This is a genomic window from Pseudomonas sp. D5(2026) (assembly GCF_057766845.1).
Window position 1 is genome coordinate 2,667,705 of the sequence record NZ_CM173421.1, and the last position, 112,686, is coordinate 2,780,390.

Genomic DNA, 112,686 nt, shown 5'->3' on the forward strand with positions numbered 1-112,686 from the left:
TAGCCTTTTCACTGGCGCGCGACAGGCATAAGGTATACGCCGTTCAAATTCCCTGGAGCTGTCATGTCCAACCAATTCCCGTCCGTTCGTCCCCGCCGCCTGCGCCAGAACGAGTCCCTGCGCACGATCTTCCAGGAAACCGAGTTCCGCCTTGAAGACCTGATCCTGCCGATCTTCGTCGAAGAGGGCATCGATGATTTCGTGCCGATCACCAGCATGCCCGGTGTCAATCGTATCCCCGAGAAGCTGTTGGCCCAGGAAATCGAGCGCTATGCCCGCGCCGGTATCAAGTCGGTGATGACCTTTGGCGTATCGCACCACCTGGATGCCGATGGCAGCGACACCTGGAACGAAAACGGCCTGGTTGCGCGCATGTCGCGTATCTGCAAGGACACCGTGCCGGAAATGGTGGTGATGTCCGACACCTGCTTCTGCGAATACACCAGCCACGGCCACTGCGGCGTGCTGCATGACCATGGCGTGGACAACGACGCCACCCTGGCCAACCTGGGCAAGCAGGCTGTCATCGCCGCCGCTGCCGGTGCCGACTTCATTGCCCCTTCGGCGGCGATGGACGGCCAGGTGCAGGCAATCCGCAGCGCCCTGGACGGTGCCGGTTTCCACGACACCGCGATCATGGCCTACTCCACCAAGTTCGCCTCGTCGTTGTATGGCCCGTTCCGTGAGGCCGGTGGCACCGCCCTGAAGGGCGACCGCAAAAGCTACCAGATGAACCCGATGAACCGCCGCGAAGCGGTGCGCGAGTCGCTGCTCGACGAGCAGGAAGGGGCGGACGTGCTGATGGTCAAGCCGGCCGGTGCCTACCTTGATGTGATCGCCGACATCCGCGCCGCTTCGCGCCTGCCACTGGCGGCGTACCAGGTGAGCGGCGAGTATGCGATGATCAAGTTCGGCGGCCTGGCCGGTGCTATCGACGAAGGCCGGGTGGTGCGCGAAAGCATTGGCGCAATCAAGCGTGCCGGTGCCGACCTGATCCTGACCTACTTCGCCATGGACCTGGCGCGCGAAGGTATCTGAAGCCAGGCCTTCGGCATGAAAGCCGCTGCCATTGCAGCGGCTTTTCTTTGGGCGCCGTTTGGTGGTGCCGCAAACGCACAAAAAAACAGTAAGCGCTGAATTATTTAGTGTCCTGTTGTATCTGATCCCTTAGAGCATTCATCGACAGGGATACGGGTATGAAACCTCGCAAGAAAAGCGTCCAGCCAATCGGCCTGAAGGACATCACCATCGTCGACGACGCCAAGATGAAGAAGGCGATCACAGCCGCCGCGCTGGGCAACGCCATGGAGTGGTTCGACTTTGGCGTATACGGCTTCGTCGCTTATGCCTTGGGCAAGGTGTTCTTCCCCAACGCCGACCCCGGCGTGCAAATGATCGCGGCCCTGGCCACCTTCTCGGTGCCGTTCCTGATCCGGCCTCTTGGCGGGCTGTTCTTCGGTGCCTTGGGCGACAGGTTCGGGCGGCAGAAAATCCTCGCCGCGACCATCGTGATCATGTCCCTCAGCACCTTCGCCATCGGCCTGATACCGTCCTACGCGAGCATTGGTATCTGGGCGCCGATCCTGTTGTTGCTGGCCAAGATGGCCCAAGGCTTTTCGGTGGGCGGTGAATACACCGGCGCCTCAATCTTCGTTGCCGAGTACGCACCTGACCGCAAGCGCGGTTTTCTCGGCAGCTGGCTGGATTTCGGTTCGATTGCCGGCTTTGTGCTGGGCGCAGGGGTGGTGGTGCTCATTTCCACGGTGCTGGGTGAAGAACAGTTCCTCGAATGGGGCTGGCGCCTGCCGTTCTTCCTAGCCCTGCCATTGGGCATCATCGGCCTCTACCTGCGCCATGCACTGGAAGAAACACCTGCGTTCCAGCAGCACGTCGACAAGCTGGAGCAGGGCGATCGTGAAGGCCTGGCCTCCGGGCCCAAGGTGTCGTTCAAGGAAGTGGCCACCCAGCACTGGCGCAGCCTGGTGACCTGCATCGGCGTGGTGATTGCCACCAACGTCACCTACTACATGCTGCTTACCTACATGCCAAGCTACCTGTCGCACAACCTGCACTACAGCGAAGACCATGGCGTGCTGATCATCATCGCGATCATGGTCGGCATGCTGTTCGTGCAGCCGATGATCGGCCTGCTCAGCGACAAGTTCGGCCGACGGCCGTTCATCATCGTCGGCAGTGTCGGCCTGTTGGCCTTGGCCATTCCGGCGTTCATGCTGATCAACAGTGGTGTGCTCGGGCTTATTTTCGCCGGCCTGCTGATCATTGCCGTGCTGCTGAATTTCTTCATCGGCGTGATGGCCTCGACGCTGCCGGCCATGTTCCCCACGCACATCCGCTACAGTGCCCTGGCCAGCGCCTTCAACATCTCGGTGCTGATCGCCGGCCTTACCCCGACCCTCGCTGCGTGGCTGGTGGAGAGCACAGGCGACCTGTACATGCCGGCCTATTACCTGATGGTGATCGCCGCTGTCGGGCTGGTCACCGGCCTGACCATGAAGGAAACTGCCAACAAGCCCCTGCGCGGCGCGGCACCCGCGGCATCGGACATCGAAGAGGCGCGTGAACTGCTGCAGGAGCACCACGACAACATCGAGCAGAAAATCGAGGACATCGATGCGCAGATCGCCGAGCTGGAAGCCAAACGCGAGAAACTGGCCCTGCAGCACCCGCGTATCGAATGATCAGCGCGGCATGTAGCCACGCTGCCAGGACCGCGGGATGAACCGCGATACCAGCGCCAGCACGCAGGCCAGCGCGCAGCTGCCGGCCAGCGCCTGCAGGCCCAGGTGTTGTTGCAACCAGGCGCCGAGTGCGGCGCCCAGCAGCATGCCTGCCCAAGGCACCAACTGCACCCGCCAGCCATTGCGCCGCTCGCCCAGCAGCCAGCGCCCCAGGCCGCGGCCGAAACGCGAAAGGGCGCCAGTCACGTAAGTCAGGCCGATGGGCAGGCCATTCACCTGCTCGACTACCGCATTGATCATGCCCATGGCCAGCGTGGCGGCCAACAGCGCGGGGAAGGTGGCTGGTAACGGCCACGCTGCCGCGAAAGCCAGCAGTGCGGCAACCACCAGCAGCACCGGCCAGGCTCGACGGCGCAATCCGTGAGCCAGGAGCACGCCCAGCGCATTGCCCGCGACAAAGCCCAGTACGGCGCCACTGAGGCGCAGTACCAGGGCCAGGTCTGCTTCACTGATGGCCACCGCCAGGCGTGTGGTGTTGCCACTCATGAACGAGACGAAATCGCCCAGTGCCAGCAAGCCGATGGCATCGGTCATGCCGGCCAGCACCGACAGGGCGGCGACCAGGCCGAGGCCGACGCGACCACGCATTACCTGCAGGCGCAAACGCCTGGCTGTGCGCGCGGGGAGGGCGTTAGGGAGCATGCGCAGGCCTCAGGGCAGCAGGTTTTCGCGGGCCAGGGTACCTTTGATGGTGCGCTCCACCACGTCGACCAGCACCATGGTCTGGTGGTCGACCTCGATATTGAGCAGCTCACCGGCACGGTAGCTGGCGAAGGTGGTCTGGCGCAGGGTTTCCGGGATCAAATTGATAGTGATCACGTTGTCCTCCACGTCAGCGACCGTCAGGCTGCAGCCATTGACCCCGATGAAACCGCGGGGAAACACGTACTTGCCCCATTGCGGCGGCATGCGGAACTTGATGAAGGCGCCGGTTTCCTTGATCGACAGCTCGACGATTTCGGCGGTGGTGGCGATGTGGCCGGCCATCAGGTGACCGCCGACTTCGGCGTTCATCTTCGCTGAACGTTCGATGTTCACGTGCTGGCCGGGCTTGAAGTTGCGCAGATTGGTGCGCTCGAGGGTAGCGGTCATGGCGTCGAACCTGACTTGGCTGCCGTCGATTTCGGTCACGGACAGGCAGGTACCTTCGACACTGACGCTGGCACCGATTTTCAGCTCGTCGAGCAATTCCGGGGTGAGGTCGATGGTGAACTGGTTGTGGCCCGGATAGGTGGTCACATCAAGCAGAGGGCGGACGGCCTGGACGATGCCGGTGTACATGGTGTTGCTCCTGGGCACGGAAAAGAAAACTTCCGAACGCTATGCCCGTAGCGCAGTAAATGCAAGACCGGCTTCTTGGTTGGCAAGCCGGCTTGCAGGTCTGGCGCAAGCGTTGGGCAGGCGGCGTGCTTGTGGGCGAAGCCGGTTTGCCGACGGCAGGGCCACACCAGATTCAAACATGCCCGCTGCTGTTGACGATCCGCAGGCACAGTGCCTCGTACGGGTCCAGGTTCACCATCAGGCGCCCGTCCTCGGTCAAATCGCCTTCAACCGTCTCGTTGATCATGTCGACCACCGGCCCAGGTGTGAACCCCGTCAACAGCAGTTCCTCGGCAATCGCGTCCTGGCCGAAGTTCAGCGCACTGATCTGGATACCACGTCCGGCTGGCAGCTCATGCACCATCACCAGCAGCCCCGGGCTGCTCACCTCAGGTACCAGCACCTGACGGCTGGTAGCGATGCCGTAAGCCTGGCGCACAGCCAGCAGTTTCTTCACCTTGCAGGCAAATGAATCACCCTCGTCCAGCTGGCTGTCGAGGCTGCCGTACAGCGCCCTGGCGCGCGGCATGCCACGCACTGAAGCCTCTGCCTGCGGGTCGAGCCCGGCGAGGTCATAGCCGCCCCGGTGAATCCATCGGGTATCGCCATCGAGCATGCGTTCGGCCACCGCTTCGGCGGGCAAGGGCAGGGCACCGACCAGGTCCCAGCCGGACAAGGCGACTACCCCCGGCTGCATGGCGTTGTACATGACCAGCAGCAGGTGCACCTTCTTGATCAATTCGATATCCGTTGCGCCAATCTGTTCGAGGTCGCGAATACCCAGTGCAGCGGCGATCAGGCTGGCGGTGGTGCAGGCAATGCCGTTGGTCACGAAACGCAGGTTGTACGGGGCATGCTCTCCCGACAGCCGTTCGTAGATCTCTTCGCGGATATGTTCGCGCAGGATGCTGCCAGGCAGGGTCTGGCCTTTGTACAGGTACATGTCGTGCGCGTGCAGTGTCCAGAAGTGCACCAGCTCCACGGTCAGTTCGTCATGGTTTTGCAAGGCATGGATCAGCGAGGCCGGGTCGATGCCGAAGGCGTGCATCTCCTTGAGCATCAGGCGCAGGAACTCGGTGTCGCCGGTCAGCAGCGCATGCTGGTAGGCCGGCCGGGTAATGAAATCGTAGGACAGGTCGGCACCGCCCCTGGACATCTGCGCAATGTCATCGAGGGTCAGGTTCAGCTCCTGGAAGCTGAAACCGCCGGCCTTGCGGATCATGCCGCCGATCAACTGGTTGCCGACGATCGACAGCGGGTGGCTTTCCGACCAGGCGGTGCCGCTGGCGCGGGTTTCCACGCCGAGAAAGCCGTTGGCGTCCAGGCGCAGGCCGCGGGCACCGAGGCAGTCCAGGGCGTGCAACGCATCACCAATGATCATTTGTTGGGCGGCGAAGGTCGGGTCCAGCCAGTTCAGCGACGGCTGGCCCTCTTTGAAGTAGTGCAGGTACACCCAGCGGCGGGTCTTGCCGTCCACGCCCGTGACCGGTGGCGTGGCGCTCCAGTCGGTTTCCTTCACGCCCGGCTCGAAGAAGATCACCCGTTGCAGCTGGCCAACGATGTAATGGCGCGCCTTCAGCTCGTCACACTGCGCGGGCAGCAGGTTGACCGCATCGCGTCCGGCGGGCACCTCGGGCAGCAGCGGCCAGTCTTCTTCGCGGATCTCGACCATGTGGTACAGCCCAGGGTAAGGGCCATGGGCGATCTCGGCCAGGCGGAAGTCGGCGCCCTTGCCGGTGTGCGAGGGGATCAGGTCGTCGATGGTCACGGCATTGTGCGCTGCGGCCATGCGGCTCATCTGGATCAGCTCCTGCTCGCTGCCGTACAGCGGGTCGATGTCGAAGCTGATGCGGTCGAAGTTGCCGTCCACGCTGGGGGTAAGCTCGCGGCCGCGAATGCCGCCGGACAGCTTGATCGGGCCGGTGTGCAGGCCCTGCACGCCGATTTCTGACAGGCGCTTCCACAATGCTTCGTGGGCCAGGGCACCGAGCACCGAGCAGCCCTCAGGGGCGATGATGGCGTCGGGGTAGACGGTGAGCCACACCGAGGCGATTTCCGTGGCGCGGCGGGGCTGGGCCTCGGCGTAGGGTTGTTGCCACAGGCGCGACTGGCCTGAGTACAGGCTGGCGCGGTCCTGGGAGGCCTTGAGCATGGCGCGGTCTTCGAGCCATTTGACGTATGACGGGTCAGGCTGGGTCATTTCGCGTCCTCTTTGCGTGTCGGCACAGGCTCAGATTATGACGGCATTGCGGCCTGAACGTTCGGCTCGAGATGGGTGTTGGTTTCTTCGCGGGCTTGCCCGCTCTCACAGGCTCCCATACCGCTGAAGATTTGCGCTGCACCTGTGGGAGCGGGCGCGCCCGCGAAGAGGCCGGGCCTGCAAAGGCAGGCTCAGCGCCGGGCCGACAACTGCTGCGGCGCCAGAAACGCATCATGGAAGTAATTGCGCACCGCCTGCATCGCCGGGCTGAATGCCCGTTCCCGGTGCCAGGCCAACCCTACGCTCATTGGCGTCACCGGGTCGCTGATGGTCACCGTCTCGATGCGCTTGCCCTCCAGCGACCACGGCCGGTGCACCAGGTCCGACAGGATTGCCACGCCACTGCCATTGGCCACCATGCTGCGCACGGCCTCCACCGAGCTGGTACGCACCCTTACGCCCGGGCGCTGCCCGGCCTGCTCCCAGTAACGCATGGCACTTTGCTCGGCCTCATCCACGGTCAACAGGATGAACGGCTCACAGGCCACATCGGCCAGGCTCACCGCCGAGCGTTCGCACAGCGGGTGGTGTGCGGGCAACCACAGCCGGCGCTCGGAGTTGAACAGGGTTTCTGAGACGATGTCGGGGTGGGTGAGGTTGGCGGTGAGCACCACCGCCATGTCGAAACGCCCCTCCAGCAGCCCTTGTTCGATGGCGCTGCGCTCCTGCTCGTACAGCTCCAGGGTCACCCCCGGATGCCAGTGCTCCAGGCGTTGCAGGTGGTGCGGCAGGAAGTAGCCGATCACCGTGTAACTTGCCGCCAGGCGTAACAGGCCACTGGCGCGCACGTCCGGAAGCGGGCTGTTCAACGCGTCGTCGACACTGCGCAGGATGACGTAGGCACGGTTCAAAAAGTGCCGGCCGGCCTCGGTCAGGCTCATGCCTTGGGCCGAGCGCTGGAACAACAGCACACCGAGCATCGCTTCCAGCTCCTTGATGGCCGTGGTCACTGCCGACTGGGAGATGTTCAGGTGGATCGCCGCTTGGGAGATCTGGCCGATTTCAGCGGTGGCAACGAAGTAGCGGACCTGGCGCAGGGTGAGTGACACGGTAGGCTCCCGGAGTATCTGATTTTCAGAAGACACCCCATCTGTTTATAGATCTTCCCAAGGGGGTGCGGAGAATCTAACGTGGCTTGCATGCAGTCACAAGTGCCAGGAGATGCCGTCATGCAAGCAGTAGACTTCAACTCGGACATGGGCGAGGGCTTTGGCCCGTGGACCATTGGCGATGGCGTCGACAATGAGCTGATGGGGTACATCAGCAGCGCCAACATCGCCACTGGTTTCCATGCCGGTGACCCCGGCACCATGCGCCGCACCGTCGAGCGCGCCAAGGCGCTGGGCGTTGCGGTGGGTGCACACCCGGGGTTCCGTGACCTGGTCGGCTTTGGCCGCCGGCACATCAATGCACCGGCGCAGGAGCTGGTCGACGACATGCTCTACCAACTGGGCGCGCTGCGCGAAATAGCCCGTGCCCAGGGCGTGCGTCTGCAGCACATCAAACCGCACGGGGCGTTGTACATGCACCTGGCGCGTGACGAAGAAGCCGCACATTTGCTGGTGGAAAACCTGCGGGTGATCGAGCCGGAACTGCTGCTGTTCTGCATGCCAGGTTCGGTGATCTGTCGCATTGCCCAGGCACTGGGCCAGCCGGTAGTTCGTGAGTTCTACGCCGACCGCGAGTACGACCTGAGCGGGTCGATCGTGTTTACCCGTAATGTGCGGGGCTACGAGCCCCAGGCGGTCGCTGAGCGGGTGCTGCGCGCTTGCCGCCAAGGCGTGGTGCGCACGGTCGAAGGCCAGGACCTGGCCATCGAATTCGACTCCATCTGCCTGCACAGTGACACCCCGGGCGCGCTGGACCTGGTCGAGGCCACGCGCAAGGCCCTGGATACGGCTGGCATCGTGGTGCGTGCACCGCGCTGAACCCGTCAGGTATCCGGCAAACACACAAGCCGGAGCCCGTGCATTTTGTTTTCGCCTGCCTTTCTATAAAGATTCCAAGAAAAGGAACTGTCATGGCCGAACCGCTTGCTACAACCCCGATTCGTTATAGCTTCGGCGCCGACGAGCACCTGTTTGCCGAAGTCAGCGAAAGCATGTCGCTGGAGGCCTTTTTCAAGGGTATGGCCGTCACCCGGGCGGTGGAGCGGCTGGCCCTGGATGGCGTGCTTGATGTATGCCTGGCCAACGCGTCTTTCCAGATCCGCTTCGACCCGGACCGTATCGCCCCCGAGGCACTGCTTGAAGCCGTGCGCGGCGCCGAGGCGCAGGCGGTGGCCGAGCGTTCGTTGCAGACGCGGATCATCGAGATCCCGGTGCTGTACAACGACCCCTGGACCCATGAAACCCTGATGCGCTTTCGGGATCGCCACCAGGACCCGACCAGCACAGACCTGGAGTACGCCGCGCGCATCAACGGCCTGGCCGATGTCGAGGCATTCATCGCCGCCCACAGTGGCGCGCCATGGTTCGTGTCGATGGTGGGCTTTGTCGCCGGCCTGCCGTTCATGTTCCAGATGGTCGAGCGCGAGCGGCAGCTGCAGGTGCCCAAATACTTGCGCCCCCGTACCGACACGCCCAAGCTCACCCTGGGCCATGGCGGCTGCTTTGGTTGCATCTACTCGGTGCGCGGGGCTGGCGGCTACCAGATGTTCGGCGTCACCCCGGCACCGATCTACGACCCGCAACAGACCTTGAACTACCTCAAGGAGCACATGGTGTTCTTCCGCCCGGGTGACATCGTGCAGTTCAAACCCATCGACCGCCGTGCCTATGACCAGGCGGTGGCGGATGTGGAGGAGGGCCGTTTTGACCTGCGCATTCGTCCCGTGGAGTTTTTCCTGGACGCCTTTCTCGCCGACCCGGTCGGCTACCCCAAATCGTTGCAGGAGGTGCTGGCATGATCAAGGTACTCAAACCGGGGCTGGCCACTTCTGTACAGGACCTGGGCCGCGAAGGTTACTACCACCTGGGTATCCCTCCGTCCGGCGCACTCGACCAGTACGCCTTGAGCGCAGCCAATCACCTGGTGGGCAACCCGGCCGGCGCTGCGGGCCTGGAGTGTGCGCTGGTGGGGCCGGAGCTGGAGTTCCAGCAGGACGCACTGGTCGCTGTGTGCGGTGCGCAGATGCCAGCGTTGCTCGATGGCCGCGAGCAGCGCCCGGACACTGCGTTTGCCGTGCGGGCGGGGCAAGTGTTGCGTTTCGGGTTTCCAACAGCGGGCGCCCGGGCCTACCTGGCAGTGGCCGGAGGCATCGATGTGCCCGAGGTACTGGGTAGCCGGTCCACCTACGTGCTGGGCGCGTTGGGTGGCTTTCATGGGCGCAAACTGATGGCGGGCGACCTGCTGCCGGTGGGCGTGCCCAGCGGCAAGACCCGTGCCGGTGCAAGCTTGCCCATGGCCCTGCGTCAGGCCCTGGGGGGCGAGGTGGTGTTGCGGGTGGTGCCTGGGCTGTACTTCCACCGCCTGACCGAAGCTGCAGCGCAACGTTTCTTCACCGACGCCTGGACGGTTGGCTCCGAAGCGGACCGTATCGGCTATCGCTACAAAGGCGGCAGCGCCTTGAGTTTCCAACCGCGCGAGCAGCCGTTCGGTGCGGGGTCGGACCCGTCCAATATCGTCGACAGCTGCTACCCGATCGGATCGATCCAGGTGCCGGCAGGGTTGGAACCGATCATCCTGCATCGCGATGCAGTGTCGGGGGGCGGCTACGCCATGATCGGCACGGTGATCAGCGCCGACCTCGACCTGATCGGGCAGATGCAGCCCAACCAGCAGGCGCGGTTCCTGCCGGTGAGTCTGGAGCAGGCACTGGAGGCGCGGCGTTCGTACAAGAAGAAGCTGGCCTGCCTGGCCAGGCTCTTCAGTTGAGGATAATGGCTTCGGCGTAGCAGCGGCCTTGTGTCTAGACGGGGCCGCAACAGGCTCCGCGGCTACACCGAGCGCGCAGGCTTGCTGATGGTCTTGCCGGTTTGCGAGGCCACCTCAAGGGCTTGGCCGTCCCGCTGTTTGCCTTGGCGCGCCAGGCCTTCAAGCTGCGGTATCAGCATGCCTTCCGGCAAATGCCGCCAGAACCGCCCTGGCATGTGCAGGCGCAAGGCGTCCGGGTTGAGGCGGGCCGGGTTGAAGGTGTGGCGGTAGTAGGTGCGCCAGAGTTCGGCGCCGGGGTCTTCGGCGTTGCGGGCCCACTGGCGCCAGGGCTCGGGGCAATGGCGCTGGTAGTCGAACGCCTGGCCGTCGAAGCGAATGCCATCCTGTGGCGTGGCAATCAACCAGCGCAAACGCCCCAGGCGGTCGGCGAAGTGCGCGCTGGCACTTTGCAGAATGTCGTGTGCAGGCTCGTGATAGGCCACCAGGTCGAGCTGCAAGTGCTCAGCCAGTTCCTCAGGCAGCGGCACGAAGCGTACAAACGCGTGCAAGTGATGCGCCTCGCGGGTTACCTGCTTGATGCGCCGTTGCAGCTCACTGCCCAGCCGGTCACCCGCCAACATTGCCGTGCGGTCGCCATGGGCGACGCGCCACAGCACTTCATACAGCAGGTTCCAGCGCTGTTCGCCACGGTAGCGAGAGGCCTGCTCCAATTGGCTCAGCAGTGCGGCCGGGACTTTGGCCCGGAAAGGGCCAGGCCCTTCAGGCGGCGCTGCCGGCACGGCCAGCAGGTCCGCCATCGGGCCTTGCGACCAGGTGACTTCCGATGGGTCGATGCCATGCCCCAACAAGCCCCGGGCCTGATCGCGCCAGGTGGCGAACAGGTCGTCGCAGTCGAGCGCGATCACCCCCATAACCCCATCTGCACGGGCGCTGGCGGCTCACTCAAGCGCGCTCGCAGCAAGCCGCTGCGCAGTTCGGCCTGGGCGGGGCGGTAGTCGCTGGTGACGATGAATGGACGTGCCTTGTCCAGCACGCAGCGCAGCTGGATCAGGTCGTCATAACGGATGCGCCGCTCCCGCCGCAGGGCGACCAGGCGCTGTACGCTGCGCAGGCCGATGCCGGGGATACGCGCCAGTAACGCCGGTTCGGCGCGGTTCACGTCCAGTGGGAACACTTCGCGGTTGGCCAGTGCCCAAGCCAGTTTGGGGTCGATGTCCAGTGCCAGGTTACCGCTGTGGTCCAGCAGCTCGCCAGCCTTGTAGCCATAGCCACGCAACAGGAAGTCGGCTTGATACAGGCGGTGTTCGCGCAGCAGCGGTGGTGCGGCGAGGGGCACGCTGCCGGGGCTGTCGGGGATCGGGCTGAAGGCGGAATAGTACACGCGCTTGAGGCCGTAGCCTTGGTACAGCGATTCGGCATTGCGCAGCAAGGTGCTGTCGTCGGTGCTGTCGGCGCCGACGATGACTTGGGTGCTTTGCCCGGCCGGGGTAAAGCGCGGTGCCCTGGGCTCGTTGGCCACGGCCTGCTGGCCCTGATGAATCACGCCCATGGCCTGGCGAATGGTGCGCCCTTGCTTTTCCGGCGCCAGGCGCTTGAGGCTGGCCTCGGTGGGCAGTTCGATGTTGACGCTGAGGCGATCGGCCAGGCGCCCGGCCTCTTCGATCAGCAGCGGGTCGGCATCGGGGATGGCCTTGAGGTGGATGTAGCCGCGGAAGCTGTGCTCTTCGCGCAACAGCCGGGCCACACGGATCAGCTGCTCCATGGTGTAGTCCGCTGAGCGGATGATGCCGGAGCTGAGGAACAGGCCGCTGATGCAGTTGCGCCGGTAGAAGTCCAGGGTCAGGCGTACCACTTCCTCGGGGCTGAAGCGCGCGCGTGGCACGTTGCTGGAGCGGCGGTTGACGCAGTACTGGCAGTCATACAGGCAGAAGTTGGTCAGCAGTACCTTGAGCAGAGATACGCAGCGACCGTCAGGTGTGTAGCTATGACAGATACCCATGCCATTGGTAGCACCCAGGCCGTCAGCACCACGCGAGTTACGCTTGGGCGCGCCGCTGCTGGCGCAGGAAGCGTCGTACTTGGCGGCGTCTGCCAGGATGCCGAGTTTGGCGATGAGTTGCATGGCGGTGTCTCGCTATACTGAATATTCATACAGTATTTTGAGATTTGATGGATTGCAAGCGTCATGGGCGGGGGAGCGCGAGTTCGACCTTGAGTCGTCATTCGCCAGAACACCCACTCGGCAGGGGCCGGCTGGTCAATGCCCGGTCCGTTCCTCAACCGCCGGCGGGCTGTGCCCCGTGTCGGCCCAGGCGAAGTGGTAGACGTTGTTGGGGGCACTGGCCTGACACTGGCCGTTGTCGGCATCTGCACCGACTACATACCATTCGGCCCGCGAGGTCTCACCCAGCTTGCGGGCCTTGTCGGCGCTAAAGCACAGGCCCAGTTGGTTGGCAGGAACCAAGGCGAAGGCGGTGGGGTGCTGGCGCAGCCAGTAGACCGCTGCATCCACTTTGGATTGGCCGGTGAAACCGAAGTGCACGATGGGTTGCCGGGCAAACAGCCAATGCCCCTCGCGCCAGTTGATCAGCACCAGTTCGGCACCAGCAGTGGCCTGTGCGGCGTCGCTCATCAGCGTCTCATGCGGGTTGCGGCCCTCCTTGGCGGGCTCGACGAAACCACGCGCGAACCACAGGGCGAACCATACCAAGGCTACTGTGGTAAACGCCTTGCGCCAGCCCGGCCGGCGCTGCCACCAGCGCTTGAGCAGCCACGGCACGAGCGGCGCCATCGCCAGAATCAAGCCAGGCAGCGCCGGGAAAATGTACAGCTTGCGCTTGCCGGTACTGAGGCTGAAGAACAGCAGCACCAATGCCACCCAGCCAAGCAGTAGCAGGAAGCGGCCATCGCGCTTTTGCAGTTGCCGGCGCCAGGCCGGTATCAGCCAGGGCAGGGCCAGGATCAGAGGTAGCCAGTACTTGGGGATGACCTTGACGAAGAAGTACCAGAACGGCTCGCGATGGTCCCAGGCATTGGCGTAGCGGCTGGCGGTCTGACGCAGCAGGATTTCCTTCAGGTAGGCCAGCTCTGCGGCGCCGCCGCCATGGGCGATCGACACCAGCAGCGGCAGCAGCCACACGGCGCAACCGGCGAGTAACCACAGCAGCCCCAGGCTCCAGCGCCATCCCTGGCCGGGCATGGCGACTACGCCGCGCCAGCGATGGCGCACCGCCCAGGCATAAGGCAGCAATATCAGCGCCGGAACAAAACCCACTCCCTTGCTGATAATGCCCAGGCCCATGGATGCGCAAGCCAGGTAGAACCAGCCCCAGGCGGGCCCCAGTAGCAGGTGGCGCAGCATGCCGTAGAGGCCCAGCGCAACCCAAAGGCACAGGAAACTGTCGATCTGCCCGGTGCGCAGGATGCTGTAGCTCTGGTAGGTGGCCAGGAACAACAAGGCAGCGATCACGCCGGTGCGCCGGTTCCACAGGCGCCGCCCGAGGTCATGCAGTACCCAGGTTATGGTCGCCGCCGACAGCAGCCCTGGCAGGTAGAGAGCAACTTTGGGTGCGCCGGTCAGGTAGCTGAACAGCGCCACGGTCCACATGAACAGCGGTGGCTTGTCGCCATAGATCTCCGCTGCCCGGTGCGGAATGAACCAGTCGCCACTCTGGAGCATTTCCAGGGCCACGCCGAGGAAGCGTTCTTCATCGACATTCATCGGCTGACGCCAGCCGATTCCCGCGCCCACCAGCAACACGGCGAGGGCGATCAGGGCCAGGCGTTCGGCCCCGATTGTCTTGAACTTAGGCAAAGGGCTATTCCTTCAGGTGCTGGTGACGGGCAATCAGTTGCAGGTTGCGCAGGTAGACCAGAAAGCCGAAGCTTTGGCCGATAATGAAGACCGGGTCCTGGCGGTAGATGGCGTAAGTCAGCAGTAGCGCGCTGCCGAGCATGCTCAGGTACCAGAAGCCCACCGGGATCACGCTACGGCGTTTGAGTTCGCTGTACAGCCACTGCAGCACGAAGCGCCCGGTGAAAACGGCCTGACCCGCGAAGCCGATGATCAGCCAGAGGGTTTCGCGGGTCATCCTTCAAGCTCCTGCGGGCGGCTGTGCAGGCGGGTGCGGCGGATTAGCCACCACACCCCGAACAAGTCGAGGATGCCGACCAGGGCGCGGTCCAGGTTGCCGTACTTGGAGACACCGGCGTGGCGTGGCCGGTGGTTGACCGGGTGCACCAGCATGCGGCCGTTGTGGCGCAGGATCAGTGCCGGAATGTAGCGGTGCATGTGGTCGAAGTAGGGCAGGTGCAGGAAGGCTGCCCGCTCGATCAGCTTCAGCCCGCAGCCGGTGTCGGGCGTGGCATCCTTGAGCAGGCGGCTGCGTAGGCCGTTGGCAAAGCGCGAGGCCCAGCGCTTGCTGGCGCTGTCACGCCGGTTGACCCGGTGCCCTGCCACCAACTTGACGCCGCCGGCCAGGTTCTGGCTGGCGCGCACCAGGGCTAGCATGCCGGGGATGTCTGCCGGGTCGTTCTGGCCGTCGCCATCCAGGGTCGCCAGCCAGTGGCCACGGGCCACCTGGGCGGCATGCCACAGCGAGGTGCTCTGGCCCAGCGAACGGTCGTGACGCAGGATGCGCAATTGCCTGTAGCCCTGGCTTTTCAGTTGTTGCAGTACGTTCAGGGTGCCGTCGCTGCTGCCGTCGTCGACCACCAACACTTCGTAGTCTTCGGCCGTGAGTGCAGCACGAATCTCCATCAGCAGTGACGGCAGGTTGTCGACCTCGTTCTTGGCGGGGATGAGTACCGAGAGGTCAAGTGGATCGCTCATGAGGCTACCTGTGATCGTGTTGTGAGTGCGTGGATCAAACCCGGTAGAAACCCCGGTACCAACCAACGAAGGCGTTGACGCCATGTTCCAGCGACGTGCCAGGGGAGAAGTCGATCCAGCGTGTCAGTGAGCTTACGTCGGCCCAGGTTTCCAGTACGTCCCCCGCTTGCAGCGGTAGGTAGTCGCGCTGGGCCTTGATACCCAAGGCGTCCTCCAGGCAGTCGACAAAGTGCAGCAGCCTTACCGGCTGACCGCGGCCGATATTGAACAGTTGGCAGGGTGGTTTCCCTTCGACCGGGCGGGGCGGTTTCAGGCGCAGGCGCACGATGCTCTCGACGATGTCGTCGATGTAGGTGAAGTCGCGGCCCATCAGGCCGTTGTTGTAAAGCGCTATCGGCCGGCCTTCGAGCATGGCGCGGGTGAACTTGAACAGCGCCATGTCGGGGCGGCCCCAGGGGCCATAGACGGTAAAAAAACGCAGGCCGGTGGTCGGCAGGCGGTACAGGTGCGCGTAGCTGTGCGCCATCAGTTCATTGGCGCGCTTGCTGGCGGCATAGAGCGACACTGGCTGCTCGACCGGGTCGTCGATGCTGAACGGCAGCTTGGCATTGGCCCCGTACACGGAGCTGCTGGAGGCGTAGATCAAGTGGCGTGGTGGCTGCGCTCGGCAGGCCTCGAGAACATTGAGGAAACCAACCAGGTTGGCCTGCCCGTAGGCACCAGGGTTGTCCAGTGAATAGCGCACGCCGGCCTGGGCTGCCAGGTGGATCACCTCGCTGAACGCCTGCCTGGCGAACAGCGGTTGCAAATCGGCAGGGTTGGCGATGTCGAGGGTATGGAAGTGGAAGCTGGAAAAACCGAACAACGCCTGCAGGCGCGCCCGCTTGAGCTCGACGCTGTAGTAGGCATTAAGGTTGTCGATACCGACCACTTCGATGCCGGCCTCGCACAGGCGCCGCGCCACGTGGTAGCCAATGAAACCTGCCACACCGGTAATCAGTACGGGCATACTGGCTGCACCTGGCCACGGCCGATCCCGTAATAAGTCAGGCCGGCGGCGGCCATGTGCTCGGGCTCGAACAGGTTGCGCCCGTCGAACACCACCCGGTCGGTCAACTGCTGCGGCACCTTGTCCAGATTGAGTACGCGGTAGTCCTGCCACTCGGTGACGATCACCAAGGCATCTGCGCCCTTTAATGCATCGTCCTTGCAGGGCACCAGTTGCAAGTCGGCACGCGGGCCGTAGTGGCGCCGGATTTCTTCCATGGCCTGAGGGTCGTGGGCCTGGACCCGCGCACCCGCGGCCCACAACGCTTCCAGCAAGACCCGGCTGGAGGCTTCGCGGATATCATTGGTATTGGGCTTGAACGACAACCCCCACAGGGCAAACACCTTGCCCCGCAGGCCGCCGGGGTAGTGGCGCTGGATCTTGCTGAACAGCCGGCCCTTCTGCTGCTCGTTGACCGACTCTACTGCGCGCAGCAACTGTGTCTCGAAGCCTTCTGCCTCGGCACTGTGGCGCAGAGCTTGCAGGTCTTTGGGGAAGCAAGAACCGCCAAAACCGCAGCCGGCGTAGATGAAGTCATAACCGATGCGCGGGTCCGAGCCGATGCCACGGCGCACCATTTCGATGTCGGCCCCCAGGTGCTCGGCCAGGTTGGCGATTTCGTTGATGAAGGAAATCTTGGTGGCCAGCATGCAGTTGGCCGCGTACTTTGTCAGCTCGGCGCTGCGCGCGTCCATGACCATAAGCTTTTCGCGGTTGCGGCTGAACGGCAGGTAAAGCTCGCGTAGCAACTCCACTTCGGGCGCCTCTGCGCCGCCGATGATGATGCGTTCGGGGCGCATGCAGTCATCCACCGCAGAGCCTTCCTTGAGAAACTCCGGGTTGCTGATCACCTGGAAGCGGCTGGTATCGGCCACGGCCTGGGCGATGCGAGCCTTGATGCGGTGTACCGTACCCACCGGCACGGTGGACTTGTTGACGATCACTTTGGGCCCGTCGGCATGTTCGAGGATGCTGTCGACCACGGCAAAAACATGCTTCAGGTCGGCGCTGCCGTCGGCTTGCGGCGGGGTTCCGACGGCAATGAACTGCAACCTGGCATAGTTGGCGGCCGCTGCGGCGTCGGTGGTGAAGGACAGGCGACCGCAGGCGAGGTTCTTCTTCAGCAGCGGCGCAAGGCCGGGCTCGAAGATCGGGCAATGTCCTTCACTCAGGCTGGCAACCCGATCGGCATCGACATCCATGCACAGCACCGAATGGCCCACCTGGGCCAGACACACCGCCTGGGTCAGGCCGACGTAGCCGGTTCCGAAAACCGTGACCTTCATTTGACAGCTCCTTGATAAGAAAGCTGAAAAAAAATGTCACATCGTTGTTTAGGAATTGTTACCTGAAGGATGTTTCGTGGGCCATGAGGCCGTTATTCCACGGTGCCCAGGCAGAGCATCTAAACTTACTGACAGCTCGCGGTAGCGAATCGTACCGCGAACCGACACCCTTGAACCGACCACCGCCTCCCCGGAGTGGACGTCCCTCGCTGGCGATGGCCTTCTTGCAGAGGAGGGCAGGTCATGGACGAGGCAAAGCTTCACGATTTCATGGGCAAGCTGGTGAGCGACATGGGCGCAGCGGCGACGCTGGCCAACGTCATCCTCGGCGATGAACTGGGGCTGTACCGGGCCTTGGCGGACAGCCAGGCGGTCACCCCGGAGCAACTGGCGGAAAAGACCGGCTGCCACCCGCGGCTGGTGCGCGAATGGTTGAATGCCCAGGCGGCCTCGGGTTACATGGTCCATGAGAAGGGCCATTTCGTGCTGCCTGAGGAACAGGCCATGGCCCTGGCGCTGGAGGACTCCCCGGCCTACATGGCCGGCGGCGCGGCAGTGGTGGCAGCGCTGTTCCATGACAAGGACAAGCTGGTAGCCGCCATGCGTGGCGATGGCGGGCTGGCCTGGGGCGATCACCACCCGTGCATGTTCAGTGGTACCGAGCGGTTTTTCCGGCCGGGGTATCGCACCTTTCTGGTGGCGGATTGGCTGCCGGCGCTGGAGGGTGTGGTGGCCAAGCTGCAGGCGGGCGCCAAGGTGGCGGACGTGGGGTGCGGTCATGGTGCCTCGACGCTGGTGATGGCGCAGGCGTTTCCGGCGTCGACCTTCGTGGGGTACGACTATCATGAGCCTTCGATCGCAACCGCCAACGAGCGTGCACGTGAAGCGGGGCTGGAGGCGCGGGTGAGCTTCCAGCAGGCCAGCGCCAAGGACTATCCGGGGCATGACCATGACCTGGTGTGTTTCTTCGATTGCCTGCACGACATGGGTGACCCGGTCGGGGCAGCCCGGCATGCCTACCGTGCTTTGAAGGCGGATGGCACGGTCATGCTGGTAGAGCCTTATGCCGAGGACTCGCTGGAGGGTAACCTGACACCGGTCGGACGGTTGTTCTATGCCGCGTCTACCTTCATCTGCACGCCGAATTCGCTGTCGCAGGAGGTGGGCCTCGGGCTGGGCGCACAGGCCGGAGAAGCGCGCTTGCGGGCCGTCTTCGAGGAGGCGGGGTTCAGCAGGTTCCGCCGGGCGACGCATACGCCGTTCAACCTGATTCTGGAGGCCCGCAAGTAGAGGTAAGCCTGCGCCGGCCTCTTCGCGGGCTTGCCCGCTCCCACAGGTTACGTGCTTGTTTCAGGCCTGTGACGATCCTGGACCTGGAAAGCAGAAGGGGCGCCATGTGGCGCCCCTTCTGTTTGTTGCTTAGGCTTCAGCGTCCCAAGGACGATCGCCTTTTTCATCTTTGACGCGGGTCGGCAGGCCCATCACGTCCAGCGCCTTGAGGAACGGCTCGGCTGGCAACTCCTCGACGTTGACCATGCGCTTGGCATCCCACTCGCCACGGGCAACCAGCAGGGCGGCAGCCACTGGTGGTACGCCGGCGGTGTAGGAAATGCCCTGGCTGTCGGTCTCGGCGTAGGCTTCTTCGTGGTCAGCCACGTTGTAGATGAACACTTCGCGCGGCTGGCCATCCTTGGTGCCTTTGACCAGGTCACCGATGCAGGTCTTGCCGGTGTAGCCAGGGGCCAGCGAGGCTGGGTCTGGCAGTACGGCCTTGACCACTTTCAGCGGCACCACTTCCAGGCCTTCGGCGGTTTTCACCGGCTGCTCGCTGAGCAGGCCCAGGTTTTTCAGAACAGTGAACACGTTGATGTAGTGCTCGCCGAAGCTCATCCAGAAGCGCACGTTCGGTACATTGAGGTTCTTCGAAATCGAGTGAACTTCATCGTGGCCGGTCAGGTACAGGTTTTGCGAGCCTACCACTGGCAGGTCGTCGGTACGCTTGACCTCGAACATGGTGTTGCTGGTCCACTGGCTGTTCTGCCAGCTCCACACTTGTCCGGTGAACTCGCGGAAGTTGATTTCCGGGTCGAAGTTGGTGGCAAAGTACTTGCCATGGGAACCGGCATTGACGTCGAGAATATCGATCGAATCAATGCTGTCGAAATATTGCTGCTGCGCCAGCTTGGCGTAGCTGTTCACCACACCCGGGTCGAATCCGACGCCGAGAATGGCGGTAATGTTCTTGGCCTGGCACTCTTCGAGGTGTTTCCACTCGTAGTTGCCGTACCACGGCGGGGTCTCGCAGATCTTGCCCGGCTCTTCGTGGATGGCGGTGTCCAGATAGGCGGCACCCGTATCGATGCAGGCACGCAGCACCGACATGTTGAGGAAGGCGGAACCCACATTGATCACAATCTGCGATTCGGTTTCGCGGATCAGTGCCTTGGTTGCCTCGACATCGAGGGCATTGAGCGAGAAGGCCTGGATGTCGGCGGGCACCTTGAGGCTACCCTTGGCCTTGACGCTGTCGATGATGGCCTGGCATTTGGAGATGTTCCGTGACGCGATAGCGATACGACCCAGTTCGTCGTTATGCTGCGCGCACTTGTGGGCCACCACCTTGGCGACACCTCCTGCACCAATGATAAGAACGTTCTTCTTCAATTTACCTTTTGCTCCTTACTTGAAAGCCGGTCTTACGACAGGCTGGAAACGTAGTCTTCGAAACCGAACTCGCGGACGACTTCGACGCTGCCGTCGAGCTGCTTGACCACGATGGAAGGCATCTTCAGCCCGTTGAACCAGTTTTTCTTGACCATGGTGTAACCCGCCGTGTCGATGAACGACAGGCGATCGCCAATGGCCAGCGGACGGTCGAATTGGTACTCGCCGAAGATATCACCGGCCAGGCATGACTTGCCGCAGACCATGTAGGTATGCTCGCCGTCATTGGGGGCCATCTTGGCGTTGAGGCGGTAGATCAGCAGGTCGAGCAGGTGCGCTTCGATCGAGCTGTCGACCACGGCCAGGTGCTTGCCGTTGTACAGGGTATCGAGCACGGTCACTTCCAGCGAGGCGCTGTTGGTGATGGCTGCTTCGCCGGGCTCCAGGTATACCTGCACGCCGTATTTTTCCGAGAACGCCTTCAGGCGCGCGCAGAAGGCGTCCACTGCATAGTCTTCACCGGTGAAGTGAATGCCGCCACCAAGGCTGACCCACTCGACCTTGTGCAGCAGGTGGCCGAAACGCTCTTCGATGTGCGTGAGCATCTTGTCGAACAGGCCGAAGTCACCGTTCTCGCAGTTGTTGTGGAACATGAAACCGGAAATCTGTTCGATCACCTGCTCGATCTTGGCCGGGTCCCATTCGCCCAGGCGGCTGAACGGGCGGGCCGGGTCGGCCAGCAGGTAGTCGGAGCTGCTGACCTGCGGGTTGACGCGCAGACCACGCACTTTGCCTTCGGACTGTTCGGCAAAGCGCTGCAGCTGGCCGATTGAGTTGAAGATGATCTTGTCGCAGTTCTCAAGCATCTCCTCGACCTCGTCGTCGGCCCAGGCCACGCTATAGGCATGGGTTTCGCCGGCGAACTTCTGGCGGCCGAGCTTGAGCTCGAACAGGGAGGACGAGGTGGTGCCGTCCATGTACTGCTGCATCAGGTCGAACACCGACCAGGTGGCGAAGCACTTGAGGGCGAGCAGCGCCTTGGCACCGGAGTGTTCGCGCACGTAGGCGATCTTCTCCATGTTGCTGAGCAGCTTGGTTTTATCGATGAGGTAATACGGCGTCTTGATCATTTAAAGGCCCCCGGCCAGGCCGGCCAAAAAAAGGACACGCATTGTGCCTTCACTTGCCGCAGACCGAAAGGGCGGGATACGCATTTCGTCAGGGTTGACGCGATTGCGAGGGCTTTTCGGTTGCGGCGAGCCTAGTAGATCAGGTGCATGTGACTGTCGTAATCACCCCCGACAGATGGCAGCTTCAGTCTGCCTGCTGCAGCCACGCCCTGATCTGCTCCAGTGTTGCGGTAGCGCCGCCACAGACCACCACCAGTACATTGCGCAAGGCGCCCAGTGCCTTGGCATCATAGGCCACTGCCAGCGCCGCCCCGCACGCGGGCTCGACCAGCACACGGTGGTCCAGCAGGAACCGCTCACAGGCCTCCAGCGCTGCGCGATCGCTGACCAGGTGGCTGTGCACCGGATGCTGCTGCACGCATATCAGCGCCTGATCAGCCACACGCTTGGCCCCCAGCGACGTCGCCACCGAGGCGATACGCTCCAGCTCCACCGAATGGCCGGCCTGCATGGCCGCATGCAGCGACGCCGCGCCCTCGGTTTCTACCGCCAGCACCGGCACGTCGCCCCAGCCATTGCGCTTCAGGCCCTCCACCACGCCGCTGAGCAAGCCGCCACCGCCGACTGACAACACCACCGCGTCCGGCTTCAGGCCGGCTTCGGCCACTTCATCCACCAGGCTGGCATGCCCGGCCCACAGCAGTGGGTCGTCGAATGGGTGGATGAAGGCATCGTTCGGGCCTACTAGTGTCTGTGCCAGGGCGTTGGCCTCTTGCCAGGAACTGCCGTGCACCACCACCTTGGCGTTTTCCAGGTGCAGCAGCTCCTTGGCCCGTTCGGTGGTGGTTTCGGGTACCACCACGGTCACCGGCACCCCCAGCTTGCGTCCGGCGTAGGCGACTGCCAAACCGGCATTGCCGCCTGACGAGGACACAAAGTGCCGGGCACCGAGCGCCTGGTGTACCTCGCAGGCGTGGCCTACACCGCGCAGTTTGAACGAACCGCAGGGTTGCAGGGCGTCGAGCTTGAGCCAGATATTACGGCCGGCAGCCAACGACAGCGGGCGCGATTCGATCAGGGGTGTATGAATGTGCAAGGTCATTGGCTGGCTCCGCGTAGTTGCTCGAGGTAGTTGTAAATGGTGTAGCGCGTCACGCCGAGGGCGCTGGCAGCCTTCTCGACGCCGCCCTTGACGATGAACAGGCCGCGTTCCTGCATGACGCGCACGGCCTCGACCTTGGCCTGTTTGTTCATTCGCCCCTGGCCGCTGCGCTGCAGGGCGGCCTGGATGATCTCGCTCATCAGCAGCTCCATGTCGGCTGGTTCGTTGACCGCCGGTATGGCTCCCAGCGGCTGCAACTGCTGGAGAAAGCTCATGGCAGCATCGAGGCCGGTGACGTCGGTGTTGACGCACAGGCTGGCGAACGGGTGGCCGCTGCTGTCACGGAAAATTGCCGTGGCACTTCGTAGCGTGCGGCCTTTGAGCGTAGTGGGGTAATCGGGCAGCACCACCGGCTCACAGCCGTGCTGGTCGGCCGAGGCCTGCATCAGTGCCTTGAAACCCTGGTCCTGCTCCGGTGCGGCGAGGATCGGGCTGCCCAGGCTGCGGCCGGAAAGATGACCATTGACGATCGCCACCACCGAGTGCTCGGGGTGGTCAAGGTCGTGCAGGAGAATTTCCATGTTGCGCGCGGCAACGCTGCCCAGGGCCTGGATGGCGGCCTTGAGCACGGTGAGGGTGAGTTGGCGTTCTTCGCTGGGGGTGATAGGCATGGCAGATCGCAAAATCAACTGTTTGTGTATTTTTACACATATGGTTGAAATTCGCGATCTGCTTTTAGGGGCCCTGTAAGACTCAGCCAAGCGCCGGCGTGCGCGGCGGGATCATCCGGCGCGAGCCGGTCGACTCGAAGGCGGCAGCAAAACTCAGCAGCGCGTTGTCGCTATAGGCCTTCCCGGCAAAGGTCAGCCCCACCGGCATACCGATATCGGCCATCACGCCCATCGGCACGGTCACGGTCGGAACGCCCAGGTGACGGATTGCCAGGTTGCCGTTGGCTACCCAGATACCGTTGCTCCAGGCGATGTCCGCCGATACCGGGTTGATATCGGCATCGGCCGGGCCAACGTCGGCTACGGTGGGGAACAGCACCGCGTCCAGGCCCAGCTTGTCCATCCAGTCTTCCAGGTCCAGCTTGCGGGTCTGCTCCAGGCCGCGCAGGCCGTCGGGCAGTGTTTCGATCTGGTCCCAGGTCTTCAGACCGCGTTTGGCCATGTTGACGTACTCGTCCATGCCGGCAGCCAGGTCGTCTTCACGGTTGGGCAAGGTGCCCGGGTCGTGCGGGAAGATCTTCAGCCCGTCGACATCGGCCAGGCGGTTAAGCTTGGGGTCATCGTTGGCGCGCAGGAAGTCGTCAAAGGCCCAGCCCGACAGTTCCCACAGTTCGTCATGCAGGAACGCTTTGCTGACGATGCCACGGTTGTATACGGTCGGCGCGCCTGGGCGGTCACCTTCACAGTTGGACACCAGCGGGAAGTCCACTTCCAGTACTTCGGCACCCGCTGCTTCCAAGGCCTGGCGTGCTTGTTGCCACAGGTCGATCACCGTAGCGCGGGTGTTGATGCGTTGGCCGGTCGGCCCGCCGATGCCCGGTTTTTCGGAGGTGCCTGCTTCGGGGTCGGCATTTATATACATGCGTGGTACGCCAAAGCGCTTGCCCTTGAGCGCGCTGGCATCCACCGCCAGCTCAAGGTACGACGCCGGACGTACCGTCGAGGCAGCCGGGATCGGCACCCACGGCTGCAGGCGCCACAGGTCGCCGCGCTTGTCGGCGTCATCGGCGACCACCACGTCGAGGATTTCCAGCAGGTCGGCCATGGTGCGGGCATAGGGCACCACCACGTCCATGGTCGGCGTCAGCGGCCAGTTGCCACGCACCGAAATCACTCCGCGCGACGGGGTGTAGGCACACAGGCCGTTGTTGGACGCCGGGCCACGGCCGCTGGACCAGGTTTCTTCGGCCAGGCCAAAGGCGCTGAAACTGGCGGCGGTGGCGGTACCGGCACCGTTGGACGAGCCCGAGGCGAAGGGCGCGGTCAGGTAGTTGGCGTTGTACGGGCTTTCGGCGCGGCCATAGACGCCGCGCTGCATGCCACCGTTAGCCATGGGCGGCATGTTGGTCTTGCCCAGGCACACGGCTCCGGCGGCGCGCAGGCGCTCGATGGTGAAGGCGTCGCGCTGGGCGACCAGGTCCTTGAAGGCAGGGCTGCCGGAGGCGGCAGTCAAACCTTTGACCAGGTAGCTGTCCTTGGCGGTGTAGGGGATACCGTCCAGCGGGCTAAGCACCTGGCCCTTGGCACGGCGGGCGTCGGAGGCCTCGGCTTCTTTCAGCGCCTCCGGGTTGCGTACCACTACGGCGTTGAGGGCAGTGGCGGTGTCGGCGCCATCGTAGGCGTCGATACGTGCCAGGTAGGCCTTGACCAGCTCGACCGCCGTCGTGCGGCCCGACTCGAGCGCGTCGCGCAGCTCGGCAATGGAAACCTCGGTTACCTCGATCATGCGTTCACCAAAAAAAAATGTGCAGGTAGGGGCTAATGCGAGGAGTGTACAAGAAGGGCTTGGTGGGCGCAGGTTTGCGCAGGGGCAAATGGTTTTATGCAGGGGGGCATTGTCGGGGGGCATTAACAGGCATTACGCGGTCCTTTGCCGGGGCGGCCTTTTGTTGACAAAGGCCGCCCCCACACCGTCTGCGTCAACCGGCCAGGTCTGCGGCGCTATGGCGCTCCGGCACCTGGCTGTTTTCATCTCCCCAGGTACGGTTCACCCGTGTACCGCGCTGCACCGCAGGGCGCAGGGCAATTTCCTCGGCCCAGCGCTGTACGTTCGGGTACTCGTCAACCGCCAGGAACTGTGCGGCGTCATACAGGTTGCCGCGTACCAGCTGGCCATACCAAGGCCACACGGCAATATCGGCAATACTGTATTCCTCGCCGCCCAGATAACGGCTTTCGGCCAAGCGACGATCAAGTACGTCCAGCTGACGTTTGGCCTCCATGGTGAAGCGGTTGATGGCGTACTCGAACTTTTCTGGTGCATACACGTAGAAGTGGCCAAAGCCACCGCCCAGGTAAGGCGCCGCACCCATCTGCCAGAACAACCAGTTCAGGCTTTCGGTGCGCGCAGCCGGCGATTTTGGCAGCAAAGCTGCGAACTTCTCAGCCAGGTACAGCAGGATCGAGCCTGACTCGAACACCCGCACCGGCGGCTCCACGCTACGGTCGAGCAGGGCAGGAATCTTCGAGTTGGGGTTGACCTGGACGAAGCCACTGGAAAACTGATCACCCTCGCCGATGCGAATCAGCCAGGCATCGTATTCGGCACCGGCGTGACCCAGGGCAAGCAGCTCCTCAAGGGCAATGGTGACCTTGACGCCATTGGGCGTGGCCAGGGAATACAGCTGCAGCGGGTGCTTGCCCAGCGGCAGGTCCTTGTCGTGAGTCGGGCCGGCTACCGGGCGGTTGATGCTGGCGAACTGGCCGCCGGAGGCTGCGTCGTTGCGCCAGACTTTGGGTGGCACATAGGCAGGCTTGCTCATGCATGAATCTCCTTCAATGGCGCGAGAACGTCACGTAACAACGTGGACCTGCATCTATGCCACGGGTTCGATACGATACGCAAATGCACGGGGCGCCGGCGCAACATGCATGACGGCGGTTTCATCCAGTTTTCATCCGGCACGAGCCCGACCGTCTTTATGCTGAGCTATCTCCTCGTCCTGCAAGGAACCGCTGGCCGATGACCATTGCACGCTGCGTGTTGGCGCTGGTCTTGCTCGGCGGCCTGTTGGTCCGCGCCGAGGCCGCGCCGTGGGTTGCCGGCCTGCACCTTATGACCTTGACCGACCCGGTCGATAGCCGCCCAATGCAAGCGCTTGCGTTCTACCCGGCCATTGGCAAGACCCGTCGCAGCCGAATAGACGGGTATCCCGTCGATGTGGCCGAAGAGGCGCCCGTCGCCATGGGCCGATTCCCGTTGCTGGTGCTGTCTCACGGCAATACGGGCAGCCCATTGGCCTTGCATTACCTGGCCACGTCGCTGGCGCGGCAAGGGTTCGTGGTGGTGGCGGTTGTGCACCCGGGGGACAACGTGCGCGACCACAGTCGCCTTGGCACCCTGAGCAACCTTTATGGACGGCCGCTACAACTCAGCGCGGCGATCACCGCAGCGCGCGCTGATAGGATGGTCGGGCCTTATCTGAACGAAGGCAAGGTGGGGGTTATCGGCTACTCGGCCGGCGGAGAAACCGCGTTGATCCTGTCTGGCGCACGCCCCGATCTGGACCGTCTGCGTCAGTACTGCCTGGAGCGCCCGAAGGACGCAGACGCCTGCAAAACCCACGGCATACTGATTGCCGACCGCAGCGAACTGGCGCCTGAGACCGACCCGCGAGTGGGGGCGGTCATGTTGATGGCGCCGCTGAGCCTGTTGTTCGGGCGCCATGCCTTGGCCGGGGTACAGGTACCCGTGCTGATCTACAGTGGCGACAGCGATCAGCTTGTGGCTGTGGACCGTAATGCCGAGGCCCTGGCCCGCAAACTGCCGGTCACACCGGACTACCGCCTGTTGGCCGGTGCCGGGCACTTCGTATTCATGGCCCGTTGCGATGCCGAGCAGTACGCGCGGATGGCAGCGCTGTGCAAGGATGCCGATGGCGTCGACCGCCGGCATATCCATCGCTCGCTGCAGCGAGAAACGGCGGCGTTCTTCAGCCAGGCGCTGGGTGCGCCAGCGCCGGCTGAGCGTTCAGCTGCGATGGGCGCGCCGCGCCAGCAACAACGTTAGGCCGACCCCGGCCAAGGCGAGCAGGGCAGCCACGCAGAAGATCGAGGCATACCCCAGGTGCGCAGCGACGGCCCCCATCACTGGGCCGGCAATGGCCAAGGCCATGTCGAAGAACACTGCATAGGCACCCAGCCCCGCGCCGCGGCTGCTGCTGGGGACTTGCCTGATCGCCTCCACGCCCAATGCCGGGTACACCAGCGACAGCCCGAAACCGGTCAGCCCGGCGCCAACCAGCGCCCAGGGCGGCGACGGCGCCAGCCACAGAAGGCTCAGGCCAAGCACTTCGGTGGCCATGCAGGCGACCGCCACGTTGTAGCCACCAAAGCGGTTGACCGCGTTGACGAACAGCAGCCGCGAAATGATGAAGCACACACCAAACGCACTCAGGCACCAGGCCGCGCCAGCCCAGCCGCGCTCGAGGTAATACAGGGTGACGAAGGTGGTCAAGGTGCCGTAGCCGATCGAGGCCAGGGTCAAACCCAGGCCGCACGGGGCAACCCGGCCGAACGCCGACCAGAAGGGCAGGCGCTCGCCGCGTACCACGACCACGTCGGGGCGCTTGCGAAGCACCAGCAGGGCAAGGGTTGCCAGCACCAGCAAAGCCGGCCCCAGCACGCTGAAGTCCAGCCCGTCCACGGCCAGCACGCCCATTGGCGCACCGATGGCGATCGCGCCATAGGAGGCGATACCGTTCCACGAGATAACCCTGGCAGTGTGCTCGGGGCCGACCTGGCTGATGCCCCAGCTCAAGGTGGCCACGCCGATCAGCCCTTGGGCGATGCCCAGCAGCAAACGTCCACCGAGCAGCAGTGCCAGGCTCAGCAGCGGTAAGGTGAGGGTCCAGGCTGACAGCAACGTCAACACCCCACAACCGGCAATCCCCAGCAGGCCAAAGCGGATGGCCTGTTTCCCTCCCAAGGTGTCCGCCACCCTCCCTGCAAACGGGCGGCTCAGCAGCGTGGCCAGATACTGCAGGCCAATCGTTACACCGGCGATTACTGCGCCAAAGCCGAGTTGGTCGTGCACATAGCTGGGCAGTACCGCAATCGGCAGGCCGATGCATAGGAAGGCAATGAAGGTATAGAAAACGATCGACAGGATCTGCAGGGTGATGTGCAGCGTGTTACTGGCGGGGGCAGGTTGTTGCGCGGTCATGGGCTCTTTCGCGGGCGGGCGGTTGGGCGTGGGCCCATCATGGCTGGTGCGCGAAGGAAAAGAAAGCAGGCTAACGAATTATTCGTCGGGTAGTGTCAGTCGGTGGGAGGGGGCTTCGCGGGCAAGCCCGCGAAGAGGCCCAGCCACACAAGGTGGCCAGGCCTTGGCCTTCAATCAGACCAGCACACCCTGGCTACGCAGGTAGTCATCGTAAGTACCGCTGAAGTCCACCACACCATCGGCCGACAGCTCGATGATGCGCGTGGCCAGCGACGACACGAACTCACGGTCGTGGCTGACGAACAGCAGGGTACCCGGGTAGTTTTCCAGCGCCAGGTTCAGCGCTTCGATCGATTCCATGTCCAGGTGGTTGGTCGGCTCGTCCATCACCAGCACGTTCGGCTTCTGCAGGATCAGCTTGCCGAACAGCATGCGACCTTGTTCACCACCGGAAATCACCTTCACCGACTTGAGGATCTCGTCGTTGGAGAACAGCATGCGCCCCAGGGTGCCGCGGATCACCTGCTCGCCAGAGGTCCACTGGCCCATCCAGTCGAACAGGCTCATGTCGTCTTCGAAGTCGTGGGCGTGGTCCTGGGCGTAGTAGCCCACTTCGGCGCTGTCGGTCCACTTTACCGAGCCGGCATCCGGGGTCATCTCGCCGACCAGGGTGCGCAGCAGGGTGGTCTTGCCAATACCGTTGGGGCCGATGATCGCAACGCGCTCGCCCGCTTCGACGGTGATGTCGAAGTTCTTGAACAGCACCTTGTCGTCGAAGGCTTTGGCCATTTTCTCGACGACCACAGCCTGGCGGTGCAGTTTTTTCGTCTGTTCGAAGCGAATGAACGGGCTGACGCGGCTGGACGGCTTGACCTCGGCCAGCTGGATCTTGTCGATCTGCTTGGCACGTGAAGTGGCCTGCTTGGCTTTGGAGGCGTTGGCCGAGAAGCGGCTGACAAAGGTCTGCAGCTCGGCGATCTGGGCTTTCTTCTTGGCGTTGTCCGACAGCAGCTGCTCACGCGACTGGGTGGCTGCGGTCATGTACTCGTCATAGTTGCCAGGGAACAGGCGCAGCTCACCGTAATCCAGGTCAGCCATGTGGGTGCAGACGCTGTTGAGGAAGTGCCGGTCGTGGGAAATGATGATCATGGTGCTGTTACGCGCCGTGAGGATCGTTTCGAGCCAGCGGATGGTGTTGATGTCCAGGTGGTTGGTCGGTTCGTCGAGCAGCAGCACGTCCGGGTCCGAGAACAGCGCCTGGGCCAGCAGTACACGCAGCTTCCAGCCCGGTGCCACTTCGCTCATCGGGCCGAAGTGCTGGTCCAGTGGAATACCCAGGCCCAGCAGCAGTTCACCGGCGCGGGACTCGGCGGTGTAGCCGTCCATTTCGGCGAATTCGGTTTCCAGCTCGGCGACGGCCATGCCGTCTTCTTCGGTCATTTCCGGCAGCGAGTAGATACGGTCACGCTCGGCTTTGACTTTCCACAGCTGGCCGTGGCCCATGATCACCGTGTCGATCACGGTGAATTCCTCGTAGGCGAACTGGTCCTGACGCAGCTTGCCCAGGCGGGTATTCGGCTCGAGCATGACCTGGCCTGCGGACGGCTCCAGATCGCCGCCGAGGATTTTCATGAAGGTCGACTTGCCGCAACCGTTGGCGCCGATCAGGCCGTAGCGGTTGCCGTTGTTGAATTTGACGGAAACGTTTTCGAACAGTGGCTTGGAGCCGAACTGCATGGTGATGTTAGCGGTGGAGATCAAGGAGCTTACCTATCAATAACTTACGTGGCTTCTTCGCAGCTACGGACCAATTTGGAGCTTATCCAGCTCCTGCCAGTCGTTAGACGAGTTAATCCAGCGCGCATAAGTCGATAAGAGCATCTGCACGCCTTGCCCGAGCTGTTGGGCGATAAATGCGGGGTTGAGACCAGACATTGAGCATATTGTCGCATAGGTGTGGCGGCAGTTATACGGGGGCGGTACCTGATGCCCAAACCTTTCAGGATTGGCCGCTACTGGTGGTGCAGGTCCGACATCTGCTTGACGTGCTCCCCATTATTACCGGGCGGCAAGACGAACGGCGATTCCCGTGCAGCGCGGTAGTGCACCTCTGCGTGAGCCTGCGGATAGCCTATCCCTAAGAACTGGACACCCAGCGCCAAACGACCGCGCGTGTGATTTCGTTCACCGACCGCCCTTGTAACAGTGGCGGAGGCAGCTCGCGCACAGCACAGTACAGTGCTTTAGTCGTTTTAGTGGTAGCGGCATTGCAGAACGGTGAGCATACCGGCCTCGAAGAAGTAGACCAGACGGTGCTCACGGGTGATGCGACGGGACCACACGCCAGATAAATCGCCTTTCAGCGGCTCAGGCTTGCCAATACCCGTGAAGGGGGTGCGTAGACACACGTCAATCAGGCGGTTGACGTTGCCAAGTATGGTGAGGTCGGCACTCTGCCAGTGACAGTAATCCTCCCAGCCCTCTTTGGTGAACTTCACGCTTACCTTGTCGCGGGCTTCATCCTTGTTCCGCTGCTTCTGGTTCTTGCTCATTGAGGTCCAGCTCCTTCGCCAAGGCCTGGCCGTCCCGGAGCTGATCGATGGATGAGCGCAAGCGCGAAGCGTTTTTGGACGATCCCAACAGGTGAATGGTCTCGTTCATCCCGTTGTAGTCCTCCAGGGACATTATCACTACGGGTTCGCCACGCTGTCGCGTGATTACGGCGGGCTCATGGTCCCGGCAAACATCATCCATTGTCTGCTTCAGTTCGGCGCGTGCCTGGCTAAAAGTCAGTACGTGCATTTGTCCATCCTCCGGGCTCTGCCCGGGTAAGGGTTGCTCTTTGGACCGCCACAGGCGACGCCCAAAGTACTAAGAAAGTGAAGCCAGTCGGCCCGCACAGCGGCTCCGTAGTGACTCACAGTGTTCTCTCATCTGGATCAGAATCGTCATTCCAGTAGCCACAGGCCAAAGGTGTCCAGATGGATCCAGCCGTCGCTGGCAACCGCAGCCATTGTACCTAACGTTGTACAAGGCATTAAACCGGTAGATGCAACGGGAGCTTTTGAGATGATCTGCAATGAGTGCGGAAAGGAACACGCCAGCGATGACATTGAGCTTGTTTTCCGCCGAACGATTCTTTGTCCGGGCAACGCTACCTCTTCCCGTATTGCAGCGTGATGAGCCCTATAGCGGGGGGGTATGGGTCGAACTCATGCAACCAGATTTTGAACGTATCTACGAGCAGTGGGATGCCCCCCATCAGTCCTCTGAACCACCGTTTTCCGTATCCCTTGCCAACTCCATACCGACTTTTGGTGACACCAACGGCCTTCACGCTCAATTGCGGCTGACAGGGCCGACTACCAGGCCCCAGGCAGTCTCTCTGCGGCGATCCGCGTGCAGAACGACGCGTGGCGCCTGCAAAGACGCTACATGCAATTGAAGGCTTTCGAGACGGTCAGCGATAATCCTCAAGCCAAGCTGTCGGCCGTGATCACCCAAACGGCGAACTCAGTGGCCAGCGCCATGATGAGTTACACCACTTGAGCAGTGATCAGCTGCCGACTTGTGAAGGACGCCCAGAGCATGAGTGCGCTTGCAGTTGACCGCGTCGCCCATTGCCGTAGAATCGCGCGCCCAAAATTCAGCAGGCATGGCGAGAGGGAGCTTGAATGCAGCGGGTGATGATTATTGGTCAGCCAGGGGCTGGGAAAAGTACCCTGGCGCGCAAGCTTGGCGAGCGCACTGGCTTGCCGGTCGTGCACATCGACACGATTCATTGGCAGCCAGGGTGGGTCGAGCGGAGCCGGGACGAGAAGACGCGTCTTTGTCATGAGGTCGAGGCCCGTGAGCGCTGGATCTTCGAAGGCGGGCATTCGACCACATGGAACAACCGGCTGGCCCGCGCTGACATGTTGATATGGATTGATCGCTCGGCTCCGCTTCGATTCTGGCGCGTGCTCCTCAGAACGGTGTTAAACCGCGGTCGATCCCGGCCTGACTTGCCGGACAACTGTCCGGAGTTGCTGGCCAACCTGCCGGAGTTTTTCAGGTTCATGTGGCGGACGAAAACCTCGTCTCGGGAGGCGATAAAGCGATTCGTGGCGACGGCCCTGCCGGGCTGTCGCGTGGCCTGCCTGCGGACCAATCGGGATACCGATGTTTTTCTCGCGAGTATGGGCACTCAGCCTGATCAGGTTGTGCAAGGCCGTTAGATGCCAGACCGCGCTTGATTGGCGGCAGGTGCCTGCCGTGTAGGCGCATCGGAACGTTTTCACTTGCCCAAGGAGGCCTCATGGCGCTGACCAGCAAGATCACGGCTTACGACCCTGCATGGCCGCAGCGGTATGAGGCGGTCAACGTTCTGCTCGCCTCGGTGTTCGGCGATGAGCTTCTCGCCATTCACCATGTAGGCAGCACGGCTGTGCCGCAACTTGCAGCCAAGCCTGAGATCGATGTGCTGGTCGAGGTTTTAGAGCATCGCAATGAGGCAGCGCGAGACGAGGTGTTGCTGACGTTGGGCTATGTGCGCGGCAGTGACCTGTCGGAATGACACCACTTCTACCGCCGCAATGTTGGCGATATGCGGACCCCCGATCATGGCGTTGGGTTCGGTGGGGCCTGGAATTGTTCGTCATGAGGTTTTTGGCGCCTGCCAGATCGAGCGCCGCCCGCGCGGCGCATCGCGAGCTGCGCTCGCTCCTACGTTTGTTACGGGCCAATTGTTCCTGAGGATTTTGCGCGCGAACGCCTTGGCGCATGGCTCAGTAGCGCGTGGTACAAACCAGGCGGTCGCGCGCGCCTGTCACAGGCATGACTGGCCCGAAACAAACGTAGGAGCGAGCGCAGCTCGCGATGCGCCGCGCGGGCGGCGCTCGATCTGGCAGGCGCCAAAAATCTCATGATGAACACCTCAAGGCCCCCACCGAACTCAACGCATGTGGGGCGCTTTAACTAATGCCTACCGTTTTTTCGGCGAGTGAGATATCTGAGCGCTTGAAATGATCCCTGATAAGATCGGCAAGATCAGAAACAGGACGAGTAGCATCATCCAACGACTGCAACCGTACCGCGAATTCGGGCAGTGTCGGTAGCCCACAATCCGGCAATGGCAGGATGATATCTTCGGGCGCTAGGCGTTGCAGCCAAGGCGTAACCGCAAGCCCATTGCGAACCATGGTCAATGTGGTATCGGCTGATGCATTTTCGAACACCATCTTTCCAACAATACCTTCTTCGTCCAGACGCTGGAAAACGGTATCGCGAAAGGCACAATTCGCAGTCAGAAAGCACAGTGCCAATGGCCGCTGTGCTGCTGTTACCTCGTTGCCCAACCATACCAGTTGATCCACAGCCAACCGTTCGCCCAATTCGACGTTGGTCGGGCCTTGACTGATCACCAGATCGAGTTTGCCGTTGGTGAACGCTTGGTCGAGATCCGTCGAAGAAGCGCTGAAGATCTTTACCTCGACCCTCGGAAAGGCATTACTAAAAGCTTTGAGCAAGTGGGCAAGCGGGGCTCCGGCCATATCGAAGGGGAGCCCAAGGCGCACCGAGGCTGCTGATTCCCTTCCACCAATGGAGGCACAGAAAGCGTCATGCATTCGTAGCAGACGACGGGCGTCTGGCAGCAGCGATTTTCCCTTACCCGTCAGACGACTGCCCTGTGTATCACGCAGCAATAACTGGCAGTCGAGGAATGCCTCCAGACGTTTGATTCGCTGGCTAACAGCACCTTGTGTCAGGTGCAGGTTGACTGACGCAACGCTCATGCTCCCAGTATCCGCCACCTCGACGAAGGCTCTGAGCAGTGCCAGATCAAGGTTGTGAGTTTTGTTCATGTCAAGCCATTAGCAGTGTTAATAGCGGCATTATAATTCGTCGCTACTCAAAGTTCACGCTCCTCTTTAGATTGCAAGGCACAGACTGACACATGGACATGAGCAAGAATGATCAACACCTTGGATAGCATCAACCTACGAAATGAACTGGATACGCTCACAGAATACTGGAAGCCCCGAGTCCTCGGTCGCGTCAATAACCAGTTCGTCAAAATTGCAAAACTGAAAGGAGAATTTGTTTGGCATGCGCACGAACATGAAGACGAGATGTTTTCAGTAATCTATGGCACGCTTTGCATTCAGCTCGAAGATCGCACCATTGTCTTGAATGCAGGGGAGTTTTGCATTATTCCCAAACGGGTGCGACACAAACCTATCGCCGAAGATGAATGTGCGGTCATGTTGATTGAAACGGATACCACACTCCATACCGGCGGAGAACGTTCGCCACTTACAGTCTCGATAGATGATCAATTGTATCCAGCTTGATTCAATGACAGCGCCCATGTTTTCACATTCGAGATTTAGGCGCTCAACCAGGTCTTTGGATGATTGACGCTACAATCTGCCGGCAGAGCATGCACCTGCGTGGAGCATGTTATGCCGGAGCGGCATAGGCGCTGGGCGAAGCCCTTCGGACCAATTCGCGAACCAACTGATGCGTTTTCGTGAGGGCGCCTCTCTTTCAGCCAGCCAAACATCCGTTCGATGATGTTGCGCTGCCGGTACTTGGGCCGGAAGAATTTACTATCGCATCACTGAAGCGGCTGTATCAGTTCGGCACCTTGGTTGCGCACATTGCCAATGGCTGTGCTCACTCGATACCACTCGAAGGCCTCGGCTGGCTCGCCCAGGTTGAGCGCCATCTGCTCGGCCTGTTCGCCCGGCGTCGTGGTTTGCATCCACTCACGCGCAAGGTCTGGGGCCAAAACCACTGGCCTGCGGTCGTGCACATCTACCATTCCGCCCTGGGCATCGGCCGTAATGATGACGAACCCATCATGCTCGCCGCCAGCGAACTGGCCGATGCTGGCGCAAAGGGAAGGGCGCCCGTCGCGGCGTCGGATGTAGTACGGCTGTTTCTTCGGTCCGCCTTCATCGACCCATTCATACCAGCCGTCGATCGGCGTTATGCCTCGGTGCGGCCAGATTGCCCGGAAGAAGGGGCCGTGTGTCACCTTTTCGACCCTGGCGTTGATCGGCGCAGCACGGTCGGTCGCCCAATGGGGCCGCCATCCCCATCTCACCAGGTCCGCCCGCGGGCCCGCCTCATCCATTCGCAGCACTGCCACCGGCGTGGTCGGCGCGACGTTGTACCGGCCAAGTGGCTGGTCGCCGACGTTGTTCCGCCAGGCCTCTGGCAGGCTCAGGGTTTCGACAAAATCGTGTATGCCTCGGTACTGGCTCAACCTTCCACACATGCGCGGCCCTCCTGCCTGAGCAAGCATAGCGCTTGGGTGTATCGCCACCCAGCGCGTCATGCGGCTGACGGATGGGTATACCGCAATCCAAAAAGGGCAGGGGCGTGCCCCGGCGATCCAGCCAACAAGTCAATGCTTGGCCGTGGCGAGTAGCCGATAGCGCGAGAAGGGCGTGCCGTCGATATCCACCTCTCCGTCAAGGCGAAACCCCAGGCGAAGAATACCTTTGATTCGGGTTCTGGTTGGTGGAAGCAACAGGGTGATCGACTCAAGCCCCATCTCCTGGAAAGCGCGCCGTACGATCTCATCGAAAATCACTCTGCCAAGCCCCCAGTAGTCTGGATGAAGCACCAAGGCAAGATCAGCGTCACCGTCTTCCTGCTGCAGGCCACCCCAGCCGGCGAATTCATCTTCAACGAAAAAAGCCCAGGGACCATAGCCATTCAGTGCCCATTGGGCCTCTTTTTGGGCGACCCACACCTTGCACTTGCTTTCGTCAAAGTCGGGACGACCCAAGGGCATTTGGCGTAAGACATCGGGATTGTTGTTGAGCGCGATGATGTCAGCGATGGAGGCGTCGCTGAGAGGTCGGAAATGCAGTTGCATGATGTGCCTTTTCAAACCGCTTTAAACCTGATGTATAGCGCCCTGGCCGAACTGCACCAGTGCGGATCGATTCATAGGCCGCCGACTGCACGGCCTGAGGTCCGCTTCTTACGCTAGACCACCGCGCCAAACAAGCGGCCCACCAGAGCCGTGACGCCCATGGCCAGCGCCCCCCAGACGGTCACCCGACAGGCGCCCGTCATGATGCTGGCCCCGCCAGTCTTGGCGGCAATAGCCCCCAATGACCCGAGAAATACCAATGACATGCCCGATATCCAAGGCACCACGCTGTGCTCCGGCGCGACAAAAGTCACCGCCAGTGGCAAGGCGGCGCCCACCACGAAACTGGCGGCGGACGCCAGGGCGGCTTGCAAGGGTTTGGCGGCGAGCGTGGTGCTGATGCCCAGTTCGTCCCGCGCGTGGGCGCCCAATGCGTCATGAGCCATCAGTTGATCGGCCACTTGATGCGCCAGCTCGGGTGCTACCCCGCGATGTATGTAGATGTTGGCGAGTTCGATGTGCTCAGCTTTCGGGTCTCTGGCCAGTTCTGCCCGTTCGCGGGACAAGTCCGCCCGTTCGGTATCGGCCTGGGAATGTACCGAAATGTACTCGCCAGCGGCCATGGACATGGCCCCGGCCATCAGCCCCGCCATTCCGGTGACCAGCAACGTGGCATGGCTGGCGTCGGCGGCCGCGACGCCTATCAGCAGGCTGGCGGTAGAGACAATGCCGTCGTTGGCACCCAGGACAGCGGCGCGCAACCAGCCGATACGATCGCTTCTGTGTACCTCAGTGTGTCTGTGCATGAATTTCACTGTTTAACGGGGCTCCCTGTCATCAGGCGGTTCAAGTGACTTGCAGCCGGCGTCAGCGGGTTTCAATTTGCGCCTGCAACTGTCCGCCGACAATGGATATTTCTTTGAACTGTTCGCCCTCGCGCAGCACGAACAGCGCGTCCATCCCGCGCTCCTGAGCCAGACGAGGGCCTTCGGTTTCGCCCAGGACCATCAGCGCCGTGGCCCAGGCATCGGCGAGCATGCACGAGGCCGCCACCACGGTGACGGCGGCGAGCGAGTTGCGCAGTGGCGCGCCGGTGGCCGGGTTCATGGTGTGAGCATAGGACTGACCGGCCACGTCGACCCACTGTCGGTAGTCGCCGGAGGTCGCGATTGAGGTATCGCTAAGTTCCATCACACCCATGACTTCACGCACGCCCCTTTTGGGCTTTTCCAGGGCCACGACCCAGCATTGTCCGTCAGGTTTGACGCCCCGGGCGCGCATTTCGCCATCGATACCGACCAGGTAGCGAGTGATACCTGACCCTTCCAGGCAACGGGCCAGTTCATCCACGCCAAAACCTTTGGCAATCCCACTCAAGTCAAGGTTCGCCGGCGCGTGCTTGCGTACCTGATTGCGTTGTGGCTCAACCTCCAATGCGGCGTCGGCTGACAGCCAGGTGCGCGGCGCAATTGTGCCGATTCCCTGCGCTGTGACCTGCCGCGCCGCTGGGCCGAAGCCCCACGCGTTCACCAGGTCACCAACAGCGATGTCGAAGGCGCCGCCGGTTTGCCGGCTGACGCGCAATGCAGCAGACAGCACCGTGGTCAGTTCGTTGGGTACCGACACCCATTGCTGCTCGGGGGCGGCATTGAGGCGGTTAAGGTCCGAGTCGGGTTTCCAGGTGGACATTTGCTGGTCCACCCGGGCCACGGCGCGGGCAAGTTGCTGGCCAATTTCGTCGGTATCAAGCCCGGCCCCGGCATAAAACAGGGCGGTGTAGCGGGTGCCCATGGTTTCGCCGTTCAGGCTGTAACGCTGCAACTCAGTAGACATCTTCACGGTAGCGTCCTTGTGCCTTGAGGGTCAGCACGCTGAGATTGAGGGGCGCCAAGACTTCATCCAGGGCCTGCATCACGCCTTTGGCCATTTCGCGACTGCCACACACCAGCACTTGGGCACCTTTTTCAATCAGCCGGCGCAAGGCGAGGGCATCACTGATCAGCCGGTCTTGTACGTAGCTGCGCTCCGGGACCTGAGAAAAGGCGGCGTGCAATTGCGTAAGGCGGCGGTCCGACAAGAATTGGTTGAGTTCCGGTTCGTAGAGAAAGTCCGAGGCCGGGTTGCGCCCGCCCCAATACAAGTGCATCGGGTGTCGGGCCTTGTTGTTGCGGATAAAGCCGGCCAAAGGACCGATACCGGTACCGGCGCCGATCAGGATTACCGGGTGCGTGCCCGATGCCGGACGAAATTGCGGGTTGGGCTGAATGAAGGCGTCAATCTGCGCGCCAATGTCCAGGCCGTGAAGAAACTCCGAGCACATGCCCCCGTTGTGTTTACGCACACAGATCTCGAGCACGCCGTCCTGGGAACCGCTGGCCAGCGAGTAGAAGCGCGGGATTGGGCTGCCCGGGGGCAGAATCCCGACCAGGTCGCCGGCCAGAAAGCTCGGCAGTCCGCCGCGCGCTTTGAAGCGCAGGACATGGGTCGGTGCATTTACCTGTTCGCCATAGGCAATCCGCTCTGTCAGCTCTAGTGAATGGGTACGCGGCCGCTGCGGGGTATGAACCAGCGCCAGCGCGTGCCCCAACACGTCGCCCAACGCGTGGCCCCAGCGCGCAAACTCCTGAGGGGACTGGCGGTTGACGGTTTCCAGCCCCAGCAATGGCGAGCCACCGGCCTGCAACATGGCGTCCTGCACTTGATGGGCGTACTGACAGAACTGCGCAAACTGGCGGTCGCCCAGGCCCAGCACCGCAAAGGGTAGGCCGGGCTTGATGCCGGTTTTGGCCAGCCGCGCCAGGAACTGCGAAGCCGAGGCCGGCGCATCGCCGTCACCGTGGGTCGCGGTGAGGATGAACACCCGTTGGGCACTACGGTAATCGCCCAACCAGTCGTTCATCGCCGCGCTGTGCACCTGATGGCCGCTCTGGTGCAAGGCGTCATGCAAGGTTTTGGCAAAACCCCAGGTGCTGTTGTTTTCACTGCCCACCAGAATCACGCTGTCGGCGGCATGCGCAGGGCTGTTGTGGCGGAGGCTCGGGCCAGCCTTGCGGCGGCGCCACCATAATAGAACGCCGGTCACGCTCATCAACGGCACGCAGAGGGCGCAGAGCCCGAGCAACAGGCCCAGCCACCAGAGGCCTTCGCCAGTGTGCAACTGGTAGACCAATTCATAGAGGTTGAGCATCGGGTCGTGGGCTTGATAGGACAGCAAGGCGCCGCTGGCCTGATCCACGTAGCCGTCGCCCTGTGCTGTGCGCAGGGAATACACATCGCGGGGGTTGCCGGGGCTCGGGTAGACCAGCTCGCGCAAGTCGTTCAAGTCGGTGGCCTGCAAGGCCTGCAGCTTCGCCACCGGCAAGGCCGGACCGGCGCTGACGTGCGCAGGGAAGGCGGGTTCACCTTGACTGCCGTCGGCGATAAAACCAAACGTGGTGGCGGACATGTAGGCCCCGCTCAGTGCCGACAACAACAGCCCGAGCAAGGCCAGTCGCCCGACTTCAGCATGCCAGCGCTGGCTGAAAGTGCCCCGCAGCGGCCGCAGCAGGTTGCGCCAGCCACCCAGGCGTCGGGCCAGCAATAGCGCGCCGGACACTGACAGCGCCAGCATGAGCAGGGCACCAACACCCGATACGCCATGGCCCGGCGTGCCAAGGAACAGCGAGCGGTGCAGGTCTTTCACCCAGCGGGTGAACGCGGATGGCTCGTAAGGGGCGAGCCCTTGGCCGGTCAGTGGGTCGACCTTCTCCGCCCCGGCCTTGCCGTTCTGGTTGTAGTAGACGATCACCGTGCCGGACGCTGAGCGCTGGATCTGCTCCACCCCCGTAAAGTGGCTGGCAACGCGCCCGGCAAGTTGGCCGACGTTGAGTTGCCCGGCAGAAGTGGACGTATTGTGCAGACGTTCCAGCGCCGGCTCGACAGACAGGATCGCGCCGCTGATGGCCAATACCATGACCAACAGGGCGGCGATCAGGCCAGGAAGGGAATGGAACTGACGAAGCATGTTCAGCCTCCGGAGGTGGCGGGTGCTACAGATCGTAAGTAAAGGAGTCGACGTAGCCACTGCCGGTCGCGGGCTTGCCTGCACCCTTGGATGTCAGCGGCACGCTGACATCGCCGCGGGCGTCGCGTTTGTCCTCGACGGCGCTGTCGATGCGGATCTGATACCCGGCATCAATCAGGGTGTCCGCCAGTTCTACGCTGACTTTCAGCGTGCGCCCACTGCCGACGCTGGCGCCGCTGACCCCGTCGAACTCGCTCGGGTTCATCCCGCTGCCACGGGCCCAGTCGGCCAGGTGCTTGTAATATTTGGCCTTCTTGCCGGCCACCCAGAGGGTTTTCTGGTACTGGCCATTGGCGTCGGTGACGTAGATCGCCAGGTAGGCATCATTGCCGCTGTAGTCCTTGAGCTGCGTGGTCAAGGTCACTTCACGGGCCTGGGCCAGCGCCGGCAGGGTAATGGCGCCGATGAGGCAGGTTGCTGCGATGATCTTTTTCATGAGCGTGTCCTCTTGATCGTTAGGTCGAGAGCCTGGACCTGCCGGCTGACAGCAACCTGAACGGCAGGAAAATTCATAGACAGGTGAGTTGTCATTCGGCGAGCGGGCTGCCGAGATAGTCCCTGGCGTCGCCGTCATTGCGGAAATGGACCTCGAGTGTCCTCAGGTGCAGCGATGCCGGGGAGTAGCTGGCTTCGATGTCATTGCCTTTGCGGTCCTGGCCCTTGAGTTCGTAACAGCCATCGTCGACCTTGATGCGCTGCACGCGCCAACCGTATTGCCGCTCTACCTGCTGACGCAGGGTTTCGCGAGGTTGCCAGTCGCTGACCGGGTCGCTGCAGTCGTCACCGGCCAGGGCGTAACCGCTGAGCAGCAAGCCCATCAGCGTGGCATTGGCAATAAAACCTGATTTCATGACTTGTCTCCTGTCGAGGGCGGCGTCTGTGGCATAACCTAAAGGGCCTTCCTGACAGCCAGCTGAATTTTCAGATTCACGTCAGGCAAGGCGATTAAGGTGCTGCAAGACAACCATCACAGGAGGTGTCAGATGCGGGTTCTACTGGTCGAGGACGCTCCTGGCCTGGGTGAAGCGGTGCGCGAGCAGATTGCCGATGATGGCCACGCCGTCGATTGGGTACAGCGCTTGGACCACGCGCGCAACAGCGTCCGCAGCACGCCTTACGACTTGATCTTGCTGGACCTGATGCTCCCGGACGGGCGCGGGTTGGATTTTCTGCGTCAACAACGCTCGGCAGGAGACGTGACCCCGGTGATTATCCTGACCGCCCAGGATCAGATTTCCGATCGTATCGCCGGCCTCAACGCCGGTGCCGATGACTACCTGGTCAAACCGTTCGACCTGTTTGAACTCTCGGCCCGCGTGGCAGCGGTGGGGCGGCGTTATAGCGGCAATCCCAATCCACAGATCAAACTCGGTGATTTGCAGGTCGACATGAGTGCCCGCACGGTGCAACGGGACAGTGCCACGGTGGACCTCACGGCGCGGGAGTGGGCGCTGTTCGAGGCGTTTGTGCAACGCCCCGGCGCGCTACTGTCCAAGTCGCAGCTCGAAGAGCGGCTGTATGCTTTTGGCGCCGAAATCGAGAGCAATACCATCGAGGTATACATCAGCCGTCTGCGTAAAAAACTCGGACGCGAGCTGATCGAAACCGTGCGAGGCATGGGCTATCGGTTAACGTCCGCATGAAGCCTTCTTCGAGCCTGCAAATACGTCTCGGTCTAGGGCTGACGCTTGGTATGACTTTACTCTGGCTGGTGGCGACAGTGGGTGCCTGGCTAGTGGTGCGGCATGAGTTGAACGAAGCGTTCGATAGCGCGTTGGAAGAAACTGCACAACGCATTCTGCCCTTGGCCGTGCTGGAAATCAGCAACCGGGAAGAATCCCGGACAGCACAACACGTCGCGACACTGAAGATGCACAAGGAATACCTGACTTACCTGGTGCGCGATGCCAAGGGCAAGATTCTGATGCAATCTCACGACGCCAACCCGCAGATTTTCAACCGACAACCAACTGAAGGCTTCTCCACTTCTGAAAAGTACCGATTGTATGGCGCTAGCGCATTGCGTCAGACGCTGTTCATCGAGGTGGCCGAACCGCTTGGTCATCGTCGTGAAGCCGCGCGGGAGGCCTTGTTTGCGTTGTTGTTGCCCCTCATGGTGTTGATTCCTGTCAGCCTGGTGGGTACCTGGTTATTGGTGCGTTTCAGCCTGCGCAGCGTGCTGGCTTACCGTCGTGCCATTGAAGCGCGCGGTGTGGGTGACCTGTCTCCGATCAAGGTGGAGCACCTGCCTGCAGAAATCGATCCGTTGGCTGAGGCGGTCAATCACCTGCTGGAGCGCTTACGCAACGCCCTTGAGGCCGAGCGCAGCTTTACCGCCAACAGCGCCCACGAACTACGCACACCATTGGCCTCGACCCTGGCGCAGATCCAGCGGTTACACCACGAAGCGCCGGAGGGGCCGCTGCGAGTACGTGCACAGAAGATCGAACACGCGTTGCACGAGCTTTCAAGGCTTTCAGAAAAGCTCATGCAGTTGGCCAAAGCCGAGGGCGGCGGGCTTTTGTCCGAAACGCCACAAGACCTGATCCCGTTGCTTGCCCATGGCGTGGACGAGTGGAACCAACGCAGCGGGCAGCGCATCGAGTTGCGGTTGCCAAGCCAGACCAGCGTGTATTCGATCATTGACCCGGACGCCTTTGGCATCCTGCTGCGCAACCTGATTGAGAATGCGCTGAAGTATGGTGCAACGGACCAGCCGGTCGAAGTCAGCCTCACCGAGCAGGCACAGCTGCGGGTAGTCAATAGTGGCCCGGCAGTCCCGCAGCCTGTATTAGAACACCTGACCGAGCGTTTTGTGCGTGGTCACAGTGAGATCAGTGGTTCGGGGCTGGGCTTGGCGATTGCCAAAACCATCGTGCAGGGGGTAAACGCGCGGATGAAATTGGTCTCCCCGGCAACAGGTCGACAGGATGGGTTTGAAGTCTGCATCTGGTTACCGCTTGCCCCATCATGAAAGTCCATGGGGCTCGCTATCAGGCGCTCAGCACTCGTTTCAACACTTCGTAAATCCTGGCATCAGCCGATTGGGCAACGTTGAAACGGATGAAATCACCCGCAGTCATGGACTGGCTAAACGCATTTCCGGGCGCCAGCACTACACCTTCATTCAAGCAAGCCCGGGCCAGCGTGGCTGCATCCGTGCCTTGAGGGAGTTGGCACCAGACATACATGCCTGACTGGGGCGTTATCCAGGGCTTGATACCAACGGCCCTTAGTTTCGCTACCGTTCTCTCCATGGCCTCGGCCAGCCTGAGGCGAACGCTTTCCATGTGTTTGCGGTACCCGCTATCGGTAATCGCCAGATGGATGATGTCCGCGGCCAGGCGGCCACCCCCGAATGTAGTCGCAATCTTGAGATCGACCAGGCTCTGGATCCAGTCACTGCGAGCCGCGATGTAGCCGCATCGAATCGACGCGGAGATGGTTTTGGAAAAACTGCCTATCTGGATGACACGAGAGAGACCATCGAAGGCAGACAGCCGTGGCGCTGGTGCATTCTCGAAATCCCCGAAGATGTCGTCCTCTACAATCACCAGGCTGGAGTTGTCGGCCAGCTTCAGCAGCCTGTGCGCCGTGACCGGAGACAGGGTGGCGCCGGTTGGGTTATGGATGCCTGCATTTGTTATGTACAACCGGGGAGCATGCGCTAGCAGGGCAGCGCCAAAAGCATCGATGTCCGGGCCCGTTGCCGTATAGGGTACGCCTACGATGTTCACCCTGTGCGCTTTGAGCAGTGCGTGAAAATTGAAATAGCAGGGGTCGTCGACCAGCACGGTGTCCCCCGGTTCCAGTAGAAAACGGCAGATCAGGTCGATGGCGTGGGTGCCGGACTCCGTGAGCATGATCTGCTCGAGAGGGGCTTCGATCCCGATGCCTGTCAGCCTTCGTGACAAGAATTGCCTGAGTGGCAGATGCCCAAGCGGTGAGGCGTACTCAGTCAGTTTCAGCGTGTCAGAACGGGCAACGGTTCGAAGCGCTTTCCGCAAGCCCGCTTCGAACATCCAGGAGGGAGGTAGCCACCCGCATCCCGGTTTCAACGCATCGCTAGCGGTTTCAAGCGACTGGCGGGAGATCCACAGCGGGTCCACTTCACGATCAAGCCTGGGGCCGAGTTCGGTGAGTACCAAGGGCGCCACTGGTCCGGCTACGTAGAAGCCAGAGCCAGGGCGAGAGTTGAGTACGCCCTCTGCCATCAACCTTTCATAGGCCTCAAGAACCGTGGAAACCGACACTTGCATGGTCTGCGCCATAGCGCGGACCGAGGGAATTCTCGCGCCCGGTGTGTAGGTTCGAGAGGCGATCCGCGACTGGATTTCACCCATGACAGCTCGAATTCGCGTTCCGTCCTGTTTCATCGCGCCCTCAACTGTGCTGGAGTCATATGCATAACAGTTTGGTTTAAGTGTATTGGATTGTACATGGCCTGGGTGATCCTGTCGGTGATGTACTGAGCCTTGGCTTATCGAGGACTTACCGATGGAAAAATCAGCAAGCGGGTGGATCAACGGCTTCATAGGCGTCGCCATCTTTGCGGGTTCGTTGCCGGCAACCCGAGTGGCAGTGGCCGACTTCGAACCGACGTTCCTCACCTGTGCCCGGGCAACCATTGCCGCCATGCTGGGCGCGCTTTTTCTGATCGTGCTACGCCAGCCTCGACCCAAACGGGAGGACTTGTCGCCCTTGGCCGTAACAGCGCTCGGCGTTGTTATCGGTTTCCCGCTACTGACCGCATTTGCCCTTCAGCACATCAGTTCTGCTCACTCCATTGTCTTTGTCGGGCTCCTGCCATTGTGTACCGCAGGCTTTGCCGTTCTGCGGGGCGGTGAACGACCTCGGCCATTGTTCTGGCTGTTCTCGTTGACAGGTGCCGGGTTGGTCGCTGGCTATGCCTTGATGAACGGAGGTGAGGCATCGGCGGTGGGCGATCTGCTGATGTTGGCTGCGGTTGCGGTCTGTGGGTTGGGTTATGCCGAAGGCGCGCGCCTGTCGCGGACATTGGGGGGATGGCAGGTGATCAGCTGGGCATTGCTGGTAGCGTTACCGTTCATGCTGCTGCTGACGGTGGTCAATCTTCCAGCCCCTGATGACTTTGCCAGGGTAAGTGCCCCTGCGTGGCTCAGCTTTGGCTACGTTTCACTGTTCAGCATGCTGATCGGGTTTGTGTTCTGGTACCGAGGGCTCGTCCAGGGGGGGATTGCGGCTGTGGGCCAACTGCAACTGTTTCAGCCCTTCATGGGGCTTGGGCTGGCAGCGTTGCTTCTGCACGAGCATGTCAGCTGGACGATGCTGCTCGTGACGCTGGGTGCTGTCATCTGCGTTTACGGGGCTAAGAAATATGCCTAAGTACAGCGTCATTCCCTGTCAAACAAGGTTGGATGTAGCCCGGCGCCGTCTGACGCCGGGCTGAATTGCATCAGAAAGGCTTGGTAGGCAGGTACTTGCCGTCCAGGGTGATCACAGCGCGGTGGCCACCGTCCGGGTCTTCGACTTTCTTGATGTCCAGCTTGAAGTTGATGGCGCTGATGATGCCATCGCCGAACTTCTCGTGCACCAGTGCTTTGAGGGTGGTGCCGTATACCGACATCATTTCGTAGAAACGGTAGATGGTCGGGTCGCTCGGCACGCCGTCGAAGAAGCTGCCGCGGATAGGCATCGATTGCAGCAGCGCGACTTGATCAGCATCGAGGCCGAGTTTCTCGCCTACGACCTTCGCGGCGCTTTCAGGCAGCGGATGCTGGCCGAGCAGTGCTGCTGTAACGAAAGCTTCGGACAGGCCGGTGCCGTCAACTATTTCGGCGAAGGAGAGGTCTTTGCGGGCCTTGGCCAAAATGATGGTCTCGGTCAGTTCCTGGCGAGCAGTGCGGGTAGCTTGAGTCTGGATCATGGTGAATCTCCTGGGTAGGCAAAGGTACAGGTAAGGTTTCAGGCAACGTGCCTGGCTTGCTGGGAAACGGCGTGGACTTCCGGGTTTGCTGCGAGAGACACGAAGGTCCCGGTACTGCCATCAAAGGCGTCGATGCATCCGGTCTCGATGTCATAAATCCAGCCATGCAGGGTCACGCGGCCTTCTTCGAGCGCCAGACGCACGGATGGGTGGGTCTGGATGTTGGCCAACTGCGCGATGACGTTTTCGCGCACCATGGCAGCGATTTTGCTCGGCTTGTCCGCGTGCTGACGGGCTTCGTTGACCACCTTGGCCGAGTCTGCGTACCGCAACCAGCCGGATACGGCAGGCATGTGGTCCAGGCACTTGCAGGTGGCAATGGCGGTCATCGCGCCGCAGTCCGAGTGGCCGCAGATCACGATGTCTGCGACGTTGAGGCCAGCCACCGCGTATTCGACCGAGGCCGAAACGCCGCCCGGTTCCGGGCCATAGGAGGGCACGATGTTGCCGGCGTTGCGGATTACAAACAGATCGCCTGGTTCGCGCTGGGTAACCAGTTCAGGCACCAGCCGGCTGTCCGAGCAAGAGATGAACAGTGCCTTTGGGCTTTGTTGGGTGGCCAGGTCCTTGAACAGTTTGACCCGCTCCGGGAAGGCGTTTTGCTGAAATTTCAGAAAACCGTCGATGATCGCTTTCATGGTGGCTGTCTCGATGTCGCTGGGTGTGAGACAAAGATTAAGCAGCGCATGACATAAGGTAAAAGTCTCATTTATTATGCATACAATCAGATAATCTTATGGGTAAGGCCATGCTCGCTCGACATATCCAGTACTTTCTTGCGGTGGCGGAGCACCTCAGTTTCACCAAGGCTGCAGCGGCGCTGCACGTATCTCAGCCAGCCCTTTCCCAGCAGGTAAGGCAGTTGGAAGAAAGTCTTGGCGCCCAGTTGTTCGACCGCTCAGGCCGCGCAACACGTTTGACGGATGCCGGAGACGTCTATCTTCACTATGCGCGCCGTGCTCAGCAGGAACTGCGGGAAGGTAAAAGTGCCATCCATGACGTGAGCAACCTCAGCCGCGGCTCATTGCGCGTAGCCGTCACGCCGACATTCACGACCTATCTGGTGGGGCCGCTGATCGAGGCGTTTCACTTCCGGTATCCAAACATCACCCTCAACCTGAAAGAGATCTCTCAGGAGCGCATCGAGGAGCTGCTTTTGGCGGGAGAACTGGACGTAGGTATTGCGTTCGATGAAATAAATTCTCCGGACATCGAGGCCGTTTCCTTACTGAGCGAAACCCTCGCTTTAGTGGTGAGCCGCAGACACCGCCTGGCCGAGGAGCGGTCCATTGCATCGCAGGCGCTGAGTGCTGAGTCTATGGTTCTGCTCAGCCCAGAGTTTGCCACTCGCGAACAAATTGACCGCTACTTCCGCAAACACGAAATTCGCCCGCAAGTGCAGATGGAGGTCAATGCCCTTGGCGCAGTGATTGAAATCATTCGCCGGACGACGCTGTCGACTTTATTGCCTGCCAGAATTGCCTTGGCCCATGACGATCTGGTGGCCATCACGCTGGAGCCAGAACGCTTGCAGCGAACGGCCGTACTCATGCGGCGAAAAGAGGCCTTTTTGAGCGCAGCCGTGCGCGTGTTCATCGAACTGGTTAAAGAAGTATCCAGCGATCTTTAGGCGTGAGGCCGCGTAGGTACAACGCGATCTCCACTACTACGATTAACCCGGTGATCGTCGAGGCCATGGGTCTTCGTGTTGGAACTGATACCGTCGCTCGGCGCGGTCAGGGCTGAGGTCGCGGTTGAGGACGGCCTGAGCGAGATGGGCTTCTGGCAAACAAAAAAACCTGATCCTCTATGTAAAAGAATCAGGTTTAGCAGGACCTACAGGCCCAGTTCAGTCAGGCCTGGGTGATCATCCGGCCGGCGACCCAGGGGCCAATGGAACTTGCGCTCGCTTTCCTTGATGGGCATGTCGTTGATGCAGGCGAAACGGCGGTGCATCAAGCCATCGGCTTCAAACTCCCAGTTTTCGTTGCCGTAGGAGCGGAACCAGTTGCCCGAATCGTCGTGCCACTCGTAGGCGTAACGGACGGCGATGCGGTTGTCGGTGAAGGCCCAGAGCTCTTTGATCAAGCGGTAGTCCAGCTCTTTCTTCCACTTGCGAGTGAGGAATTCCTGAGCTTCTTCACGATTGTTTGCAAACTCGGTACGGTTACGCCATTGGGTGTTCGGCGTATAGGCCAGTGCAATCTTTTCGGGTTCGCGAGTATTCCAACCATCCTCGGCGAGTCGGACTTTTTCAATCGCCGATTCGCGAGTGAAAGGAGGAAGTGGCGGACGAGTGTGTTCGTTGGACATGGTGGTGCCTCCAATCTTCTGGATGGTTAAGTTGAGTGGGTGTTGCTTTAACGTCAAACGCTTGCGTGCTGTACGTCCTTGAGTAATATCTTTGCGATTTCTCTTGCACTATCGAGAACGGTGTAGTCACCCATGACGTGGGCCACGGTTATCGTGCCCTCTATCATCAAAAAAAGTTGCTTGGCCAAGCCAGCCGGATCGTTAATCCGTAATGCGCTGGTCAGCTCTAGCGTGTAGTCCAGCAGCTTTTGTTTATGCAGTTTTGCGATCTGCCGAACAGGATCGTCTGCGTCACCAACCTCTCCGGCTGTGTTGATGAACGCACATCCGCGAAAACCGTCAGACTCGAACCAACTTTTGAGTACATCAAAAATTCCAAGGATGCGCGCTTCTGGCGTTTGCGCTTTTTCGCATTCACTTCTAAACCACTTCATCCAGCGTATATCGCGTGCATTGAGTGCCGCTGCGGCTACGTCGTCTTTATTCGCAAAATAACGATAAATACTTTTACGTGCTACGCCAGAGGTCTTTACCAAGAGGTCCATGCCCGTGGCATGAATCCCGTTTTCGTAAATAAGCTTCTCGGCAGTCGCCAGGATTTTTTCGCGTGTGTCGGTCATTGGCTTATCCATGTAGTCAGAGTAGAACGATCGTTCTCCCTGGTCAAGCATCTCTTGAAATTATTCGATTGCGCGCAAGCGGGGCGCCGGAATGCTTTCGATCAGGGGGGGTTGGCTTCCCGCTGATCAGTCGCGCTCCAGTTCGGCGAAGCGGCTGGACAGCCAGGCGTGAAGGTGCCTTACCGCAGGCGACAACTGCTTGCGGTGTGGGCACACCAGACTCAGCGGCATGGCCGGCCCGGGGTGATCCTGCAATAGCACGACAAGCCTTCCTGCCAGTACATCGTCGCTCACATCCAGCCAGGACTTGTAGGTTATTCCTTCGCCGGCCACGGCCCAGCGCCGGGCGATATCGGCGTCATCGCAGAGCAGGGCGCCACGCACCTGGACGGTCTGCGTTCCCAGTTGCCATTTGTCGTAGACCCGGCCCTGCTGCATGTACAGCAAGCACTGGTGTTCGAGCAGGTCTTCAGGGGCTTGCAGGTTGCCTTGCTGCGCCAGGTACTCGGGCGAGGCCACCAGTACCTTGCGGTTCCAGGGCGCCAGTGGCAGGGCTATATAGTTGGCGTCGGCGTTCAGGCCATAGCGGATGGCGATATCTACCGGATCGCGAAAAAGATCGGCGATCTGGTCGGAGAGAAACAAGCGCAGGTTCAACTGTGGATGCTCTCGGCGAAACGCCGTGAGCCAGGGCAACAACACGTTGCGTCCCAGATCGGAGGGCGCGGCCACCTGCAAGGTTCCGCTGAGCTGGGCGCTTTCCTGACGCAGGTTGTCGCGCCCGTGCCTGAGGGCTTCCAGGGCGACAAGGGCCGAGGGAAGGTACTGCTCGCCCTCGGCAGTCAGGCGCAAGCTGCGTGTGGTGCGGGCAAATAATCGCACATCCAGTTCACGCTCCAGGCGCTTGACTGCCTCGGCTGCCTGGCTGGGCAGCAGGTCGGCCTCATGGGCCGCCGCGGTAAAGCTGCCCAGCGCGGCACTGCGAACGAAGATGCCCAGGTCGTCGAGACGGATCATTATCACTCCTGCAATGAAAGTGTTGACGGGCAGGGCCCGTTTTTTCCGGCCGCCTGGCACGCCAGACTCAATGCCAGATCAAACCACATTCAGCAGTGAGTGCCTATGAGAGCGATCAGTTACATCCACAAAGGCTTGCCTATAGAAGACCCTGCGTCTCTTCAAGACATCTTTATGCCCAAACCCAGCCCTGGGACCCGGGACCTTCTGGTCGAGGTCAAAGCCGTGTCGGTCAACCCTGTCGACACTAAGGTACGCGCCGGAACTTTCACGGGAGAGCCGAAAATCCTCGGCTGGGACGCGGCCGGAATCGTCCGCGAAGTCGGGGCCCAGGTGACCCTGTTCAAGCCCGGAGATCAGAGTCGCCAGCCTCATCAATGCCGCCAACATGCGCCGTGCCCATGCGCTGGTCGAGAGTGGCAAGGCGCGTGGCAAGATCGTCCTGGAGGGCTTCTGAAACCCGTATGACAGACCACGGCGGACCGGCCGATCCGGCCCGCCAGGAACAAGCAGGGTTAAACGAACCGTGTTTTTCTGCGCCGCGCTTACTCACGGCGCCACGCCCGGCGAAACGCATGCACACCTTGAAGCAGGCAGTACCGCGCCTGCGCCTTGCAACTGACCAGGAGCTTGATATGAACCAACAAGATTACCCCCTCGTTTCCCTCGCCATCCTCAAGGCCAAGCCAGACCAGAGAGCAAAGCTGAAAGCGGCCTTGCTGGCCTTGATCGAACCGACTCGGGCGGAGCCCGGCAACCGCGACTACATGCTGTTCGAACGCAGCGACGAGCCCGGGACGTTCTACATGCGCGAGGCGTTCGACCACCAGCAGGCCCTGGACGCGCACCTGACCACCGCTCACTTCCAGCGGTTTGCCGAGCAGGCCGAACAGTTGTTGGCGGAGCCCTTGCAACTGATCTTCCTTGACCCGGTGTCATCTGCCGTTGCGCCCTGTCCCTGAGGCAGGCCAGGCCTTGGCCACTGTGGCGTTACTGCCAGCAGCATCGGCACGTAGGCACACGCAAGAGCGGAGGGCAAACAGGGTCAGGCTTGGCGTCCACGACTTGTCTTTACACTTCAAGCGCTAAGCAATGCTTCGAGCTGGCCCTTGCGATCCAGACTCGCCAAGTCATCGAAGCCGCCGACATGCACCTTGCCAACAAATATCTGTGGGACGGTTCGGCGTTGGGATCGCTGCATCATTTCCGCCAAGTGCCGGGGTGACTGTTCAACGTCGATTTCGTCGGGGGTAATGCCCTTGCTCGACAGCAGTCGCTTGGCGCTCACGCAGTAAGGGCAGTGCTGGGTGGTGTAGATCGTCACGTGGCTCATGGTGGTTACCCTCCTAGCTTGCCGATGGCGGAAAGTCGATATCGGTAGCGGCGATGTTGTTCAGGTAGTTGGTCAGGGTTAACAGCGTGACCTGCGCCACTACCTCCACGATCTTGCTATCCGTAAGGCCCGCCTCACGCGCTGCAGCGATCTGCTCGTCACTCAACTGGCCGCGACTTGCGGTGATCTGCTGGGCCAGCGCGGCAACCGCGCTGAGTGTGCCGGCTCGGGCTTGCCTGACGGCCTCATCGCTCAACCCAGCCTTGCCGCCAAAGAAGGTGTGTGCCGCCAGGCAGTAGTCGCAACCGTTGATTTGCGAGGTGGCGAGGGCAACGACTTCACGCTCGACGGCGCTCAGTGAGCCTTTACCCAAGGCTTGGGCGAGGGCCAGGTAACCGTTGAGTGCGACCGGAGAGTGAGCCAGGGTCTTGAATGCATTGGGGATGAAGCCGAGACCTTTCTGAATGCCTTCGAGGGCTGCGCGCGAGCCAGTAGGGGCCTGGTCCAGCGAGAGAGTAGCGATGCGAGTCATGGTAGTTCTCCACTAGGTTGATCAAAACGGCTTGTCTATCAAGCCTGGAGTCCATACTAGGGAGGCAGACTTTTCTTTCGGCTTCAGATCGTCGAAGGTATGCAACAGATCGTCTAAATCTGAGCGCGCTATGGACCGACTATCGACACTGCTCAAGCACTTCAACCTGCACGCATCCACGTTTCACCAGGGTGGGTTCTGCGGAACAACCCACCTTTATGGACAACACAGTGTCGGCCACGCCCACCTGCTGCGCTCGGGGCGTCTGGCCTTCAGGGGCAAGCGTGGCCAGCTGATCGAGTTGACCGAACCCAGCCTGATTCTGGCGGTGCGCCCGCAGGAGCACCACTTGCTGGCCACCGAAGCCGATGAGGCGGAATTGGTTTGCGCCACCCTGCATTTCGATGGCGGCGCCAACAACCCGCTGACCCTGGCTTTGCCGGACTTCATCATCAAGCCCCTCGGCGAATTGCAAGGCCTTGATGGCACCCTTCACTGGCTGTTCGAAGAAGCCTTTGGAGATGAGTGTGGTCGTGATGTCATTCTCAATCGCTTGTTCGAGCTGATGATCATTCAACTGCTTCGCCACCTCATCGCCAACCGCAGCATCGCCTCGGGAATGATGGCCGGGTTGGCCAACACTCAGCTGTCCCGCGCGCTTGTGGGGATCCACGATGAGCCGCAGCGCAATTGGTCCGTGGCGGAACTGGCGAATCTTTCGGGCATGTCGCGGGCAAGCTTTGCCGCGCACTTTCGCGAGATCGTGGGTATCACCCCCGCGGACTACCTGGCGAACTGGCGCATCAGCCTGACGCAGAAACGCCTTCGCGAAGGGCGCCCCATTGCCCTGATCGCCGATGAGGTCGGCTACGAAAGCCCTTCTGCGCTGGCCAGAACCTTTCGCCGCAAGGTGGGCGCAAGCCCGACGCAATGGCTGCAGCAGGATGCGGTATAACGCCTGCTCGACAGATTTGCGCGCGAGGCAATGAGCGAGGTCCCGTGCCCCAACGAGGTGGCTTATACGTTCTCCCGAAGAAATTCGATGAACGCCATCGTCCTTGCCGAGCGTCGCCGCTCACAGCTGAACACGGCGCTGACCGGCAGCGCGGTCGTCTGGTATTCGTCGAGCAGGCTACACACGCCACCCTGCTCGAAGTCCGCAGCAAACAGCCATTGCGGAGACAGGGAGATGCCCAGGCCGGCGAGGACCATTTCACGAATGGCCTCGCTGTTGTTGCTGGTGACGTTGCCTTTGATTGCAACCTCAAGTGCTTCGCCACGACGGGTGAAGTGCCAGCGGTCGTAATGCTCAAGCAAGGTGAAGGCGATGCAGTTGTGGCCTGCCAGTTCGGCGGGCTCGCGTGGCCGGCCATGGCGATCGAGATAGGCCGGTGCAGCGTAGACTCGCCGTGTGCTGGTGCCCAGGGGCACGGCCACCAGTCCCTCGCTCTTCACCACGCCAATGCGGATGGCCAGGTCGATGTTTTCCATGAGCAGGTCTTCGTTGTAATCGTTCAGGCGCAGGTCGATCTGCACATCGGGATGTCGCTGTAGAAAAGTCCCGATCAGGGGCGCTATGCACAGCCTCCCATAGCTGACCGGTGCGGCAATTCGCAGGGGGCCGGCGATCTGCTCCTGGCCGCTGGCGAAGCTGCGCGTGGCATGCTCTAGCTGGCTGAGAATTTCCTGGCAGTGGCTGTAGAAACGTTGCCCTTGATCGGTGAGGGCGAGGTGCCGGGTGCTGCGGGCAAACACGGCTCCGCCCAGGTACTGCTCCAACGCACGGACCTGCTTGCTGACTGCCGGCTGCCCCATGTTCAGCTCCCGAGCCACTGCCGAAAACGAGCCACGCTCCACGACGCGCACGAAGATGCGCATGCTGTCGAACAGATCCATCGCTATTGGGCCTCTTGGGGGAATAAGTAATATGCAAATTTAGTTTCTTATCGGAATGAGGAAGACGGTGCAACCTGTAAGCGTCCACTCATTCAGAGGTTCCCGTCATGAATCAGACCATGCTTGCCGCTATTGCCGAATCCGCCCAGACCCCGCTGGCCGTGCGCCACATCGCCCGTCCTGTGCCCGGCAAGGGGCAGGTCCTGGTGCGGATTCACGCCGCAGGGGTCAACCCGCTCGACACCAAGATCGCTGTCGGTGCAGGCGCTCATGCCCGCCAGGCGCTGCCGGCCGTGCTCGGCCTGGATCTCGCTGGTACGGTCGTTGAACTGGGCGAGGCGGTTGATGGTTTCACGCCTGGCCAAGAGGTCTTCGGCATGGCCGGCGGCATCGGGGGCGCCCAAGGCACCCTGGCCGAATACATCGCCGTGGATGCCAGGCTGATTGCATCAAAGCCGCATGCGCTCGGCATGCGTGAGGCTGCCGCGTTGCCGTTGGTTTTCATCACCGCCTGGGAAGGTCTGGTTGATCGGGCCAATGTTCATAGTGGTCAGCGGGTGCTGATTCATGGCGGCGCAGGTGGCGTCGGCCAAGTTGCGGTGCAATTGGCCAAGGCTCGCGGTGCCGAAGTCTACGCCACCGGCTCCGCGAGCAGTCTAGACTTCATCCGCTCGCTGGGGGCCACGGCGATTGACTATCAGGCGCAGGGTGTAGAGGCCTATGTCGAACAATATACGGCTGGAGAAGGTTTCGACATCGTTTATGACACCGTCGGCGGCAGCACGTTGGATGCGTCATTCAAGGCAGTAAAACCGTATACCGGGCACGTACTCAGCTGCCTCGGTTGGGGCCAGCACAGTCTCGCGCCTTTATCCTTCAAAAGTGCCACCTACTCGGGTGTATTCACCCTGGCACCGCTACTGACCGGGAAGGGGCGCGAACACCACGGAAGTATCCTGCGCGAAGCAGCTGTTCTGGCCGATGCCGGGCAACTGACGATCCGGGTGGACCCGCACCAGTTTGCACTGGACGAGGTCAACGACGCATTCCGACAGGTCGCGGAAGGTCGTGGCAGGGGCAAGACGGTTATCCAGTTGGTAAGCGATTAGCCTCCAGAGCTTCATTAATCAGCAGTTACCGGCCAGTAGCGCCCGCTTCTGGCCCTGGCTGGCTTTCACGAATCTGCCCAAGGGTAAAATTGGCGTTTCACACGCAGATGCTCCAGGCCGGTGGAAACACGCTGGATTACCACGTCTTTCAGATCCGTGTCCGAAATCAGGAAAGGCGGGGTCTTGGCGAGGAGCACCTTCATCGTCGCAGTATTCCTGCCGTCGCCGTCGTGGATGGCACGGGCTTCGCCCTTGTTCGCGGGCAAGCCCGCTCCCACAGGGATGGCGCCAGCTTTTAGAAATTGAGCAAGACAGTTGCTCCTACCCAAGATTTTGGTCCCACCCCCCGAACCATCAACCAGATGACGGCCAGCCATTTCTCCCGCACACTGCGGAAAATTCCCAAGCCCGTACCCCGTCACATTGCGGGGCACAGCCGGAGTAGAAAATGGCGCGACAACTAATAACAAACGCCCACGACCCGTTGCACGAATCCCGCGAGGCCCGGTTGAAGCTGGCCAGCGAAGGCGAACTACCGCTGGGCATGCTGCGTGATGAGATCGACGCCTCCTGGCGCCGAAGCCTGGGCCACGGCCTGGACTGCCTGCAGGGCGAACAGGTCGGCCTGGGTTTGGAACAGGGCCATGACCTGCGCCTGCTGCTGGAGCGCAACCGCCTGCTGATCGATGCCGTCACCCCAGAACTTGACTACCTGGTCGCGCGCCAGGGCAAGGCTGGCATCGTCATCCTCGGCGACGCCCAGGCCAACGTGCTGGCCATCGAAGGCCAGAAGCACGTGCTGCAGCGCGAGGGCCTGCGCGATCTGCACCCGGGCAGTTGCTGGAGCGAATCGCTGCGTGGCACCAACGCCATCGGCACGGCCGTGGTCGAAGGCCGGCCGACGCTGATCAACTGCGGCGAACATTACCTTGACCGTCTGAGCCCGTTCTCCTGTACTTCCGTGCCATTGCGCGACCCGCGCGGCGAGGTGATCGGCGTGCTCGACATCACCCGCGAAGGGGTGATGGCGCAACCGCAGGACAGCCTGTCGACCCTGATGCTGGCGGCCGGCAACATTGAAAGCCGCCTGTTTGGCCTGTGCCACCCAGAGCAGCTGGTGCTGGCCTTCCACAGCCGCCCGCAGTACCTCAACAGTGCCTGGCACGGCCTGTTGGCCCTGAGCCTGGACGGTGAAGTGCTGGCCGCCAACGACAGTGCCTGCCAGTTGTTGCAGGTGCCGCGCCATGAGCTGATTGGCCGGCGCAGCACTGACCTGCTCGGCGAACGGTCACCTGCGTTTATCGCGCGTCTGTGGCAGGGCGGTGTGAGCAGTGTGCAGACGGCCAAGGGCGAGTTCCACTTCCGTGCCTTGCAGCTGCCACGCCATGGCCGGGTCAATGGCAGCACACCGGCAAGCAAGCCAGCGCTGGGCAAGCAGTCGCCAGCACTCGAGGCCCTGGCCGGTGGTGATTCACGGCTGGCGCGCAACCTGCGCATGGCTCGCCAGGGGCTGGGCAATGGTTTGCCAGTGCTGCTGCTGGGCGAAACCGGTACCGGCAAGGAAGTGGTCGCTCGGGCCTTGCACCAGGCCAGCCCGCGTGCCGACAAACCGTTCGTGGCGGTCAACTGCGCGGCCATTCCTGAAGGGCTGATCGAGTCCGAGCTGTTCGGCTACCGTGAGGGCGCCTTCACCGGTTCGCGTCGTGGTGGCATGGTCGGGCGGCTGATGCAGGCCCATGGTGGCACGCTGTTCCTCGACGAAATCGGCGACATGCCGCTGGCCCTGCAGGCACGCCTGCTGCGGGTGCTGCAGGAGCGCCGCGTAGCACCATTGGGGGCGGGTGACGAGCAGGACATCGACGTGGCGCTGATCTGCGCCACCCACCGCGACCTCAAGCGCCTGGTCCAGGAACAACACTTCCGTGAAGACCTGTACTATCGGGTAAACGGTGTGTCGCTGCGCCTGCCGGCCCTGCGCGAACGCGACGACCTGGCGGCGATCATCCAGGGCCTGCTGGACAAGGCCGATGCGCGTGGCGTAACCCTCGACCCGGCGTTGACCGCGTTGCTCGAAGGCTTCGACTGGCCAGGCAACATCCGCCAGCTGGAAATGGTGGTGCGCACCGCCCTGGCCATGCGCGAGGATGGCGAGCAGGTGCTGACCCTCGATCACCTTACCGACTGCCTGTTGGACGAGCTGGCGAGCAGCACAGCGCCCTCCGGCAGCCTCAAGGACAATGAACTGGAGCAGATCCGCGGTGCTCTGGCACGCCACCAGGGCAACGTCTCGGCCGCCGCCGAGACGCTGGGTATCAGCCGGGCGACGCTGTACCGCAAGCTCAAGCAGTTGCGCGGCTGACGTGGGCAGCCTGTTCGCAAGGCTGGTGGACTCCAGCGACCCTGTACTCATGCGCCAGGCGTTGGCCTGGCTGTATGGTTTCGTGCGCCCACACCGGCGTGCCATCGGCCTGTTGCTCGGTTTGTCGCTGGGTGCATCACTGCTGGCGCTGGCGCAACCCTGGCTGGTCAAGACTCTGATCGACGAAGGGCTGCTGGCCAAGGATTACCAAACGCTTTGGCACATGGCGGCAATCATGATCGGCGCGGGCCTGCTGGGCACGGTGCTGGCCGGCGTCAACCGCTACCTGCATACGCGCCTGTCGGGGCGCATCCTGTTCGCCTTGCGCGACGATCTTTACCGCCATCTGCAGCAGTTGTCGCCAACCTTCTACGGGCGGCGGCGTATCGGCGACATTCTTTCGCGGCTGGATGGCGATGTGGCAGAGATCCAGCGCTTTGCCGTGGACTCGCTGTTCTCGGCGGTGTCGGCGGTGATCGGCCTGGTGGGTGCGGTGGCGTTGATGCTGATGCTGTCGTGGCAGTTGTCGCTGTTGCTGGCGCTGCTGGTGCCGATCGAGGTGCTGTGGCTGCGCTGGATGCGGCGCAAGGTGGAGCGCGAAGTGCGCAACTTGCGTGAGCGCTCGGCGGATGTGTCGTCTTTTCTGGTCGAGACCCTGCCGGCGATGAAGTTCATCCAGGCGGCCGGCCAGCAAGGCCGGGAAGCAGGGCGCCTGGACCAGCTTGGGCAAGGTTACATGCGCCAGTTGCTGAAGGTGCAGGTGACCGAATTCTTCACCCAGGCCATCCCCGGCACATTGACCTCGTGGTGCCGCGCCTGCGCGTTCCTGGTGGGTGGTTGGTGGGTTATCCAAGGCACCTGGCAGTTGGGCGCGCTGATCGCTTTTTCTACTTACATGGGTATGGCGGTTGGGCCGGTGCAGAGCCTGTTGGGCTTGTACGTGGCGGTGCAGCGCATGGCTGTCAGCCTGGGAAGGGTGATGGAATTGAAGCAGGAAGCGGTAGCGGTACATCAGACCGCCAACCCGCAGCCCATCCCCGTTGGCCCCGGCGAGTTACGCCTCGAGGCGCTGAGCTTTGCCCATGAGGGGCGCCAGGGTGCGGTACTGAAAAACGTGCAGGTGAGCATCCCGGGTGGCCTGAAAGTCGCCATCAGCGGTGCCTCCGGGGTGGGCAAGTCAACCCTGATCGACCTGCTGCAGCGGTTCTACGACCCGGACGCGGGGCGCATCCTGCTGGACGGCGTCGACCTGCGCGACCTCGACCTTGTTGCATTGCGCAGGCAAATCGCTGTGGTCAGCCAGGACATCGTGTTGTTCCGTGGCACCCTGGCGCAGAACCTGGCTTATGGCGTGCCCGAGGCCAGCCGTGACGAACTGGAGCGGGTGGTGCGTCTGGCGCGGCTGGACAGCCTGGTCGACAGCCTGCCATTGGGCCTGGACGGCCTGCTGGGCGAGCGTGGCCAGCAGTTGTCTGGCGGGCAGAAGCAACGTATTGCCATCGCCCGCGCGGTATTGCAGGCCCCGGCGATCCTGGTGCTGGACGAGGCCACTTCGGCGGTGGACGAAGCCACCGAGCGTGAAGTGATCGCGGCCATCGACCAGTTGTTCGCTGGCCGCACGCGTATTCTGATCAGCCACCGGGCTTCGACCCTGGCCGATGCCGACCTGCACCTGCAACTGCATGACGGCCAGTTGCAGAATCTGGCGCAGGAGGTGATCAAACATGGGCACTGACGTACGTGTTGGCATCATCGACAGCGGCTGCTCGCCGGCGCAGGCCAACGGTTTGCTGGGCGCCCGCCGTTTCTGGCTGGAGGACGGCCAGTTGCGCGAAGGTGAAATGCTCCCCGACCAACTTGGGCACGGCAGTGCGGTGCTCGCCAGCTTGCAACACGAGGCCGGTCCGGTGTCGGTGCTGGTGGCCCAGGTGTTCAGCGCCCAGGCCAGCACCAGTGCGTTGCAGGTGGCTGCCGCATTGCTGTGGCTGGTGGAATCGGGGGCCACGCTGGTCAATCTCAGCCTGGGCTTGCAGCAGGACCGGCCCGTGCTGCATCAGGCTTGTGCCGAGGCGCTGGCGGCTGGCGTGCTGTTGTGTGCATCCAGCCCGGCACAGGGTGGGCCGGTATACCCGGCCAGCTACCCGGGGGTGATTCGACTGACCGGTGATGCGCGTTGTGCGCCCGGCCAGTGGTCCTGGCTTGGCACCCGGCAGGCGGACTTTGGCGGTTATGTGGGAGCGGGCGGCCGAGCGGGTGCGAGCTTGGGCTGTGCGGCTTTGAGCGGAAGGATTGCGGCTTTGCTGCGTGACGAGCCGGGCAGGGATCGCCAGCAGGTCCATGACTGGTTGCGCGATCACGCGGCTTTCATCGGCCCAGAGCGTCGAGGGCCCAGCCATGGTTGAGCCGCGCATTGTGGTGCTGGGGGCCGGCCCTGCGGGTGCAGCCACGGCCATTGGCTTGCGGCGGCTGGGTCACACCGTGACAGTGGTGTCGGAGTGGCGCCGTTTCGCGGCAGTTGAAGGCGTTTCGCTGCGGGTGCTGGAGGGCTTGCGGCACGCAGGGCTTGGCGGGGCCTTGAGCCAGGCGGCCATGCCGGCCACCCGCCAGGTGCACTGGAACGGCCAGCACCTGCACATGAACCAGGAGTTTTTGCTCGACCGGCAACGCTTTGACCAGGCGTTGCGCGAAGACCTTCAGCGCGCAGGTGTGCGTGTGGTCGAGGGGCGGGTGCGTGAGGTCGTGCAGGGGGGCGGTCATCATGTGCGCCTGGACGATGGGCAGGTGCTGACCGCTGATTTCCTGGTTGAGGCCCGAGGCCGACAGGCTCCCCTGGCCGCAGACCGCCTGCGTGGGCCGGAAACGGTCAGCTTGCTCAATGTCTGGCAGGGTAGCCCCGGTGCGCCTGCGTCGGCGGTGGAGAGCCTGGAGGATGGTTGGGCGTGGATGGCACGGCTGGAAGACGGCCGCTGTTACTGGCAAGTCACCCAGGAGGCTGCCGGGCTGCCGGGGAAAGCTGGTTTGGCAGCTTACTGCGTGGCGTTGCGGGGCCGCAGCGCGTTGGTAGCCGAGCTGTTCGACGGTCAGGCATTGATACCGGCACAGGTGCATGCACGTAGCAGTACCGCCATTCTGGCGGGTGAATGTGTCGGGCAGGACTGGATCCGGGTGGGGGATGCCGCGATGGCCGTTGACCCGCTGTCGGGCAACGGGATTTTTCAGTCGCTCTCTTCGGCATTGCAGGCGCCGGTGGTGATCAATACGTTGCTGCGCAGGCCTGAGCGGGCCGAATTGGCGCGGCAGTTTCACCAGCAGCGGGTCGAGCAGCTGTTCCTGCGTTTTGCCCGCATTGGCCGGGATTTCTATGCCCAGGAACAAAGCCGGGTGGGGCAACCGTTCTGGGCCCGGCGCCAGGGTTGGCCGGATGCGCAACCCCTGCACCTGAGCACGGACTGGCGAGCGGTGCGAGTGGCACGCCAGCCAGTGTTGCGTGACGGGCTGGTGGATGAAGCCGAGGTCGTGGTGACGGCGGACCAGCCGCTGGGGGTTTGGCATTTGCAAGGTGTAGAACTGGCACCGATAGTTCGCGGGCTTCATGCTGGCCTGGCGCTCAGTGCTGTGCTTGAGGGACAGCAGGTTGAGCATCAGAAAATGGTGCGACGTTGGCTCACAGAACAGGGCTATACCTGAACCCCGGGGCTGCATGGCGTCCCCAGGATCCAGGCTCGGAGCCTCTGGACCGCTACTCGCTTACCGCCGTCAGGTTGCTGCGCCCGACTGCGCGCAGGGGGGCAGTTTCAATCAGCCCCAACCCCAGCACTCCAACAACGATTGCGCACCCTGCTTGTAGCAGCAACGGGGCGCCAAGACCATGAATGTCCGCCAGCCAGCCGCCCAGCACCGGACTGAGCACGCCGCCGACCACTTCACCCATGCCCATCACCAGCCCGACGCAGGCGGCAATGCGATGAACCGGTACGGTTTCTGATGGAATGGTGGCCATGAAGATCGGCGCCACTCCGCTGGCCGACCAGGTGATGAACAACACCGTGCAAAGCATCCAGAACGGCCCTTGAAAATACAGCGCTGCCAGCGGCGTGAGCGCCCCGATCAGGGAGAACACCACCACTACCAGGCGCCGGCCCAGGCGGTCGGAAAGCGCAGGCACGATGAAACTGCAGAGCGTGGCACTGGCACCCAGCACGCTCATCAAGATACCCATTTCGGTAGAGCCGAACTGCCGCTCGTTCATGTAGTACACCGGCATGAACGCCCACCCCAGCACCATCCACGCCACATAGAAACACGCGATGAGCATGCTCAACCAGACGTTGCGATAACGCAGCAGTTCTAACAGCGAACCTGCTGCGACGGGCTGCGAGGCGGACGGTGTCGTCGGCTGGGCAATGACTACCTCCTTGGGCTCGCGTACGTACTTCCAGATCATGCACGCGGCAATCAACCCGGGGATGCCCGCGACGATGAATGCAAGGCGCCAGTGGTAGTGGCTGGCCAGGGCCACCAGGAGCAGGGGCGCGATGCATGAGCCCAGCAGGTTGCTGCCAAAGTTCTGCATGATGCCCATGTTGTGGCCGCGGCGGCTTGCCGTGGAGTTCATCGCCATCAGGGTTTGCGAGATAGGCAGTATCGGGCCTTCGGCCACCCCCATCAGCAGGCGGGCAGCCAGCAGCATGAAGAAGGTGCTGGCCAGCCCGGAGAAGAACGAGCACACCGAAAACACGATCACGGCCACCAACAGGTAAGGCTTGCGGCGCCCGCTGCGGTCGGAACGGGCGCCAAGCAGGTACCCGGACAGTGCCCAGGTCAATGACAAGGCCGATACCAGCAAGCCGATCTGGGTGTTGCTCAAGGACAGGTCGGCGGCCACGAAGGGCGCCAGGAAACTCATTGCATTACGGTCGAAGAAAACAAAACCGAAACTGAGGCTGAGCACGAACAGCAAGCGGTTTTCGTAGGAAGAGAACCAGCGGCGCATGGTGTATCTCCTGCATGATTATTGTTATTGGAATACGCGACGTTCAAAGGCGTCCGCCAGCAGGTGATAGCAAACGCTAGGCCAATTGCGCAGGCCAGCCCCAGGCCCTTGCATACAAGGCCTTGAGCCGGGGCTGGAGCGGCGCAAGCCTTGATCTTTGTTGATCAAGCTGGCAAAAGTTGATGATCAAATATCGGCCTGGCCATCGCGTGACACCGCCCGTGCGCAGAACAAGAACAATAGGAGAAGGTATGAGTCGTTCATCCATCGCGGCACCCCGCGAAGCTGTGTCGCGTTCCCCTCAGGCCTATGAAACCAGCAGCCCGACCCCGGCCGACCTGCGTCGCTACCTGCGGTTTTCAGATGAGGATGCGCGTATCTGGCTGGACGACCAGAGCATGGTCATGCTGCATTCCAGCGCGCTGGGTGCATTGCGCCGCGAGTTGATCGAAAGCGTCGGGCGCGAAGGCGCGCGGCGCATCCTGATGCGCATCGGTTATTCGGCGGGTAGCCAGGATGCCGCGCTGGTACGCAAGCGCTGGCCGGCATCGGACGAGCGCAGCTCGTTCATTGCCGGCGGCCGGCTGCATGCGTTGCAGGGTGTGGTGCGGGTGGAAACGGTCGACCTTGACCTGGACATCGAACGCGGCCACTTCCACGGGGAATACCTGTGGCACGACTCGCGTGAAGCCCATGAGCACATAGCCCACTACGGGGTTGGCGACGAGGCTGCGTGCTGGATGACCCTCGGCTACGCCGCCGGTTATGCCAGCGCCTTTATCGGCAAGCTGGTGGTGTACCGTGAGGTCGAGTGCGTGGCCGCAGGCGGCCGCTGCTGCCGGATTGTCGGCGATACGGCAGATCGCTTGCCAGATCATGAGCACGGCGCCGAGCAGCGCTACTGGGACCCTGCGCACTTCATTCAGATGAACTCGATCTGGTCGCCCTCCGAGGGCGAGGCGGTACAACCTGCCTGCACGGCCAGCAGCTTGCCGCTGCAGGACGACATGGTCGGTATTTCTGCTGCTTTCAGCGTTGCCCGTCATCAAATTGCGCAAGTGGCACCCACCCGAGCCACGGTACTGTTCAGCGGTGAGTCGGGCGTTGGCAAAGAGGTGTTCGCCAAGGCGCTGCATCGGCTCAGCCCGCGCGCCCAACAACCGTTGGTGGCGGTCAACTGTGCGGCTTTACCAGAAAGCCTGCTGGAAGCTGAACTGTTCGGTGCCGAAAAAGGCGCCTACACCGGTGCAACGCAGGCGCGTACAGGTCGTTTCGAACGGGCCTCTGGCGGCACGCTGTTCCTGGATGAGGTCCAGGCGTTGAGCATGAGCGCCCAAACCAAGCTGCTGCGCGCCTTGCAAGAGGGAGAAATCGAGCGGGTGGGCGGCAACAGGCCGATCAAGGTCGACTTGCGGGTTATTGCTGCGACCAACGCCAACTTGCGCGAAGCGATTGCTCGCGGCACCTTCAGGGAAGACCTGTTCTTCAGGCTGAACGTGTTCCCCATTCACCTGCCTCCGCTGCGTGAGCGCCGGGATGATATCCCGCTGCTGATGGAGCACTTTTTCAAACACTTCACCCAACTGCACGGCAAGCAGGTCACCGGGTTCAGTGCCCGGGCCGTGGAAGCGCTGCTCAACTACAGCTACCCCGGCAACGTGCGAGAGCTGCAAAATCTGGTGGAGAGAGGTGTGATTGCGGCACCCGGGCAAGCATCGATTCGTACCCAGCACCTGTTCCCCTGCGGTGAGCAGGCGCCCCGCGCCGGGTTGGGCGTGGGCGGTGACGGCAGCCTGTGCAAAGCGGCCAGCGAGTCGGACCCGCAGGGCAGGCCCATGGCCGAACTCAAGCACGCCATTCACAACCAGCAACTGGAGCAATATCGGCTGGTGTTGCAGGCCTGTAATGGCAATCTGTCTGCCGCAGCTCGGCAACTGGGTATCAGCCGTCCGCAGCTGGCCTACCGACTGAAGGCCCATGGGCAGGGGTGAATTGATGATCGAGCTTGATCAAAGCGGATCAATTTGATCAAGCCAGGCAACGAATACTGTTGGCACAACCCCATGATACAGGGCGTTTCGCCGCGTCCCGGGGGCTGGCACAGCCCTTGCGATGCACCAGGCGCGACTTCCTGAAGCGGTAGTTTCAGGTCGCACTTCATAACAACAAAAACAGAGAGTGCATCATGAATGCTCAACCGAGCGGCACCTGGGTGCCTGGCGTTCGCGTTACCGCCTTGTCCATTGCATTGACCGCCTTTGCGTGTGCTGCCCACGCACAGGAGGCGATCAAGCTGGACCTGCAAGTGTGGAACCTGTCGGTGAAAAACCTGGATACCGGCCCTGACCCTTACCACTATGCCAACAGCGGCAACGTGTTTGCCGGAGTCGAGGGCGACCTTGATGCATTGGCCAACATCGCCGGGGCATCGTTCAGCCTGCAGTACGTGTTCTTCCCGTTCATGCGTGGCGAGGGGCAGCCCGCCCAGGACAGTTGGCAGGGCAAGGCCGGGAGTTTCTTTGCCGGGGCACCGATGCACAATGACATCGATACCGGCTACCTGGCTCGCTTTACCTGGAACCAGCGCCTGTTGCAGGACCGCCTGGAACTGGCAGTGGGCCGCAGCAATGCCCGTCAGCACTTCTACATGGCCAACTGTGAAAACGTGATCACCTGCAACGACCCGGTCATCGATAACTCAACCGGTATCCTGCCGTACCCCTACGGCAGTTGGGGTGGCTACACCCGATACCGTTTTGATTCAGGTTACTACCTGCACAGCGGGGTGTTCGAATCCAACCCCCAGCACTACTTCAAACGTACCAAGGGGTTTGACTGGGACCCGGGTGACGCCAGCGGTATCACCTGGCTGGCCGGGGTAGGGGCGAAAGCGGATTTTACCCAGGACCCTTATGCGTACCATTACGAACTGAACGGTTTTCATAACACCGGCGAACAGATCGACCCCATGGACGGCCGCTTGCGCAGGGGGAGCGATGGGCTGCTGTTCAAGTTCCGCCAGACATTGGCCAGAGAAGGCGAGGCCGCCGTGCCCGAGCGGGGTTGGCAGGTGTTTGGCGCCTGGTCCTGGAGCGCCGATGACATGCAGCCTTTTTCCCATTTCGCCGAAGTTGGTGTGACCCGCCTTGGCCCGTTCGGTCGGCCGCAGGATACGCTCAACCTCAAGGCCAGCTACCTGCGCCTGGGTGCGCGCCAGGCAGCCTGGCAAGAGCACGCGCGGCTGCTTGCCACCGGCCGCGATGAGCGTACGCGTCGAGGTGTATCACGCATCGAGCTGAACACGCACTGGCAAGTCACCCGCAACCTCGCACTGGAGCCCAGCGTGCAGTACATCTTCAACCCGGACAACTTCTACAACCCCAGCGCGCCAGTGAGTGGCGATGGTGCGGTAATAGCCCTGGAGGTCATGTACAACCTCGGTTCCGCGCTCGGTTTGTAGGCCCTGAACGCAAACCTCCCGCCGAAGCGGGAGGTTTTTACCGGTGATGGCTGAAGGGATCAGGCCTGCTGGGGGGCAACCATGACCTTGCATTGATGCTGGCGTTGGCGCAGGGCTTCGAATGCCAGGGGCATTTCGGCCAGCGACACCGTTTCGCTGACCATCGTCAGTGGGGTGGCATCCGGGCCGTCCAGCACATCTACAGCGGCGCAGAACTCGTCCATGTTGAAAAACGCCGACATGATCAGGTTCACCTCCTTGGACACTGCCTGGAACGGCATGAACCTGTCCGCGACCGTGCACAGCCCAAGCACCACAACCGTGCCCCGTGGGCGCACATGGTCGATAGCCTGTGCAATCAGGCCTGGGCGGCCGACACACTCGAAAACGATGTCGGCCGCGCTGCCCAGGTTTTGCGCAATACACGCTGGCAGTGCGCCGTCGCCTACCAGAAATTGCGTCGCCCCAAGATGCAACGCGCGCTCGCGCTGCCAATCGCCCAAGTCGGTGATGGCGACGGTGGCTGCACCCAGGCGCCTGGCCCAGTAGGCCACTGCCAGGCCGATAGCCCCTGCGCCCAGAATCAGTACCTTCGCGCCAGGCTTGAGCCCTGCCCGCATCACACCGTGCAAAGCCACGGCAAGGGGCTCGGCGAGGGCGCTGTCCTTGAGCCCGACACTGCTCGGAATAACCCGGCACTGGTGGCCCTTGGCAGTCGCCCACTGCGCAAAACCACCCCCCTGCAAGCTGAACGCGGGGCACCAGGCAGGCTCACCGCGCAGGCAACTGGCGCACTGCCCACAACCGCGCAAAGGTGCCACGGCCACGGCATCGCCGACTTTCAGGTTGTTTACCTGCTTGCCACACTCAACCACACGGCCGCTGTACTCATGGCCCAGCACGCTGCCTGGGGCAATATTGAAAGCCGGGTCCTGGGTCATGTGCAGGTCACTGCCGCAGATGCCGCAGCGACACACCTCTATCAGAACTTCGTCGGCAGCGGGCACAGGCATCGCAACCGTGCCCAATTGCAAGGGCTGGTTCAGGCCGTTGAACAGAATTGCTTGCATCATTGCCTCCTCAGTCCACCCGGCCGAGCATCTGCCCGCCGTCTATGACAATCTGCGCGCCCGTGACGTAATCCGAGGCAGGCGAGGCCAGGAACAAGGCCAGGCCCTTGATTTCCTCGGTGGAGGCGATCCGATGTTGCGGCACTCGCTGAGCGAAGGCCGCACGGTCGGCCGGGTTGCGCAAACGGCCCCCGGCGATGTTGGTCACGAACGGGCCAGGCGCGATCGCGTTTACGTTGATGCCGTAGCGGGCCAGTTCCATCGCGGCCTGCCGCACGAGTGACGCAGCGCCGGCCTTGGCTGGCATGTAGGGGGTGCCGACGATGGCTTCATTGATGATCGCGGCATTGGAGGTTGTGACGATGATGCGGCCCTGACCACGCGGTTTCATCAGGCACACTGCCGCACGCAGGGTGGTGAACACCGAGGTGAGGTTGGTTGCAAGCACCTTGTCCCAGTGCGCTTCGTCCAACGTCTCCAGTGCGCCTTCAGCGCAGCGCTGGCCCTCGCTGTCCAGAAAGCCGGGGCCAGCGTCGATGCCGGCGTTGGCGAACACAACATCCAGTCGGCCATAGCGCTCGCCGATGCGTTCGAAACAGGCATACATCGCCTGGCGATCGGTGGCGTCCACCACTTCACCGTGCACGGCGAAACCCAGCGCGGTCAACCGCGCTACGTGTTCTTGCAGGCGTTCGTCGTCCACGTCAAGCAGGGTGACCTGCGCCCCTGCTTCGGCCATCACTTCGGCATAGGCCAGACCAATGCCGCTGGCGGCGCCGGTGACCACACAGGTCAAGCCTTCGACGGCAAATCGTTCCCAGTACTTCATCTGCGCCTCCCTGTCTGTCGACTGCTGCACCCGCTCACAGGAACAACGCCTGGTTGATTGGCAGCCCGTGTTTCTCGCAATGGCTCACGTAATGATTGATGAACCAGAACACATCGGTGGTTTCGGTGTGCTGGCCGTGCTCGTCGAAAAACTCGATAGGCCCGTGAATCCAGAACAGTGCCTTCATGCCTTGCGGGTCATCGGAATACAGGGTGTGCGCCGTGCCTGGGGTTTCGAAGACAAAGCTGCCGGGCTTTGCGACCCAGTCGTACTCGTAATATCCCCAGGTGCCCTCCAGCGTTACTGCTGACACCGCTGCGCGGTGCCGGTGGGTGCCGATGCGGCCGCCGCCCTTGACCCAGAGAATGTTGCACACGCTGCCGGTTCGTACATCGAAGCTGAGGTGGCGTATGGCGGCGCAATCGCCGAACGGGACCCAGGGTGATTCATCCTCGCCGGTGCCGATGTGCCCGCCATGCAGGCCATAGCGGTCGACGATGGCGGCATGGGGCTCAGGCGGCAGTTGGACAATGCTTGGCTTCAGGGTGGTGTTCATGAACAGGCCTCGATGTGTTGTTTTTATGGTCGAGCGTTGGCTCGCGAGGATCTTGTGCACAGCCTGTGCCAAGCCCTGAAAGGCCTGATTTACGCAGGTTAGAGCGGGTTAAGGTGGTGAGAATTCATGCAGCTTGGCAGGCTTGATGATTAAATTTGATCAAGCGCGGTGGTGCAGAAGGGGCGCGCCGCGCCCCGCTATTGCAGGTCAGAAGAAGGTCCCGACAATTAATTGCAGGTAAGTCCCGGTATCCCGCCCACCCAGCTGCGTACCGCCATTGGCAGCACTGCGCTCCGGCTTGTAGAACCCCACCACCGGGCTGATCAGCAGGTGGTCGTTGACCATCCATTCCACATACAGGTCCAGCTCGCGCCCGGCAAGGTTGCCCTGGTCGGTGTCCAGCGTGTCGAAGTCGAAGTACAGTGCGCCGACGGTCAGGTTGTCCCGTGGCTTGCCCTTCAGCGCTACATGGTGCACTTGACTGTTCTTGTTGAACGGCCCGGCATAGTTGGCTGCCACTTCACCCTGGAACCAGGTGCCGTAGCCCCGGCTCAGGCCATAGAACAGCGGGTCGAAGCCTTCTGAGAAGCGGCTATAGCGGTAGGTGGCGGTAGGTGACCAGGGCAGTTGAGAGAAGGTCCAGTTGCCCTCCAGGTACCAGGCATTCTCGCGCCCGCCGGTCTTGTCCTGAGTCACGTACTCGGCGGCCAGCTCCAGGTCTTTCACGCCCAGGTTGCCGCGCCCGCGCAGGCTGGCGGTGTCCATGCCGTCGCGGTGCTCCAGGCCCATGATCTGCGCGTAGCGCTGGTCCACGTCGAGGCCGCGGATCCAGCTCAGGCCGACGGTGCCGGTATCGGCGACGTGCTCCAGGTTGGCGACCGCCAGGGAAGTGTCGGCCTGGTAATGGTTGTCGGACTTCAACCACATCAGATCACCGCGCCAGCCCTGGTTGCCGCCCAGGCGCAGCACGGCGGTGCGGTCGAAGGCCTTGCGTGCGGCCAGGTAGTAGGCACCGCCGCGGTCGAAGTTGGCCCCCAGGTCGACCTTGCCCAGGTTGACCGGGTCACCCTGGATCAGGAAACCATCACCCAGGGTGACGACCTGGCGGCCACCGGAAATGTCGACGCCATCTTCGCCCAGCGCCGGAAACAGGTTGGCCGAGCGCCAGCCCAAATACAGGTCTTCGATGGCGGTGCGACGTTCGTCACCCAGGGTCAGGCCGGCGGCGTCGCCATCGCCCCAGGTGGCGGAACTGAGCAGGCTGAAGGCGCCGTAGAGGGTGCCGCTATCGGCCAGGGTCTGGCTGCCGCTGAGGCCGTATTTTACGTAGCCTTCCTGCCAGGCGGTGCTGCCGGGTTGGCGGTTGCCGGCCTGGTTGAAGCTTTCGTCGCTGTGGAAGACGCCGAACAGGGCTTCGAGGTTGGCGTTGAGGGTGGTGCCATCGTGGTTGTACAGCTCGTAGGCTTGGCTGGCGGGGGCGGTTAACAGCAGGGCCAATGTGCAGGCGAGTGTGTGCCTCATGGGGTTGCTCCATGGTTTTTATTGTTGTTTTTTTGTTGCCTGTGCCGGCCTCTTCGCGGGTGAACCCGCTCCTACAAGGCATGTGTTATCTGATGTAGGAGCGGGTTCACCCGCGAAGAGGCCGGCACAGGAAAAGGATCAGAGCTTGATCAACACCGATTTCAGCTCGGTGTAATGCTCGATGGCCGCTGCGCCCATCTCGCGACCGACGCCGGACATCTTGTAGCCACCAAACGGCAGTGCTGGGTCGAGGGCGCTGTGACAGTTGACCCACACCGAGCCGGACTTGATGCGTGGGATCATTCGGTGCACCGCGGCCAGGTCGTTGGACCAGATGCTTGCACCCAGGCCGTAGGGGTTGTCGTTGGCCATGCCGATCACTTCGTCGATGTCATCGAATGGCATCGCCACCAGCACCGGCCCGAAGATCTCTTCCTGTACCAGGCGGTGACGCTGGTCCACATCGACAATCACCGTCGGCTTGACGAAGTAACCAGGCCCGAAACCTTCCCCCCCGCAGGCGATGGTGGCGCCCAGTTCGCGGCCAAGCTCGATGTAGCCGGTAACGCGGTCCTGCTGCTTGGCTGAAATCAACGGGCCCATCTGCACCGACGGGTCCAGCCCGTTGCCCAGCTTCATGGCATTGGCGATCCCGGCGATATCGGCCACCACGTTGTCGAAGTGCTTGCGGTGCACATACAGCCGCGAGCCTGCGCAGCACACCTGGCCCTGGTTGAAGAAGATCGCCGTGGCCGCACCGGCTGCGGCTTCCTGCAGGTTGGCGTCGGGCATGACGATGGTCGGCGACTTGCCGCCCAGCTCCAGGGTGACGCGGGTCATGTTATCCATGGCCGCCTTGCCGATCAGCTTGCCGACCTCGGTGGAGCCGGTGAAGGTCAGTTTGTCTACGCCGGGGTGGCGGCTGAGCGCGGCGCCGGCGTTCAGGCCGGTACCGGTAACCACGTTGAACACACCGGCCGGGTAGCCGGCCTCGTCGACCAGTTCGGCCAGCTTGAGCACGCTCAGTGGGGTTTCATCGGCAGGCTTGAGCACCACGGTGCAGCCGGTGGCCAGTGCCGGGCCGAGCTTCCAGCAAGCCAGCAGCAGCGGGAAGTTCCAGGCGACGATGGCGCCAACCACGCCCACTGCCTCGCGGCGTACGAAGCCGTGGAACTGGTCGTTGGGCATCAACGGCATGGAGGCTTCGACGGTGCTACCCTCGATCTTGGTGGCCCAGCCCGCCATATAGCGCAGAAAGTCGATGGCCAGTTGCACGTCCATCACCTGGGCCACGGCGGCGCTCTTGCCATTGTTCAGGCATTCCAGTTCGGCCAGCTGACGCGCATCGCGCTCCATCAGGTCGGCCAGGCGCCACAGCAGGTTCTGCCGCTCGCGTGGGCGCATGCGGCTCCAGGGCGAGTCGTCGAAGGCCTGGCGCGCAGCGCGCACGGCGCGGTCGACATCTTCGGCCTCGGCGGCCGGCACTTCACCCAGCACCTCGCCGGTGGCCGGGTTGCGGAACGACAGGGTTCGACCGCTGGCGGCGTCCTGCCAGTCGGCACCGATGCGCATCTTCAGCTTGCGTTCGAGAAAGGCGCGGGTGGCAGGCAGGATGGGCAGTTCGGAAAGCATGGGGCTGTGCCTCTTGTCATTGGATGTGACGGGCACTGGCGCAATGGCCGTGCCAACGTGGGCAGATGGCCGCAAAGCGTTGTGGGCGTTGGGTTTTGCCTGAGCGCAAGGTCGCGATTGCCGGGTTGCGCTGTTGCACATTGAGACGGTGTGAGACGGTGGTGAAACAGTGGCTGTTCGGCGTCTTCGCGGGCCCTGTCTCAACATGAAACACCCTGTCGCGAAATGGCACGCTGCAAATGGCCAACTTGGCTGCTGGCCAAACCTCGAAAACCGCTTAAAAGGTTGAAAGGAAACGCTTTTACCGCAACTGGCACAGTTCCTGTATCACAACCGTCACATGCACACCTGCTGTACCAAAGCGTGCGAAAACGATAAGAACAACAACCGTGGAGGTCTGACCTTGAAGACGACTCGACTCCGGCGGCATGCGGGCAAACTGGCGCTGGTCGCCGCCGCGCTGCTGAGCACCCAGGCCATGGCGGCCGAGCAGGGCCCGAGCCTGTTGCAGAACAAGTGCATGGGGTGCCATATCCCCGAAGGCAACGACACCTATAGCCGCATCAGCCACCAGCGCAAGACGCCGGAAGGCTGGCTGATGAGCATCGCCCGCATGCAGGTGATGCATGGCCTCCAGATCAGCGACGACGACCGTCGCACGCTGGTCAAATACCTGGCCGACAAGCAGGGCCTGGCGCCTAGCGAAACCGATGGCGTGCGTTACGCCATGGAGCGCCGGCTCAATACCGTCGAGCACTTCGACACCCAGCTCAGCGAGACCTGTGGCCGTTGCCACTCGGGTGCTCGTGTTGCCTTGCAACGGCGTCCGGCCAAGGAGTGGGAACACTTGGTCAACTTCCACCTTGGCCAATGGCCGTCCCTTGAATACCAGGCCCAGGCGCGTGACCGCGACTGGCTGCCGATCGCCCTGCAGCAAGTGGTGCCGGACCTTGCCAAGCGTTACCCGATGGAAAGCACCGCCTGGGCCGAATGGCAGAAGGCCAAACCCAAGGCGGACGTACTGCCGGGGCAGTGGGCATTCAGCGGCCATATGCTGGCCAAGGGCGATGTACGTGGGGTGATGAGCGTCACGGCCGGAGAGGGCGATACCTTCAAGGTCGAGGTCAAGGGTGCTTACGCCGACGGTACACCGTTCAACGGCAGCGGCTCGGCCATCCTGTACAACGGTTATGAATGGCGCGGCAATGTGAAGGTTGGCGATACCAACCTGCGTCAGGTGTTCGCTGCGCTGGATGGCGAAATGAAAGGCCGTATGTTCGAAGCCGATCACGATGAGCGCGGCCTGGACTTCAGCGCCGTGAAGGAAGGCAAGGCGCAGTTGCTGGCGGTGCAACCGGCGTTCATCAAGGCCGGCGGCGAAAGCGAAATTACCCTGGTTGGCAGCGGCCTGTCTGGCAAGCCGGACCTGGGCGCCGGGGTGGAAGTGACCGAAGTGCTGGAGCAGACCCCGACCTTGGTAAGGGTCAAGGCCCGCGCCGCGGCCGATGCCAGGCCAGGCCTGCGCGAGGTGGCGGTGGGTGCGCTCAAGGGCGTGAACCTGGCGGTTTACGACAAAGTCGACGAAGTGAAGGTCGTGCCGGCGTTCTCCATCGCGCGCATTGGCGAGAACGGCGCCTCCGTGCCGAAAGTGCAGGGGCGTTTCGAGGCTGAAGCCTGGGGCAAGGATGCCGATGGCCAGCCATTGCGTATCGGTTACCTGCCGGCAAGTTGGAAGGTCGAGCCGTTCAACGAGCGTGCTGTCGAGGATGAAGACGTCAAGTTCGCCGGGCAGATGCAGGCCGATGGCGTGTTCGTGCCAGGCGGCGCCGGGCCCAACCCGGAGCGCAAGATGATGACCAACAACGCCGGTAACCTCAAGGTCATCGCCACGCTGGCCGACGGTGGCCAGACCGGCGAAGGGCACATGATCGTCACCGTACAGCGCTGGAACAACCCGCCGCTGCCATAACGGCAGGCTGCAACGGTTTTCCAACGGATCGATTATCGGGAGGTCGCCATGGGCGTACTACTGAACCTGGTCGAACGCAACCTGCACGAAGTACAGGTTGATGCCGACCGCATGCTGTTCCACATCCCCAGCAGTTCGCTGTTCACCGCTGATGCGGTGACCGGCGGCATCATCGACACCTTGCGCCAGCAAGGCTGCTCGGCCGAGGAGCTGATGCAGCGCCTTGGCCAGCAGTTTGCCGGAGACGATATCCAGGACACCCTGCGCGAGCTGATCGCGCTGGAGCTGGTCAGCGACGGCTCGCCGCTGACCCCGGAAATCGCCCTCAGGCAGGTCGAGCGCACCGCGCTGAACACCGTGGTGCTCAACGTCAACACCGGCTGCAACCTCAGCTGCACCTATTGCTACAAGGAAGACCTGGACAAGCCTTCCGCCGGCAAGAAAATGAGTACCGCCACCGCCGAAGCCTCGGTGGAGATGCTGCTCAAGGAATCACCCAACGAGCAGCGCTACAGCGTGGTGTTCTTCGGTGGCGAACCGCTGTCCAACCGGCCGTTGATCGAGCACATGGTGGCTTACTGCGAGCGGCGGTTCGCCGAGGCAGGCAAGCAGGTGGAGTTCATCATGACCACCAACGCTACCTTGCTGACCGAAGAAATCATCGATTGGCTCAACGCCCACCGCTTTGGCCTGTCGATCAGCATCGATGGCCCCAAGACCGTGCACGACCGCAACCGTATCACCGTGGGCGGGCAGGGCACCTATGACGTGGTGCGGCGCAAGGCCGACCTGCTGCTGTCGCGCTACACCAGCCGGCCGGTGGGGGCGCGGGTTACGCTGACCCGTGGCATTACCGACGTTGAAACCATCTGGAACCACCTGTTCAACGAAATGGGATTCGCCGAGGTTGGCTTTGCCCCGGTTACCTCCGGCGACATGGCCGACTTCAACCTGACTGGCGAAGAGCTGGTGCAGGTCTTCGCCAACATGAAGGCGCTCGGCCGTCGCTACCTGGAGGCGGCCCTGGAGCACCGCAACATCGGCTTCTCCAACCTGCACCAGCTGATCACCGACATCCACGAAGGCCACAAGAAGGCCCTGCCGTGTGGCGCCGGGTTGAAGATGCTGGCGGTGGACCACGAAGGTGAGCTGAACCTGTGCCACCGCTTCACCGGCTCCAGCCTGCCCACCTTCGGTAACGTGCACCAGGGCGTGAAGCAGGCGCAGCTCAACGACTTCCTGTCGCAGCGCCTGGACCGCAGCAACACCGGCTGTGAAAGCTGCCGTATTCGCAACCTGTGCTCCGGCGGCTGCTACCACGAAAGCTATGCGCGCTACGGCGACCCGCAGCACCCGACTTACCACTACTGCGAACTGATGCGCGACTGGGTGGACTTCGGCATTGAAGTCTACAGCCGCATCATGGCCGTCAACCCGGCCTTCATCGATCGCTACATCACCCCGCGGAAGGCGCATTGACATGAAGCACTTGAAGCCCCTGAACAACAAGGCGCGCATCCTGGAGCAGGCCGCCGCCGAAGACCGTGTCGAAGAAGTGATGGCAATGAGCGCGGTGGCAGGCTGCACGGCCACTACCGACCCGGGCTGGGAGGTGGACGCCTTTGGCGGCGTGAGCTCGCTGTGCCAGCCGATGGAGGCTGACCTTTATGGTTGTTCCGACCCTTGCTGGTGGCCGGCCCAGGTGCCGGACATGATGAGCACCTACCAGGACTGGAACGCCCAGGCGACCAACTCGGCAGAGGACTGGCGCAACCTCGGCACCGTGTTCCCGAAAGACAAGTGACGGCCCAACAAGAATGACAAGGGGAAACCGCATGAAAGCTGGACGCTGCGCGCCATTGGCGCTCACCATCGCCGCCATGGCTTGCGCCGGGCTGGCACAGGCCGACGACACTGGCCCGGCACTGAAGGCTGGCCACGAATACATGATCGTGACCAACTACCCGAACAACCTGCATGTGGTCGATGTGGCCAGTGACACGGTCTTCAAAAGCTGCCGGATGCCCGACAAGTTCGGCCCTGGCACCGCAATGATGGCGCCGGACAACCGCACCGCCTACGTGCTCAACAACCATTACGGCGACATCTACGGCATTGACCTGGACACCTGCAAGAACACCTTCCACGCCAACCTGTCCAGCGTAGCCGGTGAAGTTGGCCGGTCGATATACTCGTTCGCCATCAGCCCCGATGGCAAAGAGGTGTACGCCACGGTCAACCCGACCCAGATGCTGAACGACCATTACGTGGTCAACCCACCGCGGCTGGAGGTGTTCAGCACCGCTGATGGCCTTCAGGCCAAGCCCGTACGCACCTTCCCGATGCCGCGCCAGGTGTATCTGATGCGCGCCTCCGACGATGGCAGCCTGTACGTTGCCGGGCCGGATATTTACAAGATGGACGTGAAGACCGGCAAATACACGGTGGCCCTGCCGTTGCGCAACTGGAACCGCAAAGGTTACAGCGCCCCGGATGTGCTGTACTTCTGGCCGCACCAGAGCCCGCGCCATGAGTTCACCATGCTGTACACCATTGCCAAGTTCAAGGATGACAAGCAGGACCCGGCCACCGCCGAACCGCTGTATGGCTACCTGAGCATCGACCTTAAGACCGGTAAGACCCACACCCAGGAGTTCGCCGACCTGACCGAGCTGTACTTCACCGGCCTGCGCTCGCCCAAGGACCCGAACCAGATCTACGGCGTGCTCAACCGCCTGGCCAAGTACGACATCAAACAGCGCAAGCTGATCAAGGCGGCTAATCTGGAGCACACCTACTACTGCGTGACGTTCGACAAGAAGGGCGACAAGCTTTACCTGGGTGGCACCTTCAATGACCTGGCGGTGTTCAACCCGGATACGCTGGAAAAGGTGAAGAACATCAAGCTGCCGGGTGGTGACATGTCTACCACGACGCCGCAGGTGTTCGTTCGCTAAAACGGTGTGTGCTTCTTCGCGGGTAAACCTACAAAGGACGGCGCCACATTTGAGGCCGGTGCAGCTTTTTGTAGGAGCGGGTTCACCCGCGAAGAAGCCAGCACAGAAAACACAAGAACAACAAGAGAACGCCCATGCCCCAGCCAAGCTACACCCAGGGCAACCAGAACAAGCCCCTGCTGACCCAATGCATCGGCGACGCCTTCGACGCCACCGTGGCCCGCTTCCCCGACCGTGAGGCGCTGGTGGTGCACCATCAGGCCCTGCGCTACACGTGGCGGCAACTGGGCGACGCCGTCGACCAGCACGCCCGCGCGCTGCTGGCCCTGGGCGTGCAGCCCGGTGACCGTCTTGGCATCTGGGCACCCAACTGCGCCGAGTGGTGCATTACCCAGTTCGCCAGCGCCAAGGTTGGCGCGATCCTGGTCAACATCAACCCGGCCTACCGTTCCAGCGAACTGGACTACGCCCTTGGCCAGTCCGGCTGCCGCTGGGTGATCTGTGCCGACGCCTTCAAGACCTCCGATTACCACGCCATGCTGCAGGGCCTGCTCCCGGGCCTGGCCAGCAGCCAACCGGGCGCGCTGATCTGTGAGCGCTTCCCCGAGCTGCGTGGCGTGGTCAGCCTGGCGCTGTCGCCACCGCCCGGGTTTCTGGCCTGGAACGCATTGCAGGCCCGTGCCGAGGTTGTCAGCGGGGAGGCCCTGGCCGCACGCCAGGCACAACTGCATTGCGACGACCCGATCAACATCCAGTACACCTCAGGCACCACCGGTTTCCCCAAGGGAGCCACCCTTAGCCACAGCAATATCCTCAACAACGGGTACATGGTCGGCGAAAGCCTGGGCCTCACCGAGCACGATCGGCTGGTGGTGCCGGTGCCGCTGTATCACTGCTTCGGCATGGTCATGGCCAACCTCGGCTGCATGACCCACGGCAGCGCATTGATTTACCCCAGCGATGCCTTCGACCCGCTAGCCACGTTGCGGGCAGTGGCGCAGGAAAAAGCCACTGCGCTGTATGGCGTGCCGACCATGTTCATTGCCGAACTGGACCATCCGCAGCGTAGTGAATTCGACCTGTCGAGCCTGCGCACCGGGATCATGGCCGGCGCGACCTGCCCGATCGAGGTGATGCGCCGAGTGATTGGCGAGATGCACATGGCCGAAGTGCAGATTGCCTATGGCATGACCGAGACCAGCCCGGTGTCCTTGCAGACCGGTGCCGCTGACGACCTGGAGCGTCGCGTGACTAGCGTCGGTCGCACCCAGCCCCGGCTGGAGAGCAAGGTGGTGGACACCGAAGGCAACACTGTCCCGCGTGGCGAGATCGGCGAACTGTGCACTCGCGGCTACAGCGTGATGCTGGGTTACTGGAACAACCCCAAAGCCACCGCCGAGAGCATCGACGTAGACGGCTGGATGCACACCGGCGACCTGGCGATGATGGACGAGCATGGCTATGTGTGTATTGTCGGGCGCAGCAAGGACATGATCATTCGCGGCGGCGAGAACATTTACCCGCGCGAGCTGGAGGAGTTCTTCTTCACCCACCCGGCGGTGGCCGATGTGCAGGTGATTGGCGTGCCGTGCAGCAAGTACGGTGAAGAGATCGTGGCCTGGGTGCGGCTGCACCCGGGGCATACTGCCAGTGAAGAAGCGTTGCGTGAGTGGGCGAGGGCAAGGATTGCACACTTCAAGGTGCCCCGGTATTTCCGTTTTGTCGACGCGTTCCCGATGACGGTTACGGGCAAGGTGCAGAAATTCCGGATGCGCGAGATTAGTGTCGAAGAGCTGTCTTCCAGATGACCTTTTACGTGCGCAAGCTGAAGGCAACAGCCTTGTGCGCGGTAGCCTGTAGGAGCGGGTTTACTCGCGAAAGGGCCGGCCCTGCTAGCCCGTCCCCCTGGCCATTCACTGTTGCTGCCGCCACCGTATTCGCGGGCATGCCCGCTCCCACAAGATCATCACAGTCCTTAAGTGTTGTGGATTACCTGTTGGGGCGATGTCATGCCCTCAGTCCTGCAGCCGTTCCGGGCTGTTGAAGTTGCTTAGCCGGCGATCACTCTCGGCGCACTCCAGCCCTTGCACCGCCTCGCGCAGCAAGGCCTTCTGCAAACTCCGCTCACCCGCTGCCCAGGCCTGCTCCAACACCGGCAACACCCGCCTGGGCAGTACGCTGAACATCGGCTGCCAGAAACCACCCTGACGCACCATTGCCGCGCTGTTACCGGCCACTGCCAACCGCAGCAGGCCCTCGATCAATTCGCGATCAACCAGCGGCGCATCGCAAGCCAGCACCACCACCCATGCATGACGTGCCACCCTGAGCCCGGCAATCACCCCCGCCAGCGGCCCGGGGAAGTCGGCTTCTGCATCGCCCACCAACCGGTCGCCGTATGCCTGGTATGCCGCCTGGTTGCGATTGCAGGAAATCACCAGGTCGTCGCTCAGTGGCCGCACCGCTCGATGAACATGTGCAATCAACGGCTCGCCTTGCCAGTCCACCAGGCCCTTGTCACGGCCGCCCATGCGCTGGCCGCGGCCACCGGCGAGAATGAGGATGGAGCAGGGGGGGAGTGCGTCAGGCATGAAAAAGGGTTCCGGGCAGTCATTGCCGGGAACCCTCCCATTTCACGGCGGGCTTGTCCAGTCAGCTTTCGCGGGGCACGGGTTGCCCGTCGCTTTCATGCGCCTGGCGTCGCCCGGACAGGCGCATCACTACCACGAAGAACACCGGCACGAACACCACCGCCAGGGTGGCGCTGAGCATGCCGCCGATCACCCCGGTGCCAATCGCCTGCTGGCTGGCCGAGCTTGCGCCGCTGGCGATGGCTAGCGGCACCACGCCGAGGATGAACGCCAGCGACGTCATCACGATCGGCCGCAGGCGCAGGCGGGCCGCTTGCACGGCGGCGTCGGCGGCGTCCACGCCCTGGTCTACCAGATGCTTGGCGAACTCGATGATCAGGATGGCGTTCTTCGCCGACAGGCCGATCAGGGTGATCAGGCCAACCTTGAAGAACACGTCGTTGGGCATGCCGCGCAAGGTCACCGCCAGCACCGCACCGAGCACACCGAGCGGAACGACCAGCAGCACCGCAGTCGGGATCGACCAGCTTTCGTACAGTGCAGCCAGGCACAGGAACACCACCAGCAGCGACAGCGCCATCAGCAGGGGGGCCTGGCTACCGGACAGCCGCTCCTGCAGTGACAGGCCGGTCCATTCCAGGCCGGTACCGGCCGGTAGCTGCGCCACCAGCCGCTCGACTTCGGCCATGGCCTCGCCCGAGCTGTAGCCGGCGGCTGGCTCGCCTGAGATCGACACCGCCGGGTAACCGTTGTAGCGGGTCAGCTGCACCGGGCCGCTGACCCACCGGGCCTGAACGAACGCGCCCAGTGGCACCATCTTGCCGCTGTCGTTGCGCACGTGAATGTTCAGCAAGTCTTCGACCTGGCTGCGCTGGTTACCTTCGGCTTGCACCACCACCCGCTGCATACGGCCCTGGTTGGGGAAATCGTTGACGTAGCTGGAGCCCACGGCCACGTCCAGCACCGTGCCGATATCGGCAAACGACACCCCCAGTGCGTTAGCCTGGCGGCGGTCGATTTCCAGTTGTACCTGCGGGCTTTCCGCCAGCGACGCTTCGCGCACGTTGGTCAGCACCTTGCTTTTGCTGGCGCTTTCGAGCAACTGGTCACGGGCAGCCATCAGCTCGGCGTGGCCTATGCCGCCACGGTCCTGAAGGCGAAATTCGAAACCGGTCGACTCACCGAGGCCGTCGATGGGCGGCGGCAGTACCGAGTAGGCTATCGCGTCCTTGAGCTGGGTGAAGGCCATGGTCGCGCGATCGGCGATCGACTGAGCGCTGTCGTCGGCGCTGCGCTCGGACCAGTCCTTGAGGGTGGTGAAGGCCAGCGCCGCGTTCTGCCCGCTACCGGAGAAGCTGAAGCCCAGGATCAAGGTGGTGTTGCCCACGCCCGGTTCTTCGGTGTTATGCGCCTCGATCTGCGCGGCTACCTGTTCGGTGCGCATGCGGCTGGCGCCCGGCGGCAGTTGAATGTCGGTGATGGTGTAGCCCTGGTCTTCAGTGGGCAGGAACGCCGTAGGCAGCTGGCTGAAGCCGTAGCCCAGCACCGCCAGCAGCACCGCGTACACCAGCAGGTAGCGGCCGCTGCGCTTGAGCGCCTGCACCACCCAGCGCTGGTAGCCGTTGCTCATGCTTTCGAAGCGGCGATTGAACCAGCCGAAGAAGCCTTTGCGTTCATGGTGCTCGCCCTTGGCCACGGGTTTGAGCAGGGTGGCGCACAAAGCCGGGGTCAGGCTGAGGGCGAGAAACGCCGAGAACAGGATCGACACCGCCATCGACAGCGAGAACTGCTGGTAGATCACCCCCACCGAGCCTTGCATGAAGGCCATGGGCAGGAATACCGCCACCAGCACCAGTGTGATGCCGACGATTGCACCGCTAATCTGGCTCATGGCCTTGCGCGTGGCTTGCTTGGGGGGCAAGCCTTCTTCGGCCATGATGCGCTCGACGTTCTCTACCACCACGATGGCATCGTCGACCAGAATGCCGATGGCCAGCACCATCCCGAACAGTGTCAGCACATTGACCGAGAAGCCCAAGGCCAGCATCACGGCGAAGGTGCCCATCAATGCTACCGGCACGACCAGGGTCGGGATCAGCGTGTAGCGCAGGTTCTGCAGGAACAGGAACATGACTGCGAACACCAGCAGCATGGCCTCGAACAGGGTGTTGATGACCTGCTCGATCGACACCTTGACGAACGGCGAGGTGTCGTAGGGGATGTCGTACTTGACGCCTTCCGGGAAGTAGCGCGCCAGGTCCTGCATCTTCGCCCGCACCAGGGTGGCGGTTTCCATGGCGTTGGCGCCGGGCGACAACTGCACGCTGAAGGCGGTGGCCGGTTTGCCGTTCAGGCGCGTGCCGTACTGGTATTCCTGGGCACCGATTTCAACCCGGGCGACATCCCCTATAGTGACCGTTGAGCCGTCCGGGTTGGCACGCAGGACAATCGCAGCAAACTCTTCGGGGCTGCTCAACTGGCCTTTGACCACCACATTGGCGGTGATTTCCTGGGTGCTGCGGCTGGGCAGATCGCCGATGCTGCCAGGGGCGACCTGGGCGTTCTGCGCGGCGATGGCTTCGGCCACATCGTTGGGCGTGAGGTTGAACCCGATCAGCTTGCGCGGGTCGATCCAGATGCGCATGGCCCGTTCGGAGCCATACAACTGGGCCTTGCCGACGCCCTTGAGGCGACGGATCTCGTCCATCACGTTACGTGCAAGGATGTCCGACAGCGCTGTTTCATCGAGCTTGCCGTCTTCGGAGGTGAGGGTCGCCAACAGCAGGAAGCCGGTGGACACTTTCTCCACCTGCAGGCCCTGCTGGGTGACCGGGCGCGGCAGGCGCGACTCGACCACTTTCAGGCGGTTCTGCACGTCGACCTGGGCCAGGTCCGGGTGGGTACCCGGGGCGAAGGTGGCGGTGATGGTGGCGCTGCCCAGGCTGCTCTGCGACTCGAAGTACAGCAGGTTGTCGGCGCCGTTGAGCTCCTGTTCGATCAGGCTGACCACGCTTTCGTCCATGGTCGCCGCCGAGGCACCTGGGTACACGGCGTAGATTTCCACCTGCGGCGGTGCCACGTTGGGGTACTGGGCCACCGGCAGTTGCGGGATGGCCAGCGCGCCGGCCAGCAGGATGAACAGTGCGACCACCCAGGCGAATACCGGGCGATCGATGAAGAATTGCGGCATGAATCAGGCCCTCACTGGCCGGTATGCTGTGCGATGGGTGGGGCAGCGGGCGTATTGTCGACCTGCACCTGGTCACCGGCCTTGACGTGCTGCAGGCCCTCGACCACCACCCGCTCGCCGGCCGCCAGGCCCTCGCTGACGATCCAGCGGTCGCCTTGGGCGCTGCCCAGTACAACCTGGCGGTCGCTGACCCGGGCTTGCGGGTCTACCACCAGCACCTTGGGCACACCGGCGCTGTCGCGCAGGATGGCGCGTTGCGGCACGCTCAGCCCCTTGGGTTGCACCGCTTGCTCCAGGCGTACCCGCACGTAGCTGCCAGGCAGCAGGTCGAGGTCCGGGTTGGGGAACTCGCTGCGCAGGGTGATCTGGTTGGTGCTGGGGTCGACGCTGATGTCGGAGAACAGCAGCTTGCCCGGCAGCGGGTAGGCGCTGCCGTCATCCTGGATCAGCGTGGCGCGTGCCTGGCCGTCGCCCACCTGTTGCAATTCGCCAGCGCGCAGGGCGCGGCGCAGCGCGTTGAGCTCACGGGTAGACTGGGTGACATCGGCATGGATCGGGTCCAGCTGCTGGATGGTCGCCAGCGGGGTGGTTTCGTTTTGCCCGACCAGCGCGCCTTCGGTGACCTGGGCGCGGCCGATACGGCCGGAAATCGGCGCGGTCACGGTGGCATAGCCGAGGTTCAACCGGGCGCGCTCCAGCGCCGCCCTGGCTTCGGCCACTTCGGCATCGGCCTGCAGGAAACTGGCCTTGGCGTTGTCGTACTCCTGGCGGCTGACGGCTTTGTCGTCGACCAGTTCGCGGTAGCGCTGTTCTTGCAGGCGCGCCTGGTACCGGGTGGCCTCGGCCTTGGCCAGCGTGGCGCGGGCGCTGTCGTGGTCGGCCTTGAACGGCGCCGGGTCGATCAGGAACAGTACATCACCCTGCTTGACGTCGCTGCCTTCGCGGTACACCCGCTTGAGCACCACACCTGCGACCCGCGCACGCACTTCGGCGGTGCGTGGCGCGAGGATACGGCCGCTGAGTTCACTGCTGATGGCCAGTGGCTGCAGTTGCAGGGTTTCCACGCGCACCTGCGCAGTGGGAGCCTGTTCGTCTGGTTCGGCGCTGTCGCTGCAACCGGCCAGGGACAGGCTCAGCAATGCCATGAGCGCCAACGGGCGCAGGCACGGGGAGAGGGTAGTAGGCATGCGGATCTTCCGATGATGACCGTGTATATGCTAAGGCAGACGCTGCCTGGGCGGCTGTTAATACCTGTAGGGCGAGTGTGAAAAAGTGTGAAGAATGATCCTGTCGAGTGGTCGGGTTCTATATTCTGCACAGGCTTATTTCAACCCAGACTCTCAAGCACCTATGCCGAACATTTTCCTGGTCGAAGACGACAGCGCCCTGTCCGAGCTGATCGCCAGCTACCTGCAACGCAACGACTTCCATGTCCAGGTGATCGCCCGGGGCGATCATGTGCTGGACGAGTACCGTCGGCAAAGGCCTGACCTGGTCATCCTTGACCTGATGCTGCCGGGCATCGATGGCCTGCAGCTGTGCAGGCTGCTGCGCCAGGAGTCGCAGACCCTGCCAATCCTTATGCTGACGGCCCGCGACGACAGCCATGACCAGGTGCTTGGCCTGGAAATGGGGGCCGACGACTACGTGACCAAACCCTGTGAGCCACGCGTGCTGCTGGCCCGCGTGCGCACGTTGCTGCGCCGCAGCAGTGTCCACGAGCCGCGCCTGGAAAACGACCTGATCCTGATCGGTGGCCTGCGCATCGACCTGGCTGAGCGTACGGTGAGCTGGCGCGGCGAAGAGGTGGAGCTGTCCAGCGGCGAGTACAACCTGCTGGTGGTGCTGGCGCGCAATGCCGGTGAGGTGATGAACCGCGACCGTATCCTGCAACAGTTGCGTGGCATAGAGTTCAATGGCACCGATCGCTCCGTTGATGTGGCCATTTCCAAACTGCGGCGCAAGTTCGACGACAACGCCGGCGAAGCGCGCAAGATCAAGACCGTGTGGGGCAAGGGCTACCTGTTCAGCCGTGTCGAGTGGGAGTGCTGACCGGCCATGCTCAAGATCCTGGTGCGGCTGTACCTGGTGATCATCGTCGCCTACGCCGGCGCGTTGCTGTTCATCCCTGACACCATCGTCGGCCTGTTCCGCGACCGGTTCATGGCCTACAACCTGGACCAGGCCAAGGGTGTACAAGCGTTGATCGTGCGCCAGTTCCGCCAGGCCCCGCGTGAGCAGTGGCCAGCGGTGGAGCAAGAGCTGGCCAGTGATTTCGCGCCGCTGCAACTGCAGCTGCTGCGCATGGACCAGGCCGGTTTGAGCGATGAAGAGCAGGCGCGACTGGAGCATGGTCTGCACGCAGTGCGCATTGCTGAGTGGGGCTATTACGAAACGGTGCTGGCGCCGCTGGACAGGGAGTGGCTGGTACGCCTGCATTCCCCGCCAGACCCGCTGGACATCAACGTGCTGTCGTGGGGTGTAACCGTATTGATCGGTGCAGCCATGTTAGGCTGCCTGCTGCTGTGGGTTTGGCCGCACTGGCGTGATCTGGAGCGCCTCAAAGAGACCGCTCGGCGCCTGGGCCAGGGGCAGATGGCCGAGCGCACGCACATTTCGCCTCACTCCAACATTGGTGAACTGGCCGGGGTATTCGACACCATGGCCAGTGACCTTGAACGCCACGTCAACCAGCAGCGTGAGCTGCTCAATGCGGTATCGCACGAGTTGCGCACGCCACTGACCCGGCTGGATTTCGGCCTGGTGCTGCTGTTCGACGAAGTGCCGCCAGCCAGCCGCAAGCGCCTGCTGGAGCTGGTCGGGCATGTGCGCGAGCTGGATGAGCTGGTGCTGGAACTGCTGTCCTACAGCCGGTTGTACAACGCCGACCAGGCGCGGGAGCGGGTGGAGGTATCGCTGCTGGAACTGGTCGACAGTGTGCTTGGCGGCTTCGCCGAGGAACTCGATGGCCGGGGTATCCAGTGGGAAGTGCGGGCCGAGGGTGAGTTGCCGCGCTTTGTACTGGACCCGCGGCTGACGGCGCGCGCGGTGCAGAACCTGGTGCGCAATGCCATGCGCTATTGCGATGAAAGCCTGTTGCTGCGCTTGCGCCTGGAAGCCGACGGCGCCTGCCTGCTGACGGTGGAGGATGACGGGATTGGCGTGCCTGTGGAGGAGCGCGAGCGGGTGTTCCAGCCGTTCTATCGCCTGGACCGCAGCCGCGATCGCAACACCGGTGGTTTTGGCCTTGGGTTGGCAATCAGCCGGCGGGCGATCGAGGGGCAGGGTGGCACCTTGACTCTGGCGCAGTCGGCGCTGGGTGGGGCGCAGTTCAGGATTCGTTTGCCCGCTGGATGATAGGTTGGCTGCACCCGCGAAGGGACCGGGCCTGCTAATCCTGCTCTGCCAGTTGGCTGGACCACAATACAAAGCGATCCTTGCCGGTGTGTTTGGCTTCATATAGCGCCTGGTCGGCGCGGACCAGTGCTGTAGTCAGGCTCTCTCCCCGGTCAACCCTGGCCAGACCAATGCTGATGGTGACCGGGTGCTCGCCAACGTCCTCGCGCACGCGCTGGCACAGCGCTGCCACTCGCTGCTCGGCTCCTTGCTGATCCAGCCCTTCAAAGAAGATCGCAAACTCTTCACCCCCCAGCCGGGCAAACGCTTGATCGGCCATGCTCGCCTTGATATGCAGGGCCACGCGCTTGAGCACTTCATCGCCCACGTCATGGCCGAAGCGGTCATTGACCCGCTTGAAATTGTCGATATCGATCATCGCCAGGAACTGCCCGGACGTCGCCATCCGCAGTTGGCGGTCGGCCTGGGCCATGAACGAGCGGCGGTTGGGAATGTTGGTCAGGGCATCGACGTAGGCTTGCTCCAGCAACACCTTGGACAGGTAGAAATTGTGCAGCTTGGTTTTGCGGATCTGCAGGTAGCTGTAGCTGACCAGGCCGCTTAGAAACACGGCATAGCTGATCAGCATGGCGCCTTCGAGCCCGTCGGGCGCTATGCGGGTGTGGTAGAACGGACAAAGCACCACCCAGGTGATGACCATGGCGCAGAAGAATGACCAACGCCGCACCGGCAGCACCGACATGGCATACAGCACGGTGGATACCCCAAGCACCAACCACACCGGGCGCAGGGCTATCGGGATGCCTTCGATCACCAGGCGCATGCCCAGGGTGATGACGGTAATGAACAGCAGGTTGAGCACGTCGAAGTGATGGCTGCGGCGGGTGAAACGCAGCACCACGATCAGGCCGCCGAGCAGGGTGATGAACAGAAAGGACAGCCAGGTGAAGCCTTGGCCGCCGAGGAAGCTGACGATCAGGTCGAAGACCAGCCAGATCAGGACGCTGATGCAGAACACCAGCAGGCAGAACGAGCGCATGGACTCGAATTCGTGCTGGCGGAACTCGGCGCGCAGCGCCGCAGGCGCGACCTGCTGGCGTACGTGTGCTTCGATGGTCTTGAGCATCGGGGGCTCCTGAGGCTACTACTTTTTCAGGCCTGGACCTTTCGCGGGCAAACCCGCTGTTACAGGGAACGTACGGTTTGGGGGCCTGTGGGTTCACCCGCGAAGAGGCCGTCCCTGGCGACTCATTGCTGTGGCAAGACACCTTGGGCCCAGGGCCGGTAGCGCAAGGCAAACACTGCCTCGGTATGGCACCCGCTACCCAGCCGGGGCTCGGCAGGCTCTGCCCGAAACGCCTGATCCGGTGCGCTCACCTGGCGGAACGCCTCGCGCACCACTCCCACCCGGCACGGTAGGGCCTGCTCATAGCCCTGACGTACCAACACCGGCAAACGCCCGGTGCCGGCGCCATCCTGCCACCACACAGTCAAGCCCAAGCCGGCCAGTTGATCCAGCCAGACGGCATTGACCCGCGGCGACAGCTTGCCTGTGCTGAAGGCGCTGATATGCAACGGTTTGTCCAACTGGCGGTTGAAGGCCTGTAGCTGGCTGTACAGCGCATCACGCCGTTCGGCCTCGCGTAGATGCTGGTCGTCCAGTTCCATGGGCAGGTACCAGCCATCCACTGGCAACTGCCAGGCCTGGCGCAGTTGCTGGTACTGGCTGAGCGAGCGCCCCAGCTGCGCTTTCCAGTAGCTGTTCAGGCCTTCGCCATCCAGCTCGTCGAGGCGCTGGTAGTAGGCCGGGTCCATGTACAGCCCCAGCACCAACTGCAGGCCTTCGGCACGCGCCGTGCGCAGGCTGTTGGCCAGCCAACCTTTGGCTCCGCCGAAATCGCTGTCGCCATAGGCACTCCATTGCACGATCAGGGTTTTGCCACCTTGGGCCGCGGTGGCTTGCCACAGGTGCTGCCACTGGGCGGGCGTGACGCTGGCATCGCGGTTCAGGGGTTGGTAGAACAGGCGCTGGTCAGCTGTGGCCGGTAGGCACAGGGCCAGCAGGCAGAAGGTGATGAGCGCACGCATCAGAAGGTCATCTCCGCACCGACCAGCACGCCGTTGGCGCGCTCGTAAAGGTTGCCGCCCAACGATTGCTGATACTCGGCACGCACTTTCAGCGAGCCGCGGTAGGCGTTGTAGCGGTCGTCGTCGAACCACCATTGCCAGCGCACGCCAACCCCGGCGCGGGCGTCCTGGCGCCAGTCGTTGCTGGGGTCCTGGCTGGAGAACTCGACAAAGCCGTAGGGCATGAGGGTTTGCGGCGAGCTGCCCGGCAGCTTCCAGGCGTGGCCCTGCTGGTAGCGCGACAGCCAGGCATGATCGCCGGCACGGGTCCACCAGGCAGCATCAAGGTAGAGGAACCGTTCGTTCCAGTCGTCCTCATCGATGCGCCAGTCGTTGCGCCAGCCTCCCTGGTCGAGGAACGAGGCGGTGGCGCGTAGCAGCAGGTCATTGCTCGATTCGGCGTGGTGGCGCAAATCGCCCCAGTTGCCGCCGACCTTGGCCGGGCTCAGCAACTGGCCAAGGCTGAGGCCGCGGTAGTGGGTTTCGTCGATCTGCCGCTGGTGGTAAAGCTCGGCATACAGGTTGAGGTTGGCCTGGCCGAGCGGTTTGTAGCGCAGGCCGACACCGGTACCCATGCTCTGGGCATAGTCGGTGCGGCTTTGGCCACCGAACAGTACCCGGCCATACACTGACAGGGTGCTGCCATTGCGGCTGGGCTCCTCGCCCAGAGCATGGTCCCACATGGCCAACTGCACGTTTTGCGATTGCGCCCGGCGCGAGCTGCCGCTGCGCTGGCCGTTGTCGAGAAATTTGTCGTTGGTCGAGGTGCCGGCCGGCGACCAGGTGCTGGCCAGGGTAATGGTGTCGCGACGCGACAGGCTCTCGTGGGCGCGGCGCTGGCGGTACTTGCGGGCCTCCAGGCTGCCGTATTCGTCATCACCGTCGACCAGGTTCTGCTCTACGTCGAGGATGCGGCGCAGTTCGCGGCGTGCCGCAGCGCTGTCTGCATGTTCGTCGTAGCGCAAGGCAAGTGTTTCGCCAAGGCGGTAGTCCTCGGGGAAGTCGCGAGTGGCGCGCTCAAGGTAGGGGATCGACTGCATGCGCTGAGCCTTGTCCGTCGAGCCAGCCAGGCGCATGCCGTAGTCGGCGCGATAGCGCGGCTGGTCGGGAGCCAGGCGCACGGCTTCGGCTAGCCAGGCGGTGCTCTGCGCACTTTTGCCGGCCAGTTGCGCGGTGCTGGATGCGGCGTAGTAGTGATCGGCGCGCGGGTTGTGCGCCAGGGCCTGGCGCTGGAAGCCCAGCGCGGTCTGCGGGTCACCTTGGCGCTGGGCGATGGCGGCGCCCAACGCCCAGTCGTCGGCGCTTTGGTGCGCGGCAGCATCCCAGTAGCGGCGCGCTGCATCCGCGTCGCCTGCATTCAGCGCGCCGCGTGCGGCGGTGAGGCGGGCATTATCGGTAAAGGCGCTGTCTGGCAGGCTGCGCCAGATGGGCCGGGCGGTTTCGGAGTCGCCGGCCGCTTCGAGTGCGTAGGCCAGCGGCAGACGATTGCCAGGACCGCCCAGGCGCTCGGCAGCCTGGTAGTAGACCACCGCCTCACCCGGCTGGTCGGGCATGGCGCAACGGCCCAGGGCGCGGTACTGGCCCGGTTCGCTCGGGCTGGCCGGCACTGCCTGGCGCACGGCATCGCACTGGCCGGCCTCGGCCAGCCGTCCGAGCAACTGGGCGCGGGTGTTGGCGTTTACCCGGGGTATCAGGCCGAGCATGCGGCGGCTGTCCAGTGGGCCGTCACTGCGGGCATACAGGTTGCCCAGACGCTGTAGCAGCGATGGGTCGAGGCGGCCCAGGTGGCGGTCGTAGGCCTGCTCCAGCAATTGCCGTGCGTGATCGCCGTAGCCCTGCTCGGTCAACAGGAAGGTGGCTTGCTCCAGTGCGGCGAGGTCGCCGGTCTGCCGATAGCGTTGTTCCCATTCTGCGGCGGTGCGCGGCTGCGGGGGTGGTGGTGGGGCGCCATACAGGCGCTGCCTGAGCACGGCATAAGCCCTTGGGTCGGTACTGGCGGAGCAGCCCTTGAACTGGTCCCGGGCCAGGTCCGGGTCTTGATGTGACAGCCAGTCGACCGTTTCAAGGCAGGGGCGCTGCAGATCGTTGCTCAGGCGCCGTACCAGCGGCGCATCGTCGCCTTCGCGGGCCAGTTGCCAGAGTTGTTGGCGCTGTTCGGGGTGCTGCAGCTGATCAGGCGGTAGCGACTGCAGCCAGCGTTGGGCCTGTTGATGGTGGCCGACGGCAATGGCGCGGTTGGCCATGGCCAGCCGCGCCTGGTTGGCCGCTGCGGCGGAGGGGGCGTGGGCCAGCAGCGCAGTCAGGCCCTTCTCGTCGACTTGCTGGATATAGGCATTGGCCAGGCGTTGCCAGTCTTCGGCAGGTAACTGGCCTGTGTCGGCCAGCGGCTGCAGTTGCTCGATGGTTTCTTTCCAGTTGCGCAACTGTTCGGCAAAGTTGGCCCGGGCCAGGCGCAGTACCTGGCCGTCCTCCCCGGGCGGCAGCTGGTTGAGCCATTCCAGTGCTTTGGCAGCGCCTCCAAACTTGGCCAGGCTCAGGCTGTAGGCCTGCCACAGGCGTATCCGGTGGCTGCCGTCGCTGGCGCCCAGCCATTGCTCCACCTGGCTGGCCGAAGGCGGGTCCTGCTCGATCCAGGTCAGGCGCAGCTCCAGCAGGGCGTCAGCGTATTCGGGGCTGTTGCCTAGCTGCTCGGCCAGCGCTTGGGCCTCCTTGTAACGGCGCTGGTGGGCCAGCGCTTCGACCAGCAGGGCGCGGGCTTCGTCGTTGTTCGGCACCCGGCCCAGCACATGGCGGGTCAGGCGCTCGACTTCAGCCCAGTTGTCTTTCCTGGCCTCGCGATAACTGCGGTCCATGAACGGAAAGCTGGTGAACCGCTGGAAGTCGGTCATCGGCGCCGAAGCGGCAACGGGCAGTGCGGCGGAGCATAGCAGCAGGCCAGTAAAGGTGAGGGAAAAACGCGGCTTCATGCCACCTCCCGGGTCAGATCAATCGCTACTTGCTGTTCACTGGCCTGTTCGATCAGGGCCTGCTCCAGCACCTGTCTGGTGATGATGCCGCGGGCGATCAGGTGCTCGCCGAGGCTTTGGTGTTCGGGGTCGAAGTCGATCAACGCCTGGTTGAACAGGGTGACAGGGACCATGCCGCGCACCTGCAGTAGCGCGCCTAGCATCACTTGATGATGGCAGACCCGTTCCAGCAGCGCTTCGTCGTCCTGATGGCGTTCAAGCACGGCCAGCATGTCTCGGGTTTCTTGATGCTGCCAGCGGCTTGGGTAGTGGTAGCGAAGGCCTAGCGTTACCCGGCCCTGGGGAGCCAGGCGTGCCTTGACCGGGCGCTTCAGCTGGCGGCTGATCACGCCCAGCGACACCTGACTGACCGGGCTTTCACTGGCCAGGATCAGCGTGTCGCCGTCTTCGTCCACTGGCAGTACGCCATAATGGGTGGCCAGCTTGCGTGGCAGTTTGGCGATCAGTTGCGGGTCGAGTTTGAAGGGGTTCAGCGGTGCCCAGGGCAGATCCAGTTGCTCGGCCAGGGTGGCCACCAACTGCTCGCTGTTCAGCCAGCCACGCAGTAGCAATTCGCGGCCCAGTCGCCGACGAACCGGGCTGGTGATCGCCTGCTGCAGCTGTTCGTCGGTTATCAGGCCCTTGGCCACCAGGCGCTGGCCCAGTGGTGTGCGAGCCGGGGCGGCGATGGCGGGGAACTCGTGGGTGGTCTTGTCCCAGGCCACGCGCCGCGAATCTCCCATTTCCATTACCTGGCGCAGGGCACGCAGGTTGGCAAAGAAGTTGACGAAGTTGCTCCACATCATCCGCGGCGCCGACAGCAAGCCCTCGCCGATGCCATAGAAACGGGTGACGAACCAGGCGCGCTGGAATAGCCGGTTGAGCAGCAAAAGGCCGTTCAGCCACAGCAGGTTCGACAGCAACCAGCTGTCGCTGAGGATCGACATGAAGCGCCAGGACTCCGGCGCAAGCACCGTGACTAGCCACATGGCCAGCAACACCAGCAATAACAGGTTGACCAGGAAGCTCAGCAGGTAGGCAAACAGCCCGCGGCGGTCACGCCAGAGGAAGTAGTTGAGCGCACCTTTTCGGCTCCAGCCGAGATTGCTGGTGCCCTGGAACACGATGCCGACGATCCAGCGCGACTTCTGTCGGATGGCATGCTGCCAGTCACGCGGGAAGTGCTCGCGCACGCAAATCACCTGGGAGAATTCGCGGCTCATGCCCGGGCGCCATTCCTGCTTCAGTGTCAGCGCTGGGTCGGTGATGGAATAGCGGGCGAAAATGCACTTCATGCCCTTTTGCTTCAGGCGAAAGCCGATGTCGTAGTCTTCGGTCAGGCTCTGTACGTCAAAGGCGATGCCGTCACCGTCCTCGAGCAGTGCGCTGATGGCGCGGCGGCTGAAGCAGGTGCCGACGCCGGCACTGGGCACCTGGCCGGTCAGCGCTTCGCGCACGATCACGTCCTTGCCGTGGTTTTCGGCAAACTCGTCGACATAGTGGCCGGCAGTAAAGCCCTTCCACTCCGGTGCGTAGGGATACACCGGGATCTGGATCATGTCCTTGTTCGGCAGCAGGTAGTTGAACAGGCGCAGCTCCATGGGCGAGATCACGTCTTCGGCGTCATGCAGGATGAAGCCGGCGAACTCAATGCCAGCGTCCTGCTGGAAGCGCAGCAGCGCGTCGATGATGTTGTTCAGGCAGTCGGCCTTACTGGTGGGACCGGGGCGGGCGCAGACGACTTTGTGCACGTTGGGGTAGTGCAGGCACACCGCGTCCACGTCGGCCTGGGTTGGCGGGTCGTTGGGGTAGGTGCCAACAAAGATCTGGTAGTTCTCGTAGTCGATGGTCGAAGCGGCCAGGCGGGCCATTTCACCGACCACGCCGACTTCGTTCCAGGCAGGGACCATGATGGCCAAAGGTTTTTCCGGGGCTTCGTACAAGCGCTTCTCATCGGCCTTTTCGAACTTGTCGTAGATGCGAAAACGCCGGATCAGCTTGCGCCCCCAATAGCACAGATCAATGAACAGGTCGTCCAGGCCCAGCAGAAACATCAGCGAGGCGAGGGTGATCGCCAGGAGCTTCAGGCCGAACAGCACGTAAGTGAGAAAATCGATAAATACCAGGCTCATGTGTCAGCCACCGACAGGGCAGAGTGGGCCATCGTCTTTTCCTCGCTCGTTCCTTCGACGAAGTTGCAGGAGATGTCACTGTCAGGTACGGAATAGATACAAGCAGCCGAACATAGGATTGTCCAAATTTCGGGCTTTTTCTTGCGAGCTACATCTTGTAGCTTTACAGGTCGTTCATTCAGGGAGCTGAACATGCAAGGCAAGGCCCGCAAGATCGTCCAGGCCATTCTCTATGAGGCCATCGCCGTCGCCTGCGTGGCGCCTGCGCTGGAGCTGGCGTTCGGGGCCGGCATGGCGCAGTCGACCGTGTTGTCGGTGCTGATGTCGGGCATCGCGATGAGCTGGAACATGGGCTACAACTGGGTGTTCGAACGTTGGGAAGCGCGTCAGCACAAGCGTGAGCGCACCTTCTTGCGGCGCCTGCTGCATGCGCTGGGCTTCGAGGGTGGGCTGGTGGTGATTCTGCTGCCACTGGTGGCGTACTGGCTGGATGTGAGCCTGTGGGCGGCACTGCTGACCAACCTGGCGCTGTTCGTGTTCTTCTTCGTTTACGCCTTTGTCTTCCAGTGGGGCTTCGACAAGGTGTTCGATGTGCCGCTTTCGGCGCAGCAGGCCAAGTGTTGACTTTCGGCCGCGAGGCAGGCTAAGTTCCAGCACCATGAATACATTCCCGCACGTGAACGCCATTATTATTACCGCCATTATCAGCTTGGCGGGATAGCGCGTACGTGCACCGAACCCGCCCTGGAGGCGGGTTTCTTCTCTCTGACTCCTGGGCAACGTGAAAATAGCCAAGGAGTCATCGATGACCAGCTTCAGTGTCCCTCGTACTACCGTCACCCCTCAGCAACTGCTGTCGGAGCAGGTGCGGCGCATTCTTGCCGCGCCGGTGTACGATCTGGCCATCGAAACGCCCCTGCAAGCGGCTCCGGCTTTGTCTGCCACCCTGGGCAACCAGGTGTTGCTCAAGCGCGAAGACCTGCAGCCTACGTTTTCGTTCAAGATTCGGGGGGCCTATACCCGCCTGTCCCGTCTGACCGATGTGCAGCGTCAGCGCGGCGTGATCACCGCTTCGGCGGGCAACCATGCCCAGGGCGTGGCCTTGGCGGCATCGCATCTGGGTATCAAGGCAACCATCGTCATGCCCACCACCACGCCATCGTTGAAAGTGGAAGGCGTGCGTTCGCGCGGTGGGCATGTGGTGCTGCATGGCGAGAGCTTCCCGCATGCGCTGGCCCACGCACTGAAGCTGGCCGACAGCGAAGGCGCTACCTTCGTGCCACCGTTCGATGACCCGGATGTGATCGCCGGGCAGGGTACCGTGGCCATGGAAATTCTCCGCCAGCGCCCGGGGGCGCTGGACGCTATCTTCGTGCCCGTGGGCGGTGGGGGCTTGATCGCCGGTATCGCCGCCTATGTGAAGTACCTGCGTCCAGAAGTGAAGGTGATCGGCGTCGAGCCGGTGGATTCCAACTGCCTGCAGGCTGCCATGGCCGTCGGCGAACGCGTGATCCTGCCGCAGGTCGGCACCTTTGCCGATGGCGTGGCGGTGGCGCAAATCGGTGCCCATTGCTTCGAGCTGTGTCGCCACTTCGTCGACGAGGTGGTGACAGTGAGCAGTGACGAGCTGTGCGCGGCGATCAAGGATATCTACGACGACACCCGTTCGATCACCGAGCCGTCCGGGGCCTTGGCTGTGGCAGGTATCAAGAAGTACGTGGCGCGTGAGGGTGTGCAGGGGCAGACCCTGGTGGCCATCGACTCTGGCGCCAACGTCAATTTCGACCGCTTGCGCCATGTGGCCGAGCGGGCCGAGCTGGGTGAGCAGCGCGAGGCGATCATCGCCGTGACAATTCCGGAACAGCCGGGCAGCTTCCGGGCCTTTTGCCAGGCACTGGGCAAGCGGCAGATCACCGAATTCAACTACCGCTTCTACCCCGGCAAGGAGGCGCGCCTGTTCGTGGGCGTGCAGACCCACCCGGTGCACGACCCACGTGAGCAGTTGCTGGCCAGCTTGCGGGAGCAGGGGTACAGCGTGCTGGACCTGACCGACAACGAGCTGGCGAAGCTACACGTACGCCATACCGTGGGCGGGCATGCCGCGCCAGGGGCTGATGAGCGGGTAATGCGCTTCGAGTTCCCCGAACGGCCAGGGGCGTTGCTGGGGTTTCTGGAGCGATTGGGCAAGCGCTGGAACATCAGCCTGTTCCATTACCGCAACCATGGTGCGGCGCAGGCGCGGGTGTTCGCCGCTTTGGAAGTGCCAGCGGACGAGCTGGCGGGCTTGCCGTTGACGCTGGATGAGATGGGGTATCAGTATTGGGACGAGACTGACAACCCGGCGTACAGGCTGTTCCTGGGATGACGCACACGTGTGGGCAATGCAAGCGTGTCTAGCCGCTTGCTTGCCACCTTTGATCGCTGCGTGAGCCCAACGAACGGGTTTCAACGCTCGCGCATGAAAAAGCCGGCAACGAACTTGCGGAACGTTTCCAGGCTTTTGAAGTCGGCGTAGCGCTTGAAGTTCTCGGTATCCGGCTCAGGGCCGATGGGTTGTTCCAGCAGCGACACTGACAACACCCGGTCCTGGTCCGAGGTCAGCACCAGCTCATCCATCACCTGCCCACCGATCACGGGGCGACGCATCTGCACTTTCACGCCTTTACTGGCCATCCAGTCGATCAGCGACACCAATGCCTTGAGCGGTTCGCGCTCTTCATCGCGGTACACCGGGAACAGGTGCGCGCGCGACAGCACGGGCACACTGGCCACATGGATCAACTCATAGAAATGGCTACCGGCGCTGGTCGGCGAGTAGATCATCAGCGCCAGCAACGGCCCGGTGGTGCGGCTTCCGCCCCAGTACAGGTGATGCCCCTGGAAGTCGAAGCCTTCCTCGCTGCGGTTGTTGAGCAGCTTGCGCCCTTTGATCTGGTCGACGCAGTCCAGCAGCAGGCCGTGGCGGCGATGGTTGCCAAACACAGAGGCTTCGCGCAGACGGGACTTGAGCATCATCATGTGCTTCATGTCCAGTCGTGTTTCCAGGTAGTTGCTGGCGGGCACCCGCTCCAGCAGCGGATAGCGGCTGGCCACGCTTCGCAACTCGGCAAACTGTGTGGTCAGGTCTTTTTTCAGGTGGGTGGCATAAAGGTTGAGCCCGCTGGTTTCGATCCAGGTCAGCAGCAGTGACAACAGGCGCTGCTGTTCGCGTTTGTCGTTGCCATCGCCGACGGCACCGGCCGTGCCAGCACGGAAGTCGCTGATCAGGCGCAAGGGTGTGTCGGGCGGCAGCCAGGCGGCGGGTGGGACAGGGTCATTTTCGCGTTCGGCGGCTTCCCGCTCGTCCTTGGTGAACGGGCAGCCTGGCGCGTGCTCGGCAGTGCCTGGGTTGTTCTTGAGGAAGAGCGTACCGGTGCTGCCGTTGAGGGTGACGTTGAGCACCGGCAAGGCATCGTTGCGGCAGTCGCAAGCCAGCCACTGGTTGGCGTTGCGCACTTTCATCAGTAGCTGGTTGGCCTGTAGCAGGCGCGGGCCGGCGAGGCTGCCGGTGGCAAAGCCGACCAGCAGTTCCTCTTCAGCGGGGGTCAGGCTGCGTACCTGGGTGGCGGTTTTGTCGATGATTCGCATGAAGCAGCTCCAAGCTACGAGCCCCAAGCTTCAAGCAAAGTCGCGTTGCTTTCAACTCGCCGCTTGGCTACCGCCGAACATCTTCGCGGCACGGGCGCGAATCTCATCGGGGGGTCAGGTCCTCTTTGTGGGTGGAAACGAACCAGATGTTGCCAAACGGATCTTTCAGGGTGCCACTGCGGTCACCGTAAAACTGGTCGGTCAAGGGATGTAACTGGATGCCCCCGGCGGCCAAGGCTTGGGCGTAGACCTTGTCGCAGTCTTCAACATACAAGTGCAGACCTACACCCGCACCGCTGAGTTTCTGGCTGGCGGTGAGCCCGCCTTCCATGTCGCAGGGGTCGCCCAGCATCAGCGAAGAATCGCCGATTCTCAGTTCGGCATGGCCAACGCGACCGCCCGGGGCATCGAGGCGGAACATTTCCTTCGCACCAAAAGCTTGCTTGTAGAATTCGATGGCCTTGGCGGCGTCGTTGATGGCCAGGTAGGGCGTGATGCTGCGCTGGCCTTCGGGGATGGGTTTGACTGCCATGTTCGACTCTCCTGTGCAATGGGCGCCGAAGGGCGCCCTGTTGCTTAGAGTCGTTCGCCCAGATGGAAAATCGACAGTGACGCTAGATCGATTGTCTATAAGCGCGGCGGTCAGAAGATGTAGTCGGTGGTCAGGAAGCTCGACTGGCGGTTGCGAATGATCTCGCTGATCAGCGCTTTGTTGGCCTCCTGGAAGCGTGTGGCGACCAGCGTCCGAATGGAGAACACACGCAAAGCGTCATGCACGGACAGCGTGCCCTCGGCGCTGTTCTTGCGGCCATTGAACGGGTAGGTGTCCGGCCCGCGTTGGCACTGAGCGTTGATGTTGATGCGCCCGACCTGGTTGGCGAAGATGTCGACGAGGCTGCCGATGGTGGCCGGGTCGTTGCCGAACAGGCTCAGTTGCTGGCCGTAATCGGAGTCCAGCACATAGTCGATCACCGTCTGCAGGTCGCGGTAGGGCACCACCGGTACCAGCGGGCCGAACTGCTCCTCGTGGTACACGCGCATTTCCCGGCTGACCGGGTACAGCAAGGCCGGGTAGAAGAATGAGCCACGGCTTTGCCCGCCATTTTCGTTGAGCACGCGTGCACCCTTGGCCGCCGCATCGGCTACCAGGCCATCGAGGTAGTCAACCTTGCCGGGCTCGGGCAACGGCGTCAGTGCCACGCCAGGCTCCCAGGGCATGCCGGGCTTGAGCGCGGCCAGTTTGCGCTGGAACTTGTCGAGGAAGGCCTCGACCACATCCTCGTGCACGAACAGTATCTTCAGCGCTGTGCAGCGCTGGCCGTTGAACGACAGCGCCCCGGTGACGGCCTCTTCGACAGCGTTGTCGAGGTCGACTTGGGGCAGCACGATGCCCGGGTTCTTGGCGTCCAGGCCCAGTGCGGCGCGCAGGCGATGCGGGCGGGGGTGCAGTTTCTTAAGGTCGCTGGCGGCCTTGTGCGTGCCGATGAAGGCGAATACATCGACCTTGCCGCTGGCCATCAGCGCGCTAACCGTTTCCCGGCCGCGTCCATAGATGACATTGATCACGCCTGCCGGGAAGCTGTCGCGGAACGCTTCAAGCAAGGGGCGAATCAGCAGTACGCCAAACTTGGCCGGCTTGAACACCACAGTGTTGCCCATGATCAGCGCCGGGATCAGTGTGGTAAAGGTCTCGTTCAGGGGGTAGTTGTAGGGCCCCATGCACAGTGCCACGCCCAGCGGGACGCGACGGATCTGGCCGAGGGTGCCTTGTTCCAGTTCGAAGCGGCTGGAGTGTCGGTCCAGGTCCTTGAGGGCGTTGATGGTGTCGACGATGTAGTCGCAGGTGCGGTCGAATTCCTTCTCCGAATCCTTCAGGTTCTTGCCGATCTCCCACATCAGCAGCTTGACCACGGCCTGGCGCTGTTCACGCATGCGTGCAAGGAAGGTTTCGACATGCTGGATACGTTCGGCCACGCGCATGTTCGGCCAGGCGCCACGGCCTTTGTCATAGGCCTGCACGGCGGCATCGAGGGCGGTCAACGCGGTATCGGCATCCAGCAGCGGGGCGCTGCCCAATATGACCTGATGCTCTTCGTTGCCTTGTTTGATCCACACCGGGCTGCGCACCGTGGCCAACGGGCCGTCCCAGCGCCTGAGTTCACCGTTGACCAGGTAGTCGCGTTGTTCCAGTGGGGCTCCCAGGCGCCAGGTTTCCGGGATGTTCTCGGCGCTGGGGAAGAGTGAATCGAGCAAACGGTCCATGGGTACTGCACCTCACATCAAAGGGCGGTTTTCAAGTCAGTTGAATCGTTTCAGCCAGAGCATGCACTGGCTGCCGGAAAAACACCAGTCTGGCTCAACATGGCCGCCCATGCCTACCGGCAAGCAGTCGGCGGCCTGACGGTCGTTTATGCTAGAGAAGGCGCCAAAGGTTATTCATTGATAGCAAAGTGGGCGGCGGACGCTTGATGGGCACGGTTATAGCAAAAGTGCTGCTGAGCATCGGTTTGATGCGGGGAATTTGACGCCATGAAACTTGATCTAAAGTCAGCCAGAAGCCGCTTGCCAAAGCGTTTGCAGGCATCTTAAATTGTTACTGAATGTGATAATTAAGTTTCAAGTAAAACAATAAAAATCAAAGTGTTAAGTGTTATTGCGCGTTTTTTCTCTTGTTCCGATTGGCCAATAGTGCACTTCAAAAGGACGTCGAAGAAGAAATGAAAAAGACCTTGACGACTGTGGCGCGCAAGCTCCTGTCGCCCTCCACGCGCTACGAAATCAGGCTGCTGTCCAGCAAAGTGCGAGAAATGTTGGCGCGTGCCTGTCTCTGGCGTTGGGAAGTTGCCAGGTTTCGCCCGCAACAGGAGAGCCCGTACGAAATCCTCTACATCGGCCGCAAGCAGCAACGGGAGATGGCCAAGCTGCTGATCGGTGGCAAGGGCCAAGGCAGCGCATCGATCGTAGACGGTGCAAATGCCACGGCGGCTGCCAGCCACGTAGTGGTCATCAGCGAAATGCCCACGTCGGGGGCGTTGTCGGTGCCGCATTACCTGAGCGCCGTGGTGCCGTTGGGGCGCTCGCTGGAAGACATCACTGCCCGTTACGACAGCGAACTGCGGCGCAGCATTCGCAAGAACCGGCCGCTCTATCACATGCGCCAAACCCTTTCGGACGAAGAAATCGCCATGGCCGACCGGGATCTGCTGCGCCCTTATGCTTCAGCCCGGCAGGGCATTCATGCCGCGCAGTTTCCTACCGAAGAGGTGTTCCGTATTGCCAAGAGTGTCGGCCGGCTTGACTTGATCATGCTGGGCGATGAGGTGATTGGCTGCCACCTGGGGTGTGAAGTGGTGCGCGGCGGCAAGCGTTACTGGAGCACGTTGCGCTTTGGTTATTGTGAAGCGGTGTTTTCCGATGCGAAGAAATTGCGCGAGGTGAACTCGATCACCACCTTCATGGCGCTCGAATGGGCATTGGAGCAGGGCTTCGATTATTACGATATCGGCCTGTGTCTGGCGCGCCCGGACGACGGCCTGCTGAAGTGGAAGCGCCGCCGCGGTGGTGATATCGACTCGCTGGGTAACCATGCGTACCTGTTTGTCCGTCTGCCCAAGACCGGTACGGCAAAGTTCCTGTGGGATACGCCGATGTTCGCGGTCGAAGGCGACAAGCTGACGTTGCATCTGGGGCTGCCGGATGGCCCAAGCGATGAGGAAGTTGCCAGCCGCTATCACGAAATGGTGTTTGGTGGCCTGCACAAGATTTATCTCTATGGAGGCAGCGGGGCTGGCGAACCGTTCGTGGAAACGTTGCGCAGCCGTTACGCCAACTTGCAATCACCGCCCACCATGGAAAGAGTCACGAGTGATTGAGTGACAGCCAGGGATGCATTGATCTGGCGCCTGGCGCCGGGGTCCAGACTTCGTCATCAGGGGAGGACGCTTCATGGGAAGCGACATCTCGCAGTTCAGTGCATCGCCCGCAGCCAGGCAACACACCTGGACCTTGGCCGCCTACCGCTACATGCTGCGCAAACGACTTGGCAGAAGAGCGGCGATCGACATCAAGAACCTCGCCACCAAGAGCTGGGACATCGCCCCGGGCGAAGCCACGGTTTCGCCGCCGGCCATTTTCCTGCCCGGCCAGCTGGAGCGGGTGACGGGCTGGGAAGGCAAGCGGTTTTACCCCTACGTGCACCCGGCGCAGACCATGGCGGGAGGCGTCAATGCGTTGCAAGGACCAACCCGCGGCTACCTGATCAAGGATGTGTGGCTGGTCGATGGGGCGTTGTACAAGGGCAAGGCCAGCCATTGGCTGTCACAGAAGCCGAATACCTTCCCGACCATCCTCATCGACAATGAAATCGACCGCGCCGCGATCTATTGCACACAAAACGGTAACGCCTGGTTCGGCACCTGGCTGATGGAAGATTGCCCGACCTATGCGCTGGCCTGCAACGAAGGCATCCCGGTGACCACCGCCCCCTCTGCCAGGTATCCGCTGTTTACCCAGGCACCGGCCTATGAAGACTGGCTGGACATGAAACCTTTGCGCCTGCGCAGTGCGTTCTTTCGCGAGCTGGTGCTGTTCGATGACCAGAGCAACAACCGCAGCCGGCATGCTCGCTACCGAGCCATGGGTGACAAACTGCTGTCGCATGTGTCGTACACGCAGCACCCGGGGGTTTTCCTGTTGCGGGGCGGTGATGGTGACCTGCGCCTGTTGCGCAACGAGCTGGAGCTTGCCGAACACCTGCGCACGACCCGCGGTTTTCGCATCGTCAACCCGCTGAAGTCCGATGTACCGAGTATTGTCGCGGCTTGCGCCGGGGCTAAAGTGGTCATCGGGGTGGAGGGTAGCCAGTTGGTGCATGGCGTGAACGTACTGCAGGCTGGAGGCTGCCTGCTGACTTTGCAGCCGCCGAACCGTTTCGTCAGCTACTACAAGTACCTGACGGATCGTGATCACCAGCATTTCGGCTTTGTGGTTGGCCTGCCGGAAGGTGATGGTTTCAGGATTGATATTGGCGAGGTGGAGCGCACGCTGGATCTGTTCCCACGATAAGTGTGTAGTATCCGTGCATGGATCAGCGGCGGGCAGGGCAGTAGAGGATGATCGAGGTATCACGGTTTTGGCGCGACCCTGCCTTGCCGTTCGTCGAAGCCCGACGGGTAGGGGACGGGCGCAAGGTGTGCTACGCCGCGCACTCCCACGAGAGCTTCTCCATCGGTGTCATCACGGGGGGGCGTAGCACTTACATCAACAGTGACCAGTGTATTGAGGTTGGGGCGGGTACCACGGTGTTGATGAACCCAGGCGTGGTGCATACCTGCAACCCTATTGCCGGGGAACCCTGGTCTTACCTGATGCTGTTCGTCGATCAGCCTTGGTTGCAGGCAGTGGGTTTTACCCTGCCCACGCAGACCTGGAGTCGCTCGCCTGGGTTGTATCGGCGGCTGTTGCAGGCATTTGCCGACCTGTTCGACGCCAGGCTGCCTGATCGCGAAGCCCGCCTGGCGGCCCTGTTTCACGAGTTGCCGGGCATGCTTGGCGGTAATGCCAGCGAGGGTGGCGAGGGCAATCCACGGCTGGATGCAGCGGCAGCGTTCATACGCGCCCATCGCAGTGACCCGCTCAGCCTCGAGGATATCTGCGGGGCTTGTGGCCTGTCTCGGTCCTACCTGATTCGTGCCTTTCGCCAACGCTTTGGCCTGACGCCGCATGGCTACCTGCTGGACCAGCGCGTGCAACTGGCCCGGGCGCAGTTGCGCCAGGGCCGCTCAATTGCTGAAGTTGCGCAGGACGCCGGGTTTGCTGATCAGGCGCACCTGCAGCGGGCATTCAAACAGCACCTGGCGGCGACACCGGGGCATTACAGAAACGCCGTCGCTAGCCTGGGCGCTCCTGCAGGAGCCGGGCAAGCCTTAAAGGATCAGGTAAACCGCGCTGGCGACCAGTAACACGGCCAGGCTCCGATTGAGCATGCGCAGGTGACGTGGGTTGTCCAGGTACTGGCGAATAACGCTGCCGGCCCAGGCCCAGCAGGCCACCGAGATGAAACAGATTGGGCCGTAGATCCAGGTAAACAGCCACAGCAAGTGCTGTTCACCGCCGGTGTAGGCTCCCACCCCGGCAACGGCTGCCAACCAGGCTTTGGGGTTAAGCCACTGCATCGCTGCGCCGTGCCAGGCTGAAGGGGCATGGGTAGGCTGTGCGTTGTTCAGGTTGCCGTCGTCACTGGCCAGTTTCCACGCCATGTACAGCAGAAACGCCACACCGCCCCAGTGCAACATCAGGCCCAACAGGGGCCAACGCAACAGCAGTTGATGCAGGCCCAGCCCTACCAGCACCAGCAACAGGCAGAAGCCCAGCGTGGCGCCGGCTACATGTGCCACGCTGGCGCGCAGGCCATGGCGGGCACCACTGCCAAGTGCGACGATGTTGACCGGGCCGGGGGAGATCGAAGCCGCAAGCGCGAAGGCGGCCATGGACAAGTACAGGCTCATGAGGAAGATCCGGGTGTTTAGGGAGGCGTTATCCTCGCGTGGCTGGCGTTCTGATGTATTGAACAAAAGTACCTGCGCACAACTCGCGCCTGCTGGGCTGATGGCGATGCAGGGGGACAGGTTTTGTAATAGTTTTGCGCTACTACAGAAACCTGCTGTGCTTGTAGCATCGTCCTCCCAATTTGTTATCAAGGTCTATATGAGCACCTTCGCGGAGCCCCCCAGTTTTCGGCTTTTCTGGCCATCCTTCCCCCGTCCGTGTGACGTTTCCCTCGTGAGTACCCGCTAATGGAATGGCTAGCCGACCCCACGGCCTGGCTAGGCCTGCTGACGCTTATCGTCCTCGAGCTGGTGCTGGGTATCGACAACCTGGTGTTCATCGCCATCCTCGCCGACAAGTTGCCGCCCCACCAGCGCGACCGCGCGCGGGTCATTGGCCTGAGCCTGGCGCTCATCATGCGCCTGGGCCTGTTGGCCAGCATTTCGTGGATGGTCACCCTGACCGCACCGCTGTTCGAAGTGTTCGGCAAGAGCTTCTCTGGCCGTGACCTGATCATGCTGTTTGGTGGTGTGTTCCTGCTGTTCAAGGCCACCATGGAGCTGCATGAACGCCTGGAAGGTCACGTGACCCAGGCCAGTGGCACACTGCGCCATGCCGCATTCTGGCCGATCGTTGCCCAGATCGTGGTACTGGACGCGGTATTCTCGCTGGATGCCGTGATCACGGCGGTGGGCATGGTCGATGAGCTGTCCGTGATGATGATCGCGGTGATCTTCTCGATCGGTATCATGATCGTTGCCAGCAAGCCGCTGACCCGCTTCGTCAACGCCCACCCCACGGTGATCATGCTGTGCCTGGGCTTCCTGATGATGATCGGTTTCAGCCTCACCGCAGAAGGCCTGGGTTTCCATATCCCGAAAGGCTACTTGTACGCGGCCATCGGCTTCTCGATCCTGATCGAGATGTTCAACCAACTGGCCCGTGCCCGCCGCAAGCGCAGCTTGCAACAGCATCGGCCGTTGCGCGAACGGACTGCCCATGCCGTGCTGCGCCTGCTGGGCGGCCGCCGGGTCGAGGCTGACGAGGTAGGCGAGGAAATTGCCGACCTGGTCGAGGGCGGCGGGGAACAGGTGCTGTTCGACCGGCGTGAGCGGGTCATGATCAGCGGCGTGCTGAACCTGGCCGAGCGACCGATTCGTACGGTGATGACTGCCCGTGCCGAGGTTGATGTGATCGACCTGGCGCAACCGGCTGATGCCATTGCCCAGGCCCTGGCCAATTCGCCGTACTCGCGCCTGCCGCTGATCCGCGATGGCCGTGTGGACGAGCCCTTGGGCTTTGTGCACAAGAAGGAACTGCTCAAAGAGCTGCTTTCGGGTAGCCAGCCCGACCTGGAAAACATGGCCCGGGCGCCGTTGAACCTGCTGGAGAGCTTCAGCATCCTCAATGCCTTGGAGCAAATGCGCGGTCAGTCGACGCATATTGCCTTTGTGGTCAACGAATTCGGTGACTTCACCGGGCTGTTGACCATGACCGACATCCTTGAGTCGATTGCCGGGGAGCTGCCGGATGCCAGCGAAGTTGAAGGCCCGGGCATCGTTCAGGAGGGTGAAGGCTTTGTGGTCAGCGGTGCGCTGAACCTCAGCCAGGTGCAGGCGCGTACTGGCTTCAGTGCCCGTGCTACCGAGGATTACCAGACCCTTGCGGGCCTGGTGATGAGCTTGCTCGACCGTCTACCGATGGTCGGTGACCGGCTGGCCTGGAATGGCTGGATGCTGACCGTAGAGGCGGTTGAAGAGCGACGAGTGCGCCAGGTTCGGCTTACACCGAACGGCGACGCTGACGTAGCAGGTGCTTGAAGCCTTCAAGCACCAGCACCAGTACCGCGGCCCAGATTGGCAGGTAGGTCAGCCACTGATCCGGGCCGATGGTTTCGCCCAGCAGCAACGCCACGCCCACCAGCAGCACGGGTTCGACGTAGCTGAGCAGGCCGAACAGGCTGAATGGCAGCATGCGGCTGGCCAGCACGTAGGCGATCAGCGCCGAAGCGCTGATCGCGCCAAGGATCGGGATCAACACGTAGAGCCCCGGGTGTGCTTGCAGATCCGCGCTGGACAGTGGGCTCTGGATCACGAAGTACAGCGCCCACGGCAGCAGCAGGCACATGTCGCACCACAGACCACCCAGATGGTCGGTGCGGCAGCGTCGGCGCAGCACGAAGTAGATCGGGTAGCCCATCGTGACCAGCAGGGTTTCCCAGGCAAAACTGCCATTTTGGTACAGCTCGTGGCCCACGCCCAGCGCGGCGCAGGCCACGGCTACCGTCTGCAGGCGTGACAGGCGCTCGCCATATACCAGTCGCCCGGTCAGGACCATGGCCAGTGGCAGCAGGAAGTAACCCATCGACACTTCCAGGCTGCGCCCATGCAGGGGCGCCCATAAAAACAGCCACAGCTGCACCCCCATCAACCAGGACGTGCCGACCATGCCGAGCAACAGCACCGGTGTGCGTTTCACCCGCCCCATCAGTTCGCCCACCCGCTTCCAGTCTTTCGAGACAAGCATGAACAAGGTGAGGCAGGGCAGTGTCAGCAGGGTACGCCAGCCAAAGATTTCTTCGCCATCGAGTGGCTTGAGCAGGGAGGTATAGAAGTACATCACAGCGAACAAACAGGACGCCATGACCGATGAAACAATGCCTTTTGACACGAATGCCTCGAATAAGGGAATTGAGCGGGTTGATCAGCCGCGCATGATCTCAGGGGGCACGCCTTGCGGCAACTGCGTTGCGCCCGGGCGAGTGGCCAGGGCTTCGAGGAACTGGGCGGCCGGCATGGGCCTGGCGAACAGGTAACCCTGCTGGAAGTCCACCCCGTGCGCGGCCAGGTAGTCGCGCTGCATGGCGGTTTCCACACCCTCGGCGACGATACCCAGGTCCAGCTTTCCTGATAGCTCGATGATGGTCTCGAGAATGTGTACTGACAGCGCATCGGCGCCGATCATGGCAACAAAGCTCTGGTCTATCTTCAGGTAGTCGACCTTGAATTGCCGCAGGTAGTTGAGGCTCGACTGGCCGGTGCCGAAGTCGTCGAGGGCGATCATCACGCCCATGGCATGCAGCTTTTCGAACAGTTCAAGGGTGACCGGCGTGGGCTCGATCAGCTTGCGCTCTGTCAGCTCCAGGGTCAGCACCACCCGACCGGGCGGAAAGTGCTGCAGGAATGTGCGGCAGTCATCCAGCAGGCTGAGGTCGCGGCAGTGGTCAGCGGTGATGTTGACACCAATATGGAAGCCGTCTTCCAACAGGCCGGCATAGGGCGCCAGGCTTTGCGCGGTATGTGTCAGCAGCGCGCGGGTCATGGCGACAATCTGCCCGCTGTGTTCGGCATAGGGGATGAACAGGTCGGGGCGAACCAGGCCCTCTCGCGGGTGGTGCCAGCGCATCAGCACTTCCGCGCCAGCCCAGCGGTAATCGCCCTTGCGCACCACCGGCTGAAAATACGGCAGGAATTCATCGGCCTGCAGGGCACGCTCCAGTTCGGCACGCGGTGAGGTGGCGCGGCGAATCTGCCAGCGGCATACCAGCGCCGCCAGGGCACCCAGCACCAGCAACAGACTGAGCAGGCCAGGGTAGTGGCTGCGTAACAGTTGGCCTTGCTTGTCGGCACCGTAGCCGCCCTGCACGCTGAAAGGGTAGCGGGTTGAGCCAATCAGCACGTTGGCACTGGGTGCTGCGGGGGAGACGCCTTTGTGTACCACCCCGTCCTTGCCCATCCAGGCGTCGCCCACGCGGATCTGCAGTTCTTCATCGGGGCCGATCAGGCGTAGTGCAGTCAGCAGGTGGTCGCCATCCACCGTGGTGATTGCACCGTGGTCGCCGTCGCTGGCACGGTAGACCAGCAGCGGGTGGCCCGGCGTAACCGAGTTGCCGTCCATCAGCCATAACTTGCCGTCGACGTAATCGCCAGGATTGACCGGTTCTTCGAACTCGCCGAACAGCGAAGTGCAATAAAGGTTGTTGTGCCTGAACAGGTTGGTCGAGCGCACGAAGGCATTGCGGGTAACCTGGGCCCGTAGCATAAGCTTGACCTGCTCGCATGGGCTGTCAGTCAGTGGAAGCAGCGAATTGGCGGCACGGGACAGGTCGTCGAGAATGTGTTCGACGTGCTCCAGTGCCTGGCGGGTGGTGGCCTGGCTGCTGGCCTGCATTTCACGCTCGACCTGCCAGTTCATCACGGCCAGGCCGCACATGACCGGCAGCACGCCGACGACCCAGGGCAACAGCGTGCGCCAGCTGAGGGCGGCGCGGCGTTTGACGGTAAGGGGCATGCTGACCTGACTATCATGAAGTAAAACGAGAGGATAGCCGTTTGTCGGCGCGTACGAGTAACTAAAACGCGACAAACCATTTTACGCAATGTAGAATCGATTTACGAATACAACAATAAGGTCCTTCACTTCCGAAGGATCAAGCCCGCCGAGAATGGGTCCATATGACATACCATGGGTTCAAGCTGATCATAGGTGACTACCTCGCCCGTAGTGTGCGGGGCATTCCGTGCTCACCGCCGTTCCTGTTCCACATCCCACGCAATCAATAATTTTCGCTGCAGATGAGAACATGAACATGGCTGATATCTTCGAAAATCCAATGGGCCTGATGGGCTTCGAATTCATCGAACTGGCTTCGCCGACCCCGGGCGTACTTGAGCCTGTATTCCAGATACTGGGCTTCACCAAAGTGGCCACCCACCGTTCCAAGGATGTGCACCTGTATCGCCAGGGTGACATCAACCTGATCCTGAACAATGAACCTAAAAGCATCGCCTCGTACTTCGCCGCTGAACATGGCCCGTCGGTGTGTGGCATGGCCTTCCGCGTGCGCAATGCCCATGAGGCTTATGCCCGCGCCCTGGAACTGGGCGCCCAGCCGGTAGAAATCGAAACCGGCCCGATGGAACTGCGCCTGCCGGCGATCAAGGGTATCGGGGGGGCACCGCTCTACCTGATCGACCGCTTCGAGGAAGGCAGCTCGATCTACGATATCGACTTCAACTTTATCGAAGGCGTGGATCGCAACCCGGTGGGGGCTGGCCTGAAAATCATCGACCACCTCACCCATAATGTTTACCGCGGGCGTATGGCCTACTGGGCCGGGTTCTACGAGAAGCTGTTCAACTTCCGTGAAATCCGCTACTTCGACATCAAGGGCGAATACACCGGCCTCACTTCCAAGGCCATGACTGCCCCTGATGGCATGATCCGCATCCCGCTCAACGAAGAGTCGTCCAAGGGCGCGGGGCAGATCGAAGAGTTCCTGATGCAGTTCAACGGTGAAGGTATTCAGCACGTGGCCTTCCTGACCGATGACCTGCTCAAGACCTGGGATGCCCTGAAGGGGCTGGGCATGCGCTTCATGACCCCGCCACCGCAAACCTACTACGAAATGCTCGAAGAGCGCTTGCCTGGCCATGGTGAGCCGGTCGACCAGCTGCAAGCGCGTGGCATCCTGCTCGATGGCGCCTCGCAACCCGAAGACAAGCGCCTGCTGCTGCAGATTTTCTCGGAAACCCTGCTTGGCCCGGTCTTTTTCGAGTTCATCCAGCGCAAAGGTGACGATGGCTTTGGTGAGGGCAACTTCAAGGCGCTGTTCGAATCCATCGAACGTGACCAGGTACGCCGTGGCGTGCTGAGCACAGACTGACCGCCTTGGAGTACCGTCGTCGTCATGCTCGTTCGGCGGCGGTACCCCGCCTGTTTGCACGTGCCCTGAACAGGGCCAGATAAACGATCGAGCCGGTCACGATCCCCACCAGCATCAGCGAGGGCGCGATCTGCAGCACCGACTGGCGGATTTCCTGAGCGGTGAAGCCCTCCGGGTAGCCACCTTTGACCGTGTAGCCATATCTGGCCGACATTGCGCTGGTAAAAAACTCGGCCTGTGAAGGGCGTTCAAGGCTGCGGCTGTCACCATTGCTCCATATGTAGCGGTCGCCAAACTCGACCAGCAGTGTCAGCCCATCCTGAAAGCCATCCAGTTCGTTGCGAATCTGCATGGCATAGGCTGTCACGATCACGCCATTGTTCTTGCCTTTTTGATGAAAGTCGACCAGCAGCTTCTGGCGCGTGTCAGGAGGGCCGTAGGACAGTGCGACCCGCTGGCCGGACAACGCGAACGATGAATAATGCTCCAGCGAACCTGAAGCCGTGCTGCAGTAAGGTTGATTGTCTTTGAGTAAGGTCAATGACCTGACCATGGAGCGAATGGCAACCTGGTCCTGCAAGGCACTTTTGACGCTATCGCAAGATTCCCCTGCAAAGGGCAGGGTGCGTAGGGCTGTCTCGTGCATTCTGTCCAGTGCATTATCGACGCTGAAAACCGCCTCCTGAACGGAAATGCTGGCGTTTTCCGCAAGTTTCGCTTCCAGCTGGAAAGCCATTACCAGCAAACCGGAAACCACAGGCACCAGCGCCACTGCAATGAGCAGCAGCAGCTCCACCATGCTGCGCCCTGCGTGCATGATTTTCGACATAGGCTAATAGTTCTCCGCTCTGAAACTGTTCGTGGTGAACAGCTGAGCCCTGAGCCTATGTATTTGCTGTCCGGGCTGCTGTAGTCCGGCTGCAGTTGAAACGGTAGGAAATCGAGCGCCTTGATGTAGCTAACTGCCGTTGAGCTTTTTAAGCACTGCTTCGGCCAGCAAGGCAGTGGAAGCGGGGTTCTGCCCGGTGATCAGCCGATCATCGTCGACCACGTACGGCTTCCACGGCTCATCATGTTTGCTGTACTTACCGCCGCGACCTACAAGCTCGATCTCCGTCAAGAAAGGCACTACGTCGTTCAATTCGACCAGTTTTTCCTCTATGTTGGAAAAGCCGGTCACCTTGCGGTCTTTGAGCAGCAGGCAGTTGTTACTCAGCTTGATGTTCAGCAGGCCGACAACGCCGTGACAGACTGCTGCGACAATGCCACCTTTTTCGTAGATTTTACGTGCCAATTCCTGCAACGGCTGGTTTTCAGCGAAGTCGTACATCACCCCATGCCCACCGGTGTAGTAGATGACGCTGTATTCGTCGGCCTTCACCTGCCCTGGGGCCAATGTACTGCCCAGGCGCGTCATGAAGCGCTTGTCGTCGTACCACTGCCAGTCCAGGTCAGGGGCCATCTCCAGGCTTTTCGGGTCGACGGGAACGTAACCGCCCTGTGGGCTGACATAATCGACCGTGTAGCCGGCCTTTTCGACTTTCTCGACAAAGTGAACGGCTTCACCCAGCCACAACCCGGTTGCCCGTTTGAGGGTTGGATACTTCGCTGTATTGGTCAACACCACCAGAATTTTCTTGCTCATGACCCTGCTCCCGTCGGCAACCTGAATGGGCCGGTGCTCCCTGGCCCGAGGGAAAACCTAAATAGCATAGCTGCCGCCAGCAAGTCCGCCATGGTGTGCCGGACGTGCTGTGCTAACTTGAATCCATCCACGGGCGCGCGTGCCAGGCTTGGCGGCGCTGTGGTCAACCCTGAGCATTGCTGGAGTCACGATATTGGTCGCAAACGGTACGCCACGCGAGCCTGCACCGCAGGTCATCCTGCATTCGCCTGCTTTGCCATCGATCGAGCCGATGGGCGAGCGGATAGCCCAGTTCGACTGGTGGCGTACCTCGCTTGGGCCATTGTCGCGCTGGCCTGCCTCGTTGCGCATTGCCGTGGACATGATGCACTTGTCGCCCTTCCCGTGTGCGGTGGTCTGGGGGCCAGACCTGTGTGTGGTGCATAACGACGGCTACCGGGCGTTGCGGGCATTACCGGATGCGCTGGGTATGGCGTTCGATACCCTGTGGAATGATATCTGGCCAGCAGTGGGGCCCTGGGTGTTCAAGGCACTGGAAGGCCACTCGAATTTTGTCGAAGACCCACCCCTGCGCATCGTCCGCAGTGAGGGCACCGAACCGCTATGGTGTGCATTCGGTTATGCACCCCTGCACGATGAGCTCGGTAACGTGGCCGGGTTTCTGCATACGGTGATCGAGACCACAGCCAGCGTCGAGGCGCACCGCCATTGGCGTGATCAGGTGCAGAACTTTGAGCGCCAGGTCGAGCGCCATGTGGCCGAGCGAGAGCAGTTCTGGTTGCTGTCGCGCGAAGCGATGATGATGCTCACCCCTGAATTGAAACTGCATGCCGCCAACCCGGCCTGGTACCGCATTCTGGGCTGGACACAAGAGCAGGTGCAGGAAATGTCGGTGATGGAACTGGTGCACCCGACAGAGCGTGCCGAAGTCCAATTGGCAATGTCCGGGCTGCTGCAATGCAGGCAGGCGGAGCAGTTGGAGATCCGCCTGCGACACCTCGATGGCCACTACCACTGGTTTCGCTGGAGCGCGCGGTTTGACGGCAGCCTGCTGACTGCGGTTGGCCGGGACATCACCGCAGACCGTGAAGAGGCGGCGCGCCAGGCAGAGGCGCTGATGCGCAACAACGAGCGCATGGAGGTGGTTGGCCAGTTGGCAGGTGGCATGGGCCATGAAATGAACAACTTGCTGTCCGGTATCGGTGGCAGCCTCGAACTGCTGCAACGGCGCCTGCAGGAGGGGCGGCTGGAGCGTGCTGGGGCCTACGTGGACGTTGCGCGCGACGCGGTGCAGCGGGCCATGGACCTGACCCATCGGTTGATCGCATTTTCCCGTCCTCAGCCATTGGCCCCTCGGCCACTGGACTTCAATCGGCAATTACCTCTTAGCGAACCTCTGTTGCTGCGAGCCTTGGGGGCAGAGATGCGTTTGCACTGGCAACTGGATGTTACGCCTTGGGCTGTGAGCCTGGATGTGCGCCAACTCGAGAATGCCTTGATCAACTTGTGTGCCAATGCGCGTGAAGCGTGCCTGGAACAGGGCAATGTCACCATCAGCAGCGTCAACGAACGGCTGACAGCCTTTTTTCCGGATGAAGGTGGCTTGCCGCCAGGCGACTACGTGGCCGTGCATGTCGAGGACGATGGCCATGGCATGTCAGCAGTGGATATCGCCAGGGCTTTTGAACCGTTCTACACCACCAAGCCGCTCGGTCGTGGGGCCGGGCTTGGTCTGTCGATGGTGTATGGCTTTGTCCGTCAGTCAGGCGGCTATGCCTGGATCGAGTCGACGCCGGAACAGGGCACCAAGGTTTCCATGCTTTTCCCGAGGAGCCATGAGCCGGTTCCCGATGAGCCTTTGCCAGTAGCCTTTTCGCAGCGCATGGCACGGGGCGAGCGCCTGCTGCTGGTGGATGATGAATTTGATCTGCGCGCGGTCATGCGCGAGTACCTGACTGAGCGTGGTTTTGACGTCACGGATGTGGGCGATGCCAATACCGCACTGGAGCGCTTCCGCAATGGCGGCCCTTTCGATCTGGTCATAACCGATATCGGTTTGCCAGGTGGATTCAGTGGCCGGCAAGTGGCCAAGGCCATGCGCATGCAGCTTGCACAACAGAAAATTTTGTTTATCACCGGTTATGCGGACCAGTCTATCGAAGCGCGATTGCTCGATCAGCCTGGCACGGCATTATTGAACAAGCCGTTTTCGCTGGCACACCTTGCCGATGAGGCGCTACGCATGCTTGACGCGTAGCGTTTCAAGGGTTGCCTAGAATTTGTGTCACTTGAGCCTGCAACTGCTGCAACTCGAACGGCTTGCAGATCAGGTGCATGCCAGCGCCCAGGAAGCCTTCACGGGCCATGGCTGTTTCCGCGTAACCGGTGATGAACAGCACCGGTAATTGTGGCCGCAGGCTGCGGGCAATTTCTGCCAGTTGCCGGCCGTTCATGCCGGGCAAGCCCACATCAGTGACCAGCAAATCCACCGGTTGTGCCGAGCGCAGCACCTTCAGGCCCTCATTGGCGTCGGCTGCGCTTTGGCAGGGGAAGCCGTTTTCGCGCA

General features: G+C 62.1%; 98 protein-coding genes and 5 pseudogenes (1 of these 103 cut by a window edge). 41 read left to right on the plus strand and 62 right to left on the minus strand.

All coding sequences use genetic code 11. The features are described 5' to 3' along the window. The first annotated feature begins 63 nt into the window (after window positions 1–63). Entirely contained in the window at window positions 64–1,038 is a 975-nt protein-coding gene (gene hemB / locus AC3B5Q_RS12290) for a porphobilinogen synthase (RefSeq protein ID WP_010953815.1), read from the plus strand. 158 nt (window positions 1,039–1,196) lie between these two features. Further along, window positions 1,197–2,699, plus strand: coding sequence for a glycine betaine/L-proline transporter ProP (gene proP, locus AC3B5Q_RS12295; RefSeq protein ID WP_021782399.1), 1,503 nt, complete (start codon window positions 1,197–1,199; stop codon window positions 2,697–2,699). Here the strand turns inward: proP and AC3B5Q_RS12300 are convergent, their stop codons facing one another. The 4 genes from AC3B5Q_RS12300 to AC3B5Q_RS12315 all read right to left on the minus strand — a co-directional run bounded on the left by AC3B5Q_RS12300 (window position 2,700) and on the right by AC3B5Q_RS12315 (window position 7,388). Then, window positions 2,700–3,401, minus strand: coding sequence for a YoaK family protein (locus tag AC3B5Q_RS12300; protein ID WP_028697209.1), 702 nt, complete (start codon window positions 3,399–3,401; stop codon window positions 2,700–2,702). 9 nt (window positions 3,402–3,410) lie between these two features. Next, window positions 3,411–4,040, minus strand: a complete 630-nt coding sequence (locus AC3B5Q_RS12305) for a riboflavin synthase (RefSeq protein ID WP_021782401.1) — start codon at window positions 4,038–4,040, stop codon at window positions 3,411–3,413. Between the two features lie 172 nt (window positions 4,041–4,212). Further along, window positions 4,213–6,279, minus strand: a complete 2,067-nt coding sequence (gene treS / locus AC3B5Q_RS12310; protein WP_488393105.1) for a maltose alpha-D-glucosyltransferase — start codon at window positions 6,277–6,279, stop codon at window positions 4,213–4,215. A gap of 191 nt (window positions 6,280–6,470) precedes the next feature. Continuing rightward, window positions 6,471–7,388: a LysR family transcriptional regulator gene (locus tag AC3B5Q_RS12315; RefSeq protein WP_021782403.1), complete on the minus strand. Its 918-nt coding sequence runs from the start codon at window positions 7,386–7,388 to the stop codon at window positions 6,471–6,473. A 120-nt stretch (window positions 7,389–7,508) separates the two neighbouring features. Here AC3B5Q_RS12315 and AC3B5Q_RS12320 point away from each other — a divergent pair, with 120 nt between their 5' ends. From AC3B5Q_RS12320 to AC3B5Q_RS12330, 3 genes are all read left to right on the plus strand, one after another. After that, window positions 7,509–8,267 (plus strand): 5-oxoprolinase subunit PxpA, encoded by a 759-nt coding sequence (locus AC3B5Q_RS12320; protein ID WP_021782404.1) that lies wholly within the window; start codon window positions 7,509–7,511, stop codon window positions 8,265–8,267. Between the two features lie 92 nt (window positions 8,268–8,359). Continuing rightward, window positions 8,360–9,247, plus strand: a complete 888-nt coding sequence (locus AC3B5Q_RS12325; RefSeq protein WP_021782405.1) for a 5-oxoprolinase subunit B family protein — start codon at window positions 8,360–8,362, stop codon at window positions 9,245–9,247. Then, window positions 9,244–10,215 carry a 5-oxoprolinase subunit C family protein gene (locus tag AC3B5Q_RS12330; protein ID WP_021782406.1) on the plus strand — a complete coding sequence of 324 codons (972 nt, stop codon included), beginning with the start codon at window positions 9,244–9,246 and terminating at the stop codon, window positions 10,213–10,215. Before AC3B5Q_RS12325 ends, AC3B5Q_RS12330 begins: the two co-directional genes overlap by 4 nt. Window positions 10,216–10,277: 62 nt before the next feature. Here the strand turns inward: AC3B5Q_RS12330 and AC3B5Q_RS12335 are convergent, their stop codons facing one another. The 7 genes from AC3B5Q_RS12335 to AC3B5Q_RS12365 all read right to left on the minus strand — a co-directional run bounded on the left by AC3B5Q_RS12335 (window position 10,278) and on the right by AC3B5Q_RS12365 (window position 17,380). Then, window positions 10,278–11,126: a TIGR03915 family putative DNA repair protein gene (locus AC3B5Q_RS12335; protein ID WP_021782407.1), complete on the minus strand. Its 849-nt coding sequence runs from the start codon at window positions 11,124–11,126 to the stop codon at window positions 10,278–10,280. After that, window positions 11,117–12,337, minus strand: a complete 1,221-nt coding sequence (locus AC3B5Q_RS12340) for a putative DNA modification/repair radical SAM protein (protein ID WP_392520186.1) — start codon at window positions 12,335–12,337, stop codon at window positions 11,117–11,119. Before AC3B5Q_RS12340 ends, AC3B5Q_RS12335 begins: the two co-directional genes overlap by 10 nt. Before the next feature lie 135 nt (window positions 12,338–12,472). Next, complete coding sequence (locus AC3B5Q_RS12345; RefSeq protein WP_392525972.1) at window positions 12,473–14,029, minus strand: ArnT family glycosyltransferase; 1,557 nt, start codon at window positions 14,027–14,029, stop codon at window positions 12,473–12,475. Window positions 14,030–14,033: 4 nt separating this feature from the next. Then, window positions 14,034–14,306 (minus strand): lipid-A-disaccharide synthase N-terminal domain-containing protein, encoded by a 273-nt coding sequence (locus AC3B5Q_RS12350; RefSeq protein WP_021782410.1) that lies wholly within the window; start codon window positions 14,304–14,306, stop codon window positions 14,034–14,036. Continuing rightward, window positions 14,303–15,046, minus strand: a complete 744-nt coding sequence (locus tag AC3B5Q_RS12355) for a glycosyltransferase family 2 protein (protein WP_021782411.1) — start codon at window positions 15,044–15,046, stop codon at window positions 14,303–14,305. The genes AC3B5Q_RS12350 and AC3B5Q_RS12355 overlap by 4 nt, the downstream gene beginning before the upstream one ends. A gap of 34 nt (window positions 15,047–15,080) precedes the next feature. Continuing rightward, on the minus strand, window positions 15,081–16,055 hold the full coding sequence (locus tag AC3B5Q_RS12360; protein WP_021782412.1) for an NAD-dependent epimerase/dehydratase family protein: 975 nt from the start codon (window positions 16,053–16,055) through the stop codon (window positions 15,081–15,083). Then, window positions 16,043–17,380: a UDP-glucose dehydrogenase family protein gene (locus AC3B5Q_RS12365; protein WP_021782413.1), complete on the minus strand. Its 1,338-nt coding sequence runs from the start codon at window positions 17,378–17,380 to the stop codon at window positions 16,043–16,045. Before AC3B5Q_RS12365 ends, AC3B5Q_RS12360 begins: the two co-directional genes overlap by 13 nt. 243 nt (window positions 17,381–17,623) lie before the next feature. Here AC3B5Q_RS12365 and AC3B5Q_RS12370 point away from each other — a divergent pair, with 243 nt between their 5' ends. Continuing rightward, the gene (locus AC3B5Q_RS12370; RefSeq protein ID WP_488393106.1) at window positions 17,624–18,670 is read left to right on the plus strand and encodes a class I SAM-dependent methyltransferase; all 1,047 of its coding nucleotides are present in this window, start codon (window positions 17,624–17,626) and stop codon (window positions 18,668–18,670) included. Window positions 18,671–18,799: 129 nt separating this feature from the next. Here the strand turns inward: AC3B5Q_RS12370 and AC3B5Q_RS12375 are convergent, their stop codons facing one another. The 6 genes from AC3B5Q_RS12375 to yghU all read right to left on the minus strand — a co-directional run bounded on the left by AC3B5Q_RS12375 (window position 18,800) and on the right by yghU (window position 25,769). Next, window positions 18,800–20,044, minus strand: a complete 1,245-nt coding sequence (locus tag AC3B5Q_RS12375; protein WP_021782415.1) for a saccharopine dehydrogenase family protein — start codon at window positions 20,042–20,044, stop codon at window positions 18,800–18,802. Between the two features lie 32 nt (window positions 20,045–20,076). Continuing rightward, entirely contained in the window at window positions 20,077–21,174 is a 1,098-nt protein-coding gene (gene nspC / locus AC3B5Q_RS12380; RefSeq protein ID WP_003248125.1) for a carboxynorspermidine decarboxylase, read from the minus strand. 184 nt (window positions 21,175–21,358) lie between these two features. Beyond that, window positions 21,359–22,276, minus strand: coding sequence for a pyridoxal-phosphate dependent enzyme (locus AC3B5Q_RS12385; protein ID WP_275966969.1), 918 nt, complete (start codon window positions 22,274–22,276; stop codon window positions 21,359–21,361). Further along, the gene (locus tag AC3B5Q_RS12390; protein WP_103444498.1) at window positions 22,273–22,947 is read right to left on the minus strand and encodes a helix-turn-helix transcriptional regulator; all 675 of its coding nucleotides are present in this window, start codon (window positions 22,945–22,947) and stop codon (window positions 22,273–22,275) included. The genes AC3B5Q_RS12385 and AC3B5Q_RS12390 overlap by 4 nt, the downstream gene beginning before the upstream one ends. An 82-nt stretch (window positions 22,948–23,029) precedes the next feature. Further along, on the minus strand, window positions 23,030–24,733 hold the full coding sequence (locus AC3B5Q_RS12395; RefSeq protein ID WP_266022367.1) for an amidase: 1,704 nt from the start codon (window positions 24,731–24,733) through the stop codon (window positions 23,030–23,032). Between the two features lie 193 nt (window positions 24,734–24,926). Beyond that, window positions 24,927–25,769 carry a glutathione-dependent disulfide-bond oxidoreductase gene (gene yghU, locus AC3B5Q_RS12400; RefSeq protein WP_021782419.1) on the minus strand — a complete coding sequence of 281 codons (843 nt, stop codon included), beginning with the start codon at window positions 25,767–25,769 and terminating at the stop codon, window positions 24,927–24,929. 200 nt (window positions 25,770–25,969) lie between these two features. Between yghU and AC3B5Q_RS12405 the strand changes: the two genes are divergently transcribed. Next, entirely contained in the window at window positions 25,970–27,016 is a 1,047-nt protein-coding gene (locus AC3B5Q_RS12405) for an alpha/beta hydrolase family protein (protein WP_275966967.1), read from the plus strand. On the opposite strand, the gene AC3B5Q_RS12410 is transcribed toward AC3B5Q_RS12405, so the two are convergent. The 5 genes and pseudogenes from AC3B5Q_RS12410 to AC3B5Q_RS12430 all read right to left on the minus strand — a co-directional run bounded on the left by AC3B5Q_RS12410 (window position 26,978) and on the right by AC3B5Q_RS12430 (window position 30,973). Then, window positions 26,978–28,240: an MFS transporter gene (locus tag AC3B5Q_RS12410; protein ID WP_488393128.1), complete on the minus strand. Its 1,263-nt coding sequence runs from the start codon at window positions 28,238–28,240 to the stop codon at window positions 26,978–26,980. The two genes, AC3B5Q_RS12405 and AC3B5Q_RS12410, sit on opposite strands and share 39 nt — an antisense overlap. Before the next feature lie 105 nt (window positions 28,241–28,345). Beyond that, window positions 28,346–29,932, minus strand: a complete 1,587-nt coding sequence (locus AC3B5Q_RS12415) for an ABC-F family ATPase (protein WP_003248141.1) — start codon at window positions 29,930–29,932, stop codon at window positions 28,346–28,348. Between the two features lie 39 nt (window positions 29,933–29,971). Then, window positions 29,972–30,258, minus strand: a pseudogene (locus tag AC3B5Q_RS12420) (site-specific integrase); the annotation flags it as partial. A 165-nt stretch (window positions 30,259–30,423) separates the two neighbouring features. After that, the gene (locus AC3B5Q_RS12425; protein WP_028697206.1) at window positions 30,424–30,723 is read right to left on the minus strand and encodes a Txe/YoeB family addiction module toxin; all 300 of its coding nucleotides are present in this window, start codon (window positions 30,721–30,723) and stop codon (window positions 30,424–30,426) included. Then, window positions 30,689–30,973, minus strand: coding sequence for a type II toxin-antitoxin system Phd/YefM family antitoxin (locus AC3B5Q_RS12430; RefSeq protein WP_028697205.1), 285 nt, complete (start codon window positions 30,971–30,973; stop codon window positions 30,689–30,691). Before AC3B5Q_RS12430 ends, AC3B5Q_RS12425 begins: the two co-directional genes overlap by 35 nt. 304 nt (window positions 30,974–31,277) lie before the next feature. On the opposite strand from AC3B5Q_RS12430, the gene AC3B5Q_RS12435 reads away from it, so the two are divergent. From AC3B5Q_RS12435 to AC3B5Q_RS12450, 4 genes and pseudogenes are all read left to right on the plus strand, one after another. Further along, window positions 31,278–31,616 (plus strand): DUF2199 domain-containing protein, encoded by a 339-nt coding sequence (locus tag AC3B5Q_RS12435; RefSeq protein ID WP_181004847.1) that lies wholly within the window; start codon window positions 31,278–31,280, stop codon window positions 31,614–31,616. Next, window positions 31,568–31,720, plus strand: a pseudogene (locus AC3B5Q_RS12440) (IS256 family transposase); the annotation flags it as partial. The gene AC3B5Q_RS12435 and the pseudogene AC3B5Q_RS12440, both read left to right, overlap by 49 nt. Before the next feature lie 125 nt (window positions 31,721–31,845). Further along, a complete protein-coding gene (locus AC3B5Q_RS12445; protein WP_275966869.1) occupies window positions 31,846–32,388 on the plus strand; it encodes a P-loop NTPase family protein in 543 nt (180 codons plus the stop codon). A gap of 80 nt (window positions 32,389–32,468) precedes the next feature. Next, window positions 32,469–32,723: pseudogene (locus AC3B5Q_RS12450) on the plus strand (GrpB family protein); the annotation flags it as partial. 400 nt (window positions 32,724–33,123) lie between these two features. On the opposite strand, the gene AC3B5Q_RS12455 reads toward AC3B5Q_RS12450, so the two are convergent. After that, window positions 33,124–34,014, minus strand: a complete 891-nt coding sequence (locus AC3B5Q_RS12455; RefSeq protein WP_103462429.1) for a LysR family transcriptional regulator — start codon at window positions 34,012–34,014, stop codon at window positions 33,124–33,126. Between the two features lie 108 nt (window positions 34,015–34,122). Here AC3B5Q_RS12455 and AC3B5Q_RS12460 point away from each other — a divergent pair, with 108 nt between their 5' ends. After that, the gene (locus tag AC3B5Q_RS12460; RefSeq protein WP_021782909.1) at window positions 34,123–34,503 is read left to right on the plus strand and encodes a cupin domain-containing protein; all 381 of its coding nucleotides are present in this window, start codon (window positions 34,123–34,125) and stop codon (window positions 34,501–34,503) included. Window positions 34,504–34,769: 266 nt separating this feature from the next. Here AC3B5Q_RS12460 and AC3B5Q_RS12465 read toward each other — a convergent pair whose 3' ends face one another. From AC3B5Q_RS12465 to AC3B5Q_RS12495, 7 genes are all read right to left on the minus strand, one after another. Continuing rightward, window positions 34,770–35,435, minus strand: coding sequence for an SOS response-associated peptidase (locus AC3B5Q_RS12465; RefSeq protein ID WP_021782910.1), 666 nt, complete (start codon window positions 35,433–35,435; stop codon window positions 34,770–34,772). Window positions 35,436–35,564: 129 nt separating this feature from the next. After that, window positions 35,565–36,041 (minus strand): GNAT family N-acetyltransferase, encoded by a 477-nt coding sequence (locus AC3B5Q_RS12470; RefSeq protein WP_021782911.1) that lies wholly within the window; start codon window positions 36,039–36,041, stop codon window positions 35,565–35,567. 113 nt (window positions 36,042–36,154) lie between these two features. After that, window positions 36,155–36,856 (minus strand): VIT1/CCC1 transporter family protein, encoded by a 702-nt coding sequence (locus tag AC3B5Q_RS12475; protein WP_103462431.1) that lies wholly within the window; start codon window positions 36,854–36,856, stop codon window positions 36,155–36,157. Window positions 36,857–36,908: 52 nt separating this feature from the next. Further along, window positions 36,909–37,874 carry an FAD:protein FMN transferase gene (locus AC3B5Q_RS12480; RefSeq protein WP_084850715.1) on the minus strand — a complete coding sequence of 322 codons (966 nt, stop codon included), beginning with the start codon at window positions 37,872–37,874 and terminating at the stop codon, window positions 36,909–36,911. After that, window positions 37,864–40,044 carry a PepSY domain-containing protein gene (locus AC3B5Q_RS12485; protein WP_021782914.1) on the minus strand — a complete coding sequence of 727 codons (2,181 nt, stop codon included), beginning with the start codon at window positions 40,042–40,044 and terminating at the stop codon, window positions 37,864–37,866. Before AC3B5Q_RS12485 ends, AC3B5Q_RS12480 begins: the two co-directional genes overlap by 11 nt. Before the next feature lie 25 nt (window positions 40,045–40,069). Beyond that, window positions 40,070–40,540, minus strand: coding sequence for a DUF2271 domain-containing protein (locus tag AC3B5Q_RS12490; RefSeq protein WP_021782915.1), 471 nt, complete (start codon window positions 40,538–40,540; stop codon window positions 40,070–40,072). Window positions 40,541–40,631: 91 nt separating this feature from the next. Beyond that, window positions 40,632–40,955, minus strand: a complete 324-nt coding sequence (locus AC3B5Q_RS12495) for a PepSY domain-containing protein (RefSeq protein ID WP_101196008.1) — start codon at window positions 40,953–40,955, stop codon at window positions 40,632–40,634. Between the two features lie 132 nt (window positions 40,956–41,087). On the opposite strand from AC3B5Q_RS12495, the gene AC3B5Q_RS12500 reads away from it, so the two are divergent. Both AC3B5Q_RS12500 and AC3B5Q_RS12505 read left to right on the plus strand, forming a co-directional pair. Then, window positions 41,088–41,747 carry a response regulator transcription factor gene (locus AC3B5Q_RS12500; RefSeq protein WP_275966871.1) on the plus strand — a complete coding sequence of 220 codons (660 nt, stop codon included), beginning with the start codon at window positions 41,088–41,090 and terminating at the stop codon, window positions 41,745–41,747. Beyond that, window positions 41,744–43,078 carry an ATP-binding protein gene (locus AC3B5Q_RS12505; protein WP_028697200.1) on the plus strand — a complete coding sequence of 445 codons (1,335 nt, stop codon included), beginning with the start codon at window positions 41,744–41,746 and terminating at the stop codon, window positions 43,076–43,078. Before AC3B5Q_RS12500 ends, AC3B5Q_RS12505 begins: the two co-directional genes overlap by 4 nt. Before the next feature lie 19 nt (window positions 43,079–43,097). Here AC3B5Q_RS12505 and AC3B5Q_RS12510 read toward each other — a convergent pair whose 3' ends face one another. Next, complete coding sequence (locus AC3B5Q_RS12510) at window positions 43,098–44,480, minus strand: aminotransferase-like domain-containing protein (protein ID WP_275966885.1); 1,383 nt, start codon at window positions 44,478–44,480, stop codon at window positions 43,098–43,100. A 121-nt stretch (window positions 44,481–44,601) separates the two neighbouring features. On the opposite strand from AC3B5Q_RS12510, the gene AC3B5Q_RS12515 reads away from it, so the two are divergent. Continuing rightward, on the plus strand, window positions 44,602–45,468 hold the full coding sequence (locus AC3B5Q_RS12515; protein WP_101196010.1) for a DMT family transporter: 867 nt from the start codon (window positions 44,602–44,604) through the stop codon (window positions 45,466–45,468). A 70-nt stretch (window positions 45,469–45,538) separates the two neighbouring features. Here AC3B5Q_RS12515 and cynS read toward each other — a convergent pair whose 3' ends face one another. Both cynS and AC3B5Q_RS12525 read right to left on the minus strand, forming a co-directional pair. Continuing rightward, window positions 45,539–46,009, minus strand: a complete 471-nt coding sequence (gene cynS / locus AC3B5Q_RS12520; RefSeq protein ID WP_021782921.1) for a cyanase — start codon at window positions 46,007–46,009, stop codon at window positions 45,539–45,541. A gap of 38 nt (window positions 46,010–46,047) precedes the next feature. Next, complete coding sequence (locus tag AC3B5Q_RS12525; RefSeq protein WP_101196011.1) at window positions 46,048–46,707, minus strand: carbonic anhydrase; 660 nt, start codon at window positions 46,705–46,707, stop codon at window positions 46,048–46,050. Window positions 46,708–46,817: 110 nt separating this feature from the next. On the opposite strand from AC3B5Q_RS12525, the gene cynR reads away from it, so the two are divergent. Beyond that, on the plus strand, window positions 46,818–47,699 hold the full coding sequence (cynR, locus tag AC3B5Q_RS12530) for a transcriptional regulator CynR (RefSeq protein ID WP_275966886.1): 882 nt from the start codon (window positions 46,818–46,820) through the stop codon (window positions 47,697–47,699). A 206-nt stretch (window positions 47,700–47,905) separates the two neighbouring features. Here cynR and AC3B5Q_RS12535 read toward each other — a convergent pair whose 3' ends face one another. The 3 genes from AC3B5Q_RS12535 to AC3B5Q_RS12545 form a co-directional block, all read right to left on the minus strand. Next, the gene (locus tag AC3B5Q_RS12535; RefSeq protein WP_021782924.1) at window positions 47,906–48,382 is read right to left on the minus strand and encodes a nuclear transport factor 2 family protein; all 477 of its coding nucleotides are present in this window, start codon (window positions 48,380–48,382) and stop codon (window positions 47,906–47,908) included. Window positions 48,383–48,435: 53 nt separating this feature from the next. Next, window positions 48,436–49,014: a TetR/AcrR family transcriptional regulator gene (locus tag AC3B5Q_RS12540; RefSeq protein ID WP_031322204.1), complete on the minus strand. Its 579-nt coding sequence runs from the start codon at window positions 49,012–49,014 to the stop codon at window positions 48,436–48,438. Between the two features lie 114 nt (window positions 49,015–49,128). Then, a complete protein-coding gene (locus AC3B5Q_RS12545; protein ID WP_275966874.1) occupies window positions 49,129–50,019 on the minus strand; it encodes a LysR family transcriptional regulator in 891 nt (296 codons plus the stop codon). 105 nt (window positions 50,020–50,124) lie between these two features. On the opposite strand from AC3B5Q_RS12545, the pseudogene AC3B5Q_RS12550 reads away from it, so the two are divergent. Both AC3B5Q_RS12550 and AC3B5Q_RS12555 read left to right on the plus strand, forming a co-directional pair. Further along, a pseudogene (locus tag AC3B5Q_RS12550) lies at window positions 50,125–50,379 on the plus strand (alcohol dehydrogenase catalytic domain-containing protein); the annotation flags it as partial. Window positions 50,380–50,654: 275 nt separating this feature from the next. Beyond that, on the plus strand, window positions 50,655–50,981 hold the full coding sequence (locus AC3B5Q_RS12555) for a putative quinol monooxygenase (RefSeq protein ID WP_028697196.1): 327 nt from the start codon (window positions 50,655–50,657) through the stop codon (window positions 50,979–50,981). 116 nt (window positions 50,982–51,097) lie between these two features. On the opposite strand, the gene grxC is transcribed toward AC3B5Q_RS12555, so the two are convergent. Both grxC and AC3B5Q_RS12565 read right to left on the minus strand, forming a co-directional pair. Further along, window positions 51,098–51,352 carry a glutaredoxin 3 gene (gene grxC / locus AC3B5Q_RS12560; RefSeq protein ID WP_021782929.1) on the minus strand — a complete coding sequence of 85 codons (255 nt, stop codon included), beginning with the start codon at window positions 51,350–51,352 and terminating at the stop codon, window positions 51,098–51,100. Between the two features lie 13 nt (window positions 51,353–51,365). Next, entirely contained in the window at window positions 51,366–51,884 is a 519-nt protein-coding gene (locus tag AC3B5Q_RS12565; RefSeq protein WP_021782930.1) for a carboxymuconolactone decarboxylase family protein, read from the minus strand. A 130-nt stretch (window positions 51,885–52,014) separates the two neighbouring features. Here AC3B5Q_RS12565 and AC3B5Q_RS12570 point away from each other — a divergent pair, with 130 nt between their 5' ends. Next, window positions 52,015–52,839 carry an AraC family transcriptional regulator gene (locus AC3B5Q_RS12570; protein ID WP_021782931.1) on the plus strand — a complete coding sequence of 275 codons (825 nt, stop codon included), beginning with the start codon at window positions 52,015–52,017 and terminating at the stop codon, window positions 52,837–52,839. A 62-nt stretch (window positions 52,840–52,901) separates the two neighbouring features. Here the strand turns inward: AC3B5Q_RS12570 and AC3B5Q_RS12575 are convergent, their stop codons facing one another. After that, entirely contained in the window at window positions 52,902–53,780 is an 879-nt protein-coding gene (locus tag AC3B5Q_RS12575; protein ID WP_275966875.1) for a LysR family transcriptional regulator, read from the minus strand. A 107-nt stretch (window positions 53,781–53,887) separates the two neighbouring features. On the opposite strand from AC3B5Q_RS12575, the gene AC3B5Q_RS12580 reads away from it, so the two are divergent. Continuing rightward, window positions 53,888–54,889 carry a zinc-dependent alcohol dehydrogenase family protein gene (locus tag AC3B5Q_RS12580; RefSeq protein WP_103462433.1) on the plus strand — a complete coding sequence of 334 codons (1,002 nt, stop codon included), beginning with the start codon at window positions 53,888–53,890 and terminating at the stop codon, window positions 54,887–54,889. A 65-nt stretch (window positions 54,890–54,954) separates the two neighbouring features. Here AC3B5Q_RS12580 and AC3B5Q_RS12585 read toward each other — a convergent pair whose 3' ends face one another. Beyond that, window positions 54,955–55,155 carry a hypothetical protein gene (locus tag AC3B5Q_RS12585; protein ID WP_135192629.1) on the minus strand — a complete coding sequence of 67 codons (201 nt, stop codon included), beginning with the start codon at window positions 55,153–55,155 and terminating at the stop codon, window positions 54,955–54,957. A 182-nt stretch (window positions 55,156–55,337) separates the two neighbouring features. On the opposite strand from AC3B5Q_RS12585, the gene AC3B5Q_RS12590 reads away from it, so the two are divergent. The 4 genes from AC3B5Q_RS12590 to qhpG are packed head-to-tail and all read left to right on the plus strand — an operon-like array spanning window position 55,338 to window position 60,935. Continuing rightward, window positions 55,338–57,248 (plus strand): sigma-54-dependent Fis family transcriptional regulator, encoded by a 1,911-nt coding sequence (locus AC3B5Q_RS12590; RefSeq protein ID WP_488393107.1) that lies wholly within the window; start codon window positions 55,338–55,340, stop codon window positions 57,246–57,248. A gap of 1 nt (window position 57,249) precedes the next feature. After that, on the plus strand, window positions 57,250–58,983 hold the full coding sequence (locus tag AC3B5Q_RS12595; RefSeq protein WP_488393108.1) for an ABC transporter ATP-binding protein: 1,734 nt from the start codon (window positions 57,250–57,252) through the stop codon (window positions 58,981–58,983). After that, window positions 58,973–59,650 carry a subtilisin-like serine protease QhpE gene (qhpE, locus tag AC3B5Q_RS12600; protein ID WP_021782937.1) on the plus strand — a complete coding sequence of 226 codons (678 nt, stop codon included), beginning with the start codon at window positions 58,973–58,975 and terminating at the stop codon, window positions 59,648–59,650. The genes AC3B5Q_RS12595 and qhpE overlap by 11 nt, the downstream gene beginning before the upstream one ends. Next, a complete protein-coding gene (gene qhpG, locus AC3B5Q_RS12605; RefSeq protein WP_488393109.1) occupies window positions 59,643–60,935 on the plus strand; it encodes a flavin-dependent monooxygenase QhpG in 1,293 nt (430 codons plus the stop codon). The genes qhpE and qhpG overlap by 8 nt, the downstream gene beginning before the upstream one ends. Before the next feature lie 52 nt (window positions 60,936–60,987). Here the strand turns inward: qhpG and AC3B5Q_RS12610 are convergent, their stop codons facing one another. Next, window positions 60,988–62,241, minus strand: a complete 1,254-nt coding sequence (locus tag AC3B5Q_RS12610) for an MFS transporter (RefSeq protein ID WP_021782939.1) — start codon at window positions 62,239–62,241, stop codon at window positions 60,988–60,990. Window positions 62,242–62,492: 251 nt separating this feature from the next. Here AC3B5Q_RS12610 and AC3B5Q_RS12615 point away from each other — a divergent pair, with 251 nt between their 5' ends. Together AC3B5Q_RS12615 and AC3B5Q_RS12620 are read left to right on the plus strand one after the other, a co-directional pair. Next, window positions 62,493–64,232 (plus strand): sigma-54-dependent Fis family transcriptional regulator, encoded by a 1,740-nt coding sequence (locus AC3B5Q_RS12615; RefSeq protein WP_021782940.1) that lies wholly within the window; start codon window positions 62,493–62,495, stop codon window positions 64,230–64,232. Window positions 64,233–64,426: 194 nt separating this feature from the next. Beyond that, complete coding sequence (locus AC3B5Q_RS12620) at window positions 64,427–65,701, plus strand: carbohydrate porin (protein WP_021782941.1); 1,275 nt, start codon at window positions 64,427–64,429, stop codon at window positions 65,699–65,701. A 59-nt stretch (window positions 65,702–65,760) separates the two neighbouring features. Here the strand turns inward: AC3B5Q_RS12620 and AC3B5Q_RS12625 are convergent, their stop codons facing one another. From AC3B5Q_RS12625 to AC3B5Q_RS12645, 5 genes are all read right to left on the minus strand, one after another. Continuing rightward, on the minus strand, window positions 65,761–66,771 hold the full coding sequence (locus tag AC3B5Q_RS12625; RefSeq protein WP_021782942.1) for a zinc-dependent alcohol dehydrogenase: 1,011 nt from the start codon (window positions 66,769–66,771) through the stop codon (window positions 65,761–65,763). Window positions 66,772–66,781: 10 nt separating this feature from the next. Then, the gene (locus AC3B5Q_RS12630; RefSeq protein WP_021782943.1) at window positions 66,782–67,600 is read right to left on the minus strand and encodes an SDR family NAD(P)-dependent oxidoreductase; all 819 of its coding nucleotides are present in this window, start codon (window positions 67,598–67,600) and stop codon (window positions 66,782–66,784) included. Window positions 67,601–67,634: 34 nt separating this feature from the next. Continuing rightward, on the minus strand, window positions 67,635–68,156 hold the full coding sequence (locus tag AC3B5Q_RS12635) for a 2,4'-dihydroxyacetophenone dioxygenase family protein (protein ID WP_021782944.1): 522 nt from the start codon (window positions 68,154–68,156) through the stop codon (window positions 67,635–67,637). Between the two features lie 207 nt (window positions 68,157–68,363). Next, window positions 68,364–69,677: an alginate export family protein gene (locus AC3B5Q_RS12640; RefSeq protein ID WP_190869183.1), complete on the minus strand. Its 1,314-nt coding sequence runs from the start codon at window positions 69,675–69,677 to the stop codon at window positions 68,364–68,366. 138 nt (window positions 69,678–69,815) lie between these two features. Further along, window positions 69,816–71,309 (minus strand): aldehyde dehydrogenase family protein, encoded by a 1,494-nt coding sequence (locus tag AC3B5Q_RS12645; protein WP_488393110.1) that lies wholly within the window; start codon window positions 71,307–71,309, stop codon window positions 69,816–69,818. A 403-nt stretch (window positions 71,310–71,712) separates the two neighbouring features. Here AC3B5Q_RS12645 and peaA point away from each other — a divergent pair, with 403 nt between their 5' ends. The 5 genes from peaA to AC3B5Q_RS12670 all read left to right on the plus strand — a co-directional run bounded on the left by peaA (window position 71,713) and on the right by AC3B5Q_RS12670 (window position 78,043). Beyond that, entirely contained in the window at window positions 71,713–73,278 is a 1,566-nt protein-coding gene (peaA, locus tag AC3B5Q_RS12650; protein WP_031322210.1) for a quinohemoprotein amine dehydrogenase subunit alpha, read from the plus strand. A 48-nt stretch (window positions 73,279–73,326) separates the two neighbouring features. Then, complete coding sequence (gene peaB, locus AC3B5Q_RS12655; protein WP_084851053.1) at window positions 73,327–74,757, plus strand: quinohemoprotein amine dehydrogenase maturation protein; 1,431 nt, start codon at window positions 73,327–73,329, stop codon at window positions 74,755–74,757. A gap of 1 nt (window position 74,758) precedes the next feature. Continuing rightward, on the plus strand, window positions 74,759–75,082 hold the full coding sequence (gene qhpC, locus AC3B5Q_RS12660; protein ID WP_014590799.1) for a quinohemoprotein amine dehydrogenase subunit gamma: 324 nt from the start codon (window positions 74,759–74,761) through the stop codon (window positions 75,080–75,082). A 31-nt stretch (window positions 75,083–75,113) separates the two neighbouring features. Further along, window positions 75,114–76,235, plus strand: a complete 1,122-nt coding sequence (gene peaD / locus AC3B5Q_RS12665) for a quinohemoprotein amine dehydrogenase subunit beta (protein WP_488393111.1) — start codon at window positions 75,114–75,116, stop codon at window positions 76,233–76,235. 134 nt (window positions 76,236–76,369) lie between these two features. After that, the gene (locus tag AC3B5Q_RS12670) at window positions 76,370–78,043 is read left to right on the plus strand and encodes a fatty acid CoA ligase family protein (RefSeq protein ID WP_274118735.1); all 1,674 of its coding nucleotides are present in this window, start codon (window positions 76,370–76,372) and stop codon (window positions 78,041–78,043) included. Between the two features lie 207 nt (window positions 78,044–78,250). On the opposite strand, the gene mobA is transcribed toward AC3B5Q_RS12670, so the two are convergent. The 3 genes from mobA to AC3B5Q_RS12685 form a co-directional block, all read right to left on the minus strand. Continuing rightward, window positions 78,251–78,826 carry a molybdenum cofactor guanylyltransferase MobA gene (gene mobA, locus AC3B5Q_RS12675; protein ID WP_053870400.1) on the minus strand — a complete coding sequence of 192 codons (576 nt, stop codon included), beginning with the start codon at window positions 78,824–78,826 and terminating at the stop codon, window positions 78,251–78,253. Window positions 78,827–78,887: 61 nt separating this feature from the next. Continuing rightward, window positions 78,888–82,016: a multidrug efflux RND transporter permease subunit gene (locus AC3B5Q_RS12680; RefSeq protein WP_488393112.1), complete on the minus strand. Its 3,129-nt coding sequence runs from the start codon at window positions 82,014–82,016 to the stop codon at window positions 78,888–78,890. Between the two features lie 11 nt (window positions 82,017–82,027). Continuing rightward, window positions 82,028–83,203, minus strand: a complete 1,176-nt coding sequence (locus AC3B5Q_RS12685; protein WP_028697189.1) for an efflux RND transporter periplasmic adaptor subunit — start codon at window positions 83,201–83,203, stop codon at window positions 82,028–82,030. Window positions 83,204–83,366: 163 nt separating this feature from the next. Between AC3B5Q_RS12685 and AC3B5Q_RS12690 the strand changes: the two genes are divergently transcribed. After that, a complete protein-coding gene (locus AC3B5Q_RS12690; RefSeq protein ID WP_021782954.1) occupies window positions 83,367–84,068 on the plus strand; it encodes a response regulator in 702 nt (233 codons plus the stop codon). A gap of 6 nt (window positions 84,069–84,074) precedes the next feature. Beyond that, window positions 84,075–85,373 (plus strand): ATP-binding protein, encoded by a 1,299-nt coding sequence (locus AC3B5Q_RS12695; RefSeq protein WP_021782955.1) that lies wholly within the window; start codon window positions 84,075–84,077, stop codon window positions 85,371–85,373. Window positions 85,374–85,407: 34 nt separating this feature from the next. Here AC3B5Q_RS12695 and AC3B5Q_RS12700 read toward each other — a convergent pair whose 3' ends face one another. The 4 genes from AC3B5Q_RS12700 to nfrB all read right to left on the minus strand — a co-directional run bounded on the left by AC3B5Q_RS12700 (window position 85,408) and on the right by nfrB (window position 92,637). Then, window positions 85,408–86,499 carry a GGDEF domain-containing protein gene (locus tag AC3B5Q_RS12700; protein WP_021782956.1) on the minus strand — a complete coding sequence of 364 codons (1,092 nt, stop codon included), beginning with the start codon at window positions 86,497–86,499 and terminating at the stop codon, window positions 85,408–85,410. 122 nt (window positions 86,500–86,621) lie between these two features. Next, window positions 86,622–87,461 (minus strand): DUF4434 family protein, encoded by an 840-nt coding sequence (locus tag AC3B5Q_RS12705; RefSeq protein WP_021782957.1) that lies wholly within the window; start codon window positions 87,459–87,461, stop codon window positions 86,622–86,624. Further along, on the minus strand, window positions 87,461–90,466 hold the full coding sequence (locus tag AC3B5Q_RS12710; protein WP_021782958.1) for a phage receptor: 3,006 nt from the start codon (window positions 90,464–90,466) through the stop codon (window positions 87,461–87,463). Before AC3B5Q_RS12710 ends, AC3B5Q_RS12705 begins: the two co-directional genes overlap by 1 nt. Further along, window positions 90,463–92,637, minus strand: a complete 2,175-nt coding sequence (gene nfrB / locus AC3B5Q_RS12715) for a cyclic di-3',5'-guanylate-activated glycosyltransferase NfrB (RefSeq protein WP_103444481.1) — start codon at window positions 92,635–92,637, stop codon at window positions 90,463–90,465. Before nfrB ends, AC3B5Q_RS12710 begins: the two co-directional genes overlap by 4 nt. 192 nt (window positions 92,638–92,829) lie before the next feature. On the opposite strand from nfrB, the gene AC3B5Q_RS12720 reads away from it, so the two are divergent. Both AC3B5Q_RS12720 and ilvA read left to right on the plus strand, forming a co-directional pair. Then, window positions 92,830–93,261: a PACE efflux transporter gene (locus AC3B5Q_RS12720; RefSeq protein ID WP_003253887.1), complete on the plus strand. Its 432-nt coding sequence runs from the start codon at window positions 92,830–92,832 to the stop codon at window positions 93,259–93,261. Between the two features lie 181 nt (window positions 93,262–93,442). Continuing rightward, the gene (ilvA, locus tag AC3B5Q_RS12725) at window positions 93,443–95,002 is read left to right on the plus strand and encodes a threonine ammonia-lyase, biosynthetic (RefSeq protein ID WP_021782960.1); all 1,560 of its coding nucleotides are present in this window, start codon (window positions 93,443–93,445) and stop codon (window positions 95,000–95,002) included. 80 nt (window positions 95,003–95,082) lie between these two features. On the opposite strand, the gene AC3B5Q_RS12730 is transcribed toward ilvA, so the two are convergent. The 3 genes and pseudogenes from AC3B5Q_RS12730 to AC3B5Q_RS12740 all read right to left on the minus strand — a co-directional run bounded on the left by AC3B5Q_RS12730 (window position 95,083) and on the right by AC3B5Q_RS12740 (window position 98,526). Then, window positions 95,083–96,264, minus strand: coding sequence for a DUF8534 domain-containing protein (locus tag AC3B5Q_RS12730; protein WP_274102577.1), 1,182 nt, complete (start codon window positions 96,262–96,264; stop codon window positions 95,083–95,085). A 51-nt stretch (window positions 96,265–96,315) separates the two neighbouring features. Beyond that, window positions 96,316–96,796: pseudogene (locus tag AC3B5Q_RS12735) on the minus strand (VOC family protein). A gap of 110 nt (window positions 96,797–96,906) precedes the next feature. After that, window positions 96,907–98,526 carry an NADP-dependent glyceraldehyde-3-phosphate dehydrogenase gene (locus AC3B5Q_RS12740; protein WP_021782963.1) on the minus strand — a complete coding sequence of 540 codons (1,620 nt, stop codon included), beginning with the start codon at window positions 98,524–98,526 and terminating at the stop codon, window positions 96,907–96,909. Window positions 98,527–98,981: 455 nt separating this feature from the next. On the opposite strand from AC3B5Q_RS12740, the gene AC3B5Q_RS12745 reads away from it, so the two are divergent. From AC3B5Q_RS12745 to AC3B5Q_RS12755, 3 genes are all read left to right on the plus strand, one after another. Then, complete coding sequence (locus tag AC3B5Q_RS12745) at window positions 98,982–100,136, plus strand: GNAT family N-acetyltransferase (RefSeq protein WP_021782964.1); 1,155 nt, start codon at window positions 98,982–98,984, stop codon at window positions 100,134–100,136. A gap of 73 nt (window positions 100,137–100,209) precedes the next feature. After that, a complete protein-coding gene (locus AC3B5Q_RS12750; RefSeq protein ID WP_021782965.1) occupies window positions 100,210–101,328 on the plus strand; it encodes a glycosyltransferase 61 family protein in 1,119 nt (372 codons plus the stop codon). 47 nt (window positions 101,329–101,375) lie between these two features. Then, entirely contained in the window at window positions 101,376–102,224 is an 849-nt protein-coding gene (locus tag AC3B5Q_RS12755; RefSeq protein WP_488393113.1) for a helix-turn-helix transcriptional regulator, read from the plus strand. Here the strand turns inward: AC3B5Q_RS12755 and AC3B5Q_RS12760 are convergent. Beyond that, complete coding sequence (locus AC3B5Q_RS12760; RefSeq protein WP_021782967.1) at window positions 102,189–102,770, minus strand: LysE family translocator; 582 nt, start codon at window positions 102,768–102,770, stop codon at window positions 102,189–102,191. The two genes, AC3B5Q_RS12755 and AC3B5Q_RS12760, sit on opposite strands and share 36 nt — an antisense overlap. Window positions 102,771–103,058: 288 nt before the next feature. Between AC3B5Q_RS12760 and AC3B5Q_RS12765 the strand changes: the two genes are divergently transcribed. Beyond that, window positions 103,059–104,630, plus strand: coding sequence for a TerC family protein (locus tag AC3B5Q_RS12765; protein ID WP_021782968.1), 1,572 nt, complete (start codon window positions 103,059–103,061; stop codon window positions 104,628–104,630). Here the strand turns inward: AC3B5Q_RS12765 and rarD are convergent. Together rarD and AC3B5Q_RS12775 are read right to left on the minus strand one after the other, a co-directional pair. Beyond that, entirely contained in the window at window positions 104,593–105,480 is an 888-nt protein-coding gene (rarD, locus tag AC3B5Q_RS12770) for an EamA family transporter RarD (protein ID WP_028697183.1), read from the minus strand. The genes AC3B5Q_RS12765 and rarD overlap by 38 nt on opposite strands. Before the next feature lie 33 nt (window positions 105,481–105,513). Next, on the minus strand, window positions 105,514–107,100 hold the full coding sequence (locus AC3B5Q_RS12775; RefSeq protein WP_488393114.1) for an EAL domain-containing protein: 1,587 nt from the start codon (window positions 107,098–107,100) through the stop codon (window positions 105,514–105,516). A 298-nt stretch (window positions 107,101–107,398) separates the two neighbouring features. On the opposite strand from AC3B5Q_RS12775, the gene hppD reads away from it, so the two are divergent. Continuing rightward, entirely contained in the window at window positions 107,399–108,475 is a 1,077-nt protein-coding gene (gene hppD / locus AC3B5Q_RS12780) for a 4-hydroxyphenylpyruvate dioxygenase (RefSeq protein WP_028697182.1), read from the plus strand. A gap of 22 nt (window positions 108,476–108,497) precedes the next feature. On the opposite strand, the gene AC3B5Q_RS12785 is transcribed toward hppD, so the two are convergent. Further along, entirely contained in the window at window positions 108,498–109,304 is an 807-nt protein-coding gene (locus AC3B5Q_RS12785) for a CSS-motif domain-containing protein (RefSeq protein ID WP_021782972.1), read from the minus strand. 129 nt (window positions 109,305–109,433) lie between these two features. Then, window positions 109,434–110,120 carry a type 1 glutamine amidotransferase domain-containing protein gene (locus AC3B5Q_RS12790; protein WP_488393115.1) on the minus strand — a complete coding sequence of 229 codons (687 nt, stop codon included), beginning with the start codon at window positions 110,118–110,120 and terminating at the stop codon, window positions 109,434–109,436. 193 nt (window positions 110,121–110,313) lie between these two features. On the opposite strand from AC3B5Q_RS12790, the gene AC3B5Q_RS12795 reads away from it, so the two are divergent. Further along, window positions 110,314–112,377, plus strand: coding sequence for a hybrid sensor histidine kinase/response regulator (locus AC3B5Q_RS12795; protein ID WP_103444473.1), 2,064 nt, complete (start codon window positions 110,314–110,316; stop codon window positions 112,375–112,377). Between the two features lie 4 nt (window positions 112,378–112,381). Here the strand turns inward: AC3B5Q_RS12795 and AC3B5Q_RS12800 are convergent, their stop codons facing one another. Then, window positions 112,382–112,686, minus strand: partial view of a response regulator gene (locus AC3B5Q_RS12800; RefSeq protein ID WP_275966883.1) — the end only. The gene runs 1,312 nt beyond the window's last position; only the last 305 of its 1,617 coding nucleotides appear in the window; its start codon lies beyond the right edge, outside the window — the gene reads right to left on this strand; its stop codon occupies window positions 112,382–112,384.

Excerpts from the sequence above, each read along its gene's own strand:
- AC3B5Q_RS12320 (WP_021782404.1), top strand. The coding sequence starts at position 7,509 with ATGCAAGCAGTAGACTTCAACTCGGACATGGGCGAGGGCTTTGGCCCG.
- AC3B5Q_RS12555 (WP_028697196.1), top strand. The coding sequence starts at position 50,655 with ATGAACCAACAAGATTACCCCCTCGTTTCCCTCGCCATCCTCAAGGCC.
- AC3B5Q_RS12765 (WP_021782968.1), top strand. The coding sequence starts at position 103,059 with ATGGAATGGCTAGCCGACCCCACGGCCTGGCTAGGCCTGCTGACGCTT.
- AC3B5Q_RS12790 (WP_488393115.1), bottom strand. The coding sequence starts at position 110,120 with ATGAGCAAGAAAATTCTGGTGGTGTTGACCAATACAGCGAAGTATCCA.
- peaB (WP_084851053.1), top strand. The coding sequence starts at position 73,327 with ATGGGCGTACTACTGAACCTGGTCGAACGCAACCTGCACGAAGTACAG.
- AC3B5Q_RS12455 (WP_103462429.1), bottom strand. The coding sequence starts at position 34,014 with ATGAACAAAACTCACAACCTTGATCTGGCACTGCTCAGAGCCTTCGTC.
- AC3B5Q_RS12575 (WP_275966875.1), bottom strand. The coding sequence starts at position 53,780 with ATGGATCTGTTCGACAGCATGCGCATCTTCGTGCGCGTCGTGGAGCGT.
- AC3B5Q_RS12485 (WP_021782914.1), bottom strand. The coding sequence starts at position 40,044 with ATGCTTCGTCAGTTCCATTCCCTTCCTGGCCTGATCGCCGCCCTGTTG.
- AC3B5Q_RS12525 (WP_101196011.1), bottom strand. The coding sequence starts at position 46,707 with ATGAAAGCGATCATCGACGGTTTTCTGAAATTTCAGCAAAACGCCTTC.
- qhpE (WP_021782937.1), top strand. The coding sequence starts at position 58,973 with ATGGGCACTGACGTACGTGTTGGCATCATCGACAGCGGCTGCTCGCCG.
- proP (WP_021782399.1), top strand. The coding sequence starts at position 1,197 with ATGAAACCTCGCAAGAAAAGCGTCCAGCCAATCGGCCTGAAGGACATC.
- AC3B5Q_RS12425 (WP_028697206.1), bottom strand. The coding sequence starts at position 30,723 with ATGAGCAAGAACCAGAAGCAGCGGAACAAGGATGAAGCCCGCGACAAG.
- AC3B5Q_RS12360 (WP_021782412.1), bottom strand. The coding sequence starts at position 16,055 with ATGCCCGTACTGATTACCGGTGTGGCAGGTTTCATTGGCTACCACGTG.
- AC3B5Q_RS12740 (WP_021782963.1), bottom strand. The coding sequence starts at position 98,526 with ATGGACCGTTTGCTCGATTCACTCTTCCCCAGCGCCGAGAACATCCCG.
- AC3B5Q_RS12590 (WP_488393107.1), top strand. The coding sequence starts at position 55,338 with ATGGCGCGACAACTAATAACAAACGCCCACGACCCGTTGCACGAATCC.
- AC3B5Q_RS12305 (WP_021782401.1), bottom strand. The coding sequence starts at position 4,040 with ATGTACACCGGCATCGTCCAGGCCGTCCGCCCTCTGCTTGATGTGACC.
- AC3B5Q_RS12535 (WP_021782924.1), bottom strand. The coding sequence starts at position 48,382 with ATGTCCAACGAACACACTCGTCCGCCACTTCCTCCTTTCACTCGCGAA.
- AC3B5Q_RS12635 (WP_021782944.1), bottom strand. The coding sequence starts at position 68,156 with ATGAACACCACCCTGAAGCCAAGCATTGTCCAACTGCCGCCTGAGCCC.
- AC3B5Q_RS12690 (WP_021782954.1), top strand. The coding sequence starts at position 83,367 with ATGCCGAACATTTTCCTGGTCGAAGACGACAGCGCCCTGTCCGAGCTG.
- AC3B5Q_RS12480 (WP_084850715.1), bottom strand. The coding sequence starts at position 37,874 with ATGTCTACTGAGTTGCAGCGTTACAGCCTGAACGGCGAAACCATGGGC.
- AC3B5Q_RS12490 (WP_021782915.1), bottom strand. The coding sequence starts at position 40,540 with ATGAAAAAGATCATCGCAGCAACCTGCCTCATCGGCGCCATTACCCTG.
- AC3B5Q_RS12630 (WP_021782943.1), bottom strand. The coding sequence starts at position 67,600 with ATGAAGTACTGGGAACGATTTGCCGTCGAAGGCTTGACCTGTGTGGTC.
- AC3B5Q_RS12565 (WP_021782930.1), bottom strand. The coding sequence starts at position 51,884 with ATGACTCGCATCGCTACTCTCTCGCTGGACCAGGCCCCTACTGGCTCG.
- AC3B5Q_RS12495 (WP_101196008.1), bottom strand. The coding sequence starts at position 40,955 with ATGAAATCAGGTTTTATTGCCAATGCCACGCTGATGGGCTTGCTGCTC.
- AC3B5Q_RS12615 (WP_021782940.1), top strand. The coding sequence starts at position 62,493 with ATGAGTCGTTCATCCATCGCGGCACCCCGCGAAGCTGTGTCGCGTTCC.
- AC3B5Q_RS12610 (WP_021782939.1), bottom strand. The coding sequence starts at position 62,241 with ATGCGCCGCTGGTTCTCTTCCTACGAAAACCGCTTGCTGTTCGTGCTC.
- AC3B5Q_RS12340 (WP_392520186.1), bottom strand. The coding sequence starts at position 12,337 with ATGCAACTCATCGCCAAACTCGGCATCCTGGCAGACGCCGCCAAGTAC.
- AC3B5Q_RS12760 (WP_021782967.1), bottom strand. The coding sequence starts at position 102,770 with ATGAGCCTGTACTTGTCCATGGCCGCCTTCGCGCTTGCGGCTTCGATC.
- AC3B5Q_RS12640 (WP_190869183.1), bottom strand. The coding sequence starts at position 69,677 with ATGAGGCACACACTCGCCTGCACATTGGCCCTGCTGTTAACCGCCCCC.
- hemB (WP_010953815.1), top strand. The coding sequence starts at position 64 with ATGTCCAACCAATTCCCGTCCGTTCGTCCCCGCCGCCTGCGCCAGAAC.
- AC3B5Q_RS12775 (WP_488393114.1), bottom strand. The coding sequence starts at position 107,100 with ATGCCCCTTACCGTCAAACGCCGCGCCGCCCTCAGCTGGCGCACGCTG.
- AC3B5Q_RS12785 (WP_021782972.1), bottom strand. The coding sequence starts at position 109,304 with ATGTCGAAAATCATGCACGCAGGGCGCAGCATGGTGGAGCTGCTGCTG.
- AC3B5Q_RS12625 (WP_021782942.1), bottom strand. The coding sequence starts at position 66,771 with ATGCAAGCAATTCTGTTCAACGGCCTGAACCAGCCCTTGCAATTGGGC.
- AC3B5Q_RS12645 (WP_488393110.1), bottom strand. The coding sequence starts at position 71,309 with ATGCTTTCCGAACTGCCCATCCTGCCTGCCACCCGCGCCTTTCTCGAA.
- mobA (WP_053870400.1), bottom strand. The coding sequence starts at position 78,826 with ATGCCTGACGCACTCCCCCCCTGCTCCATCCTCATTCTCGCCGGTGGC.
- AC3B5Q_RS12515 (WP_101196010.1), top strand. The coding sequence starts at position 44,602 with ATGGAAAAATCAGCAAGCGGGTGGATCAACGGCTTCATAGGCGTCGCC.
- grxC (WP_021782929.1), bottom strand. The coding sequence starts at position 51,352 with ATGAGCCACGTGACGATCTACACCACCCAGCACTGCCCTTACTGCGTG.
- AC3B5Q_RS12570 (WP_021782931.1), top strand. The coding sequence starts at position 52,015 with ATGGACCGACTATCGACACTGCTCAAGCACTTCAACCTGCACGCATCC.
- treS (WP_488393105.1), bottom strand. The coding sequence starts at position 6,279 with ATGACCCAGCCTGACCCGTCATACGTCAAATGGCTCGAAGACCGCGCC.
- AC3B5Q_RS12390 (WP_103444498.1), bottom strand. The coding sequence starts at position 22,947 with ATGCCTATCACCCCCAGCGAAGAACGCCAACTCACCCTCACCGTGCTC.
- cynR (WP_275966886.1), top strand. The coding sequence starts at position 46,818 with ATGCTCGCTCGACATATCCAGTACTTTCTTGCGGTGGCGGAGCACCTC.
- AC3B5Q_RS12505 (WP_028697200.1), top strand. The coding sequence starts at position 41,744 with ATGAAGCCTTCTTCGAGCCTGCAAATACGTCTCGGTCTAGGGCTGACG.
- nfrB (WP_103444481.1), bottom strand. The coding sequence starts at position 92,637 with ATGAGCCTGGTATTTATCGATTTTCTCACTTACGTGCTGTTCGGCCTG.
- AC3B5Q_RS12510 (WP_275966885.1), bottom strand. The coding sequence starts at position 44,480 with ATGAAACAGGACGGAACGCGAATTCGAGCTGTCATGGGTGAAATCCAG.
- AC3B5Q_RS12680 (WP_488393112.1), bottom strand. The coding sequence starts at position 82,016 with ATGCCGCAATTCTTCATCGATCGCCCGGTATTCGCCTGGGTGGTCGCA.
- peaD (WP_488393111.1), top strand. The coding sequence starts at position 75,114 with ATGAAAGCTGGACGCTGCGCGCCATTGGCGCTCACCATCGCCGCCATG.
- AC3B5Q_RS12365 (WP_021782413.1), bottom strand. The coding sequence starts at position 17,380 with ATGAAGGTCACGGTTTTCGGAACCGGCTACGTCGGCCTGACCCAGGCG.
- AC3B5Q_RS12435 (WP_181004847.1), top strand. The coding sequence starts at position 31,278 with ATGACATTGAGCTTGTTTTCCGCCGAACGATTCTTTGTCCGGGCAACG.
- AC3B5Q_RS12580 (WP_103462433.1), top strand. The coding sequence starts at position 53,888 with ATGAATCAGACCATGCTTGCCGCTATTGCCGAATCCGCCCAGACCCCG.
- AC3B5Q_RS12745 (WP_021782964.1), top strand. The coding sequence starts at position 98,982 with ATGAAAAAGACCTTGACGACTGTGGCGCGCAAGCTCCTGTCGCCCTCC.
- nspC (WP_003248125.1), bottom strand. The coding sequence starts at position 21,174 with ATGATCAAGACGCCGTATTACCTCATCGATAAAACCAAGCTGCTCAGC.
- hppD (WP_028697182.1), top strand. The coding sequence starts at position 107,399 with ATGGCTGATATCTTCGAAAATCCAATGGGCCTGATGGGCTTCGAATTC.
- AC3B5Q_RS12755 (WP_488393113.1), top strand. The coding sequence starts at position 101,376 with ATGATCGAGGTATCACGGTTTTGGCGCGACCCTGCCTTGCCGTTCGTC.
- AC3B5Q_RS12335 (WP_021782407.1), bottom strand. The coding sequence starts at position 11,126 with ATGGGGGTGATCGCGCTCGACTGCGACGACCTGTTCGCCACCTGGCGC.
- AC3B5Q_RS12710 (WP_021782958.1), bottom strand. The coding sequence starts at position 90,466 with ATGAAGCCGCGTTTTTCCCTCACCTTTACTGGCCTGCTGCTATGCTCC.
- AC3B5Q_RS12695 (WP_021782955.1), top strand. The coding sequence starts at position 84,075 with ATGCTCAAGATCCTGGTGCGGCTGTACCTGGTGATCATCGTCGCCTAC.
- AC3B5Q_RS12465 (WP_021782910.1), bottom strand. The coding sequence starts at position 35,435 with ATGTGTGGAAGGTTGAGCCAGTACCGAGGCATACACGATTTTGTCGAA.
- AC3B5Q_RS12670 (WP_274118735.1), top strand. The coding sequence starts at position 76,370 with ATGCCCCAGCCAAGCTACACCCAGGGCAACCAGAACAAGCCCCTGCTG.
- AC3B5Q_RS12405 (WP_275966967.1), top strand. The coding sequence starts at position 25,970 with ATGACCATTGCACGCTGCGTGTTGGCGCTGGTCTTGCTCGGCGGCCTG.
- AC3B5Q_RS12445 (WP_275966869.1), top strand. The coding sequence starts at position 31,846 with ATGCAGCGGGTGATGATTATTGGTCAGCCAGGGGCTGGGAAAAGTACC.
- AC3B5Q_RS12620 (WP_021782941.1), top strand. The coding sequence starts at position 64,427 with ATGAATGCTCAACCGAGCGGCACCTGGGTGCCTGGCGTTCGCGTTACC.
- yghU (WP_021782419.1), bottom strand. The coding sequence starts at position 25,769 with ATGAGCAAGCCTGCCTATGTGCCACCCAAAGTCTGGCGCAACGACGCA.
- AC3B5Q_RS12460 (WP_021782909.1), top strand. The coding sequence starts at position 34,123 with ATGATCAACACCTTGGATAGCATCAACCTACGAAATGAACTGGATACG.
- AC3B5Q_RS12325 (WP_021782405.1), top strand. The coding sequence starts at position 8,360 with ATGGCCGAACCGCTTGCTACAACCCCGATTCGTTATAGCTTCGGCGCC.
- AC3B5Q_RS12370 (WP_488393106.1), top strand. The coding sequence starts at position 17,624 with ATGGACGAGGCAAAGCTTCACGATTTCATGGGCAAGCTGGTGAGCGAC.
- AC3B5Q_RS12430 (WP_028697205.1), bottom strand. The coding sequence starts at position 30,973 with ATGCACGTACTGACTTTTAGCCAGGCACGCGCCGAACTGAAGCAGACA.
- AC3B5Q_RS12330 (WP_021782406.1), top strand. The coding sequence starts at position 9,244 with ATGATCAAGGTACTCAAACCGGGGCTGGCCACTTCTGTACAGGACCTG.
- AC3B5Q_RS12750 (WP_021782965.1), top strand. The coding sequence starts at position 100,210 with ATGGGAAGCGACATCTCGCAGTTCAGTGCATCGCCCGCAGCCAGGCAA.
- ilvA (WP_021782960.1), top strand. The coding sequence starts at position 93,443 with ATGACCAGCTTCAGTGTCCCTCGTACTACCGTCACCCCTCAGCAACTG.
- AC3B5Q_RS12355 (WP_021782411.1), bottom strand. The coding sequence starts at position 15,046 with ATGAGCGATCCACTTGACCTCTCGGTACTCATCCCCGCCAAGAACGAG.
- AC3B5Q_RS12300 (WP_028697209.1), bottom strand. The coding sequence starts at position 3,401 with ATGCTCCCTAACGCCCTCCCCGCGCGCACAGCCAGGCGTTTGCGCCTG.
- AC3B5Q_RS12705 (WP_021782957.1), bottom strand. The coding sequence starts at position 87,461 with ATGCGTGCGCTCATCACCTTCTGCCTGCTGGCCCTGTGCCTACCGGCC.
- AC3B5Q_RS12350 (WP_021782410.1), bottom strand. The coding sequence starts at position 14,306 with ATGACCCGCGAAACCCTCTGGCTGATCATCGGCTTCGCGGGTCAGGCC.
- cynS (WP_021782921.1), bottom strand. The coding sequence starts at position 46,009 with ATGATCCAGACTCAAGCTACCCGCACTGCTCGCCAGGAACTGACCGAG.
- AC3B5Q_RS12700 (WP_021782956.1), bottom strand. The coding sequence starts at position 86,499 with ATGCTCAAGACCATCGAAGCACACGTACGCCAGCAGGTCGCGCCTGCG.
- AC3B5Q_RS12685 (WP_028697189.1), bottom strand. The coding sequence starts at position 83,203 with ATGCCTACTACCCTCTCCCCGTGCCTGCGCCCGTTGGCGCTCATGGCA.
- AC3B5Q_RS12730 (WP_274102577.1), bottom strand. The coding sequence starts at position 96,264 with ATGCGAATCATCGACAAAACCGCCACCCAGGTACGCAGCCTGACCCCC.
- AC3B5Q_RS12500 (WP_275966871.1), top strand. The coding sequence starts at position 41,088 with ATGCGGGTTCTACTGGTCGAGGACGCTCCTGGCCTGGGTGAAGCGGTG.
- AC3B5Q_RS12545 (WP_275966874.1), bottom strand. The coding sequence starts at position 50,019 with ATGATCCGTCTCGACGACCTGGGCATCTTCGTTCGCAGTGCCGCGCTG.
- AC3B5Q_RS12720 (WP_003253887.1), top strand. The coding sequence starts at position 92,830 with ATGCAAGGCAAGGCCCGCAAGATCGTCCAGGCCATTCTCTATGAGGCC.
- AC3B5Q_RS12540 (WP_031322204.1), bottom strand. The coding sequence starts at position 49,014 with ATGGATAAGCCAATGACCGACACACGCGAAAAAATCCTGGCGACTGCC.
- AC3B5Q_RS12395 (WP_266022367.1), bottom strand. The coding sequence starts at position 24,733 with ATGATCGAGGTAACCGAGGTTTCCATTGCCGAGCTGCGCGACGCGCTC.
- qhpC (WP_014590799.1), top strand. The coding sequence starts at position 74,759 with ATGAAGCACTTGAAGCCCCTGAACAACAAGGCGCGCATCCTGGAGCAG.
- AC3B5Q_RS12470 (WP_021782911.1), bottom strand. The coding sequence starts at position 36,041 with ATGCAACTGCATTTCCGACCTCTCAGCGACGCCTCCATCGCTGACATC.
- AC3B5Q_RS12385 (WP_275966969.1), bottom strand. The coding sequence starts at position 22,276 with ATGACCTTGCACATTCATACACCCCTGATCGAATCGCGCCCGCTGTCG.
- qhpG (WP_488393109.1), top strand. The coding sequence starts at position 59,643 with ATGGTTGAGCCGCGCATTGTGGTGCTGGGGGCCGGCCCTGCGGGTGCA.